This window comes from Aliirhizobium cellulosilyticum (assembly GCF_014198105.1).
GTDB classification, from domain to species: Bacteria; Pseudomonadota; Alphaproteobacteria; order Rhizobiales; family Rhizobiaceae; genus Neorhizobium; species Neorhizobium cellulosilyticum.
The window spans coordinates 114154-229496 of record NZ_JACIGW010000005.1; the positions used below are offsets into that span (position 1 = coordinate 114154).

General features: G+C 58.6%; 98 protein-coding genes, 1 tRNA gene and 1 other annotated feature (2 of these 100 only partly in view). Of the genes, 47 read left to right on the forward strand and 52 right to left on the reverse strand.

Annotation, left to right across the window (positions count from 1 at the left end):
• From GGE33_RS19865 to GGE33_RS19880, 4 genes are all read right to left on the reverse strand, one after another.
• Positions 1 to 1419, reverse strand: the 5' portion of a protein-coding gene (locus GGE33_RS19865; RefSeq protein WP_183827487.1) for a polysaccharide biosynthesis tyrosine autokinase. The gene continues 795 nt to the left of window position 1, outside the view; 1419 of the gene's 2214 nt are visible here — the first part of the coding sequence; its start codon is at positions 1417 to 1419; its stop codon lies beyond the left edge, outside the window.
• 99 nt (positions 1420 to 1518) lie between these two features.
• Positions 1519 to 2172, reverse strand: a complete 654-nt coding sequence (locus GGE33_RS19870) for a hypothetical protein (protein WP_183826992.1) — start codon at positions 2170 to 2172, stop codon at positions 1519 to 1521.
• 109 nt (positions 2173 to 2281) lie between these two features.
• Positions 2282 to 3487: a polysaccharide biosynthesis/export family protein gene (locus GGE33_RS19875; protein WP_455423530.1), complete on the reverse strand. Its 1206-nt coding sequence runs from the start codon at positions 3485 to 3487 to the stop codon at positions 2282 to 2284.
• Positions 3488 to 3838: 351 nt separating this feature from the next.
• Positions 3839 to 5065, reverse strand: coding sequence for an O-antigen ligase family protein (locus tag GGE33_RS19880; protein WP_183826995.1), 1227 nt, complete (start codon positions 5063 to 5065; stop codon positions 3839 to 3841).
• A gap of 1273 nt (positions 5066 to 6338) precedes the next feature.
• Between GGE33_RS19880 and GGE33_RS19885 the strand changes: the two genes are divergently transcribed.
• The 5 genes from GGE33_RS19885 to GGE33_RS19905 all read left to right on the forward strand — a co-directional run bounded on the left by GGE33_RS19885 (position 6339) and on the right by GGE33_RS19905 (position 11800).
• Positions 6339 to 6974 (forward strand): sugar transferase, encoded by a 636-nt coding sequence (locus GGE33_RS19885; protein ID WP_246436328.1) that lies wholly within the window; start codon positions 6339 to 6341, stop codon positions 6972 to 6974.
• 212 nt (positions 6975 to 7186) lie between these two features.
• Positions 7187 to 8611 (forward strand): phosphomannomutase, encoded by a 1425-nt coding sequence (locus GGE33_RS19890; RefSeq protein ID WP_183826997.1) that lies wholly within the window; start codon positions 7187 to 7189, stop codon positions 8609 to 8611.
• 46 nt (positions 8612 to 8657) lie between these two features.
• Positions 8658 to 10085, forward strand: a complete 1428-nt coding sequence (locus GGE33_RS19895; protein WP_183827000.1) for a mannose-1-phosphate guanylyltransferase/mannose-6-phosphate isomerase — start codon at positions 8658 to 8660, stop codon at positions 10083 to 10085.
• 115 nt (positions 10086 to 10200) lie between these two features.
• Positions 10201 to 11508, forward strand: coding sequence for a UDP-glucose dehydrogenase family protein (locus GGE33_RS19900; protein ID WP_183827003.1), 1308 nt, complete (start codon positions 10201 to 10203; stop codon positions 11506 to 11508).
• 145 nt (positions 11509 to 11653) lie between these two features.
• A complete protein-coding gene (locus tag GGE33_RS19905; RefSeq protein ID WP_183827006.1) occupies positions 11654 to 11800 on the forward strand; it encodes a hypothetical protein in 147 nt (48 codons plus the stop codon).
• Positions 11801 to 11907: 107 nt separating this feature from the next.
• On the opposite strand, the gene katG is transcribed toward GGE33_RS19905, so the two are convergent.
• A complete protein-coding gene (katG, locus tag GGE33_RS19910) occupies positions 11908 to 14097 on the reverse strand; it encodes a catalase/peroxidase HPI (RefSeq protein ID WP_183827009.1) in 2190 nt (729 codons plus the stop codon).
• Positions 14098 to 14426: 329 nt separating this feature from the next.
• Between katG and GGE33_RS19915 the strand changes: the two genes are divergently transcribed.
• Positions 14427 to 15266 (forward strand): DUF6030 family protein, encoded by an 840-nt coding sequence (locus tag GGE33_RS19915; RefSeq protein WP_183827012.1) that lies wholly within the window; start codon positions 14427 to 14429, stop codon positions 15264 to 15266.
• Positions 15267 to 15366: 100 nt separating this feature from the next.
• The gene (locus GGE33_RS19920; protein ID WP_183827015.1) at positions 15367 to 16152 is read left to right on the forward strand and encodes a metallophosphoesterase family protein; all 786 of its coding nucleotides are present in this window, start codon (positions 15367 to 15369) and stop codon (positions 16150 to 16152) included.
• Positions 16153 to 16170: 18 nt separating this feature from the next.
• Here GGE33_RS19920 and GGE33_RS19925 read toward each other — a convergent pair whose 3' ends face one another.
• From GGE33_RS19925 to GGE33_RS19940, 4 genes are all read right to left on the reverse strand, one after another.
• The gene (locus tag GGE33_RS19925) at positions 16171 to 16956 is read right to left on the reverse strand and encodes an SDR family NAD(P)-dependent oxidoreductase (RefSeq protein ID WP_183827018.1); all 786 of its coding nucleotides are present in this window, start codon (positions 16954 to 16956) and stop codon (positions 16171 to 16173) included.
• 16 nt (positions 16957 to 16972) lie between these two features.
• A complete protein-coding gene (locus GGE33_RS19930; protein WP_183827496.1) occupies positions 16973 to 18328 on the reverse strand; it encodes an aminotransferase class I/II-fold pyridoxal phosphate-dependent enzyme in 1356 nt (451 codons plus the stop codon).
• 68 nt (positions 18329 to 18396) lie between these two features.
• The gene (locus GGE33_RS19935) at positions 18397 to 25827 is read right to left on the reverse strand and encodes a type I polyketide synthase (RefSeq protein ID WP_183827021.1); all 7431 of its coding nucleotides are present in this window, start codon (positions 25825 to 25827) and stop codon (positions 18397 to 18399) included.
• 177 nt (positions 25828 to 26004) lie between these two features.
• Positions 26005 to 27183: a polysaccharide biosynthesis/export family protein gene (locus GGE33_RS19940; protein WP_183827499.1), complete on the reverse strand. Its 1179-nt coding sequence runs from the start codon at positions 27181 to 27183 to the stop codon at positions 26005 to 26007.
• A gap of 362 nt (positions 27184 to 27545) precedes the next feature.
• On the opposite strand from GGE33_RS19940, the gene GGE33_RS19945 reads away from it, so the two are divergent.
• Positions 27546 to 28394: a DUF6030 family protein gene (locus GGE33_RS19945; protein ID WP_183827024.1), complete on the forward strand. Its 849-nt coding sequence runs from the start codon at positions 27546 to 27548 to the stop codon at positions 28392 to 28394.
• On the opposite strand, the gene GGE33_RS19950 is transcribed toward GGE33_RS19945, so the two are convergent.
• The 9 genes from GGE33_RS19950 to clpP all read right to left on the reverse strand — a co-directional run bounded on the left by GGE33_RS19950 (position 28371) and on the right by clpP (position 44318).
• The gene (locus GGE33_RS19950) at positions 28371 to 31823 is read right to left on the reverse strand and encodes an ATP-binding protein (protein WP_183827027.1); all 3453 of its coding nucleotides are present in this window, start codon (positions 31821 to 31823) and stop codon (positions 28371 to 28373) included. The two genes, GGE33_RS19945 and GGE33_RS19950, sit on opposite strands and share 24 nt — an antisense overlap.
• 2 nt (positions 31824 to 31825) lie before the next feature.
• Entirely contained in the window at positions 31826 to 33061 is a 1236-nt protein-coding gene (locus GGE33_RS19955) for a metallophosphoesterase family protein (RefSeq protein ID WP_183827031.1), read from the reverse strand.
• Positions 33062 to 33173: 112 nt separating this feature from the next.
• Positions 33174 to 35363: an esterase-like activity of phytase family protein gene (locus tag GGE33_RS19960; protein ID WP_183827034.1), complete on the reverse strand. Its 2190-nt coding sequence runs from the start codon at positions 35361 to 35363 to the stop codon at positions 33174 to 33176.
• A 174-nt stretch (positions 35364 to 35537) separates the two neighbouring features.
• Positions 35538 to 36137: an inorganic diphosphatase gene (locus GGE33_RS19965; RefSeq protein ID WP_183827037.1), complete on the reverse strand. Its 600-nt coding sequence runs from the start codon at positions 36135 to 36137 to the stop codon at positions 35538 to 35540.
• A gap of 151 nt (positions 36138 to 36288) precedes the next feature.
• Entirely contained in the window at positions 36289 to 38352 is a 2064-nt protein-coding gene (locus GGE33_RS19970) for an autotransporter domain-containing protein (protein ID WP_183827040.1), read from the reverse strand.
• A 468-nt stretch (positions 38353 to 38820) separates the two neighbouring features.
• Positions 38821 to 39099 carry a DNA-binding protein HupB gene (gene hupB, locus GGE33_RS19975; protein WP_112457241.1) on the reverse strand — a complete coding sequence of 93 codons (279 nt, stop codon included), beginning with the start codon at positions 39097 to 39099 and terminating at the stop codon, positions 38821 to 38823.
• Between the two features lie 191 nt (positions 39100 to 39290).
• Positions 39291 to 41711, reverse strand: coding sequence for an endopeptidase La (gene lon / locus GGE33_RS19980; RefSeq protein ID WP_183827043.1), 2421 nt, complete (start codon positions 41709 to 41711; stop codon positions 39291 to 39293).
• 417 nt (positions 41712 to 42128) lie between these two features.
• Positions 42129 to 43406, reverse strand: a complete 1278-nt coding sequence (gene clpX, locus GGE33_RS19985; protein ID WP_148147344.1) for an ATP-dependent Clp protease ATP-binding subunit ClpX — start codon at positions 43404 to 43406, stop codon at positions 42129 to 42131.
• 279 nt (positions 43407 to 43685) lie between these two features.
• The gene (gene clpP / locus GGE33_RS19990) at positions 43686 to 44318 is read right to left on the reverse strand and encodes an ATP-dependent Clp endopeptidase proteolytic subunit ClpP (protein WP_148147343.1); all 633 of its coding nucleotides are present in this window, start codon (positions 44316 to 44318) and stop codon (positions 43686 to 43688) included.
• Positions 44319 to 44692: 374 nt separating this feature from the next.
• Here clpP and GGE33_RS19995 point away from each other — a divergent pair, with 374 nt between their 5' ends.
• From GGE33_RS19995 to GGE33_RS20015, 5 genes are all read left to right on the forward strand, one after another.
• Positions 44693 to 45940 (forward strand): GGDEF domain-containing protein, encoded by a 1248-nt coding sequence (locus tag GGE33_RS19995; protein WP_183827046.1) that lies wholly within the window; start codon positions 44693 to 44695, stop codon positions 45938 to 45940.
• A 104-nt stretch (positions 45941 to 46044) separates the two neighbouring features.
• On the forward strand, positions 46045 to 47799 hold the full coding sequence (gene ggt, locus GGE33_RS20000) for a gamma-glutamyltransferase (RefSeq protein ID WP_183827049.1): 1755 nt from the start codon (positions 46045 to 46047) through the stop codon (positions 47797 to 47799).
• 56 nt (positions 47800 to 47855) lie between these two features.
• A complete protein-coding gene (locus GGE33_RS20005) occupies positions 47856 to 49121 on the forward strand; it encodes a cytochrome P450 (RefSeq protein ID WP_183827052.1) in 1266 nt (421 codons plus the stop codon).
• A 132-nt stretch (positions 49122 to 49253) separates the two neighbouring features.
• On the forward strand, positions 49254 to 49673 hold the full coding sequence (locus tag GGE33_RS20010; RefSeq protein ID WP_148147339.1) for a CidA/LrgA family protein: 420 nt from the start codon (positions 49254 to 49256) through the stop codon (positions 49671 to 49673).
• A complete protein-coding gene (locus GGE33_RS20015) occupies positions 49660 to 50358 on the forward strand; it encodes an LrgB family protein (RefSeq protein ID WP_148147338.1) in 699 nt (232 codons plus the stop codon). The genes GGE33_RS20010 and GGE33_RS20015 overlap by 14 nt, the downstream gene beginning before the upstream one ends.
• On the opposite strand, the gene GGE33_RS20020 is transcribed toward GGE33_RS20015, so the two are convergent.
• On the reverse strand, positions 50355 to 51152 hold the full coding sequence (locus GGE33_RS20020) for an SDR family NAD(P)-dependent oxidoreductase (protein ID WP_183827055.1): 798 nt from the start codon (positions 51150 to 51152) through the stop codon (positions 50355 to 50357). The two genes, GGE33_RS20015 and GGE33_RS20020, sit on opposite strands and share 4 nt — an antisense overlap.
• Before the next feature lie 166 nt (positions 51153 to 51318).
• On the opposite strand from GGE33_RS20020, the gene GGE33_RS20025 reads away from it, so the two are divergent.
• Positions 51319 to 51792 (forward strand): MarR family winged helix-turn-helix transcriptional regulator, encoded by a 474-nt coding sequence (locus tag GGE33_RS20025; RefSeq protein WP_183827058.1) that lies wholly within the window; start codon positions 51319 to 51321, stop codon positions 51790 to 51792.
• A 24-nt stretch (positions 51793 to 51816) separates the two neighbouring features.
• Here GGE33_RS20025 and GGE33_RS20030 read toward each other — a convergent pair whose 3' ends face one another.
• From GGE33_RS20030 to GGE33_RS20040, 3 genes are all read right to left on the reverse strand, one after another.
• On the reverse strand, positions 51817 to 52056 hold the full coding sequence (locus tag GGE33_RS20030) for a hypothetical protein (RefSeq protein ID WP_148147335.1): 240 nt from the start codon (positions 52054 to 52056) through the stop codon (positions 51817 to 51819).
• A gap of 104 nt (positions 52057 to 52160) precedes the next feature.
• Positions 52161 to 52505 carry a cupin domain-containing protein gene (locus GGE33_RS20035; RefSeq protein ID WP_183827061.1) on the reverse strand — a complete coding sequence of 115 codons (345 nt, stop codon included), beginning with the start codon at positions 52503 to 52505 and terminating at the stop codon, positions 52161 to 52163.
• 35 nt (positions 52506 to 52540) lie between these two features.
• Positions 52541 to 53152 carry a TetR/AcrR family transcriptional regulator gene (locus GGE33_RS20040; protein WP_343062575.1) on the reverse strand — a complete coding sequence of 204 codons (612 nt, stop codon included), beginning with the start codon at positions 53150 to 53152 and terminating at the stop codon, positions 52541 to 52543.
• 84 nt (positions 53153 to 53236) lie between these two features.
• Between GGE33_RS20040 and bdcA the strand changes: the two genes are divergently transcribed.
• Complete coding sequence (gene bdcA / locus GGE33_RS20045; RefSeq protein WP_183827064.1) at positions 53237 to 53950, forward strand: SDR family oxidoreductase; 714 nt, start codon at positions 53237 to 53239, stop codon at positions 53948 to 53950.
• 371 nt (positions 53951 to 54321) lie between these two features.
• Positions 54322 to 55899, forward strand: coding sequence for a TerC family protein (locus GGE33_RS20050; RefSeq protein WP_183827506.1), 1578 nt, complete (start codon positions 54322 to 54324; stop codon positions 55897 to 55899).
• A 68-nt stretch (positions 55900 to 55967) separates the two neighbouring features.
• On the opposite strand, the gene GGE33_RS20055 is transcribed toward GGE33_RS20050, so the two are convergent.
• From GGE33_RS20055 to GGE33_RS20065, 3 genes are all read right to left on the reverse strand, one after another.
• Positions 55968 to 56378: a response regulator gene (locus tag GGE33_RS20055; RefSeq protein ID WP_183827068.1), complete on the reverse strand. Its 411-nt coding sequence runs from the start codon at positions 56376 to 56378 to the stop codon at positions 55968 to 55970.
• A 134-nt stretch (positions 56379 to 56512) separates the two neighbouring features.
• Positions 56513 to 57433, reverse strand: coding sequence for a cation diffusion facilitator family transporter (locus GGE33_RS20060; protein ID WP_343062577.1), 921 nt, complete (start codon positions 57431 to 57433; stop codon positions 56513 to 56515).
• Between the two features lie 276 nt (positions 57434 to 57709).
• Complete coding sequence (locus tag GGE33_RS20065) at positions 57710 to 58996, reverse strand: O-acetylhomoserine aminocarboxypropyltransferase (protein WP_183827074.1); 1287 nt, start codon at positions 58994 to 58996, stop codon at positions 57710 to 57712.
• Between the two features lie 117 nt (positions 58997 to 59113).
• Between GGE33_RS20065 and GGE33_RS20070 the strand changes: the two genes are divergently transcribed.
• Positions 59114 to 59542: a DUF6455 family protein gene (locus GGE33_RS20070; RefSeq protein ID WP_183827077.1), complete on the forward strand. Its 429-nt coding sequence runs from the start codon at positions 59114 to 59116 to the stop codon at positions 59540 to 59542.
• A gap of 82 nt (positions 59543 to 59624) precedes the next feature.
• On the opposite strand, the gene GGE33_RS20075 is transcribed toward GGE33_RS20070, so the two are convergent.
• Positions 59625 to 60053 carry a CoA-binding protein gene (locus tag GGE33_RS20075; protein ID WP_148145306.1) on the reverse strand — a complete coding sequence of 143 codons (429 nt, stop codon included), beginning with the start codon at positions 60051 to 60053 and terminating at the stop codon, positions 59625 to 59627.
• A gap of 518 nt (positions 60054 to 60571) precedes the next feature.
• Here GGE33_RS20075 and rplM point away from each other — a divergent pair.
• Both rplM and rpsI read left to right on the forward strand, forming a co-directional pair.
• Positions 60572 to 61036: a 50S ribosomal protein L13 gene (gene rplM, locus GGE33_RS20080; protein WP_148145307.1), complete on the forward strand. Its 465-nt coding sequence runs from the start codon at positions 60572 to 60574 to the stop codon at positions 61034 to 61036.
• Positions 61037 to 61038: 2 nt separating this feature from the next.
• On the forward strand, positions 61039 to 61506 hold the full coding sequence (gene rpsI, locus GGE33_RS20085; protein WP_148145308.1) for a 30S ribosomal protein S9: 468 nt from the start codon (positions 61039 to 61041) through the stop codon (positions 61504 to 61506).
• Between the two features lie 151 nt (positions 61507 to 61657).
• On the opposite strand, the gene GGE33_RS20090 is transcribed toward rpsI, so the two are convergent.
• The gene (locus GGE33_RS20090; RefSeq protein ID WP_183827080.1) at positions 61658 to 62914 is read right to left on the reverse strand and encodes a TadE/TadG family type IV pilus assembly protein; all 1257 of its coding nucleotides are present in this window, start codon (positions 62912 to 62914) and stop codon (positions 61658 to 61660) included.
• A gap of 268 nt (positions 62915 to 63182) precedes the next feature.
• On the opposite strand from GGE33_RS20090, the gene GGE33_RS20095 reads away from it, so the two are divergent.
• The 4 genes from GGE33_RS20095 (at position 63183) to GGE33_RS20110 (ending at position 66369) form a co-directional block, all read left to right on the forward strand.
• Complete coding sequence (locus tag GGE33_RS20095; RefSeq protein WP_148145310.1) at positions 63183 to 63527, forward strand: antibiotic biosynthesis monooxygenase family protein; 345 nt, start codon at positions 63183 to 63185, stop codon at positions 63525 to 63527.
• A gap of 7 nt (positions 63528 to 63534) precedes the next feature.
• Positions 63535 to 64485, forward strand: coding sequence for an agmatinase (speB, locus tag GGE33_RS20100; protein WP_183827083.1), 951 nt, complete (start codon positions 63535 to 63537; stop codon positions 64483 to 64485).
• Positions 64486 to 64558: 73 nt separating this feature from the next.
• The gene (argC, locus tag GGE33_RS20105) at positions 64559 to 65491 is read left to right on the forward strand and encodes an N-acetyl-gamma-glutamyl-phosphate reductase (protein ID WP_183827086.1); all 933 of its coding nucleotides are present in this window, start codon (positions 64559 to 64561) and stop codon (positions 65489 to 65491) included.
• On the forward strand, positions 65491 to 66369 hold the full coding sequence (locus tag GGE33_RS20110; protein WP_183827090.1) for an aminoglycoside phosphotransferase family protein: 879 nt from the start codon (positions 65491 to 65493) through the stop codon (positions 66367 to 66369). Before argC ends, GGE33_RS20110 begins: the two co-directional genes overlap by 1 nt.
• Here GGE33_RS20110 and GGE33_RS20115 read toward each other — a convergent pair.
• The gene (locus GGE33_RS20115; RefSeq protein ID WP_394353681.1) at positions 66359 to 67459 is read right to left on the reverse strand and encodes a COX15/CtaA family protein; all 1101 of its coding nucleotides are present in this window, start codon (positions 67457 to 67459) and stop codon (positions 66359 to 66361) included. The two genes, GGE33_RS20110 and GGE33_RS20115, sit on opposite strands and share 11 nt — an antisense overlap.
• 206 nt (positions 67460 to 67665) lie before the next feature.
• Here GGE33_RS20115 and GGE33_RS20120 point away from each other — a divergent pair, with 206 nt between their 5' ends.
• Both GGE33_RS20120 and GGE33_RS20125 read left to right on the forward strand, forming a co-directional pair.
• Positions 67666 to 67878 (forward strand): DUF2842 domain-containing protein, encoded by a 213-nt coding sequence (locus GGE33_RS20120; protein WP_183827509.1) that lies wholly within the window; start codon positions 67666 to 67668, stop codon positions 67876 to 67878.
• 109 nt (positions 67879 to 67987) lie between these two features.
• Entirely contained in the window at positions 67988 to 69208 is a 1221-nt protein-coding gene (locus tag GGE33_RS20125) for a GNAT family N-acetyltransferase (protein ID WP_183827096.1), read from the forward strand.
• Between the two features lie 7 nt (positions 69209 to 69215).
• Here the strand turns inward: GGE33_RS20125 and GGE33_RS20130 are convergent, their stop codons facing one another.
• Positions 69216 to 71492 (reverse strand): exopolysaccharide transport family protein, encoded by a 2277-nt coding sequence (locus tag GGE33_RS20130; protein WP_183827100.1) that lies wholly within the window; start codon positions 71490 to 71492, stop codon positions 69216 to 69218.
• Between the two features lie 171 nt (positions 71493 to 71663).
• Here GGE33_RS20130 and GGE33_RS20135 point away from each other — a divergent pair, with 171 nt between their 5' ends.
• The 9 genes from GGE33_RS20135 (at position 71664) to GGE33_RS20175 (ending at position 77884) form a co-directional block, all read left to right on the forward strand.
• Entirely contained in the window at positions 71664 to 72254 is a 591-nt protein-coding gene (locus GGE33_RS20135) for a polysaccharide biosynthesis/export family protein (protein ID WP_148145317.1), read from the forward strand.
• A gap of 6 nt (positions 72255 to 72260) precedes the next feature.
• On the forward strand, positions 72261 to 73418 hold the full coding sequence (locus GGE33_RS20140; RefSeq protein WP_183827103.1) for a glycosyltransferase family 4 protein: 1158 nt from the start codon (positions 72261 to 72263) through the stop codon (positions 73416 to 73418).
• A 77-nt stretch (positions 73419 to 73495) separates the two neighbouring features.
• Complete coding sequence (locus GGE33_RS20145; protein WP_183827106.1) at positions 73496 to 75040, forward strand: undecaprenyl-phosphate glucose phosphotransferase; 1545 nt, start codon at positions 73496 to 73498, stop codon at positions 75038 to 75040.
• A complete protein-coding gene (locus GGE33_RS20150; RefSeq protein WP_183827109.1) occupies positions 75037 to 76299 on the forward strand; it encodes an O-antigen ligase family protein in 1263 nt (420 codons plus the stop codon). Before GGE33_RS20145 ends, GGE33_RS20150 begins: the two co-directional genes overlap by 4 nt.
• Positions 76300 to 76329: 30 nt before the next feature.
• The gene (locus GGE33_RS20155) at positions 76330 to 76620 is read left to right on the forward strand and encodes a helix-turn-helix domain-containing protein (RefSeq protein ID WP_183827112.1); all 291 of its coding nucleotides are present in this window, start codon (positions 76330 to 76332) and stop codon (positions 76618 to 76620) included.
• A gap of 71 nt (positions 76621 to 76691) precedes the next feature.
• On the forward strand, positions 76692 to 76841 hold the full coding sequence (locus GGE33_RS20160) for a hypothetical protein (RefSeq protein WP_183685025.1): 150 nt from the start codon (positions 76692 to 76694) through the stop codon (positions 76839 to 76841).
• 93 nt (positions 76842 to 76934) lie between these two features.
• Positions 76935 to 77123 carry a hypothetical protein gene (locus GGE33_RS20165; protein WP_112457211.1) on the forward strand — a complete coding sequence of 63 codons (189 nt, stop codon included), beginning with the start codon at positions 76935 to 76937 and terminating at the stop codon, positions 77121 to 77123.
• Positions 77124 to 77305: 182 nt separating this feature from the next.
• On the forward strand, positions 77306 to 77650 hold the full coding sequence (locus GGE33_RS20170; RefSeq protein WP_183827115.1) for a hypothetical protein: 345 nt from the start codon (positions 77306 to 77308) through the stop codon (positions 77648 to 77650).
• Between the two features lie 157 nt (positions 77651 to 77807).
• Positions 77808 to 77884, forward strand: a tRNA-Pro gene (locus tag GGE33_RS20175).
• A 202-nt stretch (positions 77885 to 78086) separates the two neighbouring features.
• Here the strand turns inward: GGE33_RS20175 and GGE33_RS20180 are convergent.
• The 7 genes from GGE33_RS20180 to GGE33_RS20210 all read right to left on the reverse strand — a co-directional run bounded on the left by GGE33_RS20180 (position 78087) and on the right by GGE33_RS20210 (position 83320).
• Positions 78087 to 78569 carry a BA14K family protein gene (locus GGE33_RS20180; RefSeq protein WP_183827118.1) on the reverse strand — a complete coding sequence of 161 codons (483 nt, stop codon included), beginning with the start codon at positions 78567 to 78569 and terminating at the stop codon, positions 78087 to 78089.
• A 116-nt stretch (positions 78570 to 78685) separates the two neighbouring features.
• Positions 78686 to 79222 carry a MerR family transcriptional regulator gene (locus GGE33_RS20185; RefSeq protein WP_183827121.1) on the reverse strand — a complete coding sequence of 179 codons (537 nt, stop codon included), beginning with the start codon at positions 79220 to 79222 and terminating at the stop codon, positions 78686 to 78688.
• 332 nt (positions 79223 to 79554) lie between these two features.
• Complete coding sequence (locus GGE33_RS20190) at positions 79555 to 79893, reverse strand: integration host factor subunit alpha (protein WP_139673127.1); 339 nt, start codon at positions 79891 to 79893, stop codon at positions 79555 to 79557.
• Positions 79894 to 80011: 118 nt separating this feature from the next.
• Complete coding sequence (locus GGE33_RS20195) at positions 80012 to 80983, reverse strand: beta-ketoacyl-ACP synthase III (RefSeq protein WP_183827124.1); 972 nt, start codon at positions 80981 to 80983, stop codon at positions 80012 to 80014.
• 19 nt (positions 80984 to 81002) lie between these two features.
• On the reverse strand, positions 81003 to 82049 hold the full coding sequence (plsX, locus tag GGE33_RS20200) for a phosphate acyltransferase PlsX (protein WP_148145326.1): 1047 nt from the start codon (positions 82047 to 82049) through the stop codon (positions 81003 to 81005).
• A 145-nt stretch (positions 82050 to 82194) separates the two neighbouring features.
• Complete coding sequence (locus tag GGE33_RS20205; RefSeq protein WP_148145327.1) at positions 82195 to 82761, reverse strand: YceD family protein; 567 nt, start codon at positions 82759 to 82761, stop codon at positions 82195 to 82197.
• Between the two features lie 19 nt (positions 82762 to 82780).
• Entirely contained in the window at positions 82781 to 83320 is a 540-nt protein-coding gene (locus tag GGE33_RS20210; RefSeq protein WP_183827127.1) for a ubiquinol-cytochrome C chaperone family protein, read from the reverse strand.
• A 219-nt stretch (positions 83321 to 83539) separates the two neighbouring features.
• Between GGE33_RS20210 and GGE33_RS20215 the strand changes: the two genes are divergently transcribed.
• The gene (locus tag GGE33_RS20215; protein WP_183685073.1) at positions 83540 to 84055 is read left to right on the forward strand and encodes an outer membrane protein assembly factor BamE domain-containing protein; all 516 of its coding nucleotides are present in this window, start codon (positions 83540 to 83542) and stop codon (positions 84053 to 84055) included.
• 72 nt (positions 84056 to 84127) lie between these two features.
• Here the strand turns inward: GGE33_RS20215 and GGE33_RS20220 are convergent, their stop codons facing one another.
• The 4 genes from GGE33_RS20220 to ribH form a co-directional block, all read right to left on the reverse strand.
• The gene (locus tag GGE33_RS20220; protein ID WP_183827130.1) at positions 84128 to 86269 is read right to left on the reverse strand and encodes a sodium-translocating pyrophosphatase; all 2142 of its coding nucleotides are present in this window, start codon (positions 86267 to 86269) and stop codon (positions 84128 to 84130) included.
• 188 nt (positions 86270 to 86457) lie between these two features.
• A complete protein-coding gene (locus tag GGE33_RS20225) occupies positions 86458 to 87681 on the reverse strand; it encodes an MFS transporter (protein WP_183827133.1) in 1224 nt (407 codons plus the stop codon).
• A gap of 13 nt (positions 87682 to 87694) precedes the next feature.
• Positions 87695 to 88168 carry a transcription antitermination factor NusB gene (nusB, locus tag GGE33_RS20230; protein WP_148145332.1) on the reverse strand — a complete coding sequence of 158 codons (474 nt, stop codon included), beginning with the start codon at positions 88166 to 88168 and terminating at the stop codon, positions 87695 to 87697.
• Positions 88168 to 88629: a 6,7-dimethyl-8-ribityllumazine synthase gene (gene ribH, locus GGE33_RS20235; protein WP_112457197.1), complete on the reverse strand. Its 462-nt coding sequence runs from the start codon at positions 88627 to 88629 to the stop codon at positions 88168 to 88170. Before ribH ends, nusB begins: the two co-directional genes overlap by 1 nt.
• A gap of 288 nt (positions 88630 to 88917) precedes the next feature.
• Here ribH and GGE33_RS20240 point away from each other — a divergent pair, with 288 nt between their 5' ends.
• Complete coding sequence (locus GGE33_RS20240) at positions 88918 to 90072, forward strand: HD domain-containing phosphohydrolase (protein WP_206826338.1); 1155 nt, start codon at positions 88918 to 88920, stop codon at positions 90070 to 90072.
• Between the two features lie 12 nt (positions 90073 to 90084).
• Here the strand turns inward: GGE33_RS20240 and GGE33_RS20245 are convergent, their stop codons facing one another.
• The 5 genes from GGE33_RS20245 to GGE33_RS20265 all read right to left on the reverse strand — a co-directional run bounded on the left by GGE33_RS20245 (position 90085) and on the right by GGE33_RS20265 (position 95590).
• Positions 90085 to 90699: a riboflavin synthase gene (locus GGE33_RS20245; protein ID WP_183827136.1), complete on the reverse strand. Its 615-nt coding sequence runs from the start codon at positions 90697 to 90699 to the stop codon at positions 90085 to 90087.
• Positions 90699 to 91787, reverse strand: coding sequence for a bifunctional diaminohydroxyphosphoribosylaminopyrimidine deaminase/5-amino-6-(5-phosphoribosylamino)uracil reductase RibD (gene ribD, locus GGE33_RS20250; RefSeq protein ID WP_281388849.1), 1089 nt, complete (start codon positions 91785 to 91787; stop codon positions 90699 to 90701). Before ribD ends, GGE33_RS20245 begins: the two co-directional genes overlap by 1 nt.
• Positions 91784 to 92275, reverse strand: a complete 492-nt coding sequence (nrdR, locus tag GGE33_RS20255; RefSeq protein ID WP_148145335.1) for a transcriptional regulator NrdR — start codon at positions 92273 to 92275, stop codon at positions 91784 to 91786. The genes ribD and nrdR overlap by 4 nt, the downstream gene beginning before the upstream one ends.
• Positions 92276 to 92284: 9 nt before the next feature.
• On the reverse strand, positions 92285 to 93574 hold the full coding sequence (glyA, locus tag GGE33_RS20260; RefSeq protein WP_206826340.1) for a serine hydroxymethyltransferase: 1290 nt from the start codon (positions 93572 to 93574) through the stop codon (positions 92285 to 92287).
• 687 nt (positions 93575 to 94261) lie between these two features.
• Positions 94262 to 95590, reverse strand: a complete 1329-nt coding sequence (locus GGE33_RS20265; protein WP_148145337.1) for a L,D-transpeptidase family protein — start codon at positions 95588 to 95590, stop codon at positions 94262 to 94264.
• A gap of 517 nt (positions 95591 to 96107) precedes the next feature.
• Between GGE33_RS20265 and GGE33_RS20270 the strand changes: the two genes are divergently transcribed.
• Entirely contained in the window at positions 96108 to 96308 is a 201-nt protein-coding gene (locus GGE33_RS20270; RefSeq protein WP_148145338.1) for a hypothetical protein, read from the forward strand.
• A 147-nt stretch (positions 96309 to 96455) separates the two neighbouring features.
• Here GGE33_RS20270 and ldtR read toward each other — a convergent pair whose 3' ends face one another.
• Both ldtR and GGE33_RS20280 read right to left on the reverse strand, forming a co-directional pair.
• Entirely contained in the window at positions 96456 to 96968 is a 513-nt protein-coding gene (ldtR, locus tag GGE33_RS20275) for a transcriptional regulator LdtR (RefSeq protein WP_148145573.1), read from the reverse strand.
• Between the two features lie 233 nt (positions 96969 to 97201).
• A complete protein-coding gene (locus GGE33_RS20280; RefSeq protein WP_246436298.1) occupies positions 97202 to 97645 on the reverse strand; it encodes a DUF6163 family protein in 444 nt (147 codons plus the stop codon).
• A gap of 124 nt (positions 97646 to 97769) precedes the next feature.
• Between GGE33_RS20280 and hemB the strand changes: the two genes are divergently transcribed.
• The 5 genes from hemB (at position 97770) to GGE33_RS20305 (ending at position 101833) form a co-directional block, all read left to right on the forward strand.
• A complete protein-coding gene (gene hemB, locus GGE33_RS20285) occupies positions 97770 to 98780 on the forward strand; it encodes a porphobilinogen synthase (RefSeq protein WP_183827144.1) in 1011 nt (336 codons plus the stop codon).
• Between the two features lie 80 nt (positions 98781 to 98860).
• Positions 98861 to 99319 carry an RDD family protein gene (locus tag GGE33_RS20290; protein ID WP_183827147.1) on the forward strand — a complete coding sequence of 153 codons (459 nt, stop codon included), beginning with the start codon at positions 98861 to 98863 and terminating at the stop codon, positions 99317 to 99319.
• 145 nt (positions 99320 to 99464) lie between these two features.
• On the forward strand, positions 99465 to 100235 hold the full coding sequence (locus tag GGE33_RS20295) for an arginyltransferase (RefSeq protein WP_183827150.1): 771 nt from the start codon (positions 99465 to 99467) through the stop codon (positions 100233 to 100235).
• Between the two features lie 9 nt (positions 100236 to 100244).
• Positions 100245 to 101117: a DMT family transporter gene (locus GGE33_RS20300; protein ID WP_183827153.1), complete on the forward strand. Its 873-nt coding sequence runs from the start codon at positions 100245 to 100247 to the stop codon at positions 101115 to 101117.
• A gap of 473 nt (positions 101118 to 101590) precedes the next feature.
• On the forward strand, positions 101591 to 101833 hold the full coding sequence (locus GGE33_RS20305) for an AbrB/MazE/SpoVT family DNA-binding domain-containing protein (protein ID WP_183827156.1): 243 nt from the start codon (positions 101591 to 101593) through the stop codon (positions 101831 to 101833).
• A 52-nt stretch (positions 101834 to 101885) separates the two neighbouring features.
• On the opposite strand, the gene parC is transcribed toward GGE33_RS20305, so the two are convergent.
• Entirely contained in the window at positions 101886 to 104141 is a 2256-nt protein-coding gene (gene parC, locus GGE33_RS20310; RefSeq protein WP_183827159.1) for a DNA topoisomerase IV subunit A, read from the reverse strand.
• Between the two features lie 193 nt (positions 104142 to 104334).
• Between parC and GGE33_RS20315 the strand changes: the two genes are divergently transcribed.
• Positions 104335 to 105525, forward strand: coding sequence for a hypothetical protein (locus tag GGE33_RS20315; RefSeq protein ID WP_183827162.1), 1191 nt, complete (start codon positions 104335 to 104337; stop codon positions 105523 to 105525).
• Between the two features lie 54 nt (positions 105526 to 105579).
• On the opposite strand, the gene GGE33_RS20320 is transcribed toward GGE33_RS20315, so the two are convergent.
• The 4 genes from GGE33_RS20320 to aspS form a co-directional block, all read right to left on the reverse strand.
• Positions 105580 to 107061 carry a SulP family inorganic anion transporter gene (locus GGE33_RS20320; protein ID WP_210303803.1) on the reverse strand — a complete coding sequence of 494 codons (1482 nt, stop codon included), beginning with the start codon at positions 107059 to 107061 and terminating at the stop codon, positions 105580 to 105582.
• A gap of 67 nt (positions 107062 to 107128) precedes the next feature.
• Positions 107129 to 107186, reverse strand: a sequence feature (sul1 is cis-regulatory element that is thought to sense ions involved in sulfur or methionine metabolism; They are found in Alphaproteobacteria).
• Between the two features lie 116 nt (positions 107187 to 107302).
• Positions 107303 to 107623, reverse strand: a complete 321-nt coding sequence (locus tag GGE33_RS20325; RefSeq protein ID WP_148145350.1) for a DUF1236 domain-containing protein — start codon at positions 107621 to 107623, stop codon at positions 107303 to 107305.
• A gap of 173 nt (positions 107624 to 107796) precedes the next feature.
• Positions 107797 to 109902 carry a methyl-accepting chemotaxis protein gene (locus GGE33_RS20330; RefSeq protein WP_246436301.1) on the reverse strand — a complete coding sequence of 702 codons (2106 nt, stop codon included), beginning with the start codon at positions 109900 to 109902 and terminating at the stop codon, positions 107797 to 107799.
• Between the two features lie 197 nt (positions 109903 to 110099).
• Positions 110100 to 111890, reverse strand: coding sequence for an aspartate--tRNA ligase (aspS, locus tag GGE33_RS20335; RefSeq protein ID WP_183827168.1), 1791 nt, complete (start codon positions 111888 to 111890; stop codon positions 110100 to 110102).
• Positions 111891 to 112135: 245 nt separating this feature from the next.
• Here aspS and GGE33_RS20340 point away from each other — a divergent pair, with 245 nt between their 5' ends.
• The 4 genes from GGE33_RS20340 to rnd all read left to right on the forward strand — a co-directional run.
• Entirely contained in the window at positions 112136 to 112507 is a 372-nt protein-coding gene (locus GGE33_RS20340; protein ID WP_183827171.1) for a hypothetical protein, read from the forward strand.
• A gap of 45 nt (positions 112508 to 112552) precedes the next feature.
• Positions 112553 to 113008 (forward strand): DUF411 domain-containing protein, encoded by a 456-nt coding sequence (locus tag GGE33_RS20345; RefSeq protein ID WP_394353678.1) that lies wholly within the window; start codon positions 112553 to 112555, stop codon positions 113006 to 113008.
• Positions 113009 to 113220: 212 nt separating this feature from the next.
• Positions 113221 to 114459, forward strand: a complete 1239-nt coding sequence (locus GGE33_RS20350; protein ID WP_183827174.1) for an MFS transporter — start codon at positions 113221 to 113223, stop codon at positions 114457 to 114459.
• 80 nt (positions 114460 to 114539) lie between these two features.
• On the forward strand, positions 114540 to 115343 hold the 5' portion of the coding sequence (gene rnd, locus GGE33_RS20355) for a ribonuclease D (protein ID WP_183827177.1). It continues 342 nt past the right edge of the window; only the first 804 of its 1146 coding nucleotides appear in the window; the start codon lies at positions 114540 to 114542; the stop codon falls past the right edge of the window.

Below are 115343 nucleotides of genomic sequence, written 5' to 3' on the forward strand. Positions count from 1 at the left end.
ACCTAGGAATTCAAGGCCCAGGTAATCCTGGACCTGTTTTCCGGTACGGAAAAACCGGTCCCGATATTCCCTCCAGCCTCCGACGCCCGCACCTGCAGCGGCCCCCAGAAGGAAGAAAAGTGCAAGAGTGAGAGGCTTCTTCGGATGGCTGGGGCCTGGCGGCGGCACTGCATTGGTAATAATGCGCGCTTCGGTAACAGGGAAAGACTGTTGCTGGATTGCTTCCTGATACCGCTGAAGGAAAGTCTGATACAGATTCTTGTAGGTCTCTGCCTCGCGCTCGAGTTCACGCAGCTGAACCTGGGTCAGGTTGGCGGTCGCGCTCACGCCCGTGGCCTGGCTGACTGATTGCGTCAGGCTTTTCTCGCGCGCAACGGCAACGTCGAGATCGCTCTTGTAGCTCTCGGCGATACGATTGAGTTCAGCGAACATCTGCCGCTGATATTCGGCCATTTCGCTACGCAGGCGAGCAGCCTGAATGTGGTTCGAACCCAGCCGGTCGGAAATTTCCGTCTCACGCTTGGATGCAGCAAGATATTTCTGCCGCAGTTCATTGGCGACGGGATTGTCGAGCAGGTCGGTCACCATTGCATCGGACTGGCCCGATGCAATGATACTCTCGATGCGCTCAAGGCGTGCCTGCGCCTTGGACGTATCGGACTGAGCGACGATCAATGCGCTGTTCAATTCCGACAACTGCTGATCGGACATCAGCACGCTGCCAGCAGCAACGAGTCCATGCTCGCCACGGAATTTCTGAACCGCGAGATCGGAGTCCAGTGCCTTCTGGCGCAGTTCCGCAATGCGATCCTGCAACCAATCACTTGCACGACGCGTCGCATCATATTTCGAATTCAGCTTGTCTACGAGATAAGAGTCACCGATCGCGTTCGCGACGCGCGCTGCCATATCCGCAGATGGAGACCTGTAGCTTACTTCCAGAACGTAGGTGCGATCCACCCTCATCACACTCATATTGGCAAGGACCGCATCAGCGGCCGCACGGCGCTTTTCCTCGCTTGTCGGGATTTCAGCCGGTTTGGACCCAAGCCAACCGGTCACCGTTACCAGCGACCGCACTGTTCCCATGATCGTCTGTATCAACGAGGGTCTTGCGGTCATGAATGTCGGATCATTCGACAGATCGAGCTTGTCCACCACGGTCAGAGCCACGGTATCCGACATCAGCAACTCAACTTGGCTGAGGACAGTCGGCTCGTCATCGGTAACACCGCCGATGGTGGAAAGCTGCTGGACGACCTCGCTGTTACCACGGTCGATCAGAATCTTCGTGCTAGCAGTGTAAAGCGGCACGGCGGTGATGATGTTCACGACGCCGAGAGCGAGCGCCACAGCAATGCAGACGGCAACAACCAACCATTGCCGGCGGACTATTGCGAAAATCGCCTCGAAGTCTATGCCACGGGGCGAATTATCGTCATCCGTGTCGTCAACCCGCCAGTTTCTCTGAAAGTCCCGGTTATGGAGCTGCAATTGACGACCTCGATGTGGGATAGCTTAGCAGTTCGGAGTGGAGCAGCTTATCTCGCCGTTATAAGTAACGTTTCGCAGACTGAACGTCTGCACGGTCGTCGGCGTTGAAGTCGAGCCGTCACCGGAAGTGCCGGCACCACCGTCGGAGGCCCCTCCTCCGCCGATCGCAGATGCGCCGCCGGCCGCCGCAGCACCGCCACCAGCGCCTCCGCCGAGCGCCGCGGTCTGTGTTTCATTCAGACCTGAAGTAAATGCAGTCTCAAGCCCGGCCACTTCCACATCGGCAATTGCGGCCTGGATCTGGGCAACATATTCAGGATCGGCCGCAACGCATGAACGAGCCACGCGCGCGAGACCGGCGCCGATCGCGGCGGCCTGGGATGGGCTGGCCTGCTTGGCAAGAGCCAGAAGCGGCGCGAGCGCATCGGCGCTGGAACCGGCAAGAGAGCGCACCTGGCTGGAAAGGGTGAGGCCACCTGATGGAAACTGGGTCAGCAATGCATCAGGAGCATCGAGAAAGGCCTGAATATCGGCGTTCGGCAGCTTGGCCGGCTCAACGAAACAACCTGCAGCCGGAGCGCTTGTCTGAGCGCTGGCGCCCGCGACTCCAAATACTACCGAGATAATCGCACCTGCAGCGGCGACTTTAGTGATGTTATTGATATAACGAGCACGCATTATACTTCTCCACCTTAGGCACTTCGACTGCAGCTTTTGCACGGATACATGCCACGATCAAGTTAAAGGTTAAGCCAAAGTTAATAACGATAGAAACCCAATATTTACGTCAGTTTAGGTCCCGAATAGCATCACGCGTGGATACTGCGTCGGACGTTACGCCGGAAGCAGTCGACGTGACAGAATTCAGGATTTCCAGGAACTTCAGGACTTCCACGGAGTCGGAGTTCGATACGTAGATGACGTCCTTGTCCTGCATCGGGAACTTCTGTACCGCGAAGAACGCAGCGGGATCACGAAGATTGGCGCGGAAGATGACAGGAACGGTGTCCCCCGCAAACTTCGCCGTATCTACACCGAGCTTGGACAGGAAGCTCTTTTCCACAGTGCGATAGAGCATCAACTGAGCCGGGTTAGCCCGTGCATCAAGAAGCCCGCCGGCCTTGCCGAGGGCTTCACCCAAAGTCAGATTCGACTCCTCGAAATCGAAGCGACCATTCAGGCCGGATGCACCGAAGGCCAGATAGGTACGACGCTCGCGATCAACGAGGATCGTGTCGCCGGGAGCAACATAGATATTTTCAGACGGCGTCGCCACGAGATGATCGTACTGTACGGTCGCAGATTTACCACGCCGCTGCAGCGTCACATATGTTTCGACGCCCGGCGCGCTCAAGCCACCGGCTTCCGAAAGGACGTCGAGAATGCGTTCGCCAGCTTCCGTAAGCTCGATCTTCGACGGAGTGCGAACGTCGCCGAGAACGGCAACCTGTGCCGAACGGCTTTCAACCTTCGTTATGACTACCTGTGGCTCGATCGCGCGGTTAGCGAGAACGTCTTCAATGTCACGCTGGACATCTTCAACAGCACGACCAGAAGCACGAACACGGCCAGCATAAGGAACGCTCAACGTGCCATCGCGGTCGATCGTCTGCTGCGGAAGCGTTACATAATTGCCGGGACGGCTGCCTGCGTCGTTGGGGATGAACAAACCGCCAGATTGCGATTCAAAAATGGAAACCTGAACGATGTCACCAACACCGAGAGGCAGGCTCGGAGCGCCACCACGCCCACCACCGAAGCCACCAACGAGCGAGGTGGTGGTTGCCGACTGGACAAAATTCAGGACGGTCTTGTTGAGATCGACCAAAGCATAGTCGATGCCAACAGCCTGCGGTTTTTTCGCAGAGGTTACCCTCGCCGTCGCCTGCGCCTCGACATCTTTCACTGCCGGGCCGGAGCTCGGCAAGGATGTGCAACTCGTCAATGCCGTCGTCGACATGATGAAGAAAGTAGCGGCGGCTTTGATTTTCACTTTTTATCCCCTGGAACCCGTCGCCAATATGCATGAACCAGCAGCTCTGGCCAGACCGGTTGCCCGACCAAATTGAAACAAGTAGTTCTTGCCGACGAGCTGTTGCGCCCTCGCAACATATTACAAATACACGAATAACGAATGGTTACACTTAAGTTAATCCCGCACAACAACTGGGCGATGAAATGTTCAAAAGCTTAGTTAACAGGCATCACCTTCATTCCTGATCGCAGCAGCAACCGATTTTCTGCCAGTAACTCAGCGGGAAAAACACAGCGAAATAACAGTCCTCAATTTTCGACAAGAAAAACCAAGGATTGACATTTCCACCCTTCACAACCATCGCGGACATCATGCCGATGATGATTTTCCTGGCGGGTTCAGGCTGATTGTTACGAGTGGCGCCAGCAGGACCGCGACAATGACAGCCATTCCCGAGATCTGCAGTGAAAAGTCGAAGGCTGAATGGATGGCGACAAGTAAAAGAGCAGAAAGGCCGATCTCTGGCCCAAAGCGCAGCCCACGCCGCTGCCGCAAGCCGATCCAGAAAAAGCGGAGCAACATCAGAAATGCCACCATCGCCATCATCACAAACATCAGGCCGAATGTAAAAATTCCCTCCAGATAGAAGTTATGCGCCCGGCTCCAGATACCATAGAGGCCACAAGCCGGATCGCGGTAACCGGGAAAAACATCCTCAAAGCTTGCAAGGCCCGCCCCCCAGGGAAATTGGTTGGCGACTGCAGACAAGATGCCCGGCATGACGCAGTAACGGCTATCGCCAACCCCTTGCGTCTCGGCCCGCAACAATGTTCTGCCGCCGAAAATCTGAAGTACGAACAACAAGATCAGCAAGATGGCGACCAATTGGAGGCTGCGCTTCAGCCACGGCGCGATGCGCGGTGCGGAAAACGGCCGTCCTACTCTTTGTCTTTTAGACCGGCGGAACAGCCGGAGTACAAGGAGGCAGGTTATTGCAACGAGGCAGGAAAGAAGACCAGCGCGAGATTTAGTCAACATGAGCGCAATCAGCGAGGTCGAAAACCACAGCCCATAACCAAGCGCTCGCCACTTGCTGTCGCGGTACCACCAGCGCCGCAAATCGGCAAAACCGATCCCCGGATCACCTAGCGCGTGAAGAAGCAAGGCGAGGTTCAGCAGGAGGATCAGACCAAAGTAGGTGGCGGCGGTATTTCGATTGACGAAAAAGCCGGTGAGGCTATCCAGATAGGCAATCTTGGGCCAGAAAAGCAAGGCACCCGGCGCAATCTCGAATTGGAGGATAGACAGGACAGAAACGATCCCACCCGATACCGCAAGGGCTTTGACAGCTCCGACTGCACGATCATCAGTGTCGAACAACAGTAAGGCGAGCACAAATATCCCGAGCGGCAGAGCGATCCGCAAGGCAGATGGCCAGTCGTCTCCCGGCGTAAGCGATATGCTGGCGCTGACGGAGGGCGAAATGCCGGCAACATCCTGCCACGCAGGCTGTGCGAACAGAACTGAAGGCAGGGGCGTCACCTGTAGCGCAACCCACGCAAAAGCCATGATGATGAGAACCAGAGCCGAAACCAAGGCAACCCTGGTTCGCTCCGATATGCCGTTTATGATCGACACAACGGCGATCATCGAGAAGACTGGCACGACCATTAGCGCGACCGTCTGGATCTCGACGGCACCGTAATTCAGGAGCCCGATCACGATCGGCCCCCAGAATAGCAAGACCAGCATGTAGCGCAGCCCCTTGATGCCGGTTCGTTCCAGCGAAAGTTCCGACATCATCCCCTTCAGGCCCCTTCGCCCTGTGCCCGGTCGCTTTCGCAATAGACATCAAGACAGCTCATAAGCTCCCGCACCCGCCAGCAGTGTCGAAATCAGCATCCATACTGTCGGCCACGGCTACAGACGTGAGCTTGTATCGAATACGTCGATGTAACGAAAGCATAAACGACAGTAGAGCAAAGCATTTTTTATACACTTAAAAAACCCGTGCGCATCACCATGCAAGCCGAAAGCAGCTGCAACGAGCCATCTTGGTGATGGTGATAAAAGCACCACGCAGTCCTTTGCGATCCTCCTGTAAGAAATTCGGCCGGCCGAGTGAGACTGCCCGATCTGCTCAGCCTCAAGAACTCGCCGACGAAACATGCCGACCTGTCGCCGAACTCGCCCTCCCGCCCGAGCTGCCAGTCGAAAGGGTCGATCAGGAACGCTCATCCACAGGCAGGTAGTATTGTTTCAATGCACATTCCCGAAACGGCGCGTCTGGCGCCAGCCGCAATTAAAGGAACATCAACCATATAATTTGACAGCGTTTTAACCATCGCCAAAGCCGAGGCATGATCAGAATCATGACAAGGCGTTTTAAAAACTATCTCCTGGTTTTCAGTATCTCGCTGGCGATGTGGGCACTCGTCATCGGGTTCATATTTTACATGTGGTAACGCGACACCTTCCGGACAATAACGCCAAAGTTGCACCATTTCCCGCCCAGCGTTATTGCAAATTCACACAACAACTCCCGAAAACAAAGGCGTACGGACGGCATAGGCGCACGCAAACCGCGCATCCAGGAGAGAGATGGATGCGCCCTGACCCACTATAAACAGGCACGGATCAACCGATATTACTTGGGATTGTTCACTTAAGTGCAGCCCACACGCGTGCATATACATCGCAACGGGCATCGTATTTAACCTTTTTTTAATTTCTTCGCTGACAGCGCGATAGTTGTGCGCTATTAGATCAATATAAAGTTGATCCATAATATACTTTTGCGGTGAATCCGGTGAATATCCTACAGTTGGACGGACCCGAAACATTATCTCCCAATAGCGCGGCATCGCAATTGGGGTTGAACCAGCTACGGACCAGGATTTACTGGCATTTCGTGGCCAAAAGGCTCATCGACATCATAGTTTCGGCCAATGCTCTGGTAATTCTGGCACCTGTGCTGCTGACTGTCTGCCTACTCATCAAGATTGAGAGCAAAGGTCCGGTTTCCTTCAGGCAGAACCGATGGGGCAAAGATTGCAAGCTTATCAGAATCTATAAATTCCGCTCCATGTATATCGAACAATGCGACCACTCAGGAGTTGCGCAGACCGTTCGGGATGATCCACGCATCACCAGAGTGGGGCGGGTCATCCGGCGCCTGAATATCGACGAACTGCCACAATTGCTGAACGTGCTGAAGGGGGACATGTCGCTTGTCGGCCCTCGCTGCCACGCTGTCGGGATGCTTGCGGCCGGCATACCCTATGAAGAACTCGTGCCGGACTATCACGATCGGCACACAATGCGCCCCGGCATGACCGGCCTTGCCCAGATGCGCGGCCTCAGAGGACCGACCGATCGTGCCTCCAAGGCAAGGGCGCGCATTGCCTGCGACCTCCACTATGTCCAGAATTTCTCTCTGTGGATGGATATCTCAATCATGGCGGGAACGGTCTACTCCGAAATCAAAGGCGGCAACGGGTTTTGAGCATGGCCTGGCGCGCAACTGTGCTAAGCCATAATCGCCCCATGCGCATTATCATCCGCTTTGCGAAGCAAGTTTCAGGCTGAATCGGCTGACGGTGGGTATTCTGCTGATAACCGTCGCAGAGTTCAGGCGTTAAATATATTTTCTGAAAGTCGGGCAAAATCTTAGCGTATCGTCTAAGTATACGAAGCTTACAATATGATGGATTGGCAATGAAATTCGGCACGAGCGGACTGAGAGGCCTGGTTACCGATCTCGAAGGTCGTGCATCAGCACTTTATGCGCAGGCATTCGCGACCCATCTGATCAGAAGCGGGCTTGCGAAGACCGGAGATCATATTCTGGTTGGACGTGACTTCCGCCCTTCCAGTCCGTCCATCGCCGCAACCTGCATAGGTGCGCTGGAGCGCGCGGGACTGGTCCCACTCGATTGCGGAGCGCTGCCGACACCGGCACTTGCCCTTTACGGACTTGAGATTGGCGCCGCTTCGCTGATGATCACCGGTTCCCATATTCCGGCCGATCGTAACGGCATCAAGTTCTATCGCGCCGACGGCGAAATCGACAAACAGGACGAATTGCAGATCTCGGCGATCGCCGCCGAACTGGGTGATGCCGAGATCGATGCAACGCCTGGCACGGCAGCCGACAGAAGCGAAGCTGCGAATGCGCTGTTTGCCAAGCGTGTCTTATCCATCCTGCCGGCCGGCGCGCTCACCGGACTAAAAATCGGCGTCTATCAGCATTCGACCGTCGCACGCGACCTGCTGGTCGAAGCGATCCGGCACTACGGAGCCGAGGTTGTCGAACTCGGGTTTTCGGAGGATTTCATTCCGGTCGATACCGAGGCGGTTTCACCTGAGACGATCGCGTCGCTGCGCCAATGGGTTCGGGAACATGGTCTGGACGCGATCGTTTCAGCCGATGGCGACGGAGACCGCCCTCTCCTGTCCGATGAAACCGGCGAGCCGGTGCGCGGCGACCTGCTCGGATTGATCTCCTCCCTCTTCCTCGGCGCAGACGTTGTCGTGACACCGGTCACGTCCAATTCCGGCATCGAGGCGAACGGCAGCTTCCGCGTGGTTCGCACGCGGGTGGGCTCTCCCTTCGTCATTGCCGGCATGAGCGAGGCACTGGCCGCGGGGCGCGAGAAGGTCATGGGGTTCGAGGCCAATGGCGGCCTGCTGACCGCCTCCACCTTCTCCCTGTCGAGCGGATCAATCCGCCCGCTGCCGACACGCGACAGCTTTCTTCCCATATTGGGGCCTCTCTGGCTTGCCGCGCAAAAGAAACTGCGCCTTTCGCAACTGGCAGAGGATTTCCGGATGCCGGTTGCCATGGCGGACCGGCTGGAAAATTTTCCGATCGAGACGAGTTCCGCACTGATGGAATATCTCAGGCAATCGGACAAAAACCTTGAGACTTTCCTGTCGTCGCTCGGCAAAGTTTCAAAGCAAAGCGATATCGACGGTTTGAGGGTCACCCTTGAGGACGGCCGCATCATCCATCTGCGTCCATCGGGCAATGCACCCGAAATGCGTTGCTATGTCGAGGCGCGGACGGAAGAGGCTGCTGCGGCGCTGCTTGAAGATGGCCTGGCGCTGATCCGGCGCTTTGCGACCGAACGCAAGATTTAAAGACAATTCCGGCACTGAACACAGAACGGCACAAGGCGGGGCAAGCATGACTGACAAGATCATTCCGGTAATCATGGCGGGTGGCAAGGGAACACGTCTTTGGCCGCTTTCGCGTGCGAGCGCGCCAAAACAGTTCATCCAGTTCACCGATGATCTCAGCCTGTTCCAGAAGACGTTGGAGCGCATTTCCGACAGCAGCCACTACGAGGCGCCTGTCGTCATCACCAACGAGGATTTCCGCTTTCTCGTGGCCGAACAGGCCCGCGAACTGGACATCAAGCTCTCCGGCGTGCTGCTGGAGCCGACTGCGCGCAATACGGCACCGGCCGTCGCTGCTGCCGCCGCCTTCGTGATGAAGAAATTCGGAGATGACGCCATCATCCAGGTTCTTGCTTCCGATCATGAGATCGTCTCCGGCGAAAGCTATCAGGAAGCGATCGACATCGCATTCAAGACTGCCAAGGCCGACAAGCTCGTCACCTTCGGCATCATGCCGACCGAGCCGGCAACCGGTTACGGTTATATCGAAGTCGGCAAGGATCTTGGCGATGGCGCCAAGGCTGTGAAACGCTTCGTCGAGAAGCCGGATGCAGACAAGGCCGCCGCCATGCTCTCCGCCGGCGGCTTCCTGTGGAACTCGGGCATCTTTATGTTCGGTGCCGCACAGGTTCTCTCCGAAATGCAGAAATATGCACCGGCTGTGGCCGATGCGGCGGCTGCATCCGTTGCCAAGGCGCAGAACGATCTCGACTTCGTGCGGCTCGATGCCGAAGCCTTTGGCAAGGCGACCGACATTTCCATCGACTACGCAATCATGGAAAAGACGGCCAATGCTGCGGTCGTCCCCTCCTCCTTCTCCTGGTCCGACATGGGAAGCTGGGATGCGGTATGGAAGCTCGGTAAGCAGGATACCGACGGCAACGTCGCGCTCGGCAATGCCACGGTGGTCAACACCCGCAATTCGCTCGTCATGTCGCGCACCAGCCATCTCGCAGTTCAGGGATTGGATGGCGTTGCCGTTATCGCCAGCGAGGACGCCGTCTATGTCGGCAAGCTGGACGAGAGCCAGAGTGTCGGCTCGCTGGTCAAGCTTCTGGGATCGACCAAGGGCACTGCAGCACTGACCCAGACCCATCCGACCTCCTATCGCCCCTGGGGTGGATATACGTCGATCCTCAACGGTGACCGGTTCCAAGTGAAGCGGCTGTTCGTCACACCGGGCAAGAAGCTGTCGCTGCAGAAGCATCATCATCGGTCCGAACACTGGATCTGCGTCAAGGGGACGGCGGAAGTCACGGTCGGCGACGAGATCAAGATCGTGCGCGAAAACGAGTCGGTTTACATTCCGCAGGGTGAAGTCCACCGCCTCGCCAATCCCGGCAAGATCATGCTCGAAATGATCGAGGTGCAGACCGGTTCCTATCTGGGGGAAGACGACATCATCCGCATTGTCGATGAGTTCGGACGCGGGTAATAGCTGCCCTAACAAGAAGCGTAGCCGGTATTTGTGTTGCCGGACGCGATGTCATCGATCTGTCGGCGAAAAGTCTTACCGATCGATTGGCATAATTTGATAGGAAGGCAGCTTTATGCGCATCGTCATGGTTGGCTCGGGTTATGTCGGGCTTGTTTCTGGAGCTTGCTTTGCCGATTTCGGTCACAAGGTGATCTGCGTCGACAAGGCAGAAGAGAAGATCGAGGCGCTTAGGCAAGGCATCATCCCGATTTTCGAGCCGGGCCTCGATGCGCTGGTCGAAACCAACGTCAAGGCAGGTCGCCTCTCCTTCACGACCGAGCTTGCGCCGGCTGTTGCCGAAGCCGATGTCGTGTTCATCGCTGTCGGCACTCCTTCCCGCCGTGGCGACGGCCATGCCGACCTTGGTTATGTCTATGCCGCTTCGAAGGAAATCGCCGAGGCGATGAAGGGTTTTACGGTTGTCGTCACCAAATCGACCGTACCGGTCGGCACCGGCGACGAGGTCGAGCGAATCATTCGCGAAAGCAATCCGGATGCGGATTTTGCCGTGGTCTCGAACCCGGAATTTTTGCGCGAAGGCGCTGCCATCGAGGACTTCAAGCGGCCGGACCGCATTGTCGTCGGGATTTCAGACGAACGTGCCCGCCCTGTCATGAACGAGGTCTATCGGCCGCTTTATCTCAACCAGGCGCCAATTCTTTACACCAGCCGCCGCACGTCCGAACTGATCAAGTATGCAGCCAATGCCTTCCTCGCGATGAAGATCACCTTCATCAACGAGATTGCGGATCTGTGCGAGCGGGTTGGTGCGGATGTACAAGACGTCTCGCGCGGCATTGGTCTCGATGGCCGCATCGGTTCGAAATTCCTGCATGCAGGTCCCGGCTACGGCGGCTCGTGCTTCCCGAAGGACACGCTGGCGCTTGCCAAGACCGCGCAGGATTATGAAAGCCCGGTTCGCCTGATCGAGACGACGATTGCGATCAACGACAACCGCAAACGGGCCATGGGCCGCAAGGTGATTGCAGCCGCAGGCGGCGATGTGCGCGGCAAGAAGGTTGCGATCTTCGGCCTGACCTTCAAGCCGAACACAGACGACATGCGGGACAGTCCGGCGATTGCCATCGTCCAGACGCTGAAGGATGCCGGTGCGATCGTTGCCGGCTACGATCCGGAGGGCATGGACAACGCACGTCAGATGATGGAGATCGACTTTACCGCCAATCCTTACGAGGCGGCGGAAGGTGCGGATGTCGCGGTGCTCGTCACAGAATGGAACGAGTTCAGGGCGCTCGATCTCGACCGGCTGAAGACGATCATGAACACTCCGGTGTTCGTCGACCTGCGCAATGTCTATCGCGCTCATGAGGTCGAACCGCACGGGTTTGCATATCACAGCATAGGTAAGAACAGCGGTTGAAGTAGCCGTAGACAGGCCCCTGTTGCGACCGCCAGCCGCCCGGTTATTAAAACCTGCGGTATTTTCGTTGCCGATTGCTAACCATTCCGGTTCACGTCGCGCAAACTTTCAGGTGGCACATTGGGATCTCATTGAAGAGGTCCCAATGTCGTCTCGCCTTCGCAATATGATCGTGGTGTTTGCCGTATCCATCATGATGTGGGCCGGGTTGCTTCATGGCACGCTGGCGCTTTACGCCGGCTTTTCCGGATCATCGACAGATACGATGACGACGGCCAGCGTCGACAAATAATCCAACAACAGAAACGATGTCTCCACTCAGGGACATCGACTGCAGCCCGGCAGCGGCCAAGAGATAAAAAGTTCCGGGCGAGAAACCCGCCCGGAACCAAGGTCTCATCAGACGAGATCGAAACGATCGGCGTTCATCACCTTCACCCAGGCACTGACGAAGTCCCTGATGAACTTTTCCTTCGCGTCCGACTGGGCATAGACTTCCGCAATTGCCCGAAGCTGCGAGTGCGAACCGAAGATCAGGTCGATGCGGGTGCCGGTCCATTTCAGTTCGTTCGAATGGCGATCGCGTCCTTCGTAGACGCCGGTCTCGCCAGCCTTAGGTGCCCAGACAGTTCCCATGTCCAGGAGATTGACGAAGAAATCGTTCGTCAACGTTTCCGGCGTGTCGGTGAATACACCATGTTCCGGTGCCCCAGCCTTCAGCACACGGAGGCCGGCGAGCAGTACCGTCATCTGCGGGGCCGTCAGCGTCAGCAACTGCGCACGGTCGACCAGGGCTTCTTCAGCCTTGAGGAACTGTAGGCGCCTGGTGTTGACATAGTTGCGGAAGCCATCGACACGCGGCTCCAATGCAGCGAAGGACGCAACATCGGTCTGCTCCTGCGCGGCATCCGCACGACCGGGCGTGACGGGCACGACGATGCTGTGGCCTGCGGCCCTTGCGGCCTTTTCGACGCCGGCGGCACCAGCCAGCACGATCAAGTCAGCCATCGAGATCTTTTTGCCCGCCGTATTGGCGGCATTGAAGCCCTGCTGGATGCCTTCGAGCACGCCAAGCACCTTGGCGAGCTGTGCAGGTTGGTTGGCTTCCCAGTTCCTCTGCGGTTCCAGACGGATACGGGCACCATTTGCACCGCCGCGCTTGTCCGAACCGCGGAAGCTCGAGGCAGAGGCCCAGGCGGTCGAGACCAGTTCCTGGACGGAAAGACCGGTCTCCAGGACCTTTTCCTTCAGGCTGGCGATATCGGCATCATCGACCAGCGGATGCTCGATGGCCGGAATGACATCCTGCCAGATCAGGTCTTCGGCCGGGACTTCCGGGCCGAGATAGCGAACCTTCGGTCCCATGTCGCGATGGGTCAGCTTGAACCAGGCGCGGGCAAAGGCATCGGCGAACTCGGCCGGATTTTCGAGGAAACGACGCGAGATCTTTTCGTAGATCGGGTCGAAACGAAGAGCGAGGTCGGAGGTCAGCATGGTCGGGCGATGCTTCTTTGCACCGTCGAATGCATCTGGCACGGAGGCATCCGCATCCTTGGCCACCCACTGATGGGCACCGGCCGGGCTCTTGGTCAGTTCCCATTCGAAACCAAAAAGGTTTTCGAAGAAATAGTTGCTCCACTGCGTCGGCGTCTGCGACCAGGTGACTTCCAGGCCGCTGCCGATCGCATCGGTACCGACGCCACTGTTGAACTTGCTGGACCAACCGAGGCCCTGTGCTTCCAGTTCGCCGCCTTCCGGATCGATGCCGACAAAGGACGCATCCCCTGCACCGTGGGTCTTGCCGAAGGTGTGGCCGCCGGCGATCAACGCCACTGTTTCCTCGTCATTCATCGCCATGCGGGCGAAGGTATCGCGGATGTCGCGGGCAGAGGCGAGCGGATCCGGATTGCCGTTCGGGCCTTCCGGATTGACGTAGATGAGGCCCATCTGCACGGCACCGAGCGGTTCGGCAAGTTCACGTTCGCCGCTGTAGCGCTCGTCGCCCAGCCAGGTACCTTCAGGTCCCCAATAAAGCTCTTCCGGCTCCCAAACGTCGGCACGGCCACCGGCAAAACCGAAGGTCTTGAAGCCCATCGATTCCAGCGCGACATTGCCGGTGAGGATCATCAGGTCGGCCCAGGAGATCTTGTTGCCGTATTTCTGCTTGATCGGCCATAGCAGGCGACGGGCCTTGTCGAGGTTGACGTTGTCGGGCCAGCTGTTGAGAGGCGCAAAGCGCTGCTGCCCCATGCCGGCGCCACCGCGTCCATCGGTGATGCGATAGGTGCCGGCGCTGTGCCAGGCCATGCGGATGAACAGGCCGCCGTAGTGACCAAAATCGGCCGGCCACCAATCCTGGCTGTCGGTCATCAACGCGTGAAGGTCCTGCTTCAGCGCGTCGAGATCGAGCTTCTTGAACTCCTCGGCATAATCGAAGGACTTGCCCATCGGATCGGCAAGCGACGAGTGGGTGTGAAGGATCTGTACGTTCAGATGGCTGGGCCACCAGTCACGGTTCGAACGTCCACGCGGCGTGCTGCCGTGGGCGACGGGACACTTACCACTGTTTTCGCTAGACTTGGCATCCATGACGATCTCCTTCCGGTCATTGTTATATCTTGGCGAAGGACGGGATCGAGTGAGATCGCCCTCGCGCTCCATTGTGTTGCATGAGGTTAAGCTGGTGCAGATCCTCTCTTCGGCAAATCAAATAAACGGATTTACCGATAGTTTTAAGTTGGATTTAAATATAATATCGATAGGAAAAAGATATCGAAATAAAGGATTGCCGATATGCGAGAGGGATGCGTGGCGCACTTTGAACTTACTGAAATTCAATGATATAAGTATGGCGAGGAGATTTTCGTGGCAAACGTCTCAGCCGCGTCGGATCCGAACCCGCAAATTCACCCCGAGCCATGGATCCAATGGCCCCTCGTCCTTACTCCCGGATGGCCGCTTCACCACCTAGACCGGCGAAACGCTGGCCCCTGATCGTGTTGATTCTTGCGGTTATCGGCGGGGTTGCCGCAACCGTGTTGTTTGCCAACGATCAACGAAACCTCAAGACGCTTTCTCTGTTTCTCGGCATTCCCCTTCCGGTACCGGCAACAAGCGTAGCGACGGTATCAACCTCGAGTGAGGTGGCGAGGATTTCGAAACCCATCTCCCGGTGGCCTTGGCCCGGGTTCACCATCGCGCCCGGCCTTATCGAGGCCAACCCTACCCCGGCGGATATGTGCAGCAGACAGGCGGCAGGCGCGCAGGAAATACCGGCTTTTGCCGAATCGGAGCAACGCGGCTGGGAGTGTTCGATGCTGCGGGATGGTCTCGGAGCGAACCGCTCTGCCTCACTTTTCCTGCAGGCCCGTGGCCTTATTCATGAACCAGCAGATAATATCCGCGTGAAGTTCAATCTCGCCAGTGGCGAACTGGATGGCGAGCTTGCGACGCAGGCTCTCGCCTTTTTCCATCTGGCTGCCGCCATGCCGCGCGACCCGGCTCTTTCCGAAACACTGACGAAAATGCTCACGACCCAGGCGGACTTCTACTTCTACGCAGGCTATCAAGGCCTGACGTTTCGACAGGAACTCGGCAACCCTGGTCGATATAATCTGATCGGCACAGACCGGACATCGAAAATCCCGGCGGATCATCCAAGACTTTGGCCGACAAAACAAGAAACGGGCATGCCCAAACAGGCAACGAAGACGGCAAGGGTCCCGCGTCTCTTAACCCTGCCTGCAGTAAACGATTGAAGACAGCCTGATTTGCGAATATCGACAGTATGTTAACCCTCCTTTAGGGGCGGGTTCCCATTGTCTATGGGACTTACCTGTCTGTGATTGGCGGCACTAAATGCGCAAACTTATTGGCTGGATGAAGGGGCGCCCGATGGGCCAGCCTTCTCCGCCTTCCCGACGCCGGATAGATCTGGGTGACGAACCCGCAAGCTATCCGATCTACGCGATCGGCGATGTGCATGGCTGTCTGAAAGAACTCCAGGAAGCCGAAGCCCGCATCGCAGCAGACATAGCCAGAACGGGCCGTCCCGGCCTGATCGTATTGCTTGGTGACTATGTGGACCGTGGACCAAGCTCCTATCAGGTGATCGAACATCTACAGAAACCCAGTGATCTGGGCCTGCGCAGGCTTGCGCTCTGCGGCAATCACGACGACATTTTCAGCAAGTTCATCGAAGAACCCGAGCTTTATACCGACTGGCTCAGCCTTGGCGGCGAACAGACGTTAATCTCCTACGGTATCGATATCCATCACCTTACCGCCAGGAGAAAAGGGCGATTGACCGATCTTAAAGGGGTACTTGCCGAGGCCATTCCGGCAAACCACAGACAGTTCCTGGCCAACCTGCCCATTTGCCTGAAGATCGGCAATATCATTTTCGTCCATGCGGGTCTGCGGCCAAGGGTGGCAATGGAAAAACAGAGTGACGAAGACCTGATGTGGATCCGGGAACCGTTTCTGAGCCAAGGCCCGGGTCAGCCGTTGCTGATCGTTCACGGACACACGCCGCAACCGACGCCGGATATCGGCATGGGCCGCATCGGCATCGACACGGGCGCCTATTACTCAGGCAAACTGACCGTGCTCAAGATAGATGGCAGCCAAAAGGCTTTCGTCTGAGGGTGACGGCGCTTTGTCCTATCTGCCCAATCTCAGCCGATACCAGATCTCGACAAATGGTCTTGCGAGAGGACCAAACAGGGCAAGCGCTGAGATCGACGCCGTGAAATAAACGTGAGCACTGCGTCGGTCGATGCCGGAAACGAGTCTTTCCGCAATCTCTTGCGCTTGTCTCGGCTTGATACGACCCATCAGCAATTCGGCCTCCTTCGGCCGGCTTTCAAGCTCACGGGAAAGCTGAGGCGTGTCGGTATCCGGAGGGAAACAGACGCCGACCGTTATGCCCTTCGGCATTGCTTCCAGTCTGAGGGAATCCGCAAACCCCACCAGGGCTGATTTTGAGCTGCAATAGGCGGCGTAGGCAGGGATGCCGATAAAGGCAGCAGCTGAGGAAACGATCATGATGCGCCCTGCTCCGCGGCTTCTCATGCCCGCATAAACGGCCCTCACGGCGTTGACCACCCCCACAAAGTTGGTCTGCCATTGGCTCTCGAACAGGTCAGGCGCCTGCTCATGGAACCAGCCCGGCTCCACCACGCCGGCCGAGGCGACAAGAATATCGCATGGCCCATTGGCTGCCTCGCAGGCCATGATTGCAGACGACATCTCAGTGCAGACAGCTGCGTCGGCGGCCGCGAAAAAGACCTTTACCCTTCCCCCGGAAGATTTCTCTATCTCGCTACGAGCCGTTTCCAGACGATCGAGGTTGCGGGCGATCAATGAAACGGACGCACCACGCCGGGCGTATACCTTCGCAACTTCAAGTCCGATGCCGCTCGATCCCCCGGTTACGACGACATGCATGGCCGTGCCCCCGAAGTCAGCTGTTGGGCGATTGAAGCAGTGGTGAAAGCTGCATCATCTGCTCCATGTTCAGCGATGCCAGACCGAAATTACGTTCCTGCAAGGCCTTCAGCCGACGCGCAGTTGCTTCAACGGCGTGTCTAATCTGATCGTCAGTGTGGTTGCAGGTAATGAAGAAACGCAGGCGCGCCTGCCCCTCAGGTACGGCCGGATGGATGATCGGCAGTGCGTTGACGCCATCGTCCAGAAGCTCGTTAGACAACTGCACTGCCCTAAGCGAGTCGCCCACGAGAACCGGAACAACCGAAAATCCGACGCTGAGACCTGTGTCGAGGCCAGCCTTCCTGGCTTCTTGCAGAAACAGCGCGCCGTTGCGATGAAGCTCTTCAGTCCGTTCCGGCTCGCTGCGCAGAATGTCGAGACCAGCCTTTGCTGCTGCTGCCAAGACAGGTGCGAGCCCGACGCTGTAGACGAATCCTCCTGCCTCGGCCTTGAGGATATCCGCAAGTGCCTGCGAGCCGGCAATATAGCCGCCGCAGCTGGACGTCGTCTTGGACAGCGTTCCCATCCAGATATCGACTTCCTGCGGATCGACGTCGAAATGCTCGAACGTGCCCCTGCCCGTCTTGCCCAGAACTCCTAGCGCATGAGCCTCGTCCACCATCAGCCAGAAACCGTAACGACTGCGCAATTCCAACAGTCTCGGCAGGTCGGCAATATCGCCGTCCATCGAATAGACGCCCTCGACGATGACGAGGACCCGGCGGAACTCCGACGACAGCGTCTTCAGCACGGTTTCGAGATTATCGACATCGTTGTGACGGAAGAGCCGGCGCGTTGCACCCGACTGCTTGATGCCTGCAAGCGCGCTGTTGTGGATGAACTCGTCATGCACGACGAGATCCTGCGGGCCAACGATGCAGCTGATGGCTGCAACATTGGTCAGATAGCCGCTGACGAAGCAAACTGCCGCCTCGACGCCATAAACCTCGGCCAGGGTTGCCTCAAGTTCTGTGTGGACGGGACGCTCGCCGGCAACGAGGCGGCTGGCGGAAGCGGAAATGCCGTAACGATCGATCGCTTCCTTGGCTCGGCTCGTGACCTTCGGATCCGTATTCGTCCCGAGATAGTCGTAAGAGGCGAAGTTGGCAAAGTTCCTGCCAGCCATGACGGTGGTGGCACCAGCCGCCACGTCGTGGGAGCGATAGAAGGGATTGTCCACCCCGATCACTTCCCCGACCTTCCGTTGGGTCAATACCCGCTGGTATTCGGGAAGCTGATCGAATTTCAGGTTCTGGCGAAGCGGAGCCTGTGGTTGACGGTTCAGGCGCGCTTCGCGATTGCGGCCGGACACTTCACTGGTCTGCCGCATTTTTTCCAGAAAACCAAGCTTCGCGCCCCCCACGGGAGGCACTGTCGTTTCCGGCTTGTCTTTCTCTGTCACTGAGCAGCTGCTTTCTGGCTTTGGGTCGAGTGGCTCTTGACCAGACGGTCGAGCACCTCGTCCTGCGGAGCCTCCTCCTCCCCGCCACTACGTTTCGAAACCCTCTCGCGCAGGCGCGTGACAACGTCACTTACCGTCGTGTCCTCACCAACACCGCTCAAGGGAATATCAAATCCGGTCTTCTGCTGGAAGCTCATACCGAGTTCCATCGCCATCAGGCTGTCGAGGCCGACATCCTTGAGGACCTTTTCCGGCGTGATACTGTCTTCGGTAACACGAAGGATCGCGGCGATCTCCGCAGCCACGATCTTGTGCAGGATATACTGAGCCTCATCGGCGGACTTGCCGTGGATCAGCGCTTCGAGATCTATCTGATCACCATCGGCAGATGATTGCGCATTGCCAGCGGCCCGCATTGCGGTCTCGAACACGCTTGCCGTCGCGATCGGCAGCATGCGGACTGCGTTCCAGTCCACTTCGGCGATCATTACCGCCGCACCATCGATGCTCCCAGTCTCGCTCACCAGATAGTTCTCGACCTGCTCGAGCGCATCACGCGCCTTCATTGCGGTCTTGCCTATCCTCTTCGAAAGAAGCTCGTTGACCTCGGCGTTGCGAGCGAGGAAACCCGTATCGGCAATCGCACCGAAACCGACGGCCAGAGCCGGACGGCCGGCCGCGCGGCGCATGCGTGCAAGCCCTTCGAGGTAGCCGTTGGCGATAACATAGTTGGCCTGTCCGGGGTTACCGAGCATGGTCGTGGCAGACGAGAACAACAGGAAAAGCTCAAGATCATCGTCACGGGTCAGCTTGTCCAGCAGTTCAGCACCGCGAACCTTGACGTCCACGACCGGTCGATTGCGGTCATCGGTCAGGTTCGACAGCAAGGCATCGTCCAGCACCATGGCGGCGTGGATGATACCCTTGATCGGAGCTGCGGCGCGCAATTCGGACAGAAGAGCGGAGAGAGCCTGTTCATTGGTGATATCGCAGGCATGCAGCGTTGCGACGACGCCGAGGGCAGCCCACTTCTCAATCGCCTTGATCGTCGCCTCATCGGCGATACCACGGCGGGAGCAGAGCGCAATGCGGCGCGCGCCCCTGTTGACGAGCCAATCGGCTGCAACGAGGCCGAAACCACCGATGCCACCAGCAACGAGAAAGCCACCCTCGCCACTGAAGCGCAATGTCCGGTCGCTGGCAACAACCACCCGATCCTTGCCACGAACTGGCGGACGAATGACGATCTTGCCGATCTGGCCGGCATTCTGCATCAGCCGGAAGGCACTGCCGATCTCGTCGTAACCGAAGGCACGATAAGGCAGAGGCACAAGTTCGCCGCTCTGGAACAGTTCACCGATCTCGGCGAAGATCCGCTTCGTGATCTTCGGCAAATTGACCAGAAGCTGATCGGCATCGATGCCGAAATAGCTGATGTTGCGGCGGAACGGACGCAGGCCGATCTTGCGGTCGGAATAATAGTCGCGCTTGCCGAGTTCAAGGAAGCGGCCGAAGGGCTTTACCAGCTCGAGGCTTCGCTCCATCGCTTCGGAGAAGAGCGAGTTCAAGACGAGATCGACACCTTCGCCATTCGTGACCGCACGAACGCGAGATACGAAATCCAGCGAGCGGCTGTCGAAGATATGATCTGCGCCGAGCGCTTCAAGAAAGCGGCGTTTTTCGACCGTACCGGCCGTGGCGATGACCTTTGCACCTTTCAGCTTAGCGATCTGCAGCGCGGCAAGACCGACACCGCCGGCAGCACCGTGAATGAGGATCGTCTCGCCCGGTTCGATATGGCCGAGCTGGACCATGGCATAATAGGCTGTCAGGAACGCGACGGGTACAGTTGCGGCGGCGGCAAAATCGAGCCTATCCGGGAATTTCGTAACCCCATCGCGGCGGACACGAACATGGGTCGAGAAAGCGGCGGGGCCGATGCCCATTACGCGATCGCCGGGCTTCAAGTCCGCGACGGCTGAGCCGACGCGCTCGACGCGACCGGCCATTTCCATCCCGATCGTCGCTCCGGCAAAACCGTCTTCAAGCGCTTCTTCAGGCAACAGGCCCATGGACCACATGACATCTCGGAAGTTGAGACCAGCAGCCTCAACAGTGATGATGACCTCGTCCGCACCAGGTTCCTGAAGCGCGCAGCTTTGCCAGATAATGCTATCGACGCGACCGTTGGTGAGCTGGTGGATGGTCGCAGCCTCGAAATCGAACGTGGTTCCATCGCGGCCAGCGGACGGGCCGGAGGCCGCGCGGATTTCCAGGAGGCCATTTTCACCCAGAAGCCACTCGCGATTGGCGCTTGTGAGCGTGGCGATCCGATCAACAAGGGCAACCGCTTCATCGCCTTCGGCATCGATCATGTGAATGTCGACGGCATCATACTCGTTCTGCAGAACACGCGCGAATGTCCACAAACCGGCGTTAGCCGCATCACTGTTTTCTCCCGCAAGCGGAGAGCCACCCGGTGCAAGCACGATAAGCCGTGGCCTGCCCGTAGAACCATTCGCCTGCCGCGTCATACCCTCGGCAAGAGCCTTGAAGCGCGACAGTCTTGCAATCTCGAGTGCCGAAACGGCTTGCTCGATGCCGCGATCGGCAAGATAAACCATGCAAACGGGTGATTTAGAGTCTTCCGGCACCAGTTCCAGCGCACGTTCAGCCTCGGTCGCCTGAACGATAGCGGCATCGACAAAGGAAGACGCCAGCATCTGTTCGGATGCCTGTTCGGCAACAACGATCAGCCTGCCCCTATCCGCTTCCGCCAGCACAGCCTCGGTTTTGGCGCGGGATTGGGCAATGGCGAGGACCAGAGCCCCCTCGTCCAGCTGCATATCCTTCACCGACGCAGCCTCAAAGCCGAGATCAGACAGAAGTGTCTCGACCTGCGCTGCGGTGGCAAGTTGACCGACGGGGAAATCCGCAGACTGGCTTGCCGCGAACCATCCGTCCGACAACCCAAATGCGAAGTCGTTGAACGCCGAGGGAGCGCGATCGGCGAAAACGATCGCTGCTCCTTTTGCTGCAGCGGAACGAAGAGCCTGGCGAACATCTTCGTCACCGGTCAGCATAAGCTGGCTGGACAAGCCGCCAGCAACGATCAGTTCAACACTCTCAAGGCTGGCGAGAGCCCTAGGTTCCACAACGGAAACATGCACATTCCGCTCGAACGCCAGTTCCAGCATGCGACGCGCATTTTCCTTCGGTTCAGCGATCACCAGCGTTGCGCCGATGGATGCCGCGAGACCGGCAAGCCGTGTGCTGGCAGACTGGCTGGTTGTGCCGAGTTCGACGATAAAGCTGATTTTTCCGTGGTTCTCTTCACAGAAACGCTGCGTCAGATCGAAGCCGGTTTCTGCACGGCGATGACCGAGCGGAGAGTGGACGAGAACGTGATCCAATGTTGCTTCGCTGACATTGTCCGCATGTTCATCTTCAGCATCGACTGATTTTCCGGACAGGGAAAGACGTTCAAGCGCATCACGGTAGACGTCATTGACCAGGACGACCTCAGCGACACGCGAGGAGTCCTCCCGGTAGATTTCCTGGATCAGTTCTTCGATGCTCGGGAAAGAGAACTCTCTGGGCACCGTCCAGCCGTCTCCGGAGGAGACCGCGATACCCGCATCCTCCAATGTGAACAGGCAGGATGTCAGGAATGCACGGAAATCCGAGTCTCCAGGCAAAGTGGCAGACAGGAGCGTCCCATTATCACCGGCGAGCGACAAGGCAATCTCGTGGCATGCCCTATAGATGGCTGCATCGATCATCAACGATGCATTGTCCTTCGCATCCGAGGATGCAAAATCGGTCAGGGCCGGCAATTTTGTAGCTGGCGGTTCGGATATTGCAAGAAGCGCGCTCGGGACGGCGTCGAAATGGAAAGCGACGGTATCCAAAGTATGATGACGACGCAGAGACGTGCGGCGGAAACGGCAATCCGAGAGGATGGCAATCTGTTGACCGGCAGCATCGAACAAGCGGAAATTCACCTTGATCGAGAAGCTGCTGAACCGTTCGATCTCTATCCTTGCCCTGGCAATCGCTCGTCCCTTGCCCGTGACCCGGATCGAGCCGAATCGAACCGGAATATAGGGAGAGCCAGTCTCCGTGCCGGAAAGCCGGTCAAACAGTGCAACAAGACCATGGAAGGCGGCATCGACAGAGAACGGATTGAGGTTGTAGCCGATATATGGATGCGCAGGTTCTGCCGCTTCTCTGAGTTCAACGTCGACAACGTTATCGCCCAAAGCCACAGCTCTCGACAGAAGCTGGAAGCGAGGCCCATATTGCAGGCCGAAGCGTTCGGCTGTTTCATAAACCTGAACAGACGAGAGGCTATCACCGCCTTCGGCAGATGTCGCGATTTCAACCTGATGGATTTCTTCATCCACCGGCCGCCGACAACGGCCGACAGCATGAATGGTCCAGTCATCACTGCTCAACCGTTCGCGGGAGCGGATCTCGATATTACCGGTTTCCGGAGAAAGAAGCGTCGAAAGCTCCAGCATCCGATCTGGGCGTAGCTCCAATGGCCGAACGATTTCCATATTGGAAACCTCGACCTCGTCGGTGCCGAAATGGGCTTGGGCAGCGGTAACCGCAATCTCCAGGAACCCGGCTCCCGGAAGGATCGCGCGGCCATCGACCACATGCTCCGCCAGATCCGGGAAGAGCAAGGCGTCGACATGGTTCTTCCAATGCGAACCGTTCGGATCATTCCGCCAGCCGAGCAGCGTGTAGCTGTTCTTGAAATCCCGACCGAACATGTCGATCTCATCCGTGGTGGCCGGCACTTTCAGCTCGGTCGGTTCGAATGGCAACGGCGGCAGATCGATGACGGGGCTGCGTTTCCCCGAATGTCTGGATTGTGCAGGAACCGCGCCGTGGGCGATGGCGCGGGCGAACGCGCGAGCGATCGGGTCCCGACCCTCGACAAGCGTTTCGCGCTGGAGCGAACCGATTACCGTGGCGGGCTGAGCCCTGCTCTTGGCGATTTCCGAGACGTAGTTTGACAGGATCGTGCGCGGTGAAATCTCGATGAACAGATTACAGCCGAGATCGAGCGCAGCTTCTGTCGCCGAGCGGAAGAGCACCGGTTCGCGCACATTGTGCCACCAGTATTCGGCATCAAGGCCACGGCCGTCATATATTCCACCTGTAACGGTGGAAATGAATGTGCAACCGGCAGCCTGCGGCTCAATCGCCGGCAGTTCCGAAAGGAAACCTTCACGGGCGCTGTCGATGATCGGATGGTGGAACGGATAATTGATATCAAGAATATGAACGACAGTCTGAGACTTGCGAGCAGCATCCCGAAAGGCCTGAATTTCCGCGGCCGGACCAGAAATCGTAACCGAATTCGGCGCATTTATCGCCGCCACATGAATGCCGTCCAAGCCGTGATTCTTGGCGAAGGCCACAGCCGCCTCTTCGCCCATTACGGCCGCAGCCATCTTGCCTTGCCCGGCAAACAGATGCTGTGAGTGTGAACGCTTGGCGACGATCGCAACGGCTTCGGCAGCCGTCAACGCCTTGGACGCATAGGCCGCGGCAATCTCGCCGACGGAGTGACCGAACACAACATCGGGCCTGATACCGTAGGCGCTGAGGCTGTCCGAAAGCGAAGCCTGCACGGCAAACAGCAGCGGCTGCGCAATCGTCGCATCAGCCAAACGAACCCCGAGATTGTCCGCGACGATGAGGTCCGTCAGCTTTTCACCGAGGTGGTATTCGAACAAGGCGCTAAAAGACTGGAAATACTGGCGGAAATGAGGGTTTGCGCGGTAGGCTTCCACACCCATCCCGGCCCATTGCGCACCGTTTCCGGAAAACACGAAGGCTATTTTGCCAAGCAGGGACGGAGCTTCGCCACGTTCCCCATCGGAAGCATCGCCGGCAAGATGCGTCTTTATCGCATCGAGAACGCCGCGCTCACCTCGAGTATCGACTGCAAACCGATATTTCAACGCATCACGGTTCGTCGTCGTCGCGGCGATGATGCGGCGTGCTTTTTCGGGCGTGGCGGCGGAAAGACGTGCCTGGTAGTCCTTTAACAGGCTTTCGAGCGCACCTGCGCTGTGCGCGCTCGCCAAGAACAGGAGATTGTCGCCCTTGGCCGGCGAATCCGCCTGTGTTGCAGGCTCTGGATCACCGATAACGACGTGTGCATTGGTACCACCGAAACCGAAGGAGTTGATCCCCACGAGCCGCGCTTCCTTTGCCGGAAGCAGTTTGATGGCGGATGTGTTGACCCTTACGTTGAGTGCATCGAAATCGATGTCCTCATTCGCCGTTTCAATATGCAGCGTCGCAGGAAGATAATCGTTCTCCAGAGCCAGCATGGCCTTGAACAGACCAAACAAACCGGAAACCGGCTCAGTGTGACCGATATTCGACTTGATCGAGCCTATCGGAAGCGGAGCGCGGCGTTTCTGGCCGATGACATTACCGATTGCCCAGACCTCGGCGGGATCGCCAACCCGCGTTCCGGTTCCGTGACCTTCGATGAAGGCCACGCGGTTCACATCGATGCCGTGGCCCTTGTAGATGGAATTGAGCAGGTCGGCCTGTGCCTCACGCGACGGAAGACTGATGCCGTTGGTGCGGCCGGAAGAATTGACGCCGGTCGCGTGGATTCTGGCATAACTGCGATCATGCTGCTGACGCGCGATATCGCTGCGGCGAAGAACGATCGCAGCGCCGCCTTCGGCACGTACATAACCTTGACCGTTGGTGTCGTAAGCACGGCAGAGGCCTTCCGGCGACAACATTCGTGCCTGAGCGAAGCCGACGAAGGAAAGCGGATGGACGAGAAGGTTAACGCCGCCAACAATTGCGGTGTCGATATCGCCACGTTCCAGCGCACGTGCCGCCTGGTCCAACGCGACCAGCGAGGAGGAACAGGCCGTATCGATCGTCATGCTTGGGCCGTTCAAGCCAAAAACGTGAGAGATGCGGTTGGAAACAATCGAAAGCGTATTGCCCGTCATGAAATACGGGCTGCCGGAAGCGGGATCTTCCGCCGAAAGGTTACCACTGTCGAGGCTTGAGGCTCCGATATAGACCCCAACCTTCTGCTTCGAGAGCGTACTTACCGGCAGGTTGGCATCCTCAAGTGCCTTCCAAACAAGCGTCAGCAGGATGCGCTGCTGAGGATCCATCTGCATGGCCTCACGCTGCGAAAGACCAAAGACAGCGGGATCGAAATCATAGACCGCGTCGATGACACCGGCTGCAAAGGTGTAGGTCTTCCCGGGTGTCCCTTGAGTAGGATGCCAGAAACGAGCCAGTTCCCACCGATCAGCTGGGATTTGCGTGACGGTGCAACGACCGGTTCGGAGAACTTGCTGCAACTCTTCGATGGAGCTGGCACCGGGCGCAACGCAGGCTCGGCCAATTACTTCTATCGTCATCGTCACTCTTACGTTAGTCATAGCTATAATAGCTACTGCAGATTAAGCCGACACCGACTTTAACAACATACTTACCCGCGCTTGTCACCAAAAAAGCAGAACAAACCACTACTTCTAGGTGACAACACAAGATTAAGCACAATCAAAAATCCAGTGCGTATGCGGCAGACCGCACCGTCAATCACTCAAATTATTTGAGATCGAGGCACCCTGGACGGCGATCCCCACTGGCGCGCCAATAACGCGAAGGAATTTCGTCAGGTCGACGGCCGGATGTCGTGATGCGTAAATCACGTCACGGCTTTTGACAGGGAAGGTCTGGCCGACAAGCATGCTGTCCGGATGGCTCATATCGAACCTGTAGACGATCGGATAACGCCCTTCCTTATCAGCCTGCATTCCCTTATGGGTGAGTTCGTCGAAACGGCGCTTACCCAGGAGACCAACGACCACTTCCGGATCCTCGTAGCGGAAAAGGAAAAAGCCCTTTGCATTGACAGTTTCGTCATTACCGCCGCGGCCGAGTGCTACTGCTTCCAGAAGGTTCAGATCGTTCGCACCGAAATCAATGCGAGAATTGCTTTTGACGGCACCGAGGAGCGTAAAGGTTCGAGGATCCTTGGTAACGAAAATCTGGTCACCGGGCTGAACGTAGATGTTCTCTGACGGATTCTCTACAATCGACTTCAGAAGCGCCGTGCCGGTTCGCTTGCCGCGTACGAGCGTCACGTAGGATTCGTATGGCTGTGATGTCGGGCCGCCCGCCTTGGCGATTACGTCGGTGATCTGCTCACCGCTCAGATTAAGCGAGATCTGCGCCGAACGATTTACCGCGCCGGCGACTGTTACCGAGCGGGATGGTGTGTCTCCCATAGCAATGATGACGTCGGGTTCGACAGCCTTGCTCTTCAGAGATGACAGAATTTGCTGGCGCGCCTCTTCAAGAGTGCGGCCGGCAAATCGCACGGTACCCACATATGGTATCGCGGCTGTGCCATCGGGCTGCACAACGATTTCAATTGGAGTCTGCTTTTGCTCACTGGTCGAGAACAGTCCGTCGGCACCGGCTTCGAAGATGGTGACCTTCAACTGGTCACCGATTCCGATGACAGCCCTGCCCGGACCTCCTCCGATACCGAATCGGCGCTTCAACGCCGTCGAAACATAATCCGAAACCAGTCTTGCAGTGTGATTGTCGACATCAACGATATCGAACACCGCTGCGTTAACGCGCCCGATGTCGGCCGGAGAACGGCCGGCATCCTCGTTGATCGCGGAGGCAAGAGGACCTTCACCAGGCACCGCCTGACATCCGGCCAAGGCGGCACAAATCACGATCGCAGTCACTCGAACCAAATCTCGATACTCCAGGTCAGGATCGTACGCGGCACAGAACTGCTTCCGCCCAATCCAGAATTTGACGTCCTTGAAAGCACACCGGACGACGAACGACAAGCTGCATGGCTCGGGCTTCCCGGAAAATAAAATCCGGTGCGGTTTTAAAGCCATAGTCACCAGCGAACTGATATTCAAAAGCGAAACTAAAAAAGTTGACTTAAATGCTTACTAATTAATGTGGTTAACGGCGCTTCCGAATTTGCGTGACTGATGTGAGGATGGCGCTTCCCGTTCACCATTGTCGCGAATCATACTTGGACACGAACCTGTCCAATATGCCAAAGCTTGTCGGCATATCGACTTGAAACGGAGCTATTTCCTTGGCGGACAAGGCGGAACTCTTAACGCCTCTGATGCGCCTTCGAAGACGGCATCGAGCAGCAAAGGCATTCGGCGCCTTGCTGGCCGTCGGCCTTGCGCTGCTGTTTGGTATCGTTCTTTCCGTCAATGACGGACGCAACTACCAACGGCTGGTGACATGGCTTGGAATGGACAAATACCTCGCGCGGCCTTTTGCCGCTTCGCCGCCGCCTGCTTTGCGCGCGCGCCGCACGACGCTGCTCATCGATGCGCCGCCGCGACTCATCCGGCCCGTTGCCGGCCTGCGCGACCGGCTGCGTATACTCCCGCATCGGACAGCCCACGAGCGATGCGAGCGTCTGGGTGAGGATGGCTTGGCCTCCAGTTTCCAGGCAGCCGGAGGTGATTGGGAATGCCTGTTTTCGACGCAACGCGGCACAACGCCGGAGCCTTCGGTGCTATTCATCCAGGTCAAGGGAGCATCGTCCAGCACATTCCGCACGTTTCGTCTCAAGCTCAGCCTACTCGACCCAGGAAAGGACGATGAAATGTTCAAGCTGGTGGCCCGATCAATCGATCGTTTCGGGCTCGAAATGGCGCCCGAAAACCTGCATTACCTCTATGACCGGATCAGAACGGGTCTCAGCTTTTCGTCGCGATTCGACGGCTACCGTGTCAGCTACGAGCGTGAGAGGGACGATGATCGACGTTTCAACCTTTTGATCACGCAGTTGCCCGAGACCTCGACATGTGGCCAATCGGCAGTATCGTCGAATGGTGCGTCGATGCACTCTTCGATCGTGCGCTTTCCGATCGAATGCCTGCCTTTGCAGCAACGGACCTTGTCACGCCCGATCCAGCCTAACTAGATCAACATCATCGCCCAGTTCACGCCGCGCGGTATCCATCAAACTCGTCTGGTGGGTGAATAGGATCGACTGGAACGCTCCACTCGATTCTGCCAGCGTCCGAAGGCCAGCTGCCGTACGTTCATCATCGAATGTCTGGAAGATATCATCCAGCACGAGCGGCGCCGGTTCATTGCGAGCGCAATAGTCCTGGAGGAATGCAAGCCGAAGCGCCAGATACAGTTGATCGCCAGTTCCCTCACTCAATCCGGAAAGCGGCACCTGCTCGCCGGTCTTGCGCTCGACAGCCAGTTGCAGCTCATCGTTATCATCATAGACCTGAATGAGGCGAGCGAATCGGCCGCCGGTCAAATCGGAGAATACCTCTCCGGCGCGGTTCATAACCGGATCGGCCTGCTGCTGGCGATAGGTTTCCATCGAATGGGAAAGCAGCGACCCTGCGAGCTTCAGCACCACCCAGCGACGGGCGAGCTCCTTGGCTTCCTGCTCGGCTGCCAGTTTTTCGAAGACGGCGCGTTCGGCGCCGGTGCCCTTTTCCAGCTCCTGCCTGCGCCGCAGATTATCCGCCTCGCCAGCGCGCAGATCGGCCAAGCGATTGACCTGTCTGCTATCCTCGGCCTCCAGCCGCTCGATTTCGACAACGGCGGATATCCTGTCGAAGTCGACGAGTGCTACCCTCACCGCCTCTTCATCGAGGCCATCTGCCTGCTCGATGAAGCGATTGCGGCAAAGTTCTTCGCTGGCAAGCAGTCTCCTTCGCTCCACGAGGTCCGCCAGGACGGCGGCGAGTTGATCCGGCGGAACGGCAGCGGCACCTGCCAAGTTCTGCCGTTGGGCATCCAGCCCGACTGCCTCGGTGATGTAACGGGCATGGGCAAGCTCGTTGCGCTCCAGAGCAGTCGTCAGCGTCTTGCGCTGGTTATCGGCAGCGCGCGCCTTCGTCACACGGTCATTCAGCATGCCAGCCGCAACATCTGCCGGGATGGAGCAGAGATCCGGCGCAAGCGAGCCCGACAGGGTGGCTACCTCTCCCTCGAAGGCTTCCATGTCGCGGGCCATGCCGCGCACACGCCGATTGCGGTTCTGTCTCTCGGAAAGAAGGTCCGGCAGCGTGCGCCAGATATCCAACGCAGCATTGGCCATATCGATCGTCGCATCTTCGGCAAGCCCGGCTGATGCGGCAGCGGCAGCGAAACCGGATCGCCAGAGATCGACCTTTTTGCGCAGATCCGTCTCGTCGGCTTCCAGTCGTGCCAGCGTCTGGCTTGCCGTATCGCGCATCCGCTCGATGGTGCGTCCCTCGCTCCACTGACGGCTGATTTCCTCCAGGCGAGTCGAAATTTCCCGTGCAAGGCTACGCGGTGGCAGGACACCGGAGGATGCGCCCGTAGCGTCAGCCAAAGCGTCCAATGCCGGCCGCAACGCCTCTTCCCGTGAACGCAGGATCTCGTAGTCGTCTTCCGCGGCATTCAAGTTAGCGGATAGCGCCAGCAATCCATCGACCATGCGGCGCCATTCGATCATGCGCTCGGGCGCTCCGGGCGTCACCGGGACGGCGTGGAAGAGATCTTCGAACTCGGTCACCGCATCGGAGGCGGCAATAGCAGCCTCTTTGGCCGCGCGTTCGGCCGCGGCAATCGCATCGGCGACTTTACGCTGTTGAAGTGTCAGTTGTGCATGACGCGAGACGCGTTCGGCATCGGAAAGCGCCATATCGGCTAGCCGATCCGCGTCCTGCACGGAAGACTTTGCTGCCTGTAAAGCCACGTCTGAAGGGTTGGAGGCCAGAGCCTCGATGAGGCCATCGCGTTCCTGTCGTGCAAGCTCGATCGTGTCGCGCGAAACGATCCTGCCCTCGCCTTCGAGAAGCGCAAGCTGGGCCTGAAGCTCATCCGCGTCATTCTTCAGACTTAAGAGCTTTTGCAATGCCTGCGTATGTTCCTGTCGTGCAGACTCGATCAGGCGGCGGTGATGAGCAAGTGTCTCAATGTCCGGCAGTGGTACGGAGAGAAGAAGGGCAAAATCGCGAACCGGCGGATCGAGGCGTGCCGACGCCGCATCGAGATCGCTCCTGGCGCGGGCAGCGCGGATCTTTAGCGTTTCGAGATTGGCCAGTTCCTCGATCTCGGGGCGCAGGGCCGCAAGCTGGTCACTCAGAGGCTTGGGATCGACAATGCGGGCAACCGGCGCATCGGCTTCGAGCTTGCGCAGCGCATCGGCTTCCTCGTCGATACGCTTGCGAAGCTGCCGCATCTCGCGGTCGAGTTCACCGCCCTCCTCCACCAGTTGGCGAAGGCGGACCAGATCGGCATCGGCCGGCTGCATGCGCTCAAGATCGGAGAATTCCTTGAAGCCGAGACGGCGCGAAGCCTGCAGCAGTTTCTGGTCAAAATCGTCCACTTCGGCACGAACCCGCGCGATGTCCTCCCTCGCCTTGAGATAGACGCCGCTGCGGCCATAGGCTGCCAGAATGTCCGGTGCAGCGACGAGTAGCGCGTCATCCACCTTGATGGCGTCGATCTCTTCACGAAGCCTTGTCAGCTCGTTTTCGGAGGCAACAAGCGCGTCGGCATTTTCCTGCCCGGCTTTAAGCGTCGTCGCTAGCTTTTCCTCGAAACCATCCGGCAGGCTGGCCAGCTCCTCGTGCTGCGCCAGAAGCGCACGTTCGCGGTCCAGTTCGCGTAATAGAGGTTCAAGCGCGATTTGCCGGCGCAGACGGTCGAGCGCGCGCCTGGTCTCTTCGCGCCCGTGCTGGAGCGTGTGGATCTCGGAGCCGAGTTCCGCCTCCTCCTTAAGCAGCGCCTTCCAGTCGCCGGCCTTCAGCTCGTTGTCGCGCTCCGCCTTGCGGGCTGCATCATGGGCATCGAGAGCCTGATAAAAGCTGCGGTCCTTCGACCGGCGCTGAGAATAGATGGCGTCCGCATCCGCATCCAGCGACTTGCGCAGGCTGGACAGGCCGGTCAGGCCCGAAGCGGCGGAGAACAGCAGGCTGCCGATCTCGCCACCGCTTTTAAGCATGGTCTCGCCACCGGCGCGCAGCGAATCCGAATTGAGGCCGAAGGCGCGTTCGAACACATCGCGGGAAAGATTTCCGAGATAGGGTGCGAGCGCATCGTCAGCGAGGTTCTCTTCCGCATCGGAATGTCCGAGCAGCGTGTTCTTGCGCCCCTTGCGGCGGCGGAAGGAGAGCTCCTGCCCGTCGCGTGCAGTCAGCTGCGCTCCGATGCGCAAGGAACCGACATCATGCAAGAAACCGTAAGTCGAGCGTTCGGGAAAACCGAAGAGCAGATCGGAGATGGCCGAGAGCGCGGAGGATTTGCCCGCTTCGTTCGGTCCGTAGACGATATGCAGCTTGGCGCCGGGGCGGAAGACGAGCTGGCGGTCAGTGAGCGCGCCATAGCGCAGGATGTCGAGACGATCGAAACGCATGGTCAGCCGGCCTCCGCGGCGCGGGAAACGAGAAGGTCACGCGCCTCGGCAAGAAGCACATCGATATCATCGCCAAGCGGCAGATCCCCTGCCCCGCTGCCACCCGGCAGTCTGGCGGCGATTTCGGCTATGCGGGCAGACGCCTCCTCCAGAAGTTCCGGCGGGAAGCCTTCCATGGTCAGAAGGCCATCGAGGCCAAGCGTGCCGGTGTTGCGCTCGGATGTTCGGTCATCGGGCTCAAGACGCAGGTCGAGCTTTTCGAGCCAGATATCGGCATGGCCGCGATGGCAGGCGGCCTGCACTTCATCGCGAAAATCCTCGGCCTTCGACAGGAGCTGCTTTCGAACACGGCTCTTGCCGGTGATGCGGACACGCAGCGCCAGCGGCCGGCCTTCCATGGCATCGGCGATAGGCTCGATTGCATCCTCGATACGGCGCAGCAGGGCTGCAGCCGTGTCGTCGCTTTCCACTGCGATCGTCAGTTCGGCAAAGCGGGCGCTGTCGGTGATCAGGCGCTCATAGGCAATGCGGCCATCCTCGACCGTCACGAGCACGGCGCCCTTGGCTCCGGTCTCGCGGATCGAGCGGCCCTGCAGGTTGCCCGGAAAGACCACGAGCGGGTCTTCCGCGACGATTTCGAAATCATGGACATGGCCGAGCGCCCAGTAGTCGTAACCGCGCGAGCGCAGGTCTTCCACGGAACATGGCGCATAGGGCGCGTGCGGCTCACGGCCGGTCAGCGACGTGTGCAGCACGCCGATATTGAACCATCCGGCCTCGGGCCTTGGATAGGCGAGCGCAAGATTTTCATTCGCCGAGCGTTCGGCGAAGCCTTGTCCGTGCAGCGCGACCTTCAAATGCTCCAGCCGGAAGGTGCCGGGCTTGCCGGTCGGGAACTCGCTAACATTCTTCGGCAGCGTGATGGTTCTGGTGATCACACTCTCGGCGTCGTGATTGCCCTTGAGCAGAAAGACCGGGATGCCGGCGCGTTCCAGCCGCGCCACTTCGCGGTTGAAGAACAGGCCGATCTTGTTGTCCTTCCAGTCGCCGTCATAAACGTCGCCGGCGACGATAAAGAAATCAACCTTGCGCTCCACCGCTTCATCGACAAGCGCCGAAAAGGCCTTGCGGCTTGCCTCGACAAAAAGCTCGGCGAGATCGGCATCCTTGAGGGCCAGTCCCTGAAAAGGGCTGCCGAGATGCAGGTCTGCGGCATGGATGAAGCGGAAGGAACTCATCGAATCGTCTCATGCGAACACATCAGGAACGCCAGACTTAAGGTAGCAGGCCCCAAGAAAAAAGGCCGGGTGCGCAAACACCCGGCCTTTTCCTGTTGAAGATGGAGATCCGTCAGTTGGTGACCTTGAGGGTGACCGGCAGGAACAGGGTCTCGCCGGATGAGTCGTCAACGCCGTCATTGTCGGTGACCATGAAGGCCTTGCCGGACTTGTCGAAGGCAAAGCCTTCCAGCTTGTCGAGAACGTAGCCGTTGGTGGCGTTCTTCAGGTCCGGAAGGAAGTCATGGACCTCTTCCTTGGCAACGAGCTGCAGTTCACCGCCGATCTTGGCAGGCTTCATGTCCTTGAGCGAAACGCGGTAGAGCTTCTTCAGCTTGGCGGCGTCGCCGATCAAGTTGTCGCGTTCGACGATATAGAGATGGTCGCCATTGGCGGTGATTTCCGAGAGACCGACCCAGCCCTTTTCAGCCTTTTCGAGCGGATAACGGACGGCTGCCCATTCCTTCGACTTCGGCTTGTAGGAAAGAAGCTTCACCTGGCCCTTGGGATCATCCTTCCATTCGCGCTGGATTGCCATCCAGAGCGTCAGGTCGTCACCGGAACCGGTCGTGGTGACGCCTTCGAGACCGTAACGGCTTTCGCCGGCCAGAAGTTCGGCAGGCAGGCCGATCTCGGCCTTGATCTCGCCCTTGGCATTGACGTTGTAGATACCGTGACCGACCAGCTTGTCGCTATCGCCTTCCGATGCCAGCCAGAAGCCGCCCTTGCCATCGAGTGCGATGCCTTCGATATCGAGCTTCTGCGCCGGCTGGCCGTTGCGGGTGATGCGGACGACATTGGTGATCTCGGCCGGCTTGCTTGTCGTGTCGATGGTGAAGATCGACGGCTGTATGGCATAAACGGAATCGTTCACCGCATAGAGGATGCCGTCCTTCTCGGCGTCACCAACGAGACCCGACAGCGCGCCCCAACCGATCAGCTTCCCATCGACATCCTTGGAAACGATGGTCGGATAGGCCTTCTTGCCTTCGGCAAGCTCATAGATCATCACATGCGAGCGGGGACCTCCGTCTTCGCCGAGATCGGCTTCATTTGCGGATGCAAGCAGGTTGCGGCCCGGAATGGCGACAGCGCCTTCAGGCGATACGCCCGACGGCAGAAGCTGCACGAGCTCCGGCTCGCCACCGGTATCCTTGTAGACCGCAATCATCGAACCGCGCTCCGAGAGCACGAAGAAATACTGCTGGCCATTGAAGATCGCGGCTTCCATGCCTTCCGGCTCGATGCCCTTGTTCTTGGCGCGCTTTTCCGGGAAATGACCGTGGCGGGCAATCTCGTGCTCGAGCGTCATGCCCGCATCGTAGAGAACCTTCCCGGTACGGTCGAAGATGGTGAAGCCGCGCGAACCGCCCTTGTAATCGCCTTCATTGGCGATGACGAGGCGATCAGTGCCGAGCCACTTGACGGCGTCAGGCTCGCGCGGAACAGCGGTCAGCTTGCCCGAAAAATTCAGCGAACCATCGGTCTTGGCATCGACGCCTTCGAGATCAACCGTACCGGCGGAGAAGTGGCTGGTGACCTTGGCTGTCTTGCTGTCGATGATGATGACGTGGTTGTTTTCCTGCAACGTCAGGGCGATCTCGCCATTGGCGTTGATGTTGACGAATTCCGGCTCCGGATCTTCCGGGGCGACTGTTGCAAGTCCGGTCACGCCAACGCGCTTGATGCTGTCGCAGGCAGGAACGCCGTTTTTCAGCGAGACGATCAGAAGTTCGCCTGCCGGAAGTTGCGGCAGTGCACCGTCGTTCAGGTCTTCGTCACGCTGGTTTTCGATGGCGATGGCGGCAAATGTGCCATCAGGCGCCACGACGACAGAATCCGGCTGACCGCCGAGATCACAGGTCGTTTCAAGTTTTTTCGAAGCGATATCGATGATGCCCAGTTGGCCGGCAGGCTTCGTCAAGTCTTCGGTCTTGTCGATGGTGATGAGTGCCTTCGGACCGGCTGCAGCAACCGAGTTCGGTTCGCCATCGATGGCGATGGATCCACCTGCCTTCGGGGCCTTGGCGTCAGTGATGTCGATGAAGCCGATCGTGCCTCCCGGCGCGTCGGAATAGATCAGCGTGTTGCCATCCGCAGTCGCGGTGATGATTTCCGACGATGTCGCCTTGTCCTCGCCCTTGGGCAGGTTCTGGGCAACCGGGAAAGAGGCGATACGGTTAAAGACCTGCTCCGCACTAGCGGGAGCAGCAACCGAGGCAAAAAGGATTGCCGTCAAGGCGGCGCGTGTCGAGAATGTCATGAAAAGCCCTCCGTGAAACCACAGGTGGGCTTTTGGGCCAGATGCGTGACACGATAATGACAGCTTCATCATCATGAGTTGCGTTATCGACTGATTGAGCCAACCGCACTCAACGCATGAAAAAAGGCCGGGCAAGGCCGGCCTTCGATATCGTGTAACCGGCAATGAGGCAGATCACTTTTTCTTGGCGTTGTAAGCCTTGATGGCTTCCGAAACTTCACCTTCAGCATGGGCAGCGTTGTCAAAGCCATTCAGTTCGACAGACTTGCGGCCCGCCGGGAGCTGCTTGTAGACGCGGAAGAAAGCCTGGAGGCGTTCCTGCTCGATCTGCGGCAGATCGGTGATTTCCTTGATGTTATCGTAGGTCGGGTCGATCTTGCTGGTCGGTACGGCAACAATCTTGTCATCGACCTCGCCGCCATCGATCATCTTCAGAACACCGATCGGGCGAACCTTGATGATGGCGCCCGGAACGACTGGCTCGCGGGTGTAGACGATGGCGTCGAGCGGATCGTTGTCGCCACCGAGCGAAGAGGTGATCGAGCCGTAGTTGCCCGGATAAACGACCGGCATGGACTGGTAGCGGTCAACCACGACATGGCCGGTCTTGGCGTCGATCTCGTATTTGGTGAAGCTGCCCTGCGGGATCTCGATGGCGACGGCGAATTCCTTGCCGTCATCGGTTTTCTGCGGATAGTCGAGATAGGAAACGTATTCGGCAGAAGCTACGCCCGCGGTAACGAGAAACGCGGCGGCAGTCAGAAGCAATTTCATGGCAGGCCCTTTTCATGATGAGACGTCCCACCTAAGCGAGCTCTGTGACAACGCCGTGACAGATTCCCGTCTACAAAGTTTACCTCTCATACTGAAAAGGCCCGGCATAAACCGGGCCTCGTCCATCGCGAGCATTCCTTAAAAAATCGGCTCAGAACTTGACCGTATAGTTGCTGCGCAGCCAGACGGTCGGGTCCTGCCCCTTGGTCGTGGCGTTGACCATGAAGGAAGCGACCCCCTTGCCGAGATCAAATTCGGCGCCGAGACCGCCACGAGCCCAGAACTGCTGCAGATCCTGACCTTCGAGACTGAAGTCGCTGATCCCGGTCAACGTGCCGCTCGTAGCCGTCGCGCGGTTTTCGAACTGGTAGTCAAGCTCGGCCTTGGCCAGCAGACGGACAGTGTCGTTCAGCGGGCGAACGAAATCCGCACCGAGACGGGCGATCGTCGAATGATCGCTGCTGCCGTCGAACTCGACCGGGAAGGAGCCGCCGGTTTCCGTATAGGCGTCAACCCTGGTATGCGCATAGGAAAGGCCGACATAGGGGGTGATCGCCGTATCGTCGATCGTCACCGCATTCAGCCAGTCGAAGCGGATCTTTGCGCCCCAGGTTTCAGCATTGGTGTCGCCTTCGGAATAATCGGTGACGGCACCGTTCAGATAACCGCGGTTGCTGTCGACACTGCTGCGTCCCCAATAACCGCCAACCGTCGCGTAAACGTTATTGCCGAGATCGGCAGAGACTTCCGGTGACAGGTAGAAGCCGCGCTGGCGCACGTCGCCACCGGCATCCAGATCCTGGTCGGTATAGGTTCCACCAACTGCGAAGCGGGCTGTGACGCCATCGGCGATACCGTAACCAAAACCAAATTCACCGAGAGCAAGGCCGCCATCGGCGTGATCGCTGTTGTCATAACCGCCATCGATCGTGCCCCAGACGGATCTCTGGCCGGCGGTCAGCAGATTGCGCATTGGCGCTCCCTGCGCACCGAACATGATTGTGTCGGCATTGTTGACACCGCTCTGAACGATGACGTTGTTGGCCATCGCGACAGTCGGGAAAAACTCGGCGGTATCGATGATACCGCTTCCGCCTTCGCAGACGTCAGCGTTGCATTCGTTGCCGCCTTCCTCGCCCTGGCTTTCGATGACACGCGCGATATAGGTGGAGCCGGTAGTGGTCTCGCCGATGATAACATTGCCGTCAGCCGATACGAGATCGGCGGTTTGCGTCATAGCATCGCCGATGGTGGCACCTTCGGCTGCCAGCCAGTCCTCGACAGTCACCATGCCGTTCGCCTGCGTCCAACGGAAGCCGTGGCTTGTGGACTGGGCGTCTGTTGCCGATCCGACCACGACGCCGCCGTCGGCATTAACCGCACTCGCCGTGGATGAAGTGCCACCGAGAGTTCCGAGATCGGTCATCACGTCTGTTGACCCGACATACCGGTAGGCGTGAGACGACGTGTCGCCGGTCAGGTAGGAACTGCCGACCAGAACATTGCCATCGCCGCTCATTGCGTTCAGGAACGTGTAAGAACCGCCCAAGCTTCCGATGTCGACCATCTCGGTCTCTTTAGTCCATCGGAATACGTGGTATGGCGACGACGAGGATGTATATCCAGATCCGGCGACCACCGATCCGTCGTCGCTGACAAAGTCAGCGCTGGAGTTGTCATAAAGCGTATCGATGTTCTCCATCGTGCCGCTGTCTACAGTCCATCGAAATGCGTGATAATTTCCGTCTAGTGTGTCGGCCTCGCCGACAACAGTTTTCCCGTCGGTGCTCACAGCGTATGCGTACGAATCCCGCCCACCAAGCGTGCCTAGACCGATCATTCCCTCAGAAGATGTCCAGTAAAAAGCTTCGGCCATGAAGCTCATGACGCTTACGTATCCCGCAACGGCGGTTCCGTCGCCACTTACAGACTGAGCAAAGCTACCGGTGGTGTCAGTGTCAACTACACCCAAGTCGACGAAACCATTCGCTGCGGTCCATACGAAGGATGTCTTGCGACCGGTCACGGCATCAGAATAGTAGCCCGTCACGGTCTTACCGTCGGCGCTCAAACCACTCAAATTGAGATAGGTGACGCCGGACGGTGGCGTGATTGACTGAATGTCGCCGGTTGCTGTCGATATAAGTGAATAGGTGTAGGTCCCGGCATTCTGGTCGTAATCAGTTTTGAGTACGACCGAACCATTACTGCTCAAACCGATAACTTCGGGTCCGGAGGCAGCATGTGCAACGGAAGCAACACTGACCATAGCCGAGAGAGCAGAACTCGCAAGAAGACAAAGGGTCTTTGATTTAAGAAACATTTCTGGATGACTCGCTGATCGTTTAAGACGGATGCCGTCAGCGACGCCGAGATATGAAATGCCTCATAAAAATAAGAACTAATCATATTTCTAAATTAAGAATCGCTTGTGCCCCCACTGACGAATTGGCCGTGATGCACTCGATCTTACAAGTAGTTCGAAATCTGCCGGCCGGTGTTTCTCTGACAAATGACAACAAAGCGGAAGCACTGTTGCCGGGCGGCACCACTGCCCAATAACCGTTAATTGTTGCAAGTTCGCAGCATCCACCGGGAGTGGAGATGATGTGTTATGCAACAAAAAACCCCGGAAGTTATCCGGGGTTTTAAGACCATGGCAGGGATACTGCCCGGTGAAGTCTTACTTGCCGTTTACGGCGTCCTTCAGGCCCTTGCCGGCCGAGAACTTCGGAACGTTGCGAGCCGGAATATCGACTTCTGCGCCGGTCGACGGGTTGCGGCCCTTGGAGGCTTCACGGCGGGATACGGAGAAGCTGCCGAAGCCAGCGAGGCGAATGTCGCCGCCGTTCTTCAGTTCGCCCTGTACGGTTTCGAATACTGCGTCCACGGCGGATGCGGCGTCAGCCTTGGAGAGACCAGCCTTTTCGGCAACTGCGGAAACCAGCTCGTTCTTGTTCATGTTTCCATCCCTTTCTACGGTTTTGGAACGACTCGATTAGTCGGCGCCGACAATAGTTTTGCGTCGGTGCTTGGCAACCCAAAAGCTCTGAGATCGCCTGAAAAACAAGGGGTTTCATGCATTTTTCACAAAAAAAGCCGGCTTTCGCCGGCTTTCTCCACAATTCAAACTCGGTTGACCCGAGGGATCGCTCAATGGGCGATGCCTGTCACACCGTCCTCGGACCCCTCGACCGTTGCGATAACGGGTGTCTCAACCGTACCATCCCACTCGATCGGTTCAGGACGACGAACCAGAGCATGCTTGATCACCTCACCCATGCGGGACACGGGGATGATCTCCATGTTGTTCTTCACGTTGTCCGGAATGTCGGCCAGGTCCTTGGCGTTTTCTTCCGGGATCAGAACCGTCTTGATGTTACCGCGAAGGGCTGCAAGCAGCTTTTCCTTTAGGCCACCGATCGGCAGGACGCGACCGCGCAGGGTAATTTCGCCTGTCATGGCGACATCCTTGCGAACCGGAATGCCGGTCATGATCGAAACGATCGCCGTTGCCATACCGACGCCGGCAGACGGGCCGTCCTTCGGAGTGGCGCCTTCCGGCACGTGGACGTGGATGTCCGACTTGTCGAAACGCGGCGGCTCGATGCCGAAATCGACGGCACGGGAGCGCACATAGGATGCCGCCGCCGAGATCGATTCCTTCATGACGTCCTTCAGGTTGCCGGTGACGGTCATGCGACCCTTGCCCGGCATCATCACGCCTTCGATGGTCAAGAGCTCGCCGCCGACTTCCGTCCAGGCGAGACCGGTGACGACACCGACCTGATCCTCACCTTCCGCCTCGCCATGGCGATAGCGCGGAACACCGAGGTAATCCGAAATGTTGGCAGCGGTGATGGCGACCGACTTCGTCTTGCCCTTGATGATCTCGGTCACGGCCTTGCGGGCGAGCTTCATCAGCTCGCGCTCGAAGGAGCGAACACCGGCTTCGCGGGTGTACTGCTGGCTGATCGCCATCAGGGCATCGTCGGACACCGAGAATTCATTCGGCTGCAGAGCATGTTCCTTGATCGCCTTCGGCAGAAGGTGACGCTTGGCGATCTCGCGCTTTTCATCTTCGGTGTAACCGGCGATACGGATGATCTCCATGCGGTCCATCAGCGGACCCGGAATGTTGAGCGTGTTCGCCGTGGTGATGAACATCACGTCGGACAGGTCGTATTCAACTTCAAGGTAGTGATCCATGAAGGTCGAGTTCTGGGCCGGATCGAGCACTTCGAGCAGTGCCGCCGACGGATCGCCGCGGAAATCCGACCCCATCTTGTCGATTTCATCGAGCAGGAAGAGCGGGTTGGACTTCTTGGCCTTCTTCATCGACTGGATGATCTTGCCAGGCATCGAGCCGATATAAGTGCGGCGGTGACCACGGATTTCGGCTTCGTCACGAACGCCACCGAGCGCCATGCGTACGTATTCGCGGCCGGTCGCCTTGGCGATCGACTGGGCGAGCGACGTTTTACCGACACCCGGAGGGCCAACGAGGCAGAGGATCGGGCCCTTGATCTTGGTGGCACGCGCCTGAACCGCCAGATATTCGACGATACGCTCCTTGACCTTGTCCAGACCGAAGTGATCCTGCTCGAGGATTTTTTCGGCGTTGTTGAGGTCGGCCTTGATCTTCGACTTCTTGGCCCACGGAATACCCAACAGCCAGTCGAGATAGTTGCGCACGACAGTGGCTTCCGCCGACATCGGGCTCATCTGGCGCAGCTTCTTCAGTTCGGCATCCGCCTTTTCGCGGGCTTCCTTGGAGAGCTTGGTCTTGCCGATGCGTTCTTCCAGTTCGGCCATCTCGTCACGGCCTTCTTCGCCGTCACCGAGTTCCTTCTGGATCGCCTTCATCTGTTCGTTCAGGTAATATTCGCGCTGGGTCTTCTCCATCTGGCGTTTTACACGCGAGCGGATGCGCTTTTCGACCTGCAGGACCGAGATTTCGCCTTCCATGAAGCCGAGCGCCTTTTCAAGACGCAGCTTGATCGACACCGTTTCCAGCATTTCCTGCTTTTCGGTGATCTTGATCGACAGGTGCGAGGCAACCGTGTCAGCGAGCTTCGAGTAGTCCTCGATCTGGCTGGCGGCGCCGACGACTTCCGGCGAGATCTTCTTGTTCAGCTTTACGTAGTTCTCAAACTCGGAAACGACCGAGCGCGACAGGGCTTCAACCTCGACGGCGTCCTCTTCAGGCTCATCGAGAATGTCGGCCTTGGCCTCGTAAAACTCCTCGCGGTCCGTATAATTGCTGATCTCGGCACGTGCTCGACCTTCGACGAGAACCTTGACGGTGCCGTCGGGCAGCTTGAGGAGCTGCAGCACATTGGCGACCGTGCCGATTTTGTAGATCGCGTCCGGCTCCGGATCGTCGTCGCTGGCATTGATCTGGGTGACGAGCATGATCTGCTTGTCGGAGCCCATAACCTCCTCAAGCGCGCGGATGGATTTCTCACGTCCGACGAACAGGGGAACGATCATATGCGGGAAGACCACAATGTCGCGCAATGGCAGGACCGGATAGGTCGCTGAGCCGGATGCTGCAGACGTTGAACTTGTCATCTTGTTTCCTTTCCATCGTCCCGTTTCCGGGATGGCTTGAGCAATTACCCAAGCACTTCACTCCCGCTCAAGGTGGAGTTTTCCTATGTCATTTTCAAGCCTTGCAGCAGCCCAGTCGTCGCCAACATGACAGGGATATTACAAAGCACTCGCATAAATGTTTGACGTTGCCATTATCCGCCGAACCAGCCCCGGCCATCGACGGAAACGTGAATCGCATTCAACTTCGCACAGAAGCCGAAAAACCGAAGCAGCGAGAACAACCATGATCTGCGTGCTTCACGTCTAAAGCAAGCTGAATATCGCGCAACCGTCCGCATTGGGAATTTCCCCAGAACGAAGCGAGCAACCACAGCTTACCTACGAAAAGAGGCCCCAATACGGGGCCTCGATCAAATCTATACTACTGGTCCCGGCTCAGGCCGAAACATTGGCTTTCTCGTCCTGGCGATCCGCATAGATGTAAAGCGGACGGGCATTGCCCTTCACCACATCGTCGGAGATGACGACTTCGCGGACACCATCGAGGGCCGGAAGCTCGAACATCGTGTCGAGCAGGATCTTTTCCATGATCGAACGGAGGCCGCGGGCGCCGGTCTTACGCACGATCGCCTTGCGGGCGATTTCGCGAAGGGCGTCCTCGTGGAAGGTCAGTTCCACGTCTTCCATCTCGAACAGGCGCTGATACTGCTTGATCAGTGCGTTCTTCGGCTCGGACAGGATCTGGATCAGCGCATCCTCATCGAGATCCTCGAGCGTTGCCAGAACCGGCAGACGACCGATGAATTCCGGGATGAGGCCGAACTTGACCAGATCTTCCGGTTCCAGTTCGCGCAGCACTTCGCCGACGCGGCGGTCGTCAGCAGCCTTGACGGATGCACCGAAGCCGATCGAGGTTTTCTCGCCACGGGCCGAAATGATCTTGTCCAGACCAGCGAATGCACCGCCGCAGATGAACAGGATGTTCGTCGTGTCGACCTGCAGGAATTCCTGCTGCGGATGCTTTCGGCCACCCTGCGGCGGAACCGAGGCAACCGTGCCTTCCATGATCTTCAGAAGCGCCTGCTGCACGCCTTCGCCAGATACGTCGCGGGTGATCGACGGGTTGTCCGACTTGCGCGAGATCTTGTCGACTTCGTCGATATAGACGATGCCGCGCTGGGCGCGTTCGACATTGTAGTCGGCGGCCTGCAGAAGCTTCAGGATGATGTTTTCGACGTCTTCACCAACGTAACCGGCTTCGGTCAGCGTCGTTGCATCAGCCATGGTGAAGGGAACGTCGATGATGCGGGCGAGCGTCTGGGCAAGATAGGTCTTGCCGCAGCCGGTCGGGCCGACGAGCATGATGTTCGACTTCGCAAGCTCTACGTCACCGCCCTTGGAGGCATGCGCGAGGCGCTTGTAATGGTTGTGAACGGCGACCGACAGGATGCGCTTGGCCTGCTGCTGGCCAATGACGTACTCATCGAGAACCTTGATGATGTCCTGGGGCGTGGGAACGCCGTCGCGGGACTTGACCATCGAGGTCTTGTTCTCTTCGCGAATGATGTCCATGCACAGTTCGACGCATTCATCGCAGATGAATACTGTCGGTCCTGCAATCAGTTTGCGGACCTCGTGCTGGCTCTTTCCGCAGAAGGAGCAGTATAGGGTATTCTTGGAGTCGCCGCCGTTGCCGCTGCTGACTTTGCTCATATCACTTTCCTTCCAGCACTCTGCGCTCACGTAAAGACGGGCGCAGTCCACTCAACCGCTGCCGGCACGTGACACCGACGGGCTTCACGTGCCTGCCCTGTTCCGGGGGTACTCTACCGGTCCAGATAACGGTCCGGCGGCAACGAAACCCCTAAGAAACGAATGCTATGTCATAAAAGTTCAACACAGCATTAATAGTTACTAATAGCGCTTTCCGACCGACTTGAAACCCCTTTTTGCTCACAACAGGGTTACAGTGGCGGAAAGGCTACAACCCGATCAGCTTTCCGAGCCGCCTTCAAGTTCCTGGCGCGAGGTCAGGATCTTGTCGATGACACCCCATTCCAGGGATTCGTCGGAGGTCATGAAGTGGTCGCGATCGAGGGTCTTTTCGACTTCCTCGAGGGTGCGGCCGGTATGCTTCACATAAACTTCGTTCAGGCGGCGCTTCATCTTGAGGATGTCGCGGGCATGACGCTCGATGTCGGACGCCTGCCCCTGGAAGCCGCCGGACGGCTGATGCACCATGATGCGGGCATTCGGCGTTGCAAACCGCATGCCCTTTTCACCTGCGCAAAGGAGCAGCGAACCCATCGAGGCGGCCTGGCCGATGCAAAGCGTCGAAACGGCTGGCTTGATGAACTGCATCGTGTCGTAGATCGCCATGCCGGCGGTGACCACGCCACCCGGCGAATTGATGTAAAGCGCGATTTCCTTCTTCGGATTTTCGGCTTCGAGGAAAAGCAGCTGGGCGCAGACGAGCGACGCCATGTGATCTTCCACCGGACCGGTCAGGAAAATGATGCGCTCCTTCAACAGGCGCGAATAGATATCGTAAGAGCGCTCACCGCGATTGGTCTGTTCGACGACCATAGGCACCAGGGCCATTGCGGTATCAACTGGATTTTTCATGTCCGTCCTTTGTCAAATGCCTTGCCGAAGGCAACGTGGCGCTCCGGAATCATTGGAATGGGTCAATCCCTACATAGAGTGTCAATGCCCGGTACTTCAAGACGGAGAGCCCGATATCCTTAACTCACGATCGTCCTGCCACCCATGCCGGGCTGATCGCATCTGCGCTGTCGCGAATAAATCGCTTCGGCTCAATGATACGGCGGCCCTGCCCACCGCCTTTTTTACCGCCAAGGTAAAGCGAAGGTAAATCACACCGGACAATATCGCCCCACGCCAACTATAACGCCAAAAGCGAGCGCCCGGCGCAAACCCGACCTTAAACTTTCGAGGTTATACACACGCCAAGCCGAGGTTCGGCGGGGAGCATTGCGTTGGATATTGTAACGGGTTTCATGATCTGGGCCGCAGAGGCCAGCACGATCGGTGTGCTTTTATGGACACGCTGGATTTACGAACGCCAGCCGTTTTACTTCACCTGGGGGACCGGCTTCCTCTTTCACGGCATCGGCGTCGGCATGGTCGCGCTGCGCGGCACCCTGCCCGATTTCGTTTCTATCGAGATTGCCAATGTCATGGCACTTGGCGGCATCGGGCTTTGGGTTGCCGGAATGCTGCAATTCGACAAGCGGCGCGTGGAAGCGTTTATCGCCATTCCATCACTGATCTTCGTCGCCGGCATGCTGCTAGAGCCGGTGCGGACCAATTTCAGCTATCGTGTCGCCCTGTTCCATGGCGCTGCATCGGTAGGATATCTGATGCTGATCGCCACCGTTCTTTGGGGCGAGAACGGCCGCTCGCAGACCCGCAGGGTTTTCGCCGCATGTGTCGGCGTCCAGGTTCTGTCGAGCACGGTAGTCGCGATATTTGCCCTGATCAGCAAGCCGCAATCCTTTGCGGCAGGCAACAATTCCTTCCTGCTGCTTCTCGTCGCCGCCTTGTGCTTCATCGCCGCTATCATGAGCGGCAGCAAGCTCATCAACGAGCGCAATGAAGCCAAGCTGAAACTGCTCGCCGTCACCGATCCACTGACCAACCTTCTCAATCGCCGCGGATTGATCGACCAGTTCCATACGCTGAAGCGAATCCACTCGGGCGAAGGCGGATTACTCGCTCTGATCCATCTGGACCTAGACGGTTTCAAGCAGATCAATGATCTATACGGCCATCAGGCTGGCGACGAGGTGCTGGTCGCCTTCGCAAAAATCGGCACGGCCGCGCAGCGGGGACGCGGATCATTCGGCCGCATGGGCGGCGAGGAATTCGCATCAATCATGTATGTCGCCAACATGATAGAGGCCGCAAGCGTCGCAGAGGCGATCAGGACTACGCTGAAACAGCAGCCGATCAACGTCGGAGACCATCAGATACCCGTTACCGTCAGTATCGGCATTGCGCTGGCGGAAATCCGATCGGCCAACCTGGACACGCTTCTCAGCACGGCAGACCGCGCACTCTATGTAGCCAAGACAAACGGCCGCGACCGCACGGCGATCGGCACCGAGAGTGATGTATCGATCGTTCCCGCGATCGACCACGCTGATACGCAGGATGCACCGGTCCAGGCCAGCATGACGCAACAGGTAGCTGCACTGAGACGGATCGTGGCGATCGGCAAGTAAGCGTTATGCATCGAAGGAGGCGGCTCCGTTTTTCGGCGCCGCCCTCTTGTCTTCGTCCACCCGATCACCCAAATCCCTCCCACACAAAAATGAGAGAGCGGGACATGGCGAAGAGACTTTACGGGGCTGTGGTCATCAGCCTGCTATCGATTTCGTCCGCACCTGCGCAGCAGGCCTCCGATACGGTTGCCCCCGAGAAAGCCACCGGCACTGCAAGCGCCAGCCGCGTGGAAGCGCGAGACTTCATGGTCGCAGCCGCCAATCCGCTGGCAGCGCAGGCGGGTCGTGAAATTCTCGCCAATGGCGGCAACGCCATTGATGCGATGGTGGCGGTGCAGGCCGTGCTCGGCCTTGTCGAGCCGCAGAGTTCCGGCCTCGGCGGTGGCGCTTTCCTCGTCTATTACGACGCGGCCGCGAAACGGCTGACCACATTCGACGCCCGCGAAACGGCGCCGATGGAGGCGACGCCGAAGCTTTTTCTCGACGATGCAGGACAGCCGCTGAAGTTCATGGACGCCGTTGTCGGCGGCAGGTCGGTCGGCACGCCCGGCACGGTGCGGCTGCTGGAGGATGTCCAGATCCGCTACGGCAAGCAAAGCTGGCCGGCCCTCTGGAAACCCGCCGCCAAGCTGGCCCGCGAAGGCTTTGCAGTCTCCCCTCGCCTCGCTTCGCTGATTGCGACGGAAGGCGACGCGCTGAAACGTTACGAAGGTGCAAGGAACTATTTCTTCGATGAGACCGGTGCGCCGCTGAAGGCGGGGCACATCCTGAAAAACCCCGAATATGCGAAAGCGATTGAGGCGATTGCGACGGGCGGTGCCGATGCATTTTATCGCGGACCTATCGCCGAAGATATCGTCAAGACGGTGCGCGGTGCGCGCGACAATCCCGGTATTCTGTCCCAGACCGACCTTGCCATCTATCACATCAAGGAACGGGAGCCGGTCTGCTTTACCTATCGCGCTCTCGACATCTGCGGCATGGGACCACCGTCTTCGGGCGGAATTGCTATCGGTCAGATGCTGGGCATGGCAGAGAATTTCGACCTCAAGGGCCTTGGTCCGGAGAATGTCGAAAGCTGGCGGATCATCGGCGACGCACAGCGCCTCGCCTTTGCCGATCGCGAGCGTTACGTCGCGGATACGGATTTCCAGCCGCTGCCGATCAAGGGGCTTCTTGAGAAGACATATCTCGGCGAACGGGCAAAGCTTCTGGATGGCGACAAGGCGCTTGCCAAGGATGCCGTCAAGGCAGGCGAACCCGAATGGGATCACGCCATGCTGCTCGGCCGGGATGCCGCGATCGAACTGCCGTCCACCAGCCATTTCGTCATCGTCGACAAGGAAGGAAACGTCGTCTCGATGACGACGACGATCGAAAACGGCTTCGGTTCTCGGCTGATGACGCATGGCTTTCTGCTCAACAATGAGCTGACCGATTTTTCCTTCAAGACCCATGATGGTGCACTCGCGGTCGCCAACCGTGTCGAACCCGGCAAACGGCCACGCTCCTCCATGGCTCCGACGATCGTGATGAAGGACGGCAAGCCGCTGCTCGCGATCGGCTCGCCGGGCGGCAGCCAGATCATCGGCTATGTGGCGCAGGCGCTGATCGCCTATATCGACTGGGGCATGCCGGTGGAACAGATCGTCGCCCAGCCGCATCTGATCAACCGTTTCGGTACCTACGACATCGAAGCGGGTACGACAGCCGAGAGGTTCGCCGAGCCACTGAAGGCGCTTGGCTATGAAGTCAAACCGGGCCAGATGAATTCCGGGCTGCATGCCATCGAGATCACCGGCACCGGACTTGTCGGCAGTGCCGATCCGCGTCGCGAGGGCGTTGCTCTCGGCGAGTGACGGCAACCAGCTTATCCCGATTGCGCTGCGCCGGAATTTCGCGCTACGCATCGGGAATGACATCGCTTCCTGATTTTCTCCGTATCGATGCCGTCAGCCGGCATGTTTCGCTTGATGGCCGCAATCCGGCTTTCTACAGCGACCCGAACCAGGTCTATTCAGCCCTGCATCAGCATTGTCCCACCTTCTACTGGGAGGAACAGCGGCAATGGTTCTTTACCGGCTATGAGCATGTGAATGCACTGTTGCGTGACAGGCGTTTCGGGCGACAGATCCTGCATGTGGCAAGTCGCGAGGAACTGGGGCTGCCGGAGCCGCAAGCGCATCTTGTGAATTTCGATCTCGCAGAGCGCCATTCGCTGCTGGAAATAGAGCCGCCGGAACACACGCGGCTTCGAACGCTGATCAACCGCGCCTTCGTATCCCGTCATATCGAGAGGCTGAGGCCGGAGATTGCCGATCTGGCGGAACGGCTGATCGACGGTTTCGAGAAAGATGGAAAGACCGAGCTGCTTTCCTCCTTTGCCGACATCATTCCCGTCACGATGATCTCGCGGATGATCGGCATTCCGGACGAGATGGGACCGCAGCTCTTGAAATGGAGCCATGCCTATGTCGGCATGTACATGTTCAAGCGCTCGAAAGAGGACGAATATGCGGCCGACCGGGCGGCAAAGGAATTTGCCGATTACGTCAAGACGCTGATCTCCGATCGCCGCAGGACACCTGCGGAGGACCTGCTCAGCCACATGATCCACACCGAGCGCAAGTCTTCCGATTCAGGGCGGGGCCAGCACCTTACCGACGACGAACTGGTATCGACGACGATCGTGCTGCTCAATGCCGGGCATGAGGCGACGGTGCATCAAATCGGCAATTCGGTTCGGGTCATTCTCGAAAGCGGCCTCACTCCGGCCGAGCTTTTTCGAGATGAAACAGCCACGGAACGAACGGTGGAAGAAACGCTGCGCATCTGCGCACCCGTCCATATCTTTCAGCGATGGGCCCTGGAGGATTTAGAGATCGATGGCGTCAGCCTGAAGCGCGGCGACAAGGTCAGCCTGATCCTGGCGGCTGCCAATCTCGATCCGAGAGTGTTTTCAGATCCGCTAACCTTCAAGCCGGACCGAAAGGAAGCTCAGAACCTCTCTTTCGGAGCGGGCATCCATTTCTGCATCGGTGCGCCGCTGGCGCGGCTGGAGCTCAATACAGTTCTGCCGATCCTGTTTCGGCGCCTGCCCGATTTGAGGCTAGAGGCCAAACCCGTAGTCAAAGATGTCTATCATTTCCATGGGTTGGAGCGGCTCGACCTCGTCTGGTGATGCAAAATCAGGCATCGAGCGACAGTACGCCACATCGAAAACACATGGCTCTTATGCAATCTGTTCGATTGTTTAGCGGAAACAGTACCTTATAGTACGGCTGAGGGAGGATCGTTGAACAGGACCCCTTCCGTGACCAAGCGCAAGACCGCGATTTTCCTGCATAAAAGCCTCCACGGCAACCGTTTCGCACAGGTTGCGCTGATCGTGCTTCTTTGGCTTGCCGGTGAAGCCGTGTCGCGCGGCACAGGTCTGCCGATCCCCGGCAGCGTGCTTGGCCTGTTTGCACTCCTTTATCTGCTGATCACCGGCACTATCCGTCTTTCCACCATGCGGCGCGGTGCCAATGTCCTGCTGGCAGACATGCTGCTCTTCTTCGTGCCCGCCGTTCTTGCCGTCCTCGACCACTCCGAATTTCTCGGCCTTGTCGGGCTGAAGGTTCTTGCGGTCATCTTTGCCGGGACGCTGATGGTCATGTGCATGACCGCGTTGGCGGTCGATGTCGGCTACCGGTTGATGCTCCGCATGGAGAGCAGACATGCCGTCTCTTGAGACGATCCTGATCACCGTCTTCTGGTCGGCAGCAACGATCGCGATCTATCTTCTGTCCAAGCGAACCTATCGCCGCTGGCCGGCAATCTGGTCCTCGCCGCTGGTCTTGACCCCGGTCCTTCTCGCGGCACTGGCGCTGTCACTGCACACGACCTATAGCGAATATATCGGCGCCACCCGCTGGCTGATGGCCATTCTCGGCCCGGTAACCGTCGCGTTTGCCATTCCCATTTACGAGCAGCGGGCGATGATCATGCGCTACTGGCCGGTGCTTGCATTCGGCATCGTGGTCGGCAGCGGCACCGCGATCCTTACCGCCTGGGCCCTGGCGAGCCTGCTCTCCATTGATGGCACGCTTCGCCTCAGCCTGCTTCCTCGCTCCGTCAGCTCGCCGTTCGCCATGGCGATTTCGGAAAAGGTGGGTGGCGTGCCGGACCTGACGGCATTGTTCGTCGTCATAACCGGCGTGGCGGGCGCTGCACTGGGTGAGAAGCTGTTGCGGATCCTGCCGCTGAAATCCTCGCTGGCACGAGGTGCGCTGTTCGGCATGGGAGCGCATGGCGCAGGCGTGGCCAAGGCGAACCAGATCGGCGCCGAGGAAGGCTCGGTCGCCGGACTGGTGATGGTGCTGGTCGGCCTCGTCAACGTGCTTGCAGCACCGATCCTCGCCTATATCCTGCGTTAGCCAGAAAGACCGTAACGGGCAGCCGGCTTGCGCAGCGACAGATGCGGGCCGAGGGCACCGCGGGCAGCAAGATAGGCATTCCAGATGCCATCATCCGCAAGTGCCGGTATCGTTACAATCTCGCCCTGATCGAAACCTGCGAGCGCGGCATCCACCAGATCGGTTACATCCATGACCATTCCCTGATCCAGATCGTTGAAGGAGCGGCCGACACGATCGAAGATTTCGGTGCGCGTCAGGCCCGGCAGGACGGCCTGGATGCGGACGTTCTTGTCCTTGAGTTCGGCGGCAAGAGATTCAGTCAGGCTCAGGACGAATGCCTTAGTCGCAGCATAAGTGCCGTTGAATATCTGCGGAGCAAGAGCCACGACGGAGGCCGTGTTGATGATCGCCCCTGCCCGGCGCCTGGCAAATGTCTGGGCGGCAGCGACGGCAAGGCGATTGGCGGCCGTGACGTTGAGCGCCACCATCGTGTCCAGATAATCGACATCGCTTTCAAGCAATGACGTAACAGGCCCAATGCCGGCGTTATTGACGAAAAGCGTGATCGCCTCATCCGTCCTCAACCGATCCTCGACCTTGAGGACGTCGGCGCGATCGCTGAGATCGGCGCGCAGTACATCGGCCTTTATGCCGTAGGCCTTTGCCAGCTTGTCGGCCAGCTCCCCGAGGCGAGCGGCATCACGCGCGACGAGGATGAGATCGTAACCGCGGCGGGCAAGCCGATCGGCATAGGTTGCGCCGATCCCCGAAGATGCGCCGGTTACGAGTGCAGTTCCAAGTTTGGATGTCATGGCAATTCTCCTGTTTCGATGATGACTGGAATTTGCTGGTATATGCCACTATATTTGAGCGAGGATTTTGCGAGTGCAAGTAGGCAGATGAAATTTCGTGGAGCGTCGGATGGAACAGAGCTTCTCAGGCGTTGCCTGAACCGACAAGGTCGGGAATGATCGGAACATGGAAAAGCAGGAAGACAGTATCTGGGCGCATTGCAGCAGCAGTTCCGTCCGCCGGGCATCGCGCCAGCTCGGGCAACTCTATGACGATGCGATGGGTCCGAGCGACCTGCGCGGCACGCAGTTCTCGCTCATTACCCAGATAGCCTACCTCAAAGAGCCAACCCAGAAGGAACTGGCGAAGGCGATGGTCATGGACCTGTCGGCGCTCGGTCACACGCTGAAGCCGCTGATCCGCGACGATCTGGTGGAACTTGTGCCGGACGAGAAGGATCGTCGCGCCAAGCGGGTGCGACTGACCCCAAGCGGTCGCGAAAAGCAGGCGGAAATGGTGGCAAACTGGCAGGAGGCCCAGAGGCGCTTCGACGCCGTGCTGGGTGCGGAAAAATCCGCCGAGCTTCGCCGAACGCTTGCCTTCATCGCTTCGGAGGATTTTGCGAAGGCCTATGCGGCTGCGGGCAAGAAGGGCGACTGAACTGTCGCCCAAAGTCTCAGAGACTTAAAGCCAGCTGCGCCCATCGTCACCGGCCTGGCAGCCGTATGGCGGCAGGACATTGCCGAATGTGGCATGCAGCCTGTCGCAGCCCCACTTGCGCAATGGCGTCGGAAGGCGGCTGTTGATCTCGATGCCGACCTCGTCATAGGGGCTGTCGGTATTGCCGACATACCGGTACCAGCGGAAGCCGATGACGACCGAGATGGCTATGACCACGGTCAGGAGAAGTCTCAGAATGCGCATTGCAATGTCCGGATTGTTATCGATCCCGGATATCTATCGCGATCGCTATCGGGGCAAAACCCTTGGCCCGGACTTTCCCCAATTCGCCTCCACTTGTGGCAAGCCTAAAGCCTGATGACGTAATCCTTACGAGTCGTTTCAACGACTTGCCAGGTTCCCTTGAAGCCCGGCCTGAGCACCATGCGATCGCCGGCGCGAAGATGAAGCGGCTTGCCGCCCTCCTCCGTCACGATGGAATGGCCGGAGAGAATGTGGAAATATTCCCACTCGTCATAGACGATCCGCCAGGTTCCCGGCGTTGCCTCCCAGACGCCCGCATAGATGCCGCCTTCGGCCTCATCGACATTCCAGGTGCGGAACTGCGGGGCTCCCTCGATGAGCCGATCGGGTGCCGGAGCGCCGTCTTCCGGCTCTATTGCTGCGAGATCGAATGTCGTCCAGGCCTGCATCGTCGCTCCTTGATTCTACATGACCCGACCAACGGTCAGGCTGCGCTCTCCAGATAGCCCGAAAGCCCTTCCGCAGCTATCGCAGCCATGACACGCAGGCGGGCTGTCGGCATGCCGTTGCGGGCGCTGGCCGACAGGCCGGCAAGAGACATCATCACATAGTCGGAGGCAAGATCCGCATTGCCTGCATCGAGGCCCGAAATCCTTTGATGGATATAGGACCGGCTGGCCTCCATGCGTCCTCGCGCCTTTTCACCTGCAGCGGCATCCGCCGTGCCCCTCGCCGCCTCGATCACCATGCAGCCGCAGGCGTCTCCGCTTGCATAGGCATCCGCCGCGTAACGCAGGAGCTTTGCCACGCCATCGGAAAGCGGCGTACCTGGCGCAAGAGCCGTATCGACGTCCAGCCCCTCGGTCTTTTCGTAGCGCCGCAATGCTTCATCATAGAGTTCAAGCTTGCTGCCGAAAGCGGCGTAAAAGCTTGGAGGGTTGATGCCGAGTGCCTGCGTCAGGTCGGCGACGCTCAGCGCATCGTATCCCTTCGCATGAAACAGGGCCTGAGCCTTGGCTAGCGCCTCTTCACGATCGAACGCGCGGGGTCTTCCTCGCCTCGCCGTTGCCTGGGTATTTATTTTTGTATCACTCACTACAAAATCCTTGACACAGTCAATCCGTAGATTTATGTAATGCCCACTACATTAAATCTCAAGCCTGATACAGGGAGAATGACAATGACAGACTTCCATGGAAAGAAGGTACTGGTTCTCGGCGGCAGCCGCGGCATCGGCGCCGCAATCGTTCGCCGCTTCGCAAATGACGGTGCCGAGGTGACGTTCACCTATGCCGGATCCAAGGATGCAGCCGACGCCCTTACAGCCGCGACCGGTGCCAAAGCAGTGAAATCCGATGCAGGTGATCGCAGCCAGACGATCGAGACGGTCAAGGCCGCTGGGCCGATCGATGTTCTCGTCGTCAATGCCGGGACGCTGGTTCTCGGCGATCCGCTCGAAACCGATCCCGATGCAGTCGACCGGATGATCGACATCAATGTGCGCGCGCCTTACCATGCCTCGGTGGAAGCCGCCCGCCTGATGCCGGAAGGTGGCCGCATCGTCATCATCGGATCGGTAAACGGCGACCGGATGCCTTTTGCAGGTGGTGCTGCCTATGCGCTGACCAAATCGGCAGTTCAGGGCATGGCGCGCGGGCTCGCCCGCGATTTCGGTCCGCGCAACATCACCGTCAACGTGATCCAGCCCGGCCCGATCGATACCGACATGAACCCGGCCGACGGCCCGATGAAGGACACGATGCATGGTTTCATGGCGCTGAAACGCCATGGCCGCCCGGAAGAAATCGCAGGCCTCGCCGCCTATCTCGCCGGCCCGGAAGCAGGCTTCATTACCGGCGCGATGCACACGATCGACGGCGGCATGGGGGCCTGACCCGACGCCTGATCTTCAACGATAACAGGGTGTTCGACTATGTGGGAACACCCTGCCGAACCTGTCTTCTCGAAAAAATGAACAATGTCCCGATGCAATTGTGGCAATAATCGGCTATAGCGCTTCGCCATGGACAGCCGATTGCGTGTGTCCGGCCTGACTGTCCAATCGAAATCGGCAAGGACATCGGACCGGACGTTCCACATTCCAGGTCGAGAGACGACCGCGCCCCGACGAAAGCCGGGAGCGCCCAAACACGCCATCCCCTCTATTCATAGTCTGCTGCCGTCCCCGTTCTGGGGCGGCATTTTTTGTTTTCCCTTTCAACCACAGAAGGATTGGCCACCAGAAACGGTGCGCCGCTTGTCATCATGATATTCGAATGGATGTCCGACCCCGCCGCATGGGCGGGTCTCGCCACCCTTATTGTTCTAGAAATCGTTCTCGGCATCGACAATCTCGTGTTTATCGCGATCCTTGCCGACAAGTTGCCCGAACACCAGCGGGAGAAAGCACGCCTTATCGGCCTCGGCCTGGCGCTCGGCATGCGCCTTATATTGCTTGCCTCCGTCGCCTGGATCGTGACGCTGACGGCACCGCTTTTCACCGTCGCCGGCCTCGAAATTTCCGGCCGTGACCTGATCCTTCTGTTCGGCGGCGTGTTCCTGCTGTTCAAGGGCACGATGGAACTGCATGAGCGGCTCGAAGGTCATTCCGGCCACAAGGAAGGCAAGATCGAACATGCGGTGTTCTGGCAGGTTCTGGTGCAGATCGTCGTACTCGACGCGGTCTTCTCACTCGACAGCGTTATCACCGCCGTTGGCATGGTCCAGCATCTTTCCGTCATGATGATTGCCGTCATCGTTGCCGTCGGCCTCATGCTTTTGTGCTCGAAGCCGCTGATGGCCTTCGTGTCGAAACATCCGACCGTCGTCATCCTCTGCCTCGGCTTCCTGATGATGATCGGTTTCTCGCTGATCGTCGAAGGCCTCGGCTTCCATATCCCGAAGGGCTATCTCTACGCCGCGATCGGCTTCTCGGTGCTCATCGAAGCCTTCAACCAGATCGGCCGTCGCAACCGCGAGCGCTTCATGAGCACTGGCGACCTGCGCGACCGTACGGCCAGCGCCGTGCTTTCGCTGCTCGGCAGCCGCCGCAGCGAGACCTCGCTGGGTGACACTGCCGACGTGATTGCCGAACGCGCTTCGGAAAACGAGCTGTTCACGCCGGTCGAACACGAGATGATCGAAAGCGTCCTGACGCTTGCCGATCGTCCAGCGAAGTCGGTCATGACCCATCGGCTCGACATCGACTGGCTGGATATCGAAGACAGCGACGAGGAACTTCGCCGCAAGGTTCTGGAATCAGGCCATTCCCGCTTCCCGATTGCCCGCGGCAGTCTCGACGAGTTCCTCGGCGTAGCCCTTGCCAAGGACCTGCTGCGCGACTTCATCGAAACCGGCAAGATCGATTTTGAACGCTCGCTGCGCCAGCCGCTTGTAGTACATGAAAGCGTCAATGCGCTGCGTCTGCTCGAACAGCTGCGTCAGTCGCCGCTGCAGGTGGCGATCGTGCTCGACGAATACGGTTCCGTAGAAGGCATGGTCACGGCAACCGACCTGCTGGAAGCGATTGCCGGTGATTTTGCCGATGACGACGAGGAACAGTTGACGGTGGAGCGGGGCGAAGACGGCTCGCTTCTGGTCGATGGCTGGATCGACATCCGCCACGTGTCGCGTCTTCTCGACAGCGATCTGGTGGACGACGCCGACCGCTACTCGACGCTGGCGGGCCTCATCCTCTGGCGCCTCGGCCATCTTCCGGAACAGGGCGAGACATTCACCTTCGGCGGCCTGACCTACGAAGTCGTTTCTCTCGACGGGCGCAATATCGACAAGGTGCGTATCAGGGCGGAATCGTCCGTCAACGCAATGGCCGAGACGGCGTAAACGAAAATCTGAAAACAAAAAATGCCGCGGAACGATTTCCGCGGCATTTTCATTTGTCGAGACAAAGATCAGGCGCTCTGACGCTGCGCCTCCCCGGCGGCACGCTCCTTGGCCTTCAGCACACTTCCGACGGTGGAAAGCAGCAAGGCTGCGGTGCAGGGCTTTGCCAGCTTGTGCGCGACATCCGGGAGGCCGTCCAGATCACGGTGGCTGCGGGCCGACGATACGATGATGCTGATTTTCGGTGCGCATTCGGCAACCATTTTCGCCAAATCGATGCCGTTCAGGCCACCCGGCATATCGATATCGGTGAGGACAAGATCGATATGTTCGTGCTGGCCGAGCTTGCCGACGGCTTCCAGAACAGTTCCCGCCTCCAGCACCGCATAACCCGCATCCTCAAGCGCATCCGCGATCGCAAAACGGATAAGCGCCTCATCCTCCACGACCAAAATCGTCTTCTGCCGGAAGCTGTCCATATGCAATGCCCTCGCTCTAGGTTCTGCCTATCAACGCATATGGATGGGAAAGGATTACGGCAGAGCCTGTGCCAATTCGAAACATGTTTAATAAAATGCGAATGAATGACTTCAGCGACCGATAGGGATGGCGCTCAGTCCGCCCATTCCGGATCGCCGGTGAAGACGATTGTCAACCAGCGATCAGGCCCCTCGCCGCCGATCGCCTCGCCGATCTCGTCACGGATAGCATCCCACTCGGAGAGATGACGCGGCGGCCAGTCGGATGGGGCGATGAAGAAGAGCTCGATCTGCCGGCCGCGGCCGACACGGGCGACATAGGCGCGATAGGAGAGAAACCCGTGGCGCTCGACAATGGCTTCTGCGACCGCATCGACATGCTGTTTGAGCTCGACCGGTGTGACCAGAAGGATGTCGGCAACCGCCTGGCGCACATTCGAAAACGGCACCGGCGCGATGATCAGGCAGATGAGCGCGAGCGCACCCGGATCGATATAGGGGCTGAGCCATTCGAACTCCGTCCCCTCGATTGCGTGGCCGACCGCAAAGGCGACCAGCAAAGCCGAGGTCAGTGCTGCGGTCATCGCCCATGCCTGACTGTCGAGCGCGACGAAGCTGGAATTCAGCGCCCGGTTGGCGCGACGGCAGAACAGCCACATGGCGAAGGAGACAGTCACGGTGACGATCGTGAAGATAACCGCGGGGCCGAAATCGATCGGCCGTCCGCCAGAAAGCAGGCTGCCGACGGCGCTGATGAAAGCGTAGACCGCAGCGCCCATCAGAAGCGTACCGTTCAGGCCAAGCACCATCGGCTCGAGATGCCAGAAGCCGACGCTGAAGCGATCGATCAGCTTTCCTTTTGCCGTCGGCTCCGCCGACGTGACGATCAGCCTTGAGACCAGCAGGGCCAAGATCGTCATGAAGGCGTCGGTCAGGGAATAGAAGCCATCGAAGACGATGGCGAAAGAGCCGGACACGAGACCGACGGTAATGCCGAATGCAGCCAATAAGGCCGTGACGGCGATGGACAGCCGAAGAAGTGACTGCTCGCTCACGGGTATTCTCCATTGGAGCAGCGGCGCACGCCCCTGCCCTTTCTCTGATTTTTCCTCTGCAGTCTGCCAATTCCCCTCTGGCCTGCCGGCCATCTCCCCCACAAGGGAGGAGAAAACCGCCGCAGCCGCCTTGGCTCATTTGAGCCTCTGCGGCGCAACGGGGTTAGCCCTCCCCCTTGTGGGGAGGGTTGGGAGGGGACTTTCGCAGAACCGCACAGTCAGCCGATAGCGGCCGACCATGTAGAAATGATAACATGAGCGGCTTCTATAGAAGCGTCAGCTCACTTTCGACAAGGCCTGTTCGATGTCGGCAATGATATCGGCGGCATCCTCGATGCCGATCGACAGGCGCACGACATCCGGTCCGGCACCCGCCGCGATCTGCTGCTCTTCGGTCAACTGGCGATGCGTCGTCGATGCCGGATGGATGACGAGCGAGCGGGTGTCGCCGATATTGGCAAGATGGGAGAAGAGCTGCAGTCCTTCGACAAAACTCTTGCCGGCCTCATAGCCGCCTTCGATGCCGAAGGTGAAGACCGAGCCTGCACCCTTGGGCGAATAATGCTTCTGCAGCAGATGGTTGGGATTGTCCTCAAGGCCCGCGTAATGGACCCAGGCGATTTTCGGATGCTGTTTCAGCCATCTGGCAACCGCCAGCGCATTGTCGCAATGCTTCTGCATCCTGAGCGGCAGGGTCTCGATGCCGGTCTGGATCATGAAGGCGTTAAAGGGAGAGATTGCCGGTCCGAGATCGCGCAGGCCAAGCACACGGGCAGCGATCGCGAAGGCGATATTGCCGAAGGTCTCGTGCAGGACGATGCCGCCATATTCAGGTCGCGGCTCCGACATCATCGGATATTTGCCGGATTTCGACCAGTCGAAGGTTCCGCCATCGACGAGAATGCCGCCCATCGAATTGCCGTGGCCGCCGAGGAATTTAGTCAGCGAGTGGACGACGATATCGGCGCCGTGCTCAAGCGGCCGCAACAGATAGGGACTTGCCATCGTATTGTCGACGATGAGCGGCAAGCCGCGGCGGTGAGCGATGTCGGCAATTGCCGAGATATCGACGAAGGTGCCGCCCGGATTGGCGAGGCTTTCGATGAAGATCGCACGGGTCTCCCCGTCGATCGCTGCTTCGAAACTTGCCGGGTCATCGGTATCGGCCCAGCGCACATGCCAGTCAAAATTCTTGAAGGCGTGGCCGAACTGGTTGATCGAACCACCATAAAGACGCCGTGCGGCAACGAAATTCGCGCCGGGCTGCATGATCGTATGGAAGATAAGCATCTGCGCCGCATGGCCGGATGCGACGGCAAGTGCCGCCGTGCCGCCTTCGAGCGCCGCCACCCTCTCCTCAAGGACGGCCTGAGTGGGGTTCATGATCCGTGTATAGATATTGCCGAACTGCTGCAGGCCGAAGAGTGCTGCCGCGTGCTCGGCATCGTTAAAGACGAAAGACGTCGTCTGGTAGATCGGCGTTGCCCGCGCGCCGGTGGTCGGATCAGGCGCCGCACCGGCATGGACGGCAAGCGTGGAAAAACCCGGATTGAATGGCGGCATTAGACCCTCCCCAAAATGTGACTTGTTTTATCTTGTCGCAGCAAAGCGCGGACGTTGACGGGGATCAAGGAATATAATTCCGCCGGGCGCATCTTTCTCGAAACGAAGGAGGACGTCATGGGAAGGATGGCATACGAGGAACATACCAGCATTTCGCGGCGGTTCCTGAGCTGGTGCGCGGAGGCATGGTCGGCTGCCGCGGAAGCAGAGGAAATCGCCATGCTGGACGAAGCTACAATCCGACAGATATCCAAGGATTGCGCGATCGCGCCGGATGATCTTCTGCAGCTGGTCAAGGCAGGGCCACATGCGGCAGACGAGATGATCGAGATGATGCGTGCCCTCAACATCGATCAAAGCGATGTCGCGGTCCTACATCCGGCTCTATACCGGGAGATGCAGCTGACCTGCACCAAATGCAAATCCAAGAGCCGCTGTCGCCACGATCTCGAGGCCGAAATCGCCGGCCAGGAGTTCGTTGGTTACTGCGGCAATGCGGTCAACCTGAACACGATGCGCGCCGACCCGGAACTGCTGCAAAGCTGAAACATGCTGCGTTCAATGCGAGCCGTGAGGTTGAATTAAAGCGTGCCGACGATCCGAGGAATCCCGGCACGCCTCTAACTTGTCAGCCAACAAGTCTCGGATATTCGATCGCCGGGCAACGGTTCATCACAACCTTGATGCCTGCCGCTTCGGCCTTGGCGGCGGCTGCGTCGTCACGTACGCCGAGCTGCCCCCAGATCGCAGCCGGCTGCGTTTCCAGCGCCAGCGTTTCATCGACCACGCCATCCAGATATTCCGGCGCGCGAAAAACGTCGATCAGGTCGATCGGCTCTGGGATATCGGCAAGCGTCGCATAGGTCTTGCGGCCGAGAATGTCCTTGCCGGCCTGCCCCGGATTGACCGGATAGACATTGTAACCCCGTTCGAGCAGGAAACGCATGACGCCATAGCTCGGCCGATCCGGCTTGGGCGATGCCCCGAGCAGCGCAATCGTGCGGGCTTCCTTCAATATCCCGGCTATATAGTCGTCGTCATAACGGTCATGGTTCATACACGGCTCTCCCGGCGGTTCTGTCCGCCTATCTGGTCGTTTGTTTGCTCTATCTAGTCTTTTGACTGCGCCATCGCCAACATGTTGCGGCGCTTCACATAGTCGCGAGGACCAACCAAGGGATGCATTCAGGAATTTGCCTCATTTGTTGCGGGAACATTCCAGCTTTGTTCGCAACACTTTAGCGGAGCCTAACAGTCTAACGAAAGATTACCGACATGGATGGATTGCCGCCGCTCTCAGTCCCCTTACAAGGATAAAAGGCCGGCAATCTCAAGCCGACAAAATTATGGTATTAAAATACCACACAATTAACCATTTGTTTTTGCTCGATTTATTTTTCGAACCCCTGGATCACCAACATTGACCGTCTGCGCGCGTCACGCTATAAGCGCGCTAGATTGCGGACCTTAACGGGCCCGCATTCTTTTTGGCGCCTGAAAGGCTGCCAATACAAGCAACAAGAAACGCCCCGGCGACCGGTTTCCGGCCTCGGGGATCAAACGAAAGAGAAAACCATGTCTACCTTCGTTCAGAAGCCTGCAGAGGTGGAGAAGAAGTGGGTGATCATCGACGCCGAAGGGCTCGTTGTCGGCCGCCTCGCCACCATCGTTGCCAACCGCCTGCGCGGCAAGCACAAGGCTACCTACACCCCGCATGTTGACGACGGCGACAACGTCATCATCATCAACGCTGAAAAGTGCGTCCTGACCGGCAAGAAGTACACCGACAAGAAGTACTACTGGCACACCGGTTACCCGGGCGGCATCAAGGAGCGCACCGCACGCGCCATCATCGAAGGCCGCTTCCCGGAGCGCGTTCTCGAGAAGGCTATCGAGCGCATGGTTCCGCGCGGCCCGCTCGGACGTCGCCAGATGAAGAACCTGCGCGTTTACGCCGGCTCGAACCATCCTCATGAAGCACAGCAGCCGGTCGTTCTCGACGTGGCTTCGCTGAACAGCAAGAACACAAGGAGCGCCTGATAATGGCTGATCTTTCCTCTTTGAAGGACCTCGCTCCGGCTGAAGGCCAGGCAGCACCGGTTCACGTCCGCAAGGTCGATGCGCAGGGCCGCTCCTACGCAACCGGCAAGCGCAAGAACGCCGTCGCCCGCGTTTGGGTCAAGGCTGGCTCCGGCAAGATCATTGTCAACGGCAAGGATTTCACCGCCTATTTCGCACGCCCGGTTCTGCAGATGATCCTGCAGCAGCCGCTGGTTTCGGCTGCCCGCAGCGGTCAGTTCGACATCATCGCGACCGTTGCCGGTGGTGGTCTTTCCGGTCAGGCCGGCGCCGTTCGTCACGGTCTGTCCAAGGCCCTCACCTACTTCGAACCGGGCCTGCGCTCGGTCCTGAAGAAGGGTGGCTTCCTGACCCGCGACAGCCGTGTTGTTGAACGTAAGAAGTACGGTAAGGCCAAGGCTCGCCGTTCCTTCCAGTTCTCCAAGCGCTAATCGCTTCGGGATTTATGCTTATCGAAAGGCGGGGCTTCGGCTCCGCCTTTTTCTTTGGGCGCTCGACAGCTTAGCAAGCGGTATAAATGAAAAAGCCGCCGCCCTCCTTTCGGAAGGCAACGGCCAGAATGACAGGCAGCAATTTGCGCGGTCAGTTGATCAACCGCACGGCGCTCGAACTCGAACTTGAACCCGGCTGACTGGAGGACGAGCCTCCTTCATAAGGCTCGATATTCCAGTTGGACGAGTTCATGATCATCGTGTTGACGACCATGTTGATGCGGCTCGTCTGGTTCGTCTTCGAATTATAAGTGACGTTGCGGTTCGGCAGATAGATGATGCCGCTCAAAGTCTCGCTCACCGATCCGTTGAAAATATACTGCTGCTTGTTCGAGTTGTTCGAGGCGCTGCTGGTTGCCTCGTACATCAGCACCCCGCCATAAGGCCCCGAGGTGGGTGCTGACGCATTGAAGGTCAGGCCGCCATTGGCGCGAATCTCGCTGTTGACGTCGGGGAAATAGAAGGTCACGCCCTCTGCATTCACCGTCGCACCGGAATTGATGATCATCCGGCCCTTGATGATGTGAAGGCCGGGCAGGAAGGTGATCTTCGGGCTGCCGTTAAAGGTCACGTCACAATGCATGCCGGGCTTCAGGGTGAAGGTCGAGCCGTTCGGCACGCCGGACGTCTCACATTTCGATGGTAGCGTCGGCTCCGCAAACCTGCCGGCGTAAGGGTCGGCGGCGGCAGCACAACCGGTCTTCAGGTTGGTGAGCGTGCCACCGTTCTTGATGTAGTTCGTGCCCTTGACGCAGAAGCGCGGCGTCTCGATCTTGGCTCCGGCATTCATGATGAAGGCCGGGTTGGAGGTGGAAAGAACATCCACTCCACAGTTCTCCGATTTCACGTTCGCACCGGAATTGATCAGCACGGCCTGAGACGTGTTGGCAAGCACGTGAATACATGCCGCCCCTTCATTAACGGTCTCCCCTCCAGATTTGCTGGTTGCCATGGCCGTCGCGGTGACAACCAGCTTGAAATTGTCGATGCCGACAATACCGAGAAAGGAATTCGGCATCGTGTAGGTATAGGTGCCGGTTACACTCCCATCGCTGTTATTGGTGACGACAAGAGGGTTTTCGCCCGTGCCGGCCGATGCAGGCATGAAACCTGCAGCAGTGGACTGGCGCTTGGCACTGTCGCTCTGACCGGCCGCGGCCAGAACGGCTGCATCGAGTTGCCCCTGGATCCTGCTTCGCTCGAAGTAGGCGGAAGATGCATCAACAGCACCGCCACCGGCCACAATCAGGACCGGCAACATGACCGCAGTGGCGATTGCAAAGTTGCCGCTACGATCGCCGCCCAATCTGCGCACACCGGTCAAGGCTACATTCAAAAACGCTAACATTATCAACACCCAACCCGAAATCATGATATGATGTCCGAATAAGCGGGAGGCTTTAAATGTGCCTGAATGAAATATTTCCGATTTTAAGCTTCACTACATTTTAACCATCAGACACGCCGGAAACCGATGAAGAGGTCTCGCTCCGATACAGAAATCGAGGCGAGCAAGGTGGCGGTTTTTGCCGCTTCCGATCCATCAAGATTTGAGATTTGCTTATCACGCCCCGATCGCCAACGTGACGGATTGCGAAACGATGAAAGAGCGATACATGTCCAGCCTGCCGGCCACTTCTTTTGCCCAACTTCCCGCCCCGCCCTATTATGTCGTCGCCTTCTCGTCCTGTCGCACCGAAGGCGACAATGGATATGGCAATATGGCCGATGCCATGGTCGAGCTTGCCAGCCAGCAACCGGGCTTTCTCGGCGTGGAGAGTGCGCGTGGCATTGACGGTTTCGGAATAACCAACTCCTATTGGAAAGACGAAGACAGTATCAGGGCATGGAAGGCCGTGGTCTCGCATGCCGCGGCCCAGAAACTGGGCAGGGAGCGCTGGTACGAGGATTACCAGGTGCGGATCGCACGGGTGGAACGGGCATACGGTTTCGAGAGATAGGATGGGGATGGCAAGCAAATCGATCGACAACGCCTTTACGGCGAAAGGTTTTCGGGGCGCTGCGACCGACCCGACCTATGCGGGCGCACTTTCCTTCATGCGGCGGCCTTATTCCAAGGATGTCGAGGGTGCCGACGCGGTAGTGCTCGGCATTCCCTTCGATGCCGCCGTCTCCAACAGGCCCGGCGCCCGTTTCGGGCCGCAGGCGATCCGTCGCGCATCGGCGATCTTCGACAATGATCCGCAATATCCCTTCGCACGCGACCTGTTCGAAGCCATGGCCGTGGTCGATTACGGTGATGTCCTGCTCGACTATGGCAATCACCAGAAGACGCCGGGACTGATCGAAGAGACGGCATCAGAGATCATCACCTCCGGTGCCTTCCTGTTGTCGCTGGGCGGCGATCATTTTGTCACCTGGCCTCTTTTGAAGGCCCATGCAGAAAAGCACGGCCCCCTCGCCCTCGTTCACTTCGATGCGCATCAGGATACGTGGGATGACGATGGTGAGCGGATCGACCACGGCTCCTTCGTCGCCCGCGCGGTGCGGGAGGGCGTGATCGATACGGCGCACTCGATCCAGATCGGCATCCGCACCCATGCGCCGGAGGATTTCGGCATCCGCATCCTGCACGGCTATGATGTGGAGGACATGGGCGCTCAGCAGATTGCAGATACGATCCTCGCCCATGTCGGCAACCGGCCGGTCTATCTTACCTTCGATATCGACTGCCTCGACCCGGCCTTTGCGCCCGGCACCGGCACGCCGGTCGCCGGCGGGCCATCCAGCGCGAAAATCCTGTCGGTTTTGCGCAAACTCGGCAGCCTCGATATCCGCGGCGCAGACGTGGTGGAGGTGGCGCCGGCCTATGACCATGCCGATATTACCGCCATTGCCGGGGCTACCGTTGCAATGTATATGCTCGGGCTCAGGGCCGAGCGTCTGTCCCGGCTTTAACAAACTGATTCAACGGGCTGGTAAAGTGATTCCGGCTCCTTCTCCAGGGCACTGATTTAACAGGATAAAGGCAATGACACCGAAGATCTTCATCGATGGCGAACACGGCACAACGGGACTGCAGATTCGCACCCGCATGGCCGGCCGCCGCGACGTCGAGCTTCTGTCTATCCCGGAAGCCGAGCGGCGCAACGCCGCCATGCGCGAAGATCTGCTTAACAACGCCGATATCGCCATCCTCTGCCTGCCGGACGATGCTTCGAAGGAAGCCGTCGGCATGCTGTCCGGCAATAACAGCGTTCGGATCATCGACACGTCGACCGCCTACCGGATCGCATCCGACTGGGCCTATGGTTTTGCCGAAATGGACAAAGCTCAGGCTGACAAGATCAAGGCCGCCCGGCATGTCGCCAACCCGGGCTGCTATCCGACCGGCGCGATCGGCCTCATCCGCCCCTTGCGCGCTGCCGGCATCCTGCCGGATGGCTATCCAGTCTCCGTCAATGCGGTCTCCGGTTACACCGGCGGTGGCAAGCAGATGATTGCACAGATGGAAGACCAGTCCCGCGAGGATTCGATTTCTGCCAACAATTTCGTCTACGGCCTGCCGCTCAAGCACAAGCATGTACCGGAAATGAAGACCCACGGCCTGCTCGACCGCGCACCGCTGTTTTCGCCTTCGGTCGGCCGCTTCGCGCAGGGCATGATCGTGCAGGTGCCGCTTTTCCTCGACGACCTTAAGGACGGCACGACGATCGAAAGCATCCATGCGGCGCTCGTTGCACATTATGCCGGCCAGGATATCGTCACCGTCGTGCCGCTTGCGGAAAGTACCAAGCTCGGCCGCGTCGATGCGGAAGAACTGGCCAATACCGATCGCATGAAGCTCTTCGTGTTCGGCACTCCGGGCGGCGCGCATGTGAACCTCGTCGCCCTGCTCGACAATCTCGGCAAGGGCGCGTCGGGTGCAGCCGTGCAGAACATGGATCTGATGCTGTCCGCCTGATGACAATTGCGGGCCCATCCCTCCCCGCAGATCTTGTGGAGCGATGGGGCATCCGGTCTTCTGAACTGATTGCGGATACGCGCACGAGCCTCGTCCATCGCGTTCTTCGACGCGATGGCTCTCGGGCGATCACCAAGCAACTGAAACCCGAAGGACTGCACGAACTCTCCGGCATCGACTTTCTCGACTGGCGTAAAGGGTGCGGCAGCGTGCTGGTTCTGGATCGCCGGAACACGGCCTGCCTGCTTGAAGACGCAGGAACGCTGATGTTGAAGGATTACAGGCTTCAGCATGGCGAGGATGCCGCCAACAACATCATTCTGTCGGTTCTGGGAGAGCTGCATTCGACATCAGTCGACGCGCCGCCTGACAGCCTCATTCCGCTGCGGTCGCATTTCCAGCCCTTGTTCGAGCGGACCTCCAGGGAAGATAAACCCGATCTTTCGGCAGCTCTTGCCTATAGTGCATCGATTGCCGATGACCTGCTCTCGTCGCAGAGCGACATCCGCCCGTTGCATGGTGACCTGCATCACGAGAATATTGTCAGCGGATCGGAGCGAGGCTGGCTTGCGATCGACCCTCAGGGACTTCTCGGCGATCCGGCCTATGATGTCGCCAATGTCTTCGGCAATCCGGACGGCGCATTTGCGGATATCATCGACCCACGGCGGATCATCCGTCTTGTCGACGTGTTTGCGCCGGCCATCGGCTGCGAGCGGGAAAAGATCCTGCGCTACGCGATCGCGCATGCAGGTCTTTCGATCTGCTGGTCTCTAGAGGGCGGCGACAGGATTTCGGGAGAAGGCAATGCGATGGAGCGCTTTGCCTTCCTGAACATTGCGAGACGACTGCTCGAAGAGCGCGCTTTCAGCCCCTGACCTCGATCGTCGCTTCCCGCTGATATTCGCCGAAGAAGGCGCGGAAATGGGCGATAGCGAAGCCGAGCACGATCAGTGCCATGCCCTGATGGGCAAGCGCCATGTCGAGCGGGACCTGAAAAACGAGCGTCAGCACGCCGATTGCGGCCTGAATACCGACAAGGATAAAAAGCAGCACGGCGCGGCGGGCATGGGTCGTTTCCGGCGCCTTCGACAGAGAGACGATCATGTGCAGGAAGACGGCTGCGAGGAGAACGTAAGCGCCGCAGCGATGGACGAACTGCACCGTCTTCGGGTTTTCGAAGAGATTGATCCACCAGGGGTTCTGGATGAACAGGTCGCCCGGGATGAAGGCGCCGTCCATCATCGGCCAGGTGTTGTAGCTCAAGCCCGCATCGAGACCGGCAACAAGCGCGCCGAGATAGATCTGAAACAATACGAGAAAGGCGATCGCACCCGCCGCCCATTTCGACTTGTCCGTCGGCGGACGGTCTTTTGCGTGCGACGCCAGCCCGCGCATGATCCACACACAGGCGGCGAAGATCAGACAGGCTATGACCAAGTGAGTGGCCAAACGGTATTGCGAGACGCTGACAAGCTTGGTGAGACCGGACGAGACCATCCACCAGCCGATAAAGCCCTGAAACCCGCCCAGCGCCAGCGTGCCGAGAAGCGGCAGGCGTACCCGCTTTTCAATCCGTCCGGTCACCCAGAAGAACGCAAGCGGCAGCGCGAAAATGATGCCGATCGAGCGAGCGAGGAACCGGTGCGCCCATTCCCACCAGAAGATCGACTTGAACTCATCGACCGTCATATGGCTGTTGAGCAGCTGATATTGCGGAATACGCTGGTAGAGTTCGAACTCTTCCTGCCACTCGGCGGCATTGAGCGGCGGGATGACGCCGTGGATCGGCTTCCATTCAGTGATCGACAGGCCGCTGTCGGTCAGTCGCGTGGCGCCGCCGACAAGGACCAGACAGAAGAGCGTGAAGATGACGACACCGAGCCAGATGCGGACCGCCTTGCGGTTCCGCTCGATCCGCCCGGTTTCGCGCGTCGCTTCGATGATGATCGTATCCGTTGCCGACATGATGACGACTCCTGCCATAATGGCTTCGTTCGGGCCGCAATCGGGGGTGCGCATCGGCCCGTCTTTCAAGAGACCCGTGAGACAACGCGCCGCAGCGGCACATCGCCTTCGGTTTTACGCGTTGATTTGCCTCATGGACCCGTGCAAAACAAGCCCCAAGGCTTTGCGGCATCCGGTCGCGGCCATGGGGAGCCTGAGGAGGACGTCTGGTGCCGCGTTGGAGAAGTTTTGTCGGTACCATTCTGATCATCATCCTGGTGATCACCTACGCGCTTGCGGCAACGACGATCGCAACGCTGACGCTCGCCACCGCCCCTTGGTGGGTGCATTTCCTCTATTTCCTTCTGTCCGGGCTGCTGTGGATCCTGCCGGCGATGCTGATCATCAAGTGGATGGCCGGCCCGAGGCCGAAGCGGTAGCCGTACACCGCAGGTTAACCAGACCCGGCGCTCCCACCTCTTTCTTCAACGTCATAAACGCATTCTTCGTGCTCACCGCCCAATATATCTGCAAGTATGTGGGTGATGGATGACTGCAAGGGCAAATCAGGACGAGACGAGTGCTCCATCGGTTCTCTGCCGGACGGCGGAGAAGCCAGTGGTGCATTTCGACGAGCTCGATATTGCCTTGGTGCGCGATATTTCGCCGATCGAAGACGAATGGCGGCGTCTCGAAGGCCGGGAATGGAATTCACTCAACCAGGGCCTTGACTGGTGCCGCGCGTGGACGGCGGCGCATCAAAGTGAGCTGCTCGCCGTCACGGGCTCCATCGGCGCCCGTATTCTGTTTGTGCTGCCGCTCGAAATCGTCGCCGGCCGGCTTGGGCGCGTCGCGCGGGTTCCGGGCGGGCGTTTCAACAATCTCAATACAGGGCTTTTCGACGACGCGCTCGCCGCGCCGGATGCGAATGAGCTGCGGCGGTTCAAGGCCGATCTCGCGCGAATCCTGCGCGATGTTGCCGATCTCCTGGTAATCGACGAGGTTCCGCTTGCGTGGAAAGGCATCATGCATCCGCTGAGCGATCTGGCCTCGATCGAAAACCAGAACCATTCGTTTCAATTGTCGCTTCTCGACACGATGGAGGCAACGCTTGCGCAGATCAACGCCAAGACACGGCGCAAGAAGTATCGCGTGCAGGTACGCCGGCTGGAGGCGATCGGCGGTTTCGATTATGTGGTGGCCACTACGCCGCACGATCAGCACACGCTTCTTGAGCGATTCTTTTCCCAGAAAGGCGAAAGGCTGAAAGCTTTTGGCCTACCGGATGTGTTTGCCTCTGCCCCGACACGTGATTTCCTGCACCGGCTGCTCGATACACCGGCGCAAGGCAATCACAAGCCGCTATCCATGCATGCGATACGCCTGAAGGGAAAACATGACGGCCATATCGCGGCCGTGACCGGCCTTTCGCGCAAGGGCGGTCACGTGCTTTGCCAGTTCAGCTCCATCGACGACAGCATCGGAGCCGAGGCAAGCCCGGGGGAGCTGCTTTTCTGGCTGGCGATAGAACGCTGCATCGAAGACGGGGCGACGCTTTTCGATTTCGGCATCGGCGACCAACCTTACAAGCACAGCTGGTGCAACCAGGAAACCGTGCTGCACGATATGCTGCTGCCAATCAGCACCAAGGGCTCTGTGCTTGCTGGCCTGTATCTGGCGCAGACCGGCATAAAGACTGCGATCAAACGGAACCACAGGCTCTATGCGCTGGCCCAGCGCTGGCGTTCCCGCCGCGACGGTCAGGATTGACAGAGTTTCAAGCGGCGCTGCGGCGGCGTGATGACGGCGACTGGCTGTCGTCCGGCTGAGCCATGACGAGCAGGTTGCGGAAACCGGCATCGGCATAGGTGACGACAAGCTCGGCAATGGCATCTTCGGTAAAGCCCGGAACAGAAAGAATGATCTCCGTTCCATCGGTGCGCACGAGACGCTTCAGGCTGCCTGTATCGGCGGGACCACATTCGATCAATACAAGGTCATAGGCGTCGGAAAGCGCATCGATGATCATCGTCAGGCGATCTGCGGCACGCATCGCACGAACAGGATCGGAGATGCCCTGCGGCACGATATGGGCTTCCGATAGTCGATCAGGATGGATAGCCTCGCCGAAGGCGGTTTCTCCGCAGAGAAGATCAGTGATCCCTGGTAGCCGGTCATGCTCGGCCATCAGACGCGTCGGGCAGGCCGATCCGGTCAGATCGATAAGGATCACGTTTCGGCCGGCTTCAGCCACTGCGCGCGCCAGCATGACGCTGGCCGTCGAGCCGCCATCACCATTCGGAGATACGGCGACAGCAACAGGGACAGCGTGACGCTGGAGGTAATGAGCAACCGAGCCGATCGTGAAGCCGGTATCGACGACGGGAGCGACTTCAGTCTCGTCGGATCCGACAGGTTGCGGGCTGGCTACATTGATCTCTTTTGCCGGTGGAGCGGCAGCCGGTGCGGGCGGTAGGACGGCGGTGCGAACCTCCTCCTTCCGTTCAATCACGGCTCTCTGTTCCGCCAGCGCCGTGGTTTCGACCCGCGTTTCGCGCGAGACGATGGCGACGGGTGGCGCAGCGGCCGGCAACGGCGCTTCTGCAATCTTCTCCCGTTCCTGAACCGGCGCAGGCTCCAACGAAACCTCGCGATTGATCGGCCGGAGTGCCCGACCGCTGAACAGTTCGGAAATCATCACAATCAGGCAGCTGACGATGAGTGCAGCGAGCGTCACGACGGTGACGATCGGGATAACCTTGGGGAAATAGGGCTCGGACGGCTCAACTGCTTTCGAGACGACGCGGGCGTCGGCTGGCGAAGCATTGCCATCAAGCCGGGAAGTCGCCTCACGATAACGAGCAAGATAGGTCTCAAGCAATTGCCGCTGGGCGGCGGCCTCGCGCTCCAGCGCGCGAAGCCCCACCTCTTCCTCTCCGGCGCGAGCGGAATCTGCCTTCAACGTATCGAGCTGCGCCATCAGCTGCTGCTCGCGCAGGCGAGAAACCTCGGCCTCGCTGTCGAGGCTCGCCAGAACTTTACGGGTTTCGCTGGCAATCTGCTGTCGGATTTGCGCCAGCTGTGCCCGCAGGCCCTTGATCCGGGGATGGCCGTCGAGAAGCGATGTCGCCTGATCCGAAATCTGCGCCTGAAGATTTGTCTCAGCTTCCTTGAGCCGCTGGATGACCTGCGATCCTGCAACATCCGCGATTGTGTCGGGTGCGCGTCCCGCACCCAGCGCGGTGCGAACATTTTCCACTCTCGCCTCGGCATTGGCCCGCTCTCCGCGCACACGGGTGAGTTCGGTCGAGATATCGTTCAATTGCTGACTGGAGAAGCTGTTGGTTTCATTCGTCCGAAACAGGCCATTTCTGGATCGATATTCAGCAACCTTGCTTTCGGCCTCCCTGACCTTCTGCGTCAGATTGGCGATCTCCGGCTCGAGCCACTTGGCCGTTTCCGAATGCGTATCGAGCTTGGCGCCACTCTGGAGCTGAAGATAGACCTCTGCCATCTTGTTCGGAATGGTCGAGGCAAGGATCGGATCGTGCGAAGAGAATTCGACGCCGATGACGCGGGAATTCTCAACCGCGTAGACTTCCAGCCTCTCGCGGAATTTTTCCACGACCCGATCTTCGGGATCGAGCGCCATGGGGTCCGGCTTCAGCCCCACCATAACCAGAAGATCAGGCAGAAGTGATCGCGCCGCCGGATCGAATTCCTTGTACTGAGCAAGGTTCAAATCGCGGGCAACGCGGCGGATCAGATCGGTCGATTGCAGCAACTGGGCCTGGCTGGTGATGTTGAGACTGTCCAAAACCGGATCGTTACCGGCGGCTGCGCCCGCCCCGCCCGTAAGGTTCGGGGAGCGCGATTCGATCAGAAGTCGGGTCTCGGCTTTGTAGCTCGGCGTCATCATGCTGGTAACGACAAGAGTGGCTACGGCCGCAAAGGCAGTAACAGCAATGATCCGCCCTTTGCGCGCCCATACCGCGGCGATCACGCGGCCCAGATCGATATCCACGTCCTGGTAATTGCCGTTGGCACCCGACATCACACACTCCAGCGTCTCAATTCAGCGAATGGTAAAGGACCATGGTAACGCTGCGGTTAACGACCCCATACTTGCGAAGTTGCTTATATTGAACTCCCCCTTTACCCGCCATTAACCCTAACAGATTCATAACGAACAAAATGATACGAACAGCCGGAGCCTGAGTGGGACATGGTCGTTGCCCGACGCAGACAAGTGCAGACCCGTAAGGTGCTGGCAGCGGCGTTGGCCGTCACAGCCGCACTGCTGAGTGGCTGTGCCTCCAGCCCGCCGCCGGCAAAGGGCTTTGAAGCAGCTGCATTGCAGCCCTATCGGCTGGATAGCGGTGACCGTCTGCGCGTCACCGTGTTCGAACAGCCGGGACTGACAAACACCTACACGGTCGATCAGGCCGGCTACATCGCATTCCCGCTGGTCGGACAGGTCGCGGCCCGCGGCCAGACCCTGCCGGCGCTCGAAGGCTCTATCGCGGGCCGTCTGAAGCAGGGCTATCTGCGAGATCCCGACGTCAGCATCGAAATCGATCGCTATCGCCCCGTTTTCGTCATGGGTGAAGTCGGACGGCCGGGCCAATATTCCTACGTGCCGGGCATGACGGCGCAAAATGCGATCGCCATTGCCGGCGGGTTCACCCCGCGCGGCAACGAGCGGGACGTCGACGTGACACGCAAGGTCAATGGACAGGTGGCGACCGGCCGCACGGCAATCACCGCCCCGATCCTTGCCGGCGACACGATCTATGTCCGCGAGCGCCTGTTCTGACCCAAGATGCGACCCCTTCCCCCCTTGCGCATCCTGCATTGCTTCCGCAATCCGATAGGCGGGATCTTTCGGCATGTGCGCGATCTGGTGGAAGAGCACAGCGCCGCTGGTCATCAGATCGGCATTCTCTGCGACAGTTCTACGGGCGGCGCCTACGAGGACGCGCTGTTCGAGACCATCAGGCCGAAACTCGCCCTGGGACTGACGCGCCTACCGATGCGGCGAGCCATTTCGCCTTCGGACATGATCGCTCTTGCCAAGAGCTATCAGCATATAAAAAGTTTGCAGCCGGACATCCTGCATGGACATGGCGCCAAGGGTGGCGCAGTGGCCCGGATGATCGGCTCAGTGTTGCGGGTAAACAGGTATCGCGTAGCCCGCGTCTATTCTCCGCATGGCGGCAGCCTGCATTTTACCCGGTCATCACCGACCGGGCAGATTATCCTCAGGCTTGAGCGCCTCCAGGAGAATTTTTGCGATGCCATAGCCTTCGTCTGCGATTACGAGAGGCGGACCTACGAGGCCAAGGTGGGAACACCAAGACCACATTCGCAGGTCATTTATAACGGTATAAACGAAGCCGAATTCGCGCCCGTCTCGCTGGAGCCGCAGGCTACGGACTTTCTCTTCATCGGCATGATGCGCGACATGAAGGGGCCGGACGTGTTTATCGACGCCTTTCTGCGCACCGAACGCCGCATCGGCCGGCCTTTGACCGCAATGATGATCGGCGACGGTCCCGATGAAGACAAATACCGGGCCATGATCTCGGAGCTCGGGCTAGATCGACGCATGCAGATGTTGCCCGCCATGCCTGCTCGCAAGGCTTTTGCGCTGGCCAGAACAATCGTGGTTCCGTCCCGTGCGGAGGCGATGCCCTATATCGTGCTCGAAGCACTCGCGGCAGGCAAACCCGTTATTGCATCCAGGGTTGGCGGCATACCGGAAGTGCTGGGTGAAAGCAGCGAGGCGCTTGCCATTCCAGGTGACGCTCAGGACCTCTCCAGCATCATGACAGCCGCCGCTACACAGCCTGATTGGCGTATCCGCACCATGCCGAAACCCTCCGCCTTCAAATCAGTATTCTCCGCACAGGTGATGGCGCGCGACATGCTCGGCCTCTATCGGGATGCCCTGCAGGCCGGCAATGGAAAGCCAGCCTAAAGGCTTCCTTAGCATCTTCCTGATAAGCGATTTCTCATGATCTCTCCGTTGACAACCGGGAGACAAGGGACCGTTTCATGAGCGACTTGGGCAATCGGCCGGACCTGGACCTCGAGGCATTGCGCCGCAGCGTCGCGGAGGGCGGATCACATAACGGACCGGCAACTCCCGTCGAGCTCAATCCGTTCGCCAAACAGATAGCCGACCAGTTTAGCGACAACAATTATTCACCGACTATGCTGATCGGACAGTTTCGCCTGTTCGAATTCGTATCGCTTCTCGCGATAGGCCTGCTTGCGTGCTATTTGCAGCCGGTTCCCGCTGACAGTCATTTCCTCACTCGTTTCGTTGTAACTGCCGTTGGCGCATCGTTGACGGTGCTGTTCCTGCAGCTTGCCGATACTTATCTCATCCCATCTATCCGCGCAGCACGACGGAATGCCAGACGAGTACTCGCCGCCTGGGCGATGGGCTTCATTTTGACCTATCTCGGCATCTCGATCGCCGAGGGTGTGCTTTACCCCGTCGGCGCCGCAACGATCTGGTTCCTCTGCGGCTGCGCCTTCCTGCTAGGCGAACGCCTTCTGACCGCCTATGCGATCCGCCACTGGGCGCGCAACGGCGTGATGGAGCGCCGTGCCGTCATCGTCGGCGGCGGCGAGCCTGCGAAGCAGTTCATCCGCGCATTGGAACAGCAGCCAGACAACGACATTCGCATCTGCGGCATCTTCGATGACCGCGGCAGCGACCGTTCTCCGAGCGTCGTGGCCGGTTACCCCAAACTTGGCACATTCGCCGAACTGATCGAATTCGCGCGCCTCGCGCGCATCGACATGCTGATCATCGCCTTGCCGGCAAGCGCAGAGGCGCGAATCCTGCAGCTCCTTCGCAAACTCTGGGTGCTTCCCGTCGACATCCGGCTCGCGGCTCATGCGAACCGCCTGCGTTTCCGGCCCCGCTCCTACTCGCATGTCGGCTCGGTGCCGATGTTCGACATTTTCGACAAACCGATCCGCGACTGGGATTCCGTTGCAAAACGTTCCTTCGACATCGTTTTCACACTCATTGCTATCGTACTTCTGTGGCCGATCATGCTGGCTGCCGCGATCGCGGTCAAAACGACGTCCGAAGGACCGATATTGTTTCGGCAAAACCGGCACGGTTTCAACAACGAGACCATCAAGGTCCTCAAGTTCCGTTCCATGTATACGAACATGAGCGACCAGACGGCTGTCAAAGCGGTCACCAAGGGTGACCCGCGCGTTACCCCGGTGGGACGCTTCCTGCGCAAATCATCGATCGATGAACTGCCGCAGCTCTTCAACGTGCTGAAGGGCGAACTTTCCCTGGTCGGCCCGCGTCCTCACGCCGTTCACGCTCAAACGGGCGAACGCAAATATGTCGATGTCATCGAAAGCTATTTCGCCCGACACAGGGTCAAGCCCGGCGTCACCGGATGGGCACAGGTCAAGGGCCTGCGCGGCGAACTCGATTCGGATGAAAAAATCCGAGCCCGTACCGAGCATGACCTGGACTATATTGAGAACTGGTCATTGCTCTTTGATCTGAAAATCCTGTTTCTGACCCCGATCAGCCTGTTCAACACGGACAACGCGTATTGAGTACGGCGAATTTCGAAACCCGGGCCCAGCGCCTTTCCGCAGCACAGATTGCCCGGCTTCTCGGGGCCTGCCTGCTGGCGTTCGGTGTCTTCCTGTCGGGTTTTGTCATCTCGGAACCTGCCCCATACGAACTCGTCATGGTGATTCAGATCGCCATCTGGTTCCTGCTTGGCCTGCGCATTTCGCGCACTGTCTGCCTTCTGCTTGCGCTGCTTATGGTCTTCAATATTGGCGGCATGTTCTCCATCACCGTCATGAAGGATATGAGCGGCGCGCCGATGTATATCGCCGTCTCGATTTTTCTTGCGTTAAGTTCGGTCTTCTATGCCGCGATCATCGAGGATGATCCGGGCAGATTCGAACTGATCTTTCGGGTCTGGGTGGTGGCGGCGATCATCACGGCGCTTCTCGGTATCCTCGGCTATTTCAACGCCTTTCCGGGCGCCCATGTTTTTACCCGCTACGATCGCGCCATGGGTGCGTTTCAGGATCCGAACGTGTTCGGGCCTTATCTCATCGCCCCGATCCTCTACATGCTCTACCGGCTGCTGACAGGTCGCATCATGGAAGCGCCGTTTCTGATCGCCGGCATACTGGTATTGGTCATCGGCGTATTCCTTTCGTTTTCCCGTGCAGCCTGGGGGTTACTGCTTTTCAGCGGCATTGCGCTTGTCGTTGCAATGCTTTTGAAAGAGCGGACAACCGCATTCCGGCTGAAGATCCTGATCATCTCAGCCATTGCAGCGCTGGCGCTCATTCTTGCCCTGGTCATCGCGCTTCAGATTCCCCAGATCTCAGACCTTTTCACCAACCGTGCCAAGCTGGTGCAGTCATACGACGGAGCAAGGTTCGGCCGTTTCGAACGGCACCGGATCGGCTTCCTGATGGCTATGGAGCGGCCCTTCGGGCTGGGCCCAATGGCATTCGGCAAGATCTATGGCGAGGACGAGCATAATATCTGGCTTAAATCACTCACGACCTACGGCTGGCTGGGTGCGGTGACCTACCAGATCATGATCTGGTCCACGATCTGGATGGGTTTCCGTTATCTCCTGCGGGAGCGACCATGGCAGCCCTATCTGATGATCTGCTGGGTCATGATCCTTGGCCATTCGCTCATCGGCAACGTCATCGACACCGACCACTGGCGACACTTCTATCTGCTTCTCGGCCTCCTGTGGGGCTGCTACGCGCTCGAGCATAAACATATGCGGCGGCAACGCGCCATAGACGCTACGGCAGGTGCTGCAGGCGCTTGACTTCGGCCGGAGTCATTCCAATTCATAAGCATGATTACCACATCGCAATTGCGCGCAGCCCGCGCCATGATCGGGCTTTCGATCGAAGAGCTTGCCAAGGCGGCCGGCGTCTCCGGCAACAGCATTCGTGATGCCGAGGCTTCAACAGGCAATGCCGAGCCGGAGCTTTCAAGAAAACTGAAGCGGGTGCTTGAATCCCGCGGCATCATCTTTGTTTCCGCCGGTCAGCAGGACGCATCCGGTCCCGGCGTCCGCCTGCATCACCAGCCAATAGACGAAGGCATCAGACCCCAGAATCTGAATTCGACCAATGACGACTAGATTCCATAAATTTTCTGGAACCATTTGAGTTGAAACGCGTTTCTCCGCCGAAATCTACATCGGGGACATGCATGACACGCAGCAACAACCTTTATCTCATCATCGGCGCACTGATCGTCGTGGTCGCTGGCCTTAGTTTCTATCTATACCGCGAAGAAACAAAGCCTGAAGGCGTATCAATCAGCATCGGGGAGAATGGCGTGAAAGTTGAAGGACAATAAAGGTAAAATTGCGTATATAAACTTAACTACATAAGCGCATTCTTTATTTCACATTACCTTTGGCAAAGTCGCTGAACACGAAGAGGGGTTCACATGACATCGCATCTCAGCACTGCTGACATCGAGGAAAAAGGTTTGAGGAAAGTATGGAGCGTCGCCGATTTTTCGCGCCGCTACCGCCTCGATACCGAAGAGGAAGCAAGACTTCTGAAGCTTCTTGGGCCTTTCGCCACCCAGCAGGAACTGCTGATGAACGCCAGCCGGGCTCCTCGCTTTAGATAACACCAGGCAAAACATAGCGAAGCACTCATTGATTGAGTGCTTCCTGTCCTGCGTTTGATTATTTCCCTATACTTAAAAGCAAACTCTCACCGCGGCGGAACTTTTTGATCCACCAGCGGGTTACTTCTCCGTGGATTTATAACTTATGCGCGACGTCACGACTTACGCGCGGAGGAGAAGAGATGTTCAAGATGGTTTCAAAATTCGGACTTGCGGCGGCCCTGTCTGTGGCCACGTGCTCGGTCTTTGCCATGCCGGCCGCGGCACAGGATATGGAGCTTCGCATCGGACCGGATGGGGTACGCCCGGTTATACGGGACCGCGACCGGGATCGTTACGGCGATCGCGACCGGGACCGGGACCGCGGCTGCAGCCCCGGCGAGGCACGTGCCGCGGCACGTGACGAAGGGCTTCGTCGCCCCGAGGTGGTTCGCGTGACATCCCGTAGCGTGACCGTTGAAGGCATGACGCGAAGCGGTCCGGATCGCATCACCTTCGCAAATCGGCGCGGTTGCCCAATCATCTGATTGGGATGCTTTTTCCAAAATTAATCTAGTCCTGCCCTACCTTGCGCGTGCGGCAGGACTTTTTCGTCGGATCATGTGCAACCAGCATCAAGACCGGGATTTTTCGCTTGCGCCAGCAATGTCATGCCAGTATGGAAGTCTTGCTCTCGAAGCAGGTCGGAATGTAGCGCAGCCCGGTAGCGCACTTGACTGGGGGTCAAGGGGTCGTGGGTTCGAATCCCGCCATTCCGACCAATTATCCCCCATCTAAAATCAGTTGGATTTTTCTCTCTTGCGCTTCGCACGATGGCATCGTCGAAGGGCAGGCTCTTGCGTTTTCCGCCTACCTCAACAACAGCTCCTCCCGGTAAATCGCAACTCCCCTTTTTTCAACCCGATAAAAAATGCCGCCCCGTTGGACGGAGCGGCATCGGTAATCGCGGAAAGATCGAGCACCTTAACGATAGGGCGAGTAGCACTGCTGGCGGGGACCATTATAGGGCTGGAAAGTGTTGTCATATGTTCGATATGAACGATAGCGAGCATAGCACCAGTTCACATGGCTGTTGCCGCCGACATAACGGCGCTCCGGCGGAGCGTAGCGAGGCGCGGCCAGTGCGCCGCCGATGATAGCACCGGCAGCAAGCCCGCCAATGATCGCACCTGTATTAGAGCCGCCGTGATGACGATGGTGACGCCAGCGACGGTCACTGTAATACCGGCGATCATCACGCCAGCGACGCTCGTCACGCCAGCGGCGATCGGAATAACGTGGTCCATAACGTCGCCAGTCATGACGGCCTTCACGCCATTGAACCTTCTCAACCTGCTGTGAGGCTTGAACCGAAGGGGCGCGTACCATCGGAAATGCATTGGCCGGTACGACGCCGGTCAATGCGGTAACGGCGGACACCAGGATAATTGCAAGTTTCTTCTTCATTTCATTCTCCTCGGAATGTCTCCCTGAGGTAAATGATCTGATTTGCGTGCTGAACCAGAGGTGAACAGTAAAATTCGGGTGATCACATATAGTTGTGGTGACCGGCGTTGATTGTTTCAGCGTACCTGGTCCAGTAACCGCTTACATTCCAGGAGATCGAACAGCGCTTCCTGCAGCAATGCGCGATCTTCCTTGCCCACACTCGATTTTCCGATCGACACTTCCGGAGTGCCGTCGTCCCCAGATGAACCGAAGCCGAAAAAGCGGCCGCTGGGCTTGACCTTGGGCCGTCCCAGAACCTGATCTTCCTCGGTTGCTCCAACCTTCGGCTCGGCGTGCTTCTCGCTGCTTGAGGCAATAATGGCGTCCATGGTGGCAACATCGCCCGAGGCGATGGCCGCAACGAACTTGTTGCCATTCGTCTTCAGAAGCTTCTGCACGCCCTTGATCGTATAACCGTGATCGTAGAGCAGATGACGGATGCCTTTCAGTAGCTCGACGTCCTCAGGCCGGTAATAACGACGACCACCGCCACGCTTCATTGGCTTGATCTGCGTGAAACGGGTTTCCCAGAAGCGCAAAACGTGCTGCGGCAGATCGAGATCATCTGCGACTTCGCTGATCGTGCGGAATGCATCCGGGCTCTTGTCCACGCTCAAACCTCCAAACAGCGGCCGTGAAGCCGACCCAAGCCACGCCACCTCGCTTCAGATCTGACGCGAGAACAACCGGGTGACGATTCATAATCCTGGTATCGCATGCCGATTCCGGCTTTCGTGACGATGCGACAGACTACGCTCGGATTCCCACTTATCTCAATGGGTTGAGAGCAAGGATTCAAGCATGTTCACAGGAATGAGATAAAACAGGAGCTTATGCAGAGCGTTTCCGCTTCTCTTCAAAACGCTAAATCGCTCTATCTCTTTATCTTGACGCAATTCCGGACGGAAAACCCGTGCCTAGTTTGGCTTCAATTGCTTCAAGCTCAGGCGACCGGAGCCGCAGACTTCTGCTTGGCCTTGCGGCTGGTATGGGACTTCAAGATCCGTTGCTTCAGGACATTGGAAGCCTTGAAGGTCATGACCCGGCGCGGAGAAATCGGCACTTCCTCACCGGTTTTCGGGTTACGTCCGATACGCTCGTTTTTCGAGCGGACCTGGAAGGTCGCGAAGGAGGAAAGCTTTACGACCTCGCCGCGAATGATCGCGTTGCAGATCTCATCAATTACTGTCTCTACGAGCTCCGCCGACTCAGTCCGGGAGAGCCCAACCTTGCGAAATACCGATTCCGCCAAGTCTGCACGCGTCACTGTCTTTCCGGCCATGATCCCCGCCCAGTTTGCAAATTGATCTCGTCAAAGCCACACAAGACTATTTTGCTTGGCGATCAGGGTCAAGCACCTGTCGCCAATCAGTTATTTGTTCCGGAAGGCCGTGGCATTCCTACCAGCGAACGAGAACAGAACCCCAAGTAAATCCACCGCCCATCGCCTCGAGCATCACCAGATCGCCCTTTTTTATCCGGCCGTCCGAAAGCGCTACTGAAAGTGCGAGCGGGATCGATGCAGCGGACGTGTTTCCATGAAGATCCACAGTCACGACAACCTTCTCTGGCGGAATGCCGAGCTTTTTGGCAGACGCATCAATGATACGGCGGTTGGCCTGGTGCGGGACAAGCCAGTCGATATCCTCGGCTGTTGTTCCAGTCGCTTCGAACGCGCCTTCGATAACGTCCGTGATCATGCCGACAGCGTGCTTGAAGACCTCGCGGCCTTCCATGCGCAGGTGGCCAACCGTTCCGGTCGAGGACGGCCCACCGTCGACATAGAGTTTTTCCTTGTGGGAGCCATCAGAGCGCAGCTTGGCCGTCAGGATGCCACGATCACTCATGGTCCCCTCGCCTTCCTGGGCCTCGAGCACGAGTGCGCCCGCACCGTCGCCGAACAGAACGCAAGTCGTGCGATCTTTCCAATCGAGGATACGCGAGAAGGTCTCAGCGCCGATTACCAGCGCTCGGCGTGCCATGCCGCCGCGAATATGCAGATCGGCCGTCGCCATCGCATAGACAAAACCGGTGCAGACGGCCTGCATGTCGAAGGCATAACCGTGTTCCATACCGAGACGGCGCTGGATGTCGACAGCCGTTGCCGGGAACGTGTTGTCCGGCGTCGAGGTCGCAACCAGGATGAGATCGATGTCGTCCGTTGTCAGGCCGGCATTGTCGAGTGCTGCGCGTGCAGCCTGCTCTCCGAGCGAGGCCGTGGTTTCGCCTTCGCCGGCGATATAACGCTGCGTGATGCCCGTGCGCTGGACGATCCATTCGTCGGTCGTATCGACGATGTCTTCCAACTCACAATTGGTCACTACCCGTTTCGGGAGCGCTGCCCCATAGCCGCGAACTACTGATCGGATCATTCTCAATCACATCCTGTCGTCATGCAGCTTCAGGACCAGCCGGAGGCTGATGCTTGGCATGATAAAGTGTCAAATCCTGCGCGATCTTCGCGTTCAGGTCGTTGCGCGCCATGTCATAAGCGACATCGATCGCCGCGGCAAAGCCATCGGCAGTAGTGCCGCCATGGCTTTTGATAACGATGCCGTTAAGGCCAAGGAATACGCCGCCGTTGACCTTGTTCGGATCCATCTTCTCACGCAGCCGGTCAAACGCGGGTTTAGCCAAAAGATAGCCGATCTTGGCAAGTAATGTGCGGGACATCGATTCGCGAAGCAGCGTCGCGATCTGCTTGGCAGTGCCTTCAGCCGTCTTCAGCGCGATATTGCCGGTGAAACCTTCAGTGACGACCACGTCGACCGTACCCTTGCCGATATCGTTTCCTTCGACAAATCCGTGGTAGGCGATCGTCGGAAGGTTAGCCTCGCGCAGTAACCGGCCGGCTTCCTTGACTTCTTCCTGTCCCTTCACCTCTTCAACGCCGACATTGAGAAGGCCAACCGTCGGGCGGTCGATCTCGAACAGGGCGCGCGCCATCGCTCCGCCCATCAAGGCAAAATCGAGAAGCTGCTGGCTATCAGCACCAATCGTCGCCCCAATATCCAAAACAATGCTTTCGCCTTTGAGGGTTGGCCAGATGCCGGCGATTGCCGGGCGCTCGATATTGGCCATCGTCCTCAGACAGAACTTGGCCATGGCCATCAGGGCGCCGGTGTTTCCAGCAGAAACGCAGACATCTGCCTCTCCGAGTTTCACCGCCTCGATGGAGCGCCACATGGATGAAACGTAACGGCCGCGCCGCAGAGCTGCGCTCGGTTTTTCGTCCATGGAGACGGCGACTTCGCACTCGTGAAAAATCGAGCGGTCGCGCAGTTTCGGGTACTTGGCCAGCAACGGCTCGCATTCGCCCTTCAACCCATAGATGATGAAGGTCGCCTCGGGGTGCCGTTCGAGAGCCTTTGCAGTACCGGGTATGACAACCTCGGGACCGAAATCACCCCCCATGGCATCCACAGAAATTCTGATCACGCGTATCTGATCCTTATCTTCGACCGAACGGACCGGCCATTAAACCCGTCCAGCGGTCGTCGCCGGCGTTCCGGCCATGCTCATGCTTGGCCCTGTCGGCGAAATCGTGGCCAAAATATAGTTTTCGCCGCCGCTTACAACAGGCCTAGTCTTTTTTCCAGTCCTTGAGCGCCGCGAACGGGTTCGGCCGATCGCTCTTGGCATCAGCCGTGCTCTCGATATGGTCCGAAAACTCGACGCCCTGCTTGCGCGGATAGGGATCGATCGCCAGTGCCGCAAACTCGGTGATCGCCTCGCCGATATCGATAGTGTCTCCGGCGAATTCCTCAGGAAGATCGGGACCGTCCGGATCAAGCACCATCTCGGCCGCGTCCTTGGCGACGACGCGAGCGAGCTTGGATCCCTCGGGAACGAATATCTGCTCGAAATCTTCGTTGATGCGTGATTCGACCGGCTCCAGCGTCAGCACGCAGGCCTGGACGATCTCGGCTTCGACGCGCCCCTTGACGCGCACGCCGTCCTTTTTCCAGCGCGACAGATAGACTTCCGCCTGCAGCGACTTCACCTCCAGAACCTGCCATATCTCGGCGAGGTCCTTGCGCTCACGGTCATCGGCAGACACCTTGACTGTAACGGCATTGGCCGAAATGTTTCCGACTTTGACCGGATAGGAGAATGGCGGCTTTCCCGCCGAATTGTTGTCGTTTTTCATCTTTCCTCACTTTCCCGTTTCAGCCGGCCAAGGGCTGCGGGATAACCGCGTTGCCGCGAGCGATATCGTCTTCCGGCGTTACAGCGAGATGCCGCTCCGCCTCGGCCATCCATGCGGCCAGCCGCGCCATATCAGGCGCAGACTGGTTTTCCGGATATATGTTGCGGGCAAGGCCTTTCGCCAGCTCTCCAAGATCGCCCGCATCGAGCGCCTTGGCATAGGTCTCCAGCCGCCCGTAAAACATGCCGGCGAGTTTCTTCATGCGTTTAGGAACGCCCTGATCACCGATCCCGAGCTCGCGGATCGAATGGTCGAGATCCTGGAAAAACGCATCCACAATTTCCTGTGCCAGTTCCTGCCCGCTGGTCGGAGACTTCGCGGTCCGGCGAAAAAACAGGATCATTGTGATCGACAGCATTTCGTAGCGGCCCATGACCGTGTCGGGCACACCAAGATCGGTGTAGAACACAGGCGTGCGGGCAGCCGAGGTAAGGGCAGCATATTGCCGGTCGACAATGACCCGATTGTGTTTTTTCTTTTTGAACAGCCCGAAGATCATCGATAAGTCCCGCGAATGTCCGGGCCCAATGTTGCATGGAGACGAAAGCTGGTTTACCGAAGCAGGCGCGAATTGCAATGCCGTTCGGCCGGGGCCGCAGACGGGATGCGTTCGATCCGTAAAAGGTTTGGCATTGCAGGGTTCTCTTCCCCGGAATAGCCACAATGGTGATGAACAGCAGAAGTCCGGTCTCAAGCGCCGGTCTCGTTTACCTGGGGGATCCCGTTGAAGAAGCGGACTGTCGAGTACGGTATGAATTTTCTGAATAAAACTGCCATCAGCCTTGTGCTTGTCGCTTCTGTCACCGCCGCTGGCTGCACGTCGATGGATATCGGCGACACCATGTATAACGGCTACGTGATCGACCAGAAGTCGCTTGCCCTGATCCCGGAAGGTTCGAGCCGCGAACAGGTGCTGCTGACAATGGGCACGCCATCGACAACGGCAACCTTCGATTCGGAAGTGCTCTATTACATTTCACAGAAGCGCGAGCGCGCCGCCGCCTTCATGAAGCCGAAGCTGGTCGAGCAGTCGGTTCTCGCCATCTACCTCAACAAGGAAGGCGTTGTCGCGCGCAAGGCGAACTACACGCTCCAGGACGGCAAGGTATTCGACACGATCTCGCGCACCACGCCAACCGGCGGTCGCGACCTGACCTTCCTGCAGCAAATCCTCTCCGGCGGCTCCGGCCCCGGTGCGGGTGCGGCGGCAATGCGCAGCCTGCTCAGCAACTAAACAATCATCGAATGCACAGAAGCCCGCGGATCGCTCCGCGGGCTTCTTTCATTTGAAGAGGTGGCAGGCAGTTCAGCCAGCGAGGATCGCCAGCAGCAGCAAGGCCACTATATTGGTGATCTTGATGGCCGGGTTGACCGCCGGGCCTGCCGTATCCTTGTAGGGATCGCCGACCGTATCACCGGTGACCGAGGCCTTGTGAGCATCGGAACCTTTCAGGTGACGCTGGCCGTCCTTGTCGACGAAACCGTCCTCAAAACTCTTCTTGGCATTGTCCCATGCGCCGCCGCCAGACGTCATCGAGATGGCGACGAAGAGGCCGTTGACGATCACGCCGAGAAGCGAGGCTCCGAGTGCCGCAAAGGCAGACGCCTTGTCGCCCCCGGAGATCAGCAGAACGCCGAAATAGACGACGATAGGGGCGAGGACCGGAAGCAGCGACGGAATAATCATTTCGCGGATAGCGGCACGCGTCAGAATATCGACCGCACGACCGTAGTCCGGCCGATCGGTCCCCTGCATGATACCCGGCTTCTCGCGGAACTGACGGCGAACCTCTTCGACGATCGAGCTTGCTGCCTTGCCCACGGCGGTCATGGCAATACCGCCGAACAGGTAGGGAATAAGACCACCGAAGATCAGACCAGCGACGACGTAAGGATTGGCAAGGCTGAACGAGATCGGCCCTACCCCTTCGAAGTACGGATATTGCTGCGGATTGGCGGCAAAATACTGCAGGTCGTTGGAGTATGCGGCAAACAATACGAGTGCACCAAGACCGGCGGAACCGATGGCGTAGCCCTTGGTGACCGCCTTGGTGGTGTTGCCGACGGCATCGAGCGCGTCGGTCGACTTGCGAACTTCCGGCGGCAAATGAGACATTTCGGCGATACCGCCGGCATTGTCCGTGACCGGCCCGAAGGCGTCGAGCGCGACGATCATGCCGGCAAGGCCGAGCATGGCGGTCACGGCAATACCCGTGCCGAAGAGACCACCCAGCTGATAGGTGGCAATGATGCCGCCGACGATGACGATTGCCGGAAGCGCCGTCGATTCGAGTGAGACGGCGAGACCCTGGATGACGTTTGTACCGTGACCGGTGACCGACGCCTGGGCAATCGAATTGACCGGGCGTTTGTTGGTGCCGGTATAGTATTCGGTGATAACGACGATCAAAGCCGTGACGACGAGACCGACAAGACCGCAGACGAAAAGGCTGGTGCCGGTGATTTCCTTGCCGGCAACGGTGCCGATCACACCCCAGCCGACCGTCATCGACGTGGCGATGGCAAGGCCAAAAATGGACAGGACTCCGGTTGCGATCAGGCCCTTGTAGAGAGCCCCCATGATCGAGCCGTTGCTGCCGAGCTTGACGAAGAAGGTGCCGATGATCGACGTGACGATGCAGACGCCGCAGATGGCCAGCGGATAGAGCATCGCCGATTCGAGCACCGGAGCGCCGGCAAAGAAGATCGCGGCAAGCACCATGGTCGCAACGACCGACACCGCATAGGTCTCGAACAGGTCGGCCGCCATGCCGGCGCAATCGCCGACATTGTCGCCGACGTTATCGGCAATCGTTGCCGGGTTGCGCGGATCGTCTTCGGGAATGCCGGCCTCGACCTTGCCCACAAGGTCGCCACCGACATCGGCACCCTTGGTGAAGATACCGCCGCCGAGACGAGCGAAGATCGAGATGAGCGAAGCGCCGAAGCCGAGCGCGACAAGCGCGTCAACGACCTCACGAGAGCTGCTTGCGTGGCCGAGGCCTGCGGTCAGCACCCAGTAATAAATGGAGACACCGAGAAGTGCGAGACCGGCAACCAGCATGCCGGTGATCGCCCCCGATTTGAAGGCGATATCTAGCCCCGCGGCAAGGCTGTGCGAAGACGCTTGCGCCGTACGAACATTGGCCCGGACGGAAACATGCATGCCAATAAAACCTGCAGCGCCGGACAGTACCGCGCCGATTATAAAGCCCAAGGCAGCCGTGCCGGACAGAAGCAGCCATGCAAGTATGGCAACGACGACGCCGACTGCGGCAATCGTCATGTACTGGCGCGTCAGATAGGCTTGAGCCCCCTCACGGATATAGCCAGCAATTTCCTGCATGCGTTCATTGCCCTGGTCGGCGGCCATTACGGAACGCGTCGCCCACACGGCATAGATGATCGACAGCAGACCGCAGACGATCACACCCAAAATGACTGTCATACTATTTTCCTCTCCCTGATCGCCGGGACGAAAAATCCCGGCTGCGCATTTCCCTGCGGATGCTCTCCCCTCCCAAGGAAGCGTTTCCGCCATGCGAAGCGAGATTGCGGTGGAGATGAAATGACGTCAAGCCCTGCGGGGACAAGGGCTCAAATGGACGCAGGTTGTAATATGAGTTAATACTCGCCTTACAGCGACTTCGCCGAAGAGCGCCTGAACAGCAGGGCGGCGATCAAAAGAAGGCAGATCACCGCAACCGGCCAGATCACCATATTGATGAAAGACCAACCCCAGGTGACGAAGACCTTGCCTGAGGAGAATGACGACAATGCCACCGTGCCGAACAGCACGATATCGTGAAACCCCTGAACCTTGTCGGCTTCATGCGGCCGGTAGCTGGATGCGACAATCGCGGTCGACCCGATGAAGCCGAAATTCCAGCCGATGCCGAGCAGGACAAGCGCGCCCCAGAAATTCCAGAGCTCGATGCCGAGATGCGCGACGACGGCGCAGCCCATCATCACGAAAATGCCGATTGCAACGACCTTTTCGGCACCGAAGCGGGAGATCAGCGAGCCGGTGATGAAACTCGGGCCGAACATGGCAAGCACATGCCACTGGATGCCAAGGGTCGCCATTTCGGGCGGGAAACCGCAACCGATCACCATGGCAAGCGGCGCCCCAGTCATGACGAAGGTCATCAGGGCATAGATGCAGATGCCGCAGATCATGCCGGTTAGAAAGCGCTGCGTCAGAACGATCTCTTTCAGCGGCCGTGCCGGCTCAGAGCTTTGGGGGGCCGTCTTCGTCTGCGGAAGCTTCAGAAAGGAGAATATGCCGATCCCCGCGAGGCAGAGCGGAATGAGCGCGATGAAGGCTCCCGCAAAGGTCACCGGGGCAAACAAGTCCTTCGCCCAGATGACGATCTGGGGGCCGAGAACCGCCGAGACGATGCCCGCGCCGAGAATCCAGGAAATCGCCTTGGGCTTGTAGGAGGACGGCGAAGCATCTGCGGCGGCAAAGCGGATTTTTTGCGTGAAGCCGGAGGACGTGCCGATGAACAGAAGCGCCAGGGCGAAGAGCCAGAAGCTCTCGCGAAAAAGTGCGATCGCGGCGAAAGCACCGCCGGCAGCCCCGATCAGGCAACCGGCCATGAAGGCTTCACGGCGACCGAGAAAGCGCGACAGAATGGCGATGACGACTGCGCCGCAGGCCGTTCCGACATTGAAGGCGGTGATGGGGGCCGTGGCGAGAGACTTATCGTCGCCGAGCAACTGATATCCGGCAAGCGAGCCGATTGCGATCGAAAGAGGCGCTGCGGATCCAAGGATTGCCTGGCTTACCGCAAGTAATGCGACGTTGCGGCGGGCGGCGCGCATTTGCGTCTGAAGGCCGTCCACCACACCGTCCATGTCTGCCTACCTGTTACTTCTTGTCGCCACGAACCTGTTTGGCAATCCGATCGAGAACCGCATTGACGATGCGCGGCTCGTCCTCTTCGAAGAAGGCGCGTGCGATCTCGACATATTCGGTAACAATGACCGGAACCGGGACGTCCTTGCGCTCGAGGATTTCGAACGTGCCGGCACGTAAGATGGCGCGGAGCGTCGAATCGAGACGCGAGAGCGGCCAGTCTTCCTGCAGCGAGGAGCGCACGATCGGGTCGATCTTGGTCTGGTCACGCACGACGCCGGAGACGATCGAGCGGAACCAGGACGGATCGGCCTTAAGATAGGTGTCGCCGTCGAGTTCCTGGCCCAGGCGATGGGCCTCATATTCAGCCACGACCTCAAGCACCCCCGTACCACCGATATCCATCTGGTAGAGCGCCTGCACGGCTGCGAGGCGGGCTGCACCGCGCTGGTTGACCGGCTTGATCTGTTTTTCTTCGTTAGACATCAGCGTGCACCGTTCAGCTTTTCGCGCACGGCGATCATTGTCAGTGCCGCACGGGCTGCGAAGCCGCCCTTGTCCTTGTCCGAACGGCGCACACGCGCCCAGGCCTGATCGTCGTTCTCAACGGTCATGATGCCGTTGCCGATGGCAAGCGATTCCGAGACGGCAAGATCCATCAATGCGCGCGAGGATTCATTGGAAACGATATCGAAGTGATAGGTCTCGCCGCGGATGACCATGCCGAGGGCGACGAAACCGTCATATTCGGTGCCGCCGTTTTCGGAAGCGTCGAGCGCCATGGCGATCGTCGGCGGAATTTCCAGCGCACCGGGAACGGTAATTACATCGTAGGTCGCTCCCGCCTCCTTGAGTGCCGAAGTTGCACCGTCAAGCAGGGCATCGGCCATATCATCATAGAAGCGAGCCTCTACGATCAGGATGTGTGGAGCGGTTTCGAGCGACATGGATCACCTTAAGATACGTGTATTCGGTCCGGCAAGTGGCGGACTTCTAGCATGGGCGCGGTCAAAACACGCCCGGAGGCGCTTGGCAAGCGATTTTGCGGGAACGAGGCCTGCATGCCGGGAATAGGATCGTCTCAAGACGCTCCACAATACTTAATCAATCCCGGTTCGGATCATCTCCATAGCCAGTAATTAATTATCTGTTAAACTAAGCAGACAAAGCGTATCACTCTTGCCACCTTCGTTTTATTAGAGATCTATTATTCGACGCAGAGATGCAGGTGGGTAATGGAAAAGCACCGCTTCCAAATGGATGAGATGGACGACCTGCTGCTGAACATATCAATGGCCCGTGGTCTTGAAGAAATCATGACCGTGGTCAGGCAATCCGCGCGCCGCCTGATCGGCGCCGATGGCCTCGCATTCATCCTGCGCGACAAGGACGATTGCTATTACGTCGATGAAGACGCCATCAAGCCGCTGTGGAAAGGACAACGTTTTCCTATGGAGGCCTGCATTTCCGGCTGGGCAATGCAGCATTCCGAAGTGGTCGTCATAGACGACATCACCAAGGACCCTCGTATTCCGCAGGATGCCTATCGCCCGACTTTCGTCAAAAGCCTCGCCATGGTGCCATTGCGGCCAGGCGATCCGTTTGGCGCGATTGGAGCCTACTGGTCAACCGTCGGCACGCCACCGGACGACAGCGTCTACAGCTTGCAGCGTATTGCCAATACGGCGGCGGTGGCGATGGCCAATGTGGCACTGACCAATTCGCTTGCCGAAGCGCGGGATGAGGCAGCACGCGCCCGCGACGCGATGATCCTCGCCATGGCATCACTTGCCGAAACACGCGACCACGAGACGGGCGACCATATCCGTCGCACGCAACATTATGTCCGCGTGCTTGCCGAGGCACTCAACCGGCGCGAACCGGAAACGACGGGACTCGATGAAGAATTTGTCGACCTGCTCTATAAGTCGGCTCCGCTCCACGATATCGGCAAGGTCGGCATTCCTGACCGCATCCTGCAGAAGCCGGGGCGGCTCGACCGGGCGGAATACGACATCATGAAGACCCATGCCGATCTCGGCCGCACGGCAATCGCCACCGCCGAGCGTTATATCGGCTCGAGCAATCCGTTTCTCAGCCTCGCCAAGGAAATTGCCCACTGCCACCATGAGAAATGGGATGGCACGGGCTATCCGCGCGGTTTGAAGGGGGAAGACATTCCGCTTGCCGGCCGGATCATGGCCGTCGCAGACGTCTATGATGCGTTGGTATCAGAACGGGTCTACAAACCCGCGATGAGCCATAACGAAGCCGTCGACATCATCACCGGCGAAAGCGGCAAGCATTTCGATCCGGCTGTCGTCGCGGCATTCGACGAGGTGGCTCCACAGTTTGCGGAAATCCACCGCCAGTTTTCACAGCCGATCTGACGCTGAAAGACCTCAGGCCTTGGCAGGAAACTCCGCCAGACGGGCTGCATATCGCGCCATCGTGTCCACTTCGAAATTGATGAAATCGCCCGGCTTGCGGTCACCCCAGGTGGTCACAGCCAGCGTGTGGCGGATAAGCAGGATATCGAAATCGGTACCGTTAACGGCATTGACGGTCAGCGACGTGCCATCAAGCGCAACCGAGCCCTTGGGCGCAACAAAACGAGCGAGGTCTTCAGGCGCACGCAGGGTGATGCGAACCGCCTCACCTTCCGCCTCGACCGCCAGAATTTCAGCCTTGCCATCGACATGACCGGACACGATGTGACCGCCGAGTTCGTCACCGATTTTCAGCGCCCGTTCGAGATTGATCCGCGTACCCTTGGTCCACGATGCGATCGTCGTCAGGCGCAGCGCCTCTTCCCAGGCTTCTACTTCGAACCAGCGCTCGTTGCTGCCGTCTTCGGGAAGCGTGGTGACGGTCAGGCAGACACCGCCATGGGCAATCGAAGCGCCCATATCGATCGTCTTCGGGTCGTAATTGGTGGCGATGCGCAGCTTCACGCCTTCATCCAGAGCAGTCATTTCGGAAACCGTGCCGATATCGGTGACAATACCCGTAAACATCAAAGGCCTCTTTCATATTCGAAGCTGCGGTCTGCGCCGAAACGCTCCTGCCGCACGCACTGAAATCCTGCTGGAATATCGGAAGGCGTTGCCGGTGATTCAATCCCACCTGCACCGACAACCAGCTCGGACTGGGCAAGCACGAGACGATCGACCAATCCGGCCTCAAGGAAGCTGCGGCCGACACGGGCTCCGCCCTCGACCATCAACGAAGAAATTCCGCGCGTGGCGAGATTGGCCAGAAGGTCACGCAAGCTGCCCGCCTGCAGGACTTCGACGCCTGCAGACATCAGGGCGCGCAGGCGTTCTTCGTTGGACGGATGCGTCTCGCAGAAGGGATCCGTGACAGCAACGACCGGGACGGTACTGGTTGACTTCACCAGCTTGGACGTCAGCGGCAGTTCCAGGCGACGATCGAGAACGATCCTCAATGGCGAGCGGCTTTCCAGTCCCGGCAGGCGAACCGTCAGTTCCGGATCGTCTACCAGCGCCGTGCCGATACCAACCAGAATGGCGTCGTTTTCGGCGCGCATCATATGCACCTGGGCGCGTGACTGCGGCCCGGTGATCAGCAGTTCCTCGCCGCGACGGCCAAGCATGCCGTCGGCGGAAACTGCAAGCTTGAGAGTCACATAGGGCAATCCCCTCGTCTGGCGCGAGAGGTAGGCCGAAAGCACGCGACGCCCCTCGTCCTGCAGCAGCCCGGTCTCAACGACGATACCGGCTTCGCGCAGGATGCCGAAGCCGCGACCGGAAACGCGAGGGTCGGGATCGTTGAGGCAAACGACGACACGGGCGACACCTGCGGCAACCAGGGCGTTGGCACAGGGCGGCGTGCGGCCGTAATGGGAACAGGGCTCGAGCGTGACATAGGCCGTTGCGCCCCTCGCCCGCTCGCCGGCAACCGCCAGCGCCTGCGTCTCGGCATGGGGCCTGCCGCCAACTGCGGTAACGGCCTGACCGACGATAGCACCGTCCTTAACAACGATGCAGCCGACGGAAGGGTTGGTTGCCGTCAGACCGGCATGCCATCGCGACAGCCGCAGGGCGGCTGCCATGAAGCGCCGGTCATCGGCTGCGCTCGTCAAGCGCCCTCTCCGGATTCCAGCCCCGGATCACGGGCAAGCTTGGCGTTGATCTCCTCGATCACCTTCTCGAAATCCTCCGCATGGGAGAAATCGCGGTAAACCGAGGCGTAACGAACGAAGGCAACGTCATCGAGGCTTTTCAGGGCTTCAAGCACCTGCAAGCCGATCTGCTCGGACGAGATCTCCGCCTCGCCGGAGCTTTCCAGCCGGCGAACGATGCCGGACACGGCACGTTCGATGCGGTCGGCATCCACCGGCCGCTTGCGAAGCGCAATCTGGAAGGAACGCACGAGCTTGTTGCGGTCGAAAGGCGCCTTGCGGCCGGTCTTCTTCAACACCATCAGCTCGCGCAACTGGACGCGTTCGAATGTGGTGAAACGACCGCCGCAATCCGGGCAGATGCGGCGCCGGCGGATGGAGGTAAAATCCTCCGCCGGGCGACTATCCTTAACCTGGGTGTCTTCAGAGCCGCAGAATGGGCAGCGCATCTGCTCTCCTTAGAGGTAGGGGTACATCGGGAAACGATCGGTCAGGCCGACGACCTTTTCACGAACGGCAGCTTCGACGGCTGCATTGCCCTCGTCGGAATTGGCAGCCTTCAAGCCATCGAGAACTTCGACGATGAAGTTGCCGATCTGCTTGAACTCGGCTTCCTTGAAGCCGCGGGTCGTGCCGGCTGGCGTGCCGAGACGGATGCCCGAGGTGACGAAGGGCTTTTCCGGGTCAAAGGGAATGCCGTTCTTGTTGCAGGTGATGTAACCGCGGCCGAGAGCGGCCTCGGCGCGCTTACCGGTGGCGTTCTTCTTACGCAGGTCGACCAGCATCAGGTGGTTGTCGGTACCGCCCGAAACGATGTCGAGGCCACCGGCAACCAGCGTCTCCGACAGTGCCTTGGCATTCTTGACGATCTGGGCTGCGTATTCCTTGAAATCGGGCTGCAGTGCTTCACCGAAGGCAACGGCCTTGGCGGCGATGATGTGCATCAGCGGGCCGCCCTGCAGGCCGGGGAATACGGCCGAGTTGAACTTCTTTGCCAGATCCTCATCGTTGGTGAGGATTACACCACCGCGCGGGCCGCGCAGCGACTTGTGGGTCGTGGTTGTGGCAACGTGGCAGTGCGGGAACGGCGACGGATGCTGGCCACCGGCAACGAGACCGGCGATATGGGCCATGTCGACCATCAGGTAGGCGCCGACTTCGTCAGCGATCTCGCGGAAACGCTTCCAGTCCCAGATGCGGGAGTAAGCGGTACCGCCAGCGATGATCAGCTTCGGCTTGTGTTCGCGTGCCTTGGCGGCAACATCGTCCATGTCGAGCAGGTTGTCGTCTTCACGCACGCCGTAGGAAACGACATTGAACCACTTGCCGGACATGTTGACCGGCGAACCGTGCGTCAAGTGCCCCCCGGAATTCAGGTCGAGACCCATGAACGTGTCGCCCGGCTGCAAGAGCGCGAGGAAGACGGCCTGGTTCATCTGCGAACCCGAGTTGGGCTGAACGTTGGCGAAGTTGACGCCGAACAGCTTCTTGGCGCGCTCGATGGCAAGCTCTTCGGCGATATCGACGAACTGGCAGCCACCGTAGTAGCGCTTGCCCGGATAGCCTTCGGCATACTTGTTGGTCATGATCGAGCCCTGGGCTTCGAGCACGGCGCGCGAGACGATATTCTCCGATGCAATCAGCTCGATCTCGTGACGCTGACGACCGAGTTCCTTCTCGATCGCGCCAAAGATTTCCGGGTCGGTTTCGGCGAGCGGGCGGGAGAAGAATGCTTCGGTATTCGACATGAGCAAGGCTCCTGGGAGAGGTAAGAAAGCGGTGTGACGCGTCTTAGCGCTCTGCCCGTTGAAGGGCAAGACAAAGAGCGACATTTGCACGCTCCGGCGCGGTGTAGGAGACACTGTATCCCACCTCTTTCCATTCATTCAGGCTTCAAGGCCGAGAAACTGGAAAGCGGGCGTCGGCTTGAAACTCTTTGTAACATTGCTCGAATAGATGTGATCCTGATTTGAGCCGAGATCGGGCCTCAATGACCTTGCCCGTATCGGCCGAAAGATCGATCGCCTTGAGATCGACCCAGAAAGTATTCGACGTCAGAGCGGGGTCGAAGAAATGTCAGGCTCTTCAGCCCGGAGGGAAGGTAAACGTTGCGGATAACGCTGAATACGCTGGCGAGAGAGCGGTTCTGGTCTTCGAAGTTCGACATGGGATCGACGTAAAAGGAGGCACGGGCAAAGCGGGCCGCAACCGAGGGACATTTCAGCAACGAGGCGGCTGGCGCCACGGCAACACCTGCGGCAAGCAACAGGCATCTGTTAATCCGCGGTCTCCGCACCCATCGGAAGCTTCAGATTAGCGCCGCCTCAACTGCAAACAATAGAAAAACGGAGCGGTCGAATTGGTTGCTGCGATCGTGGCAACGTAAAAAGGCCGGGCAATACGACCCGGCCTTTCATCAAGATATTTCCGTCACTTTACTGCGGCAGCATGTCACTTTCGGTAAGCGCCCCTTGCCGCTGTTCAATGCCGGTGGTCGTCTGCAGCGCCAGTTCCTGATTGCCATCCTTCTGGTAGATGTCGTCGCGAAACTGGACAACACGGTCCTTGGCCGACCATGCGGTGATGTAGACGATATAGACAGGCACTTCCTGGGCGAGCTTGATCGGATTGTTCTGCCGGGTCGAGATGACGCGTTCAATCTCCTGACGCGACCAACCTGGCGTATCACGCAGCAGCCAGGTGATCATGTCGCGAACGTTCTGGACGCGCATGCAACCGGAGGATTCGAAACGCATCAGCTTGTTGAACAGGCCCTGCTGCGGCGTATCATGCAGATATTCGTTGTTCGGGTTATGGAAGTTGATCTTGGTCGAAGCCATGGCATTGATCTTGCCTGGATCCTGACGGAACATCAGGTTTGGTGCCTTGGGTGCGTTCCAGTCTACGGTTTCCGGCGCCACTTCCTGGCCACGACCGTCGAACAGTCGAATCTGGTTGCGGGTCAGGTAGGTCGGGTCCTTGCGCATCAACGGGACAATATCTTTCTCGACGATCGAGCGAGGTGCTGTCCAGTACGGATTGAGAATTACTTCATAGATCTTGGAGTTAATCGCATGGGTCGGACGGTCGATACGGCCAACAACGGCATTGGTGCGCAGGGCAACACGGTCGTTTTCTACGGCCTCTATATACATGGCGGGGATATTGACCATGAGATAACGCTGGCCGAGATCACCTGACATGGACTGAAGCCGCACGAGGTTGGTCTGCAACTGCATCAATCGCGTCTGTGCCGGAACGTTGAGCGCCTTCACAGTGAATTCGCCAAGTACACCATCTGCCGGGAGACCGTGCCGAGCCTGGAAACGTTTCACGGCGCCATCGACATAACTGTCGAAAGCCGTCGACATGCCTGCACCCTCGTCAAGGTCTCCGGAAATGGTGAGGCGCTGGCGAAGCTGCTGAACGCTCGAATCGGCGACGCCGAGCTGCAGGCGGGTCGACGGACGCACTTCCGGCCAGCCGCCGTTGGAAACGATCGACTGGTAGGTGTAAATTGCCTGCTGGATATTTGCAGGACCTTCGGTGCCCAGGATCGGGTTGTTCGAGACAACACCAACAGCAGTGCGCGAGCCCCGCGCATCGAACTGATCGTCCCAACTGCCGCGCCGCGGGGCATTGATGAGGGAATCAATCGGGCTCTGTGCAAGCGCCGGTGCGGCCAATGCCGCGGCACCTGCCGAAACAGCAGACCGCAGCAGCGCGCGGCGAGACAAAACTTCAAGTCCGATTTTCTTCGACATCATTCAATCCATCTGATCCCGGTCAACAGAACAGCGCTACAGGGATATGGTTAAAAAGGCGCAAAAGCCAAGCAGGTGCCCTTTTCGGCCCGCTCTGCCTCAATCGGCAAAGCCCCTTTTTACCGATTGCTCGAACATGCCCGGTCCCATAGCAATATGGCCAATTCGTGTCACCAGGCGAAGGGTCACAAGCCTGTGTTGCGCTGTGACTTTTCTGCCGTATCGCAAACGCAAAAAATCACCCATCGGTTGGGCGCATGTGGCAACTGGCTGGATCTTCGTTTGGCCAGGAAATTCGCTGTAGCCTGGAGGCACCCGACACAGGAGCATCAAGCGTGCGCGCCCATTTTACAGTCTTGCCCTTTTAATCGCTTTCCGCAAAACAGGCGACCATTGAAGAATCACCCTCGGCACGAGCAATCGCTCGAGCGAGCAATTTTCGCAACAAAGCGCCAGTTTCAAGCAAGGCGACAGCAATAAATTCTATGACTTATAAATATAGGGGTGGAGAAATTAAATGCAGTGGAAGCCGGTAAACACTCTCATTCCAAACAAGCTGGTCTTTCTATTGTTCGATCATCTTGAGAGCGCTCAGTGGGTCGGTTACGTCAACGAAGACGGTATTTGCGAATGGCCTGACAAAGTCCGCGGATATCGTCCGACAGGCTGGCAGGAAGTGATTGTGGACCTGACCCGCATCAAGGCCATCGGCGGCTGAACTCTCCACCATTTCCGGATATAAAACGAGCAAACCGGAGCGTAGGCCTTACGCTCCGGTTTGCTTTTGTGCGTTACCGCATGACTGGAGGCAATGGGGAACGCCAAGCCCTTAGTGGTTTAAAGGCAGATCGCGGTTCCGGTCCGATTACATCCGGTAAGCGATCGAGTCGTTCCAGAAACGATCCAGGCGCTGCAGCAGGCGGTTCATCTGTGAGAATTCGCCTTCGCCGATGCCGCCGACCTTTTCGATCGAGCCGATGTGGCGCTCGTAAAGCTTCGCGACGGTTTCGGCGATTTCTTGGCCAGCAGGCGTCAGGCTGATGCGAACCGAACGGCGGTCGATGCGCGAACGGGCGTGGTTGATGAAGCCCAGATCGACCAGCTTCTTGACGTTGTAGGAAACGTTGGAGCCGAGATAGTAGCCGCGGGAGCGGAGTTCACCGGCCGTCAGTTCGGAATTGCCGATGTTGAAGAGAAGAAGAGCCTGAACGGCGTTGACGTCGTCGCGACCCTGACGGTCGAACTCGTCCTTGATGACGTCGAGGAGACGGCGGTGGAGACGTTCCACCAGGTGCAGCGATTCCATGTAAAGTCCACGGATCGTGTCTTCGTGCGGATCTGCGACTGCCGGTGCCTGCGGCTTGAGCTTCGTGTTCATCATAACTGCCTCACTGTTTTGTTTGGCGGTGTGTTTGTTTGTTCCCGCCTTGAGACAGACCCTATCGAATGCGCATAAAATTCGACTTAAAACACTTGCTTAACAAAAGCCTACCGGCATTTTCGGATTTTGTCGGCACTGTGGCGAAGACCTTCCCCGCAGTTTTTCTGCCTATAAAAATCAATATCTTAGCTCGAAAAAATCACTAAAATTCGAGCTAAATGCCTTTAGGATCAAGGTGAATCAATCCTTACCTTCTCCTCTTTGCGCCTGCCTTCCAGCCATAATGCGAGACGAAATACGACATAAAGGCTGGCCACAAGGACGTTCAGAAGCGGGACAAGATGGTTCTCGCCAAAAATTTCGGGCCAGACGACATACATGAGAATTTGGATGATAGCCGCCATTGTCCACAGGACAGCGCCCCAAGGCACGGCAAGCCACAAACCAAGAGAAGCAACCGGGAAAAGAACAGCAAGAGCCGGAGCGGTAACTCGCCAAGGCAAGTCCAGCAGATCGAAGCGAGCCCTGCCTTCGAGCGAATACCCGACGAGCATCGCCCAATATTGCATGCCGAACCAGAAACAGGTGGCGGCAATCATCCTCATGAAGAAGACGAACAGGAGCTCAGTCAGCGTGCGCCGTGGCGTCGTGGGTGAATCAGGTTCCATGGACATCGATATATAGGCGCATCAGGCCAGCCGCCAGCCACACGCATGGCAGCAATGCTTGATCCTGACCATTCATAAACAACTTGTCGCATGCTAAGGACCGGCCAACAAAAATAATGGAGACACCGTCATGGATAAGACGCATCTCGTCGACGAGATCACCGGGCACCGCAGGATGCGGCGCAATCGCAAGGCGGACTGGGTCCGCCGCATGGTGCAGGAAAACCGGCTGACCGTCGACGATCTGATCTGGCCGATCTTCATCACTCACGGCACCGGCATTTCCGAGCCGCTGGCGGCCATGCCGGGCGTCAACCGGATGAGCGTCGACAAGGCGGTAGAAGCGGTGAAGGAAGCGGCTGATCTCGGCATTCCGGCAATCGCCCCGTTCCCGGACATCGAGATGGAACTGCGCGATCCGACCGGCTCGCATATCCTCGATGCCAACAACCTGATGAACCGGTTCATTCGCGAGACCAAGAAGGCCGTGCCTAATATTGGCCTGATCACTGATGTGGCGCTCGACCCGTTCACCAGCCACGGCCATGACGGTATTCTGCGCGAAGGCATCATCGTCAATGATGAGACCGTCGATCACGTGGTGAAGGCCGCCGTGATGCAGGCGGATGCGGGCTCCGACATCATCGCACCGTCGGAAATGATGGACGGCCGCATCGGCGCCATCCGCCGCGGCCTGGATGCGGCAGGCCATCAGGATGTCGGCATCATGTCCTATGCGACGAAGTTCTCGTCGGGCTTCTACGGTCCCTATCGTGAGGCAATCAATACCGGCGGCCTGCTGAAGGGCGACAAGAACAGCTATTACATCTCTCCGGCCAACGGCACCGAAGCCCTGCGCGACGCCGCACTCGACGTCGAGGAAGGTGCCGACATGATGATGATCAAGCCCGGCCTTCCCTATCTCGATATCTGTTGGCGCGTGAAGGAAGCCTTCGGCCTTCCGACCTATGCCTATCAGGTGTCCGGTGAATACGCGCAGATCAAGGCGGCTGCCATGAACGGCTGGATCGATGGCGACCGGGTGATGATGGAAACGCTTCTCTGTTTCAAGCGCGCAGGATGCGATGGTATCCTCACCTACTTCGCCGTCGACGTGGCCAAAAAGCTAGCCAAGGACTGAGACCGGGCATTTGCGCCGAGACTTGCTAAGGTTGCAACGTCTCCCCATATGATTGGGGAGAAACAGGAGACTGAGTATCAATGAGCCTCGACCCGAACCCGACCTATGCCGCACCGGAAGACTGGCGCGCCTATAGCGGCGTTCTTTCACGCCGGGTGTTCGCCTTCATTCTCGACTATCTGATTGTGCTGCTGCTCTGCATTCCAGCGGCGGTGATCGTCTTCTTTCTCGGCATCGTCACGCTCGGCCTCGGCTTTATGCTTTATCCGGCGCTGTTCGTCATCGTGGCGCTTCTTTATTTCGGCATGACGCTGGGCGGCCCGTCGCAAGCCTCGCCCGGCATGCGCGCCATGGGCATCACACTGATGCGGACCGATGGGAGGCGATTGGATTTCATGACGGCAATGGTCCACACGGTGCTGTTCTGGCTGATCAACTCGATCCTGACACCGCTTATCCTGCTTGTCGGCCTGTTCACCGAAAGGTCGCGGCTGGTACATGATATACTGCTCGGCACGGTCATCGTCAGGACATCCTGACCACTACTCCAGGTGCGGCCGGTTATCCGATTTTGGTGACTGGCCGCGCTTAAAACCAGGCCCCGAAAAGCGCATGGTTGACGTTTTCCATTTATGCGCCATGGTATGACATTTCTCACTCCATGACGGGATTGGCCATACCTCCATGAATACCCAGACAACGCCTTCCCCGCAGTTTTATCTGACGGCTCCGGCAGTTTGTCCTTATCTTCCGGGTGAAATGGAACGGAAGGTGTTTACCCACCTCGTCGGCCCCCGTGCAGCGGAAATGAATGACCTCCTGACGCAGGGTGGCTTCCGCCGATCACAGAACATCGCCTACCGACCAGCCTGCGAGGCCTGCCGCGCCTGTGTGTCGGTGCGCATACTTGCAGGTGAGTTCGAGCCGACGCGTTCGATGAAACGCGTCATTTCGGCAAATCGCGACCTAATCGCCACCGTTCAGCCGGCCCAACCGTCGACCGAGCAGTTCGCGCTGTTCCGACGCTATCTGGACGACCGCCACCAGCATGGCGGCATGTCGGACATGTCCGCCCTCGATTATGCGATCATGGTGGAAGACACGCATGTCAACACGCGGCTGATCGAATACCGGATCCGCGAGCCGGGATCCGGTCTCAGCAAACAGCCGCAGGGAGAATTGATTGCCGTCGCGCTCACCGACATGATGAGCGACGGGCTTTCGATGGTCTATTCCTTTTTCAACCCGAAATACGAGAAGCGATCGCTGGGGACGTTCATGATCCTCGATCACATCAACCGGGCGCGTTCGCTCGGCCTGCCGCATGTCTATCTCGGTTACTGGGTCAAGGGATCCCCCAAGATGGACTACAAAACCCGCTATCAGCCGCAGGAACAGTTGATGGCGCGCGGGTGGGAACGGTCTCTGCCTCCGGCAACAGATAGCGACGATTAGCGGCCGTCGATGAACAACCATCGACGCGGACTTGTTGTAACCATCACCGGAGGCATCGCGCTCTCTTTCGACGTGCCGCTGGTGCGGCTGGGCGGCGGAGAGCTCTGGCAGACACTGGCGCTACGCTCGCTTTCGACTTTCGCGCTGGGCGTTCTCATCTGGGCCCTGCTCTCCCGGCTTCAACCAAGCAATCCCGTCCTTCGCCCCGGAAAGGCAGGCCTGCTTGCCGGTATTTTCTACGGGTTTTCGACAATCACCTTCCTTGGCGCCGTCTTCAATACAACAACGGCGAATGTCGTCTTCATCGTCGCCTTCACACCGATGTTTGCCGCGCTGTTTGGCTGGCTGCTGCTCCGTGAAAGCCTTTCACGATCGACATGGATCACCATGATCGCGATGATCGTCGGGGTTGGGATCATCGTCTCCGGAGGCCTGTCCGGCGGCGATTTGCTTGGCAATATGCTCGCCTTGACAACTACGCTTCTGCTTGCAGGCGCGATAAGCATCGGGCGCAAGACGAAGGTCGATCTGGGACTGGTGCCGCTCGCCGCGACCATCATCCCCGCAATCGTCGGCCTGGCGATGATGCAGTCGGGCGGATTGACATCGGTCCCCTCCCCGTCGTGGGTTCTGCTCGACGGACTGGTGATGCTGCCCGTCGCCTTCTGGCGTCTCGCGACCGGCCCGAAATATCTCACCGGCGCTGAAGTCGGCATGTGCTACCTGCTTGAAACGGTCCTCGCGCCGATCTGGGTCTGGATGATCTTTGCCGAGGAAATGGAGGCAAGGACGATGCTGGGCGGAGCGATCCTGATCCTTTCTTTGATCGGCCACGCACTCTGGCAGATGCGGCGCGGCAACCAGCGCCTGGGTCTCTCCTGAGCTATTTGCCGGGCAGACGACCATTCGAAAGATCGGCAATTCCGAAGGCGTCATCATCCCAAAGAGATCCTTGATCGACTGGGCTTGAAGGCGGGAGATGAGGTCGGTATCCGTGAATAATCGGATCAAATGGTGCTGTAACCGATGGAAGGCGATTTCGCGCGACAGTTACGGATCAACGAATATCGTAGAGGTTGGCGTGCCTATCTGCCTTTATCGATGGGAACAAAAGGATCGCCATTGTTGCCGCGGGTGTGTTCCTGATGGACAACAGTTTCGCCATCGAAACTGTTGAAGCAACTCTGTTCTCCTTCGTTCTCTCACTCGCCGCCGGAGAGATAGACGAGAATGGCGCAACTCGCTTCCTTCGCGACCACTGCGTTCCCTACCCCGCGGAACCTCGGCCTTAGCCGAAACGATATCGCTCGCCCTGAAAACATGATATCGTCTCACTTCAATCCGTGGAGGGCGGCATGGGCGAGACAGTGACGATCCAGAGGATCGGGGACAGGTGCGGCATCATGTTGCCGCAGGAGCATCTTGATAAGCTAGGCTGGAAGGAAGGGGATCGCGTCGAGATCCGTTCCGATCAGGTTCATATCGAATTCACCGCACCGAATGGCGACGATAGCGAAGCCGCGAGATCCTTTTCGCTGGCGCATGGAACCGCGATGAGAAATTATCTCACGGCACTCAAGGAACTGGCCAGACACTAAAAGCGCCGCCCATCAGGAAGGATGAACGGCGCCAGATTTCAGTGACCTCACATCAGCCGGCGAATTTACCGCTGCGTGGAAAACCCTTGGGAACGGTACGTCCGGCCGAAGCGCGATCGCCCATCCATTCCAGAAGTTCTTCCTTGGTGCGATTGAACGCGCGGCCGGCGCTGTCTTCCCAGGAAAGACCGGCGTCCATGGCAAAGCATTTGATGTCGGAAACGCCGCCATCCTTGTAGCGCTGCAGGCGCACGCCCTTGCCGCGGGTCATTTCCGGCAGCTGCTCCAGCGGAAACACCACCATCTTGCGGTTCTCACCCACGATTGCGACATGATCGCCAGAAACCGGCACCACGAGCTTCGTCTCGTCGGGCATGCCAACATTCATCACCTGCTTGCCCTTGCGGGTATTGGCGACCATCTCGTTTTCGGCAACGACGAAGCCATAACCCGACGTCGAGGCGATGATCATCTTGCGGCTTGCATCGTGGACAAAGGCGGTCAGGATGTCCTGATCGTTTTCCATGTCGACAATGATGCGGATCGGCTCGCCATGGCCGCGGCCGCCGGGCAGCTTGTCGCCACCAAGCGTGTAGGCCTTGCCGCCGGTCGTGACGAGCAGAAGCTTGTCAGTCGTCTGGGCCGTAAACGCGATCTTCGGTCCGTCACCTTCCTTGAAGGTGAGACCCGACGTATCGGCCACATGCCCCTTGAGCGCCCTGATCCAGCCCTTCTGCGAGATGATGACGGTGATCGGCTCCTTCTCGATCATCGCCTGCTGGATGGCTTCGATGTCGGCTTCTGGCGCTTCGGCAAACTGGGTGCGGCGGCGGCCGAGTTCGGTCGCCTTGGCATAGGTCTTCTTGACGTCCTGGATCTCGACCTCGATCATCCGCCACTGCTTGTCGTCGGATGCGAGCAGTGCCTCGATGTCTGCCTTTTCCTTGGTGAGCTTGTCGTTCTCGGTGCGGATCTCGAATTCCTCGAGCTTGCGCAAATTGCGCAGCCGCATGTTGAGGATCGATTCCACCTGGAGATCGGTCAGAGACCAGCGCTCGACCATGACCGGCTTCGGCTCATCCTCTTCGCGGATGATGCGGATCACTTCGTCGATGTTGAGATAGGCGATCAGCAAGCCGCCCAAGATCTCCAAGCGCCGGTCGATCGCGGCCAGACGATGACGCGAGCGGCGAACGAGCACGTCCTTGCGATGCGCCAGCCATTCGATCAGCACCTCGTTCAGCGCCATGACCTTGGGCACGCGGCCCATCGACAGAACGTTCATGTTGAGCGGAATGCGGCTTTCAAGCTCGGTCAGCTTGAACATCGATTCCATCAGGAGCGTCGCATCGACGGTACGGCTCTTCGGCACGATGACGATGCGCACGTCTTCCGCCGATTCATCGCGGATATCGTCGAGCAGCGGCAGCTTGCGGGCGATCAGCAGTTCGGCGATCTTTTCGATCAGACGCGACTTCTGCACCTGATAGGGAATTTCGGTGACGACGATCTGGTAGCCGCCGCGGCCGAGATCTTCCACTTCCCACTTGGCGCGGACACGGAAACCGCCGCGGCCGGTCTTGTAGCTCTCGATGATCGATTCACGGCTGTCGATGATAATGCCGCCGGTCGGCAGGTCCGGACCGGGGACGAAATCGACCAGCTTCTCGACCGTCGCATCCGGATGCCGGATCAGGTGGAGTGCCGCGTCGCAAAGCTCGTGGGCGTTATGCGGCGGGATGGACGTCGCCATGCCGACAGCGATCCCGGTTGCGCCATTGGCGAGCAGGTTCGGAAAAGCGCCTGGAAGAACCGTCGGCTCCGAATTGCTTTCGTCATAGGTGTCGCGGAAATCGACGGCGTCCTGATCGATCCCTTCCAGCATGAGTTCGGCCACCGACGTCATCTTGCTTTCGGTGTAACGCATGGCGGCGGGGCTATCGCCGTCGATATTGCCGAAATTGCCCTGGCCGTTGACCAGCGGATAGCGCAGCGAGAAATCCTGCGCCAGGCGCGCCAGCGCGTCGTAGATCGACTGGTCGCCGTGCGGATGATAGTTACCCATCACTTCGCCGACAATCTTGGCGCATTTGCGGAAGGCGGTGTTCGGCCGGAGGCCCATCTCGCTCATCGCATAGACGATACGGCGATGGACCGGCTTCAGTCCGTCACGGACGTCCGGCAGCGCGCGGTGCATGATGGTGGACAGCGCATAGGCGAGATAGCGCTCTTCGAGCGCTGCCTTGAGGTCCACCGGTAAAATATTGTCGCCGCCGTCGTCGCCGGGCGGATTCACGATCTGTCCCATGGGCTTTGACTAGCTCAAAGCCCGGTTTTCAGCAACAAAGCCGGGGATATCAGCCTGTGGAGAAACTAACGCTTTGATAAGGGCGTCACAAAAATGGCTCAAGCCCTTCGTCACAAAGCGATGGACGTTTCATCCGCCAGACCTATAAATGCGATTGATTTCACGGGCAGTTTTCTGCCGCAGGAGGCTTTTCATGCGTTATTCTTCCACAATCAGGCTGCTTGCAGCCGGAACGACCCTCATTGCACTCGGCACACCTGCCCTGGCGCTCGATGGAAACGATCTGGTCAAGAAGCTCAACAGCGCTCTCTACATGCAGCAGGGCGAAGGCATCGTGCCGGGTTCCGTGGAGGTCAACGGTTCCAACGTCACGCTTCGCAACAGCCGTTTCGAAGCCGGCGCCAGCCAGGGCGGCCTGCCGCTCGGCACGATCGAGATGGAGGGCGTGGAAGAGGATGCCGGCGGTTACACGATCGAGACCGTGACATTCGAGAATGTCGACCTGCGACAGGACAAGACCGAGATCAGCGCCTCCGACATCGTCATGAGCGGCGTTACCGTGCCGGCGAACACGACCGGCAATTCTTTGGACTCGGTACTGCTCTACGACGAGGCGACGACCGGCCCGATGGCGATCAAGGTCGACGGCAAGAGCGTCGCATCGATCGGATCCTCAAAGCTGACCACCGACGTCTCGGACGACGACAAGAAAATCAGCTTCGATCTGCAGGTCGCGGACATCAAGGCTGATCTCGCCACGATCGACGATCCGGCGACGAAACAGACGATCTCCGATCTCGGCATCACGTCGCTCGACGGCAAGGTCAGCATGACCGGAAGCTGGGACCTGGAACCCGGCACGCTGGCAATCGAGGAATATGCGTTCGACTTCGCCAATATCGGCAGGCTCGACATGGCATTCAGCCTCTCCGGCTACACGCTCGATTTCGTTCGTTCCGCCAATGAGACGGCACGTGCGATGGAAGCCAATCCGAACAAGGAGCAGGCAGAACAGGCCGCCAACCTCGCAATGCTCGGTCTGATGCAGCGCCTGACCTTCAACAGCGCAATGATCAGCTTTGCGGATGACGGAATTACCGAAAAGGCACTGGATGTCGTCGGCAAGCAGCAGGGCACGAGCGGCGACCAGCTCGCCCAGATGATCAAGGCGATGACACCGATCGTGCTTGCCCAGTACAACATTCCGGAATTGCAGAACGCGCTCAGCCAGGCGGTCAACACCTACCTGGACAACCCCGGCAGCCTGACGATCACCGCCCAGCCGCCGAGCCCGGTTCCCTTCCCGATGATCCTCGGTGCCGGCATGGGCGCCCCGAACACACTGCCGCAGGTGCTTGGCGTGACGGTGAAGGCGAACGACTGATATCATCGCCTCGGAAATCGAAAAGCCCGGCAGGTGACTGCCGGGCTTTTTCCGTCAGTGCGCCGGAGATGGCGCGAGAGAGGCATGTTCCTTGTCGTGGAGAGCGAAGCGATCGATCATGCTGGCACTGGCCTCATTGGCTCCCCTCACCTCGACCTCGGCACCCCGGCGGCGGAATTTCAGGACGATCTGGTCGAGTGCATCGACCGCTGAAATATCCCAGAGATGAGCGCGGCTGACGTCGATCGCCACACGCTCGAGTTTCTCTTCAAAATCGAAGGCCTGAAGCAGGGAGTGGGTCGAGGCGAAGAAGATCTGTCCTTCGACTTCATAGATACGCGTGGCGTCCTCCAGCCTGGACGACACCTTGAACATACGCGCCACCTTGCCGGCGAAAAACACGCCCGACAGCAGCACGCCGACGATCACGCCCTTGGACAGATCATGGGTGAAAAGCACGACGGCAACTGTCGCCAGCATGACGATGGACGATGTACCGGGATGGCGCTTCAGATCGACGATCGACTTCCATGAGAAGGTGCCGATCGACACCATGATCATGATCGCCACCAGCGCCGCGACCGGCACGATGCGCAGGACATCATCAAGGACCAGAAGCAGGATCAGCAGGAAGGCACCGGCAACGAAGGTGGAGAGACGTCCGCGGCCGCCCGAAGAGACATTGATTACCGACTGACCGATCATTGCGCAGCCCCCCATGCCGCCGAACAGACCGGAGACGATATTGCCCGTGCCCTGCCCGACGCATTCGCGGCTCTTACTGCTGACCGTATCGGTCATATCGTCGACGATCTGCGCGGTCAGCAATGACTCCAGCAATCCGACCGCAGCAAGCGCCAGCGAATAGGGGAAGATGATCTGCAGCGTCTCGAATGTCAGCGGCACCATGGGAAGCGCAAAGACCGGCAAGGCGGTCGGCATTTCGCCGAGATCGGCAACTGTCCGGACATCGATGCCAAAACTCAACGTCACGATCGTCACGACGACGATAGCGACAAGCGGCGATGGCACGGCCTTGGTCAGATAGGGAAAGAGATAGATGACCGCCAGCGCCAGCGCGATCAGCGGATAGGTGACTGCGGGAACCCCGATCAGCTGCGGCAGCTGCGCTGTGAAGATGAGGACCGCCAGCGAATTGACGAAGCCTGTCATGACCGACTTGGAGACGAAGCGCATCAACCGGCCGAGCTTCAGCATGCCGGCGATGATCTGCAGCACGCCCATCAGGAGCGTTGCGGCAAACAGATATTCGATGCCGTGCTCCTTCACCAGCGGCCCCATAAGGACGGCCGTTGCTGCGGTTGCGGCGGAAATCATCGCAGGGCGACCGCCGGTAATGGCGGTGGTGCAGGCGATCGCTACGGAAGCGAAGAGACCGACCTTCGGGTCGACACCGGCAATCACGGAAAAACCGACAGCTTCCGGGATAAGGGCCAGAGCGACGACGACGCCGGAAAGGACATCGCCACGGATGTTGGAAAACCACTCGCGGCGGTAATTGGTCAAACTTGTCATGGAAAATCGCACACATTCGCGCATCGCCGCAGGAAATATCCGGGGTGTGAAAACGGCTGATGCTTTGCGTTGTCCGGCGGATCGGCGGCCGGAAGAGCCACCCGGGAGTTTCACCCGAGTCCTTGTGGTGTGTGCTGTTTAGACGCGGCTGCGAGAAGCAGCAACAAAAAATGACAAAGCCCGGAAGGCTTCAACCTTCCGGGCTTTGATTTCCGTTCAATCTGAAACGGTATTATCGATTTTACTCGAGAACCTGGATCACCGTGTGGGTCTGGGGATCGACGATCACACGTCGCTCATTGACGATGGTGTAACCGTAATTGTCATAGCCCTGAACCGGGCGAACTTCGACCGTATCGGGCAATACCCGCCCTACCAGTACATCGCCCTCGTAAGGCACGGATTCGATCGGCTGTTCCATTACATAGGTACGGACTTCACCGGGCAGCACGACCGTGGAATTGGTGGTCACCGGATCCTGGGTGATCACGGTGGTTTGGGCGAAAGCCACACCGGAAAAAGCCATCGAGGCCGCGGACACGGCCAGCAAGAACTTACGCATGTTGTTTCTCCCTTGCTTCTGCTGGCAGTAACAACCCGGTCGGGATGAGATGGTTCCGCATTTTTAACTGCCTTAATTGTGGCAGAAACTATGGCAAAACTGCAGCAATACATACGCTCCTGCCCGAACGAGTATTTCGAACAGTCTGAACTTCGCCGGAGACTTGGATACGGTCAGGCGGCGCGGCTGTCGAGACGCCGATCCATTTGCTGCTTGGGCGTCAGGCGGAACATGCCGACGAGTTCGCGCAGCCGCTGTGCCTCGGTCATCAGAAGCGCACTGGCAGCATTGTTTTCCTCGACCATCGCCGCGTTCTGCTGCGTGCCCTGATCGAGCAGATTGACGGCACTGTTGATCTCCCCCAGCCCAACCGACTGTTCCCGAGCGGAAACCGCTATCGCCTCGACCTGAACATTGATCGCCTCGATGCGGCTGCTGATACCGGTCAGTGCATCGCCGGTATCACGCACGGAACGGACACCATCCTTCACCTCGTCCGCCGAAATCTGAATGAGCTGCTTGATCTCGCGTGCGGCATCGGCCGAGCGGCTGGCGAGTGCCCGCACCTCCTGCGCCACGACTGCGAAGCCGCGACCTGCATCCCCTGCCCTTGCCGCCTCGACACCGGCGTTCAGCGCCAAGAGGTTGGTCTGGAAAGCAATTTCATCGATCACCCCGATGATACCGGAAATCCTTGCGGAGGATCCTTCGATACGCCGCATGGCTTGTAGCGCATCCGAGACGAGGCCCCGCGTATGCTCCGCCGCCTTGTTCGCCTCGCTTGCAAGGCCATGTGCCTCCTGCGAGCGGCGCGACGAATTGCCGACATTGGCGGTGATCTCATCCAGAGCCGCCGCGGTTTCCTCAAGCGAAGCCGCCTGCTGTTCCGTGCGGCGGGAAAGATCATCGGCACTGCCCGCGATTTCGCGGCTTCCGCCTTCTATCGATCCGCTCGCATGGGCGATCTCCGTCATCACATCCGCAAGGCGTGCCACGGTCTGGTTGAGGTCGCTGCGCAGCGCTTCGAAATCGGGAGCAAAAGGCTCGCAGAGTGTGAACGAAAGATCCCCCTCGGCCAGGCGTTGCAGACCACCAGCCAGACCGCGTGTCGCCTGTTGCAATATCCTGCGCGCCTCGGCTTCAGCTTCCTCGTGCATGCGCTTGCGTTCGTCCTCGGCATTTGCACGAGCCGCCGCGGCCTCCTGCTCAAGCCGCATGTTGGCAATCGCAGCCTCACGGAAGGTATCGAGTGCCCCAGCCATTGCACCGAATTCATTGCGACAGTGCAGTGCCGGGATGGTGATGTCCGTCTTGCCATTGGCCAGCCTGCGCATGGCTCCCGTCATGGCGACGACCGGGCCGGTGATGGAACGCCCGATCAGCCAGACGCCCGCGGTCAATGTGGCGATGGCGCCAAGAAGAAGTGCTGCGACGATGAAGAGATTGCGTTCCGCAACCAGCTCGTTCTCGGCCAGCGCTTCAGTCCGCTGCGTCTCATAAGCTGCTCGGACGGCTGCGACCTGCGGTTCGAGCGCCCGGTAGGCTTCAGACACATCAGCTTCCGACTTTGCTTCCTTCAAGCTGCCATCGGCATAGAGTTTGAAAGCCGTCCGATAAACTTCCAATGCATCCATGACGCGGCTGCGCTGCGCGCCCGGACGAAAGGCCTGCTTGACCAGAACGGTAAAGGTCTCCGCCTCTGCTGCATGCTTTTGGAGATAGCCAGCATCTCGACGCAGGATGAAATCCTTCTCGTGTCGCCGCATCATCAACATACTGGCGCGAATGGCTGCATCCTCGACAGACTGAAGGCGATCCTCGATCGAGTGCACGGCGGAGCGCATGGCACCCTCAAGGCCGTTATTCTGGTCTAGTCCGAGATCCTGATTGTCTTTTACCAGCGTCGCAAAGGCGGCCTCATAGGCCGCAAGCCCCTCACCCAACCGGTCAAGATTAGCAGTAAGCCCACCGGTCGCAGAAGACTTCAGTCTGCCGAGCCGGGCGTGAACGCCGGCAATCACCGACTGAAACTTCTCTACAGCCACGATGTCCTTGTTCAGCAGGAAATACTGCTCCCAAAGCAGGCTGTCGCTTACGCCCGCGGACATCATCGAAACTTCCGCCTGTCTTTCCGTCAGCGCATCCGCTGTCGCCCGATATCCCCTCTCGATCTGCCGTTGACCGAGAAAGATTGCCGAGATTGCGACGATACCGACCAAGGCGAGAATGGCGAGCAGCAGCACACGATGGGAAATGCGCAGATTAGAGAAAAAGGCCAAGTCAAAAAATCCCGTGGCAGATGAATATGCCCGGATAACTGCCTGTCAGGGTTTAAATAAGCCTCAATGGGAATGTTAAAATTCACAACCAGTTTTGCAATGCAGCAATGCAACTTCGCATTGCACAGCTATGCAAAACGGCGACCCGAGGGCCGCCGTTGAACTTGCTTGAAAATCGCCAGTTCTGGAGACTGAAATCAGTCCTTCTTCACCGGCGGGATCGGGCGGATTGCCAGCTCGCGCAGCTGCGTCGGGGTGGCTTCCGACGGGGCACCCATCAGGAGGTCCTGCGCCTGCTGGTTCATCGGGAACAGCGTGATTTCGCGCAGGTTCTTGGCACCGGTCAGGAGCATGACGACGCGGTCGACGCCGGCTGCCATGCCGCCATGCGGAGGTGCACCGTACTGGAAGGCGCGGTAGAGGCCGCCGAAGCGGTCTTCCACGTCCTGCTGCGACAGGCCGACCATTTCGAAGGCCTTGACCATGACTTCCGGCAGCTGGTTACGGATCGAGCCCGAGGCGATTTCGAAGCCGTTGCAGACCATGTCATACTGGTAAGCCTTGATCGTCAGCGGATCCTGGTTTTCCAGTGCTTCGAGACCGCCCTGCGGCATCGAGAACGGGTTATGGGCGAAGTCGATCTTCTTGTCTTCTTCGTTATATTCGAAGAATGGGAAGTCGACGATCCAGCACAGCGCGAACTGGTCCTTGTTGGAGAGGTTCAGTTCGTCGGCGGCGCGGTTACGGGCTTCGCCTGCGAACTTGTAGAACTTCTCCGGTTCGCCGGCGACGAAGAAGCAGGCATCGCCCGCTTCCAGACCGAGCTGTGCTGCAATAGCTGCCGTGCGCTCTTCGCCGATGTTCTTGGCGAGCGGACCGGAGCCGACAACCTTGCCTTCTTCTTCCTTCCAGAAGATGTAGCCGAGGCCTGGCTGGCCCTGCTGCTGCGCCCAGGCGTTCATGCGGTCGCAGAATGCACGGGAGCCGCCGGTCTTTGCCGGGATTGCCCAGACTTCAACCTTCGGGTTCGAAGCGATCATGCCGGCGAAGACCTTGAAGCCGGAACCGGCGAAATGCTCGGTAACCGCTTCCATCTCGATCGGGTTGCGCAGGTCCGGCTTGTCGGAACCGTATTTGCGGATCGCGACGTCATACGGGATGCGCGGGAATTCCTTGGTGACCGGTTTGCCTTCGGCAAACTCTTCGAAGATGCCGCGCATGACCGGCTCCATCGTTTCCCAGACTTCTTCCTGGGTGACGAAGCTCATTTCGAGGTCGAGCTGGTAGAATTCGCCCGGCAGGCGGTCAGCACGCGGGTCTTCGTCGCGGAAGCACGGTGCAATCTGGAAGTAGCGGTCGAAACCGGCAACCATCATCAACTGCTTGTACTGCTGCGGCGCCTGCGGCAGGGCGAAGAACTTGCCGGGGTGGATACGCGACGGCACGAGGAAGTCGCGTGCGCCTTCCGGCGAGGATGCGGTCAGGATCGGCGTGGAATATTCGGTGAAGCCACCGATCGTCATTTCGCGGCGCATGGCGGCGATGATCTGGGTGCGCTTGACGATGTTTTTGTGCAGCGTTTCGCGGCGAAGGTCGAGGAAGCGATACTTCAGGCGCACGTCTTCCGGATATTCCGGCTCACCGAAGACCGGCAGCGGCAGTTCCTTGGCAGCCGACAGAACCTCGATTTCCTTGGCGTAGAGTTCGATCTCGCCCGTCGCCATGTTCTTGTTGACGGTGTCTTCCGAACGAGCCTTGACGGTGCCGTCGATACGGATGACCCACTCGCCGCGCACGACTTCAGCCGTCTTGAAGGCCGGGCTGTCCGGGTCGCAGACGACCTGGGTCATGCCATAATGGTCGCGAAGGTCGACGAAGAGAACGCCGCCATGATCTCGCACACGATGGACCCAGCCGGAAATGCGGACATTGGAGCCGACATCCGACTTGCGGAGGGCTGCACAGGTGTGGCTGCGGTAACGATGCATGTCTTTTATCCTGGACTGATGCTTGAACGACCTTTTACGGCATGCGAAGCAGCCCGGTCGAAATCATGGAAAATCGGCGCGAAAAGCGCATGGGTAGGCCGATTTGTCAAGGTTGCAATGCTTCGACAGGGCCGCTTAGCACATGATAGTGGGCATCTGCCGGCCTCTTTGCCGCCAAGGGGCTGCGTGCTTATGTCCCTTCGTCACCTCTTCAATATCGAGGCCGGCAATGCGATTATAGATCCATGGTCAAGTTTGCCCGCGTCATGCTGATGGTTCTGGCCGCGCTTTTTCTGGCGCGCGGACCTGTTGCCTATGGCGCGCAGCCGGCACCGGGTCATGTCCATCTCAGCCATGCAGAACTGGCCATGCATCGTGGGCATACGCCGATGGACGGCCCTCAAGCCGGGACACAGTGCTCGAAGGCCGGATGCGCCCTTGCAGCCTGCCAGGTGCTGTCGGTCACGGCCGCGATCCTTCCAGATAGCCAGATTGCCGTTCCGGTATTTCTTGCACCTGCCTACCCCCATACTGACGACGCGGCCTTCTCGTCCCTGCGTAACGGACCTCCCCCACCTCCTCCAAAATCTCCGATCGATCACGTGCAGGCGGCCTGACCGCCCGAACCGAAACACTCGTTCGCCGATCCCAAGGAGATTATCGTGAACAGACAGACATTTGCGGCGAGATCGCTCGCCTTCGCACTGATGAGTGCTGCGTCCTTTATTGCCACCGGCGCCATGGCCGCGGAAATGGTGGTTTACAAAAGCCCCTATTGCGGCTGCTGCGAAGCATGGGCCGAAGCGCTTACCTCATCCGGCATCGCGCTTCGCATGGAAAATGTCGAGGATATGGACGCATTAAAGGCCGGGTACAAAGTACCGGAGGACGCCTGGAGCTGCCATACGGCGGTAGCAGGCGGCTATGTGTTCGAAGGCCATGTACCACTCGAAGCAGTCAACCGCGTGCTGGCCGAGCGTCCCGACATTGCCGGCATCGCCGTTCCCGGCATGCCGAGTGGCTCGCTGGGAATGGGCGAGGACCCGTCGGCATCCTATGACGTGATTGCGTTTAACAAGGATGGCGGCCAGTCGGTCTATATGGAAATCAGGCCGTAATTACCGCCTTCGAACCTTGGTCCTCCCGCGGCCACCACCCGCTCCCGCCTGCTTTAAAGAGGCCAAGGGCGGGTGGCATTGTTTCCCAACCACCATTTCCGAGGCGGCGAAGTTTTTCGCATCATGCGCCCTGCTTTAGCCATTTCCGGTCTGTCGTTTACATGCGCGGCACGCTACAGCTTGGCGGACACCCCCGCGCAAAGATTCCCCTCATGTCCCATATACGCCCCCTCGTGCCCCTTCTCGTCACCGCAGGCATCCTGATCGGCGGAAACGGGCTTCAGGGAACCTATATCGCGCTGCGCGGCACAGCCGAGGGTTTCTCACCCACGGTCATCGGCATGATCGGTGCCGGATACAGCGTCGGTTTCGCCGTCGGCTGCATCTACGTTTCGCGACTGCTGCGATCGATCGGCCATATCCGCACATTTGCCGCGATGGCCGCGATCGGGGCCTCCTGTTCGATTGTCATGGCGCAGGTGATCGATCCCGTCGCATGGGCATTTCTGCGTTTCCTGATCGGCATTGCGGTCGCCAGCCTGTTTGCCACGGTCGAAAGCTGGATCAACGCAAAGGTCACCAATGAAAACAGGGCGAGAACGCTGTCGATCTACCGTTTCGTCGATCTCGGCTCCGTCACTTTCGCCCAATATCTCATCCCGACAGTCGGCATAGAAGGACAGGCGCTCTTCGCCATCATCTCGATCGCCATGACCTTGTCGCTGGTGCCGATTTCGGTCGCCGACAAATCCAGCCCCGCACCGCCGGATGCCGTGGCATTCGATCTAAAGGCCGTCTGGCAGATCTCACCGCTTGCCGTCGTCGGCGTTGTCGCCGTCGGCCTCTCCATGGCCGCCTTCCGCAATATCGGGCCGGTCTATGCGCATGAGATCGGCATGGATATCACCTCGATCGCTACCTTCATGAGCGCCGGCATCATCGGCGGCGTGGTGCTGCAATATCCGCTCGGGCTTTATTCCGACAAGCTGGACAGGCGGCGCGTCATTGTCTGGGCAACGATCGGCTCGATCCTGACCGGCGGTTATCTCTCCTTTGGTGCAGGCACGAACGAGACGGCCAATATCATTGCCGTATTCCTTTTCGGCGCATTTTCCATGCCGCTCTACTCGCTGTGTTCGGCACATGGAAACGACCACGCCAAGCCGGGACAATATGCGCTGGTTGCCGCCGGTCTGCTGTTCTTCTGGTCGGTCGGCGCGATCGTCGGCCCGCTGCTGGCCGCGACGCTACTCCAGTATCTCGGCCCACGCGCATTCTTTGCCTATACGTCCTTCATCTTTGCCGGTTTTCTGATCTTCACCATCATGCGCATGGGGGTAAGGCCGCCCGTGCCGCCATCGGAACGGCATTCCCGCTTCCGCGCCCTTTTGCGCACATCCGCCTATTTCAACCGGCTGGCGGCACCGCCTGAAAAAGATGACAGGGACTAACGCCTTAGCGAGCCTCTCCCGGTCTTGACATGCGCGGCTCAAAGGGAAAGGAAGGTTGAACACCGCACGTGAACGGACCAATGATCGAAACAACCGCAGCTCTTCAAGACGCCTGCGCCAAGCTGGCGCAATCGGATTTCATCACCATCGACACGGAGTTTCTGAGGGAAACGACGTTCTGGCCGGAACTCTGCCTCATCCAGATGGCAAGCCCGGACCTGGAGGTTCTCGTCGATCCGCTGGCAAAAGGGCTTGATCTTGCGCCCTTCTTCGAGCTGATGGCGAACTCCGCGGTGGTGAAGGTTTTCCATGCCGCACGGCAGGATATCGAAATCGTCCATCACCTCGGCAAGCTGGTGCCGCATCCGATCTTCGATACGCAGGTGGCAGCCATGGTCTGCGGTTTCGGCGACAGCGTCTCCTATGACCAGCTCGTCAGCCGCATCAAGAACGTCCATATCGACAAGTCATCCCGCTTCACCGACTGGAGCCGCCGGCCGCTTTCGGAGAAGCAGCTCGATTATGCGCTGGCCGACGTCACCCATCTCAGGGACGTCTATCTGTTCCTGAAAGAGCAGTTGGATCGCGAAGGCCGTGCCCTGTGGCTGACCGAGGAAATGGCGATCCTCGAAAACCCGTCCACCTACGACCTGCACCCGGACGACGCATGGCAGCGGCTTAAAGCCCGCCTGCGCAAACCGATCGAACTTGCCATCCTGAAATTCGTCGCCGCATGGCGCGAGCGGGAAGCCCGCAGTCGCAATGTGCCGCGTTCGCGCGTCTTGAAGGACGATGCGATCTACGAAATCGCCCAGCAGCAGCCGAAGGATAACGAAGCCCTCGGACGCCTGCGCACCATCCCCAAGGGCTGGGAGCGCTCGGCC

What these genes read in the sequence shown, in the direction of transcription:
- aspS (WP_183827168.1), bottom strand. Translation starts at nt 111,890, where the DNA reads ATGCATCGTTACCGCAGCCACACCTGTGCAGCCCTCCGCAAGTCGGAT.
- GGE33_RS20135 (WP_148145317.1), top strand. Translation starts at nt 71,664, where the DNA reads ATGGTCGTTGCCCGACGCAGACAAGTGCAGACCCGTAAGGTGCTGGCA.
- GGE33_RS20340 (WP_183827171.1), top strand. Translation starts at nt 112,136, where the DNA reads ATGGTCAAGTTTGCCCGCGTCATGCTGATGGTTCTGGCCGCGCTTTTT.
- GGE33_RS19925 (WP_183827018.1), bottom strand. Translation starts at nt 16,956, where the DNA reads ATGCATGTCGTCGTAACCGGGGGATCGAGCGGCATCGGACTTGAAGTT.
- GGE33_RS20165 (WP_112457211.1), top strand. Translation starts at nt 76,935, where the DNA reads ATGACATCGCATCTCAGCACTGCTGACATCGAGGAAAAAGGTTTGAGG.
- GGE33_RS20005 (WP_183827052.1), top strand. Translation starts at nt 47,856, where the DNA reads ATGACATCGCTTCCTGATTTTCTCCGTATCGATGCCGTCAGCCGGCAT.
- speB (WP_183827083.1), top strand. Translation starts at nt 63,535, where the DNA reads ATGGCAAGCAAATCGATCGACAACGCCTTTACGGCGAAAGGTTTTCGG.
- GGE33_RS20325 (WP_148145350.1), bottom strand. Translation starts at nt 107,623, where the DNA reads ATGCGTAAGTTCTTGCTGGCCGTGTCCGCGGCCTCGATGGCTTTTTCC.
- GGE33_RS20245 (WP_183827136.1), bottom strand. Translation starts at nt 90,699, where the DNA reads ATGTTTACGGGTATTGTCACCGATATCGGCACGGTTTCCGAAATGACT.
- GGE33_RS20205 (WP_148145327.1), bottom strand. Translation starts at nt 82,761, where the DNA reads ATGAAAAACGACAACAATTCGGCGGGAAAGCCGCCATTCTCCTATCCG.
- katG (WP_183827009.1), bottom strand. Translation starts at nt 14,097, where the DNA reads ATGGATGCCAAGTCTAGCGAAAACAGTGGTAAGTGTCCCGTCGCCCAC.
- GGE33_RS19950 (WP_183827027.1), bottom strand. Translation starts at nt 31,823, where the DNA reads ATGCGTTTCGATCGTCTCGACATCCTGCGCTATGGCGCGCTCACTGAC.
- hemB (WP_183827144.1), top strand. Translation starts at nt 97,770, where the DNA reads ATGGATAAGACGCATCTCGTCGACGAGATCACCGGGCACCGCAGGATG.
- GGE33_RS20270 (WP_148145338.1), top strand. Translation starts at nt 96,108, where the DNA reads ATGCAGTGGAAGCCGGTAAACACTCTCATTCCAAACAAGCTGGTCTTT.
- parC (WP_183827159.1), bottom strand. Translation starts at nt 104,141, where the DNA reads ATGGGACAGATCGTGAATCCGCCCGGCGACGACGGCGGCGACAATATT.
- GGE33_RS20195 (WP_183827124.1), bottom strand. Translation starts at nt 80,983, where the DNA reads ATGATCCGATCAGTAGTTCGCGGCTATGGGGCAGCGCTCCCGAAACGG.
- clpX (WP_148147344.1), bottom strand. Translation starts at nt 43,406, where the DNA reads ATGAGCAAAGTCAGCAGCGGCAACGGCGGCGACTCCAAGAATACCCTA.
- GGE33_RS20050 (WP_183827506.1), top strand. Translation starts at nt 54,322, where the DNA reads ATGATATTCGAATGGATGTCCGACCCCGCCGCATGGGCGGGTCTCGCC.
- GGE33_RS20145 (WP_183827106.1), top strand. Translation starts at nt 73,496, where the DNA reads ATGAGCGACTTGGGCAATCGGCCGGACCTGGACCTCGAGGCATTGCGC.
- GGE33_RS19890 (WP_183826997.1), top strand. Translation starts at nt 7,187, where the DNA reads ATGAAATTCGGCACGAGCGGACTGAGAGGCCTGGTTACCGATCTCGAA.
- GGE33_RS19920 (WP_183827015.1), top strand. Translation starts at nt 15,367, where the DNA reads ATGCGCAAACTTATTGGCTGGATGAAGGGGCGCCCGATGGGCCAGCCT.
- GGE33_RS20155 (WP_183827112.1), top strand. Translation starts at nt 76,330, where the DNA reads ATGATTACCACATCGCAATTGCGCGCAGCCCGCGCCATGATCGGGCTT.
- GGE33_RS19955 (WP_183827031.1), bottom strand. Translation starts at nt 33,061, where the DNA reads ATGAGTTCCTTCCGCTTCATCCATGCCGCAGACCTGCATCTCGGCAGC.
- GGE33_RS20320 (WP_210303803.1), bottom strand. Translation starts at nt 107,061, where the DNA reads ATGACAAGTTTGACCAATTACCGCCGCGAGTGGTTTTCCAACATCCGT.
- GGE33_RS20015 (WP_148147338.1), top strand. Translation starts at nt 49,660, where the DNA reads ATGCCGTCTCTTGAGACGATCCTGATCACCGTCTTCTGGTCGGCAGCA.
- GGE33_RS20190 (WP_139673127.1), bottom strand. Translation starts at nt 79,893, where the DNA reads ATGGCCGGAAAGACAGTGACGCGTGCAGACTTGGCGGAATCGGTATTT.
- GGE33_RS20035 (WP_183827061.1), bottom strand. Translation starts at nt 52,505, where the DNA reads ATGCAGGCCTGGACGACATTCGATCTCGCAGCAATAGAGCCGGAAGAC.
- GGE33_RS20075 (WP_148145306.1), bottom strand. Translation starts at nt 60,053, where the DNA reads ATGAACCATGACCGTTATGACGACGACTATATAGCCGGGATATTGAAG.
- GGE33_RS19905 (WP_183827006.1), top strand. Translation starts at nt 11,654, where the DNA reads ATGTCGTCTCGCCTTCGCAATATGATCGTGGTGTTTGCCGTATCCATC.
- clpP (WP_148147343.1), bottom strand. Translation starts at nt 44,318, where the DNA reads ATGAAAAATCCAGTTGATACCGCAATGGCCCTGGTGCCTATGGTCGTC.
- lon (WP_183827043.1), bottom strand. Translation starts at nt 41,711, where the DNA reads ATGACAAGTTCAACGTCTGCAGCATCCGGCTCAGCGACCTATCCGGTC.
- GGE33_RS20305 (WP_183827156.1), top strand. Translation starts at nt 101,591, where the DNA reads ATGGGCGAGACAGTGACGATCCAGAGGATCGGGGACAGGTGCGGCATC.
- GGE33_RS19870 (WP_183826992.1), bottom strand. Translation starts at nt 2,172, where the DNA reads ATGCGTGCTCGTTATATCAATAACATCACTAAAGTCGCCGCTGCAGGT.
- GGE33_RS20180 (WP_183827118.1), bottom strand. Translation starts at nt 78,569, where the DNA reads ATGAAGAAGAAACTTGCAATTATCCTGGTGTCCGCCGTTACCGCATTG.
- GGE33_RS19960 (WP_183827034.1), bottom strand. Translation starts at nt 35,363, where the DNA reads ATGACATTCTCGACACGCGCCGCCTTGACGGCAATCCTTTTTGCCTCG.
- GGE33_RS20300 (WP_183827153.1), top strand. Translation starts at nt 100,245, where the DNA reads ATGAACAACCATCGACGCGGACTTGTTGTAACCATCACCGGAGGCATC.
- ggt (WP_183827049.1), top strand. Translation starts at nt 46,045, where the DNA reads ATGGCGAAGAGACTTTACGGGGCTGTGGTCATCAGCCTGCTATCGATT.
- nrdR (WP_148145335.1), bottom strand. Translation starts at nt 92,275, where the DNA reads ATGCGCTGCCCATTCTGCGGCTCTGAAGACACCCAGGTTAAGGATAGT.
- GGE33_RS19965 (WP_183827037.1), bottom strand. Translation starts at nt 36,137, where the DNA reads ATGAAATTGCTTCTGACTGCCGCCGCGTTTCTCGTTACCGCGGGCGTA.
- GGE33_RS20025 (WP_183827058.1), top strand. Translation starts at nt 51,319, where the DNA reads ATGGAAAAGCAGGAAGACAGTATCTGGGCGCATTGCAGCAGCAGTTCC.
- GGE33_RS20115 (WP_394353681.1), bottom strand. Translation starts at nt 67,459, where the DNA reads ATGTCGGCAACGGATACGATCATCATCGAAGCGACGCGCGAAACCGGG.
- GGE33_RS19900 (WP_183827003.1), top strand. Translation starts at nt 10,201, where the DNA reads ATGCGCATCGTCATGGTTGGCTCGGGTTATGTCGGGCTTGTTTCTGGA.
- rplM (WP_148145307.1), top strand. Translation starts at nt 60,572, where the DNA reads ATGTCTACCTTCGTTCAGAAGCCTGCAGAGGTGGAGAAGAAGTGGGTG.
- GGE33_RS20130 (WP_183827100.1), bottom strand. Translation starts at nt 71,492, where the DNA reads ATGTCGGGTGCCAACGGCAATTACCAGGACGTGGATATCGATCTGGGC.
- bdcA (WP_183827064.1), top strand. Translation starts at nt 53,237, where the DNA reads ATGACAGACTTCCATGGAAAGAAGGTACTGGTTCTCGGCGGCAGCCGC.
- GGE33_RS19935 (WP_183827021.1), bottom strand. Translation starts at nt 25,827, where the DNA reads ATGACGATAGAAGTAATTGGCCGAGCCTGCGTTGCGCCCGGTGCCAGC.
- GGE33_RS20160 (WP_183685025.1), top strand. Translation starts at nt 76,692, where the DNA reads ATGACACGCAGCAACAACCTTTATCTCATCATCGGCGCACTGATCGTC.
- GGE33_RS19915 (WP_183827012.1), top strand. Translation starts at nt 14,427, where the DNA reads ATGGATCCAATGGCCCCTCGTCCTTACTCCCGGATGGCCGCTTCACCA.
- GGE33_RS20030 (WP_148147335.1), bottom strand. Translation starts at nt 52,056, where the DNA reads ATGCGCATTCTGAGACTTCTCCTGACCGTGGTCATAGCCATCTCGGTC.
- GGE33_RS20055 (WP_183827068.1), bottom strand. Translation starts at nt 56,378, where the DNA reads ATGGACAGCTTCCGGCAGAAGACGATTTTGGTCGTGGAGGATGAGGCG.
- GGE33_RS20020 (WP_183827055.1), bottom strand. Translation starts at nt 51,152, where the DNA reads ATGACATCCAAACTTGGAACTGCACTCGTAACCGGCGCATCTTCGGGG.
- GGE33_RS20220 (WP_183827130.1), bottom strand. Translation starts at nt 86,269, where the DNA reads ATGACAGTCATTTTGGGTGTGATCGTCTGCGGTCTGCTGTCGATCATC.
- GGE33_RS19895 (WP_183827000.1), top strand. Translation starts at nt 8,658, where the DNA reads ATGACTGACAAGATCATTCCGGTAATCATGGCGGGTGGCAAGGGAACA.
- rpsI (WP_148145308.1), top strand. Translation starts at nt 61,039, where the DNA reads ATGGCTGATCTTTCCTCTTTGAAGGACCTCGCTCCGGCTGAAGGCCAG.
- GGE33_RS20315 (WP_183827162.1), top strand. Translation starts at nt 104,335, where the DNA reads ATGCGTTATTCTTCCACAATCAGGCTGCTTGCAGCCGGAACGACCCTC.
- GGE33_RS20170 (WP_183827115.1), top strand. Translation starts at nt 77,306, where the DNA reads ATGTTCAAGATGGTTTCAAAATTCGGACTTGCGGCGGCCCTGTCTGTG.
- GGE33_RS20225 (WP_183827133.1), bottom strand. Translation starts at nt 87,681, where the DNA reads ATGGACGGTGTGGTGGACGGCCTTCAGACGCAAATGCGCGCCGCCCGC.
- GGE33_RS20210 (WP_183827127.1), bottom strand. Translation starts at nt 83,320, where the DNA reads ATGATCTTCGGGCTGTTCAAAAAGAAAAAACACAATCGGGTCATTGTC.
- GGE33_RS20095 (WP_148145310.1), top strand. Translation starts at nt 63,183, where the DNA reads ATGTCCAGCCTGCCGGCCACTTCTTTTGCCCAACTTCCCGCCCCGCCC.
- GGE33_RS20090 (WP_183827080.1), bottom strand. Translation starts at nt 62,914, where the DNA reads ATGTTAGCGTTTTTGAATGTAGCCTTGACCGGTGTGCGCAGATTGGGC.
- GGE33_RS20070 (WP_183827077.1), top strand. Translation starts at nt 59,114, where the DNA reads ATGGGAAGGATGGCATACGAGGAACATACCAGCATTTCGCGGCGGTTC.
- ribH (WP_112457197.1), bottom strand. Translation starts at nt 88,629, where the DNA reads ATGTCGCTCGAAACCGCTCCACACATCCTGATCGTAGAGGCTCGCTTC.
- glyA (WP_206826340.1), bottom strand. Translation starts at nt 93,574, where the DNA reads ATGTCGAATACCGAAGCATTCTTCTCCCGCCCGCTCGCCGAAACCGAC.
- GGE33_RS20065 (WP_183827074.1), bottom strand. Translation starts at nt 58,996, where the DNA reads ATGCCGCCATTCAATCCGGGTTTTTCCACGCTTGCCGTCCATGCCGGT.
- GGE33_RS20125 (WP_183827096.1), top strand. Translation starts at nt 67,988, where the DNA reads ATGACTGCAAGGGCAAATCAGGACGAGACGAGTGCTCCATCGGTTCTC.
- nusB (WP_148145332.1), bottom strand. Translation starts at nt 88,168, where the DNA reads ATGTCTAACGAAGAAAAACAGATCAAGCCGGTCAACCAGCGCGGTGCA.
- hupB (WP_112457241.1), bottom strand. Translation starts at nt 39,099, where the DNA reads ATGAACAAGAACGAGCTGGTTTCCGCAGTTGCCGAAAAGGCTGGTCTC.
- GGE33_RS20240 (WP_206826338.1), top strand. Translation starts at nt 88,918, where the DNA reads ATGGAAAAGCACCGCTTCCAAATGGATGAGATGGACGACCTGCTGCTG.
- GGE33_RS20140 (WP_183827103.1), top strand. Translation starts at nt 72,261, where the DNA reads ATGCGACCCCTTCCCCCCTTGCGCATCCTGCATTGCTTCCGCAATCCG.
- argC (WP_183827086.1), top strand. Translation starts at nt 64,559, where the DNA reads ATGACACCGAAGATCTTCATCGATGGCGAACACGGCACAACGGGACTG.
- ldtR (WP_148145573.1), bottom strand. Translation starts at nt 96,968, where the DNA reads ATGAACACGAAGCTCAAGCCGCAGGCACCGGCAGTCGCAGATCCGCAC.
- GGE33_RS20295 (WP_183827150.1), top strand. Translation starts at nt 99,465, where the DNA reads ATGAATACCCAGACAACGCCTTCCCCGCAGTTTTATCTGACGGCTCCG.
- GGE33_RS20265 (WP_148145337.1), bottom strand. Translation starts at nt 95,590, where the DNA reads ATGTCGAAGAAAATCGGACTTGAAGTTTTGTCTCGCCGCGCGCTGCTG.
- GGE33_RS20110 (WP_183827090.1), top strand. Translation starts at nt 65,491, where the DNA reads ATGACAATTGCGGGCCCATCCCTCCCCGCAGATCTTGTGGAGCGATGG.
- GGE33_RS20290 (WP_183827147.1), top strand. Translation starts at nt 98,861, where the DNA reads ATGAGCCTCGACCCGAACCCGACCTATGCCGCACCGGAAGACTGGCGC.
- GGE33_RS20350 (WP_183827174.1), top strand. Translation starts at nt 113,221, where the DNA reads ATGTCCCATATACGCCCCCTCGTGCCCCTTCTCGTCACCGCAGGCATC.
- GGE33_RS20280 (WP_246436298.1), bottom strand. Translation starts at nt 97,645, where the DNA reads ATGTCCATGGAACCTGATTCACCCACGACGCCACGGCGCACGCTGACT.
- GGE33_RS19930 (WP_183827496.1), bottom strand. Translation starts at nt 18,328, where the DNA reads ATGCGGCAGACCAGTGAAGTGTCCGGCCGCAATCGCGAAGCGCGCCTG.